Here is a 115,343-nt window from a genome sequence, read left to right on the forward strand (position 1 = left end):
GGTTCCTGTAGTTGCCTCGCATCGATATTTATATTCAGCCATGCACCGGCTTGGGTTAAAAACAAAGCCGCTGTGCTAACACCAAGTATCAGTGCTATTAATACCAGCACGGTGGTTTCGCCCATAAATTGGGTAATTAGCTGGGAGCGCATGGCGCCCAGCACTTTGCGTACCCCAACCTCTTTCGACCGCTTGATAGCCTGTGCCGTGGCCAGGTTGATGAAGTTTATGCAGGCAGTTATGATTATCAGCATGGCTATGCCGAACAAAGCGTAGTAAGTACTTTTCGATGTGGGCGTAATAACGTTATTTATATACCGCTGGTCAAAATGAATATCCTTAATAGGTTGCATTGGCAGCCTGACATCTTTCTCAATCGACCAGTTTTTACGCAGAAACGCTGGCACTTTACTTTGAATATTTTTGATGGATGAATTTGGTGGCAATAAAATAAATGTGAAGAAACCGCCGCCGATGTTCCAAAAGTTGTCCATGTTGTTCTTAATCTGGCTCTTTATGGTTTCCAGTGAAACAATCATTTGCAATGGCAAGCTCCTGTTACCAGGCAGGTCCTTTATCACCCCGGTAACTTTTGCATTAATTTGGTTTTCGATATTGATAACCCTGCCCATAGGATTTGCATCACCAAAATATTTATGAGACAGTGTCTCGGTCAAAACTATGGCGTTAGGCTCATTTAAGGCTGTTTTAGGGTCACCGGCTATCCAGTTAAAATTAAATACACTGATGAAATGTTCGTCTGCAAAAGCGAAATCATTATCCCTGAAACGATTATTACCTACCTTAACCATTACCTCTTTGCTGTACATCACCTGTGTTACCTGCTCCAGCTCCGGGAAGTCGATACGCATTTTTGGGGCGATAGCCAGCGATACGTTCGAATTAAAGTCAATAGCGTTTAGGGTAACCCGGTATATACGATCGGCTTTGGCGTAGTTATCGTAGCTAAGCTCATTGCGAACTATTAAAAAAATAACCAGGCATGCTGCTATACCTAACGTTAAGCCGAATACATTCAAAAAGGCATAACTTAAATTACGCCTTATACTCCTGAATGCTATGATCACATAACTCTTTATCATAATGGTTCATTTGTTTACTTCTTCATTGGTGTTTTTTTAATTGATCTCTAATCTCCAGCCTCTGGTCTCTACTCCGATTTTAAACTATCAACAGGATTATTTAACGCTGCTTTTATTGATTGAAAACTGATGGTAATAAAAGCTATTAATATAGCCCCTGCACCGGCCATTGCCAAAACGTACCATTGGATACTAGTGCGATAAGCAAAATCCTGCAGCCATTTTTGCATGACCCACCATGCCAGCGGTGTAGCTATTAAAATGGAGATGAGCACCAGTTTTATAAAGTCCATTGATAGCATGCTTACTATAGTTGATACACTTGCGCCCAACACCTTCCTGATCCCGATTTCTTTGTTACGTTGCTCGGCTGCATAGGCGGCCAGGCCAAATAAGCCCAAACAGGCAATGGCAATAGCCAGCGTGGTAAATGCTATAAATATGGTACCGATGCGTTGTTCAGAGCGATAAGTAGCATCAAATTCCTGATCCATAAACGAATAGGAAAATGCCTGATTGGGTGAGAACGATTTCCACTTATTTTCAACTTGTGCCATTAAGGTTGTAAGATTTGCCGAATGCATTCTTATGCTTATAGCGCCATTATCAGGCCCGTAAGCCAAAACTGCAGGTTCTATTTTGTCCTTTAGCGATTCATAGTTAAAATCTTTCATTACACCAACTATGTGAAAGGCCTGCAAACCATAACTAAAGCGGTATACTATTTTATTTAAAGGATCTTTTTCGCCAAATTTCTTTGCGAAGGCTTCATTTACGATTATGGCAGAAGAGTCAGTTGCCATATTTTTTGAGAAATTGCGGCCGGCAATCAGCTTTATGCCCATTGTGTTGATATAGTTTTCGTCAACCGACCAGAACTCGGTGAGCATATCCTCTTTTATGTCGATGATTTTGTGGGGAAAGAGACCTGTTTTTAACCTGTCTGATCCTGTTGGTGTGTATGCCGACATGGTGGCATTTACAACACCGGGTAATTGTTTAAGTTCCTGTGTTAAAATTTGAGCATTTTTACCAAGTGATGTCGTATTTTTTATAACCAGTACCTGGCTCCGGTCGAACCCGAGACTTTTATTGTGGATATAATTTAGCTGGTTATAAATAACCAGTGTGCCTATAATAAGAAAGATAGAAATGGAGAACTGGAAAACTACCAGGAAGCTGCGTAAAAAGCCGCCTTTAAAGCCTGTTGATATTTTACCTTTTAAAACATCAATAGGCTGAAAAGCCGACAGGAAGAATGCCGGGTATGAGCCTGCAAGGAACCCTATTACCAGTACTATAACTATTAACGAAGGGAGCAACCAGCTAAGCGATTGCGCAGTAAAAGCCAGCTGTTTATCGGCCATTTGATTGAATAATGGCAGCAATGCGAACGCTAAAACTACAGCGATAATTGTTGAAACCAGTGTTACTAAAATTGATTCAGTTAAAAACTGCGCTACAAGATTTTTACGGGCCGAACCCAGCACTTTACGTACACCAACCTCTTTTGCGCGTTTTGATGATCGGGCAGTTGAAAGGTTCATGAAATTAACGCAGGCTATCAGCAAAATAAATATGGCTATAACCGAGAATATGTATACATATTCCATACTTCCATTTTTTGAAAGTGAATATTGGCTGTCATCTTTTAAATGAATATCAAGCAAGGGTTTTAAAATCATCCTGAAATGATTACCGTTTGTACTCCATGCTGCAGCTGAAAAAGAGTGCTTTATTTCGATAGATGCTATTTGAGTTTCAAGCTTTTTGATATCTGAACCAGGCTTAAGCAATACGTAATTATGAACACCGCTGTACCCCCATCCCCCAATCCTGCTTTCTGGCAACGTTGAGAATGACAGAAAGAAATTATAGTTAAAATGCGACTGGGCAGGAATGTCTTTTATTACACCTGTTATTTTGTAAGTGCTGGTATCATTAAGTGTAAGGGTTTGGCCTACAACGTTTACTTTATTAAAATACTTTTTGGCTGTGCTCTCTGTAATTACAGCCGAATGGGGATCGTTTAGCGCAGTTGATGGGCTGCCGTCTACCATAGGCAGCGTGAAAATATCAAACAGACCGGGTTCGGTATAAACAACGTTGGTTTCCTGGATATTCTGGACTCCCTTTTTAAAATAAAATTTTGAAGGCGAAATAAACAGGCCGGAAGCATCAACCACTCTTACAGATTTCTCTATTTCGGAGAATGTGTTTTTTATTGCAGGAAGCAAGGGGCCCTCAGATGTTGCATATAAACCGCCGTGCCCGTTTAATTGGGCATCCAGGGTTAACCTGTAAATCCTGTCGGCTTTGGTGTTATAGCGATCATAGCTTAACTCATCAACTACGTAAAATACAATAAGCAAACAGGTAGCAAGGCCAACTGATAAGCCTAATACATTTAAAGCTGTAAATCCCTTATTCTTTAAAAGAGACCGATAAGCAGTTTTTAAGTAATTTCTTATCATGGCGCTATGTTTAATAATTTACTTGTACATGGCTATATTTTAAATGAGTATAATTTTACATTTTTTATGTAAAAGTCTCATTTATATAATGTTATATTATTATTTACTTTACAAATAAGGCAACACTCAAGCTACCCCTCCAATTAGGAGGGGATAGCAGAGGCACTTATTAACTTATATAAACTTTCTTTTTAGTAGTTCAATTGGTTCATTGGTTTTTGGAGTTAAATAGCTCTTATTTCGAACGATCAAACCATGAACCATGAACTATAGGCTATGAACAGCCTTATACCATAATGTTTTCTACTACGCTTTGTCCATCAAGTAAACGGATGATCCTGTGGCTGTAACGGGCATCATGTTCAGAGTGTGTTACCATTATAATGGTTGTTCCCTGTTCGTTAAGGTCTGTCAATAATTCCATAACATCGTTACCGTTGCTTGAGTCAAGGTTACCGGTAGGCTCATCCGCAAGTATCAGTTTTGGTTTGTTAACTACGGCACGGGCAATAGCAACACGCTGTTGCTGACCACCTGATAGCTGTTGCGGATAGTGGTTGCGGCGGTGCATTATCTGCATTTTATCAAGCACCTCTTCTACCCTTTTTACACGCTCGGCTGATGGAACGCCTGTGTAGATCAATGGAAGCTCCACATTTTCAAATACAGTTAACTCGTCAATAAGGTTAAAGCTTTGAAATACGAAACCAATGTTATGCTTACGCAGATCAGCTCTTTTACGCTCAGTAAAATGGGCTACTTCAATTCCGTTAAAAACATAGCTGCCTTCATCGGGATCATCAAGCATGCCCAAAATGTTGAGCAAAGTTGATTTGCCACATCCTGAAGGACCCATTATGGCAACGAATTCGCCGGTTTTAACTTCAATTGACAGCTTGTTTAAAGCGATCGTCTCTACCTCTTCGGTACGGTAAAATTTTTCCAGGTTTGTTATTTTTATCATTGGTGCCTCCTAAATCCGTTCCCGTTCATTTTGTTAAGGGTGGATTTTAATTTATAATTTAAGTTAATTAATTGCCTTTATTATTTTATTGTTATCCTTTGTTTTTTACTCTATATCCCTAATCTCTTACCTCTTGTCTCTAATCTCTATACCCTACTTCTTCAGTACCAGTTCCTGGATATCTCCATAAGTTTCATAACTTGAGGTTATTACCTTATCGCCAGGCTGTAATCCTGATGTTAGCTCAAAATAATCAGGGCTTTGCATGTTTATCTGGATTGGTACTTTATATGCTCTTTTTCCATCTTCGCTTACTTTAAAGATCCAGTTACCACCAGTTTGCTGGAAAAACCCTCCTTTAGGTAATAACAATGCAGTTCTTTGATCGCTTAATGCCAAACGCACCTGTAAAGTTTGCCCTTTTCTTATGCCTGTAGGTACCGGCCCAACAAAAGCCATATCTACCTGAAACTGTCCGTCTTTACCAACAGAGACAAATACTTTTTTAATTACCAGGTTATAGGTTTTATCAGCAAACTGAAAATCGCCTTTAAGCCCGGTAAATACTCTTGATAAATAATGCTCTTCAATATTAACCCTTACCTTAAAACCTGATAAGACGTCGATTTGTCCAAGATGTTCCCCTTTATTTTTACTTTGTCCTATTTCCGCATCAAAGGAGGTTAACTGGCCATCAGCCGGCGCCCTTAAGGTAAGGAGGTCAACTTTTTTACGCATCATTTGCAATGCGTTTTGCATTTGTGCTATTTGTTCCTTTGTCTGGCCATCCTGTTGTTTAACCATTGCTGTATCTTGTACCAATATCTGTGTTGCTAATCTTTTACGGCTCAACTGGTACTGGTATTGATTTAGAGCAGTTTGAAATTCCTGCGAACCAATTGCTTTTTTAGCATAAAGATCTTTATCTACCTTGTAGATCCTTTCTGCTTCTTTAAAGGCCACATCCACATCGGCCATATTATTTAATTTACTGATAGTTGCTGTCTGTTCCTGCGTATGCGAGATCTGCATTTGAATCTGCTGTGCATATACGTTAGTTTCCTGTGTCGCTAAATTAAGCTCAACGTCAGTATTTGACATTCTTAAAATAGGATCGCCCTTTTTTAATATGGCGCCGTCTTCAACATATCTTTCTTCAACACGTCCGCCATCAGAAGCATCAAGAAATATGGTACTAAGCGGCATTACCACGCCATTAACAGGGATAAACTCCTGAAATGGGCCTTTTTTAATTTCACTTATAGTTAGTCGTTCGGTATCAACATCAAGTTTACTCTTACCCGAGGTAAAATAAATGCTTCCGCCAATTAGTAAAACAATGCCCGTTATTCCGGCAATAGTTAGTATCCTTTTGGTATTCCAGGTCTTTTTTTCAATTACTCTGTCCACTGTGTTTATTAATTTATATTTTGTTATTAGTTACAAAAACACATGCCACAAATTAAATAGCTGTTTTTCAGTATTTTAAACCTAAAATACCAAATTGAAGCGTACGCTTCTGTTACATCATGTGTACGGTTCTGATACAATGCTTTTTAGAAGTCATTAATCATTGGTCATTAGTCATTCGTGTGCTTGTTCATATAGTTTATTGGTTTATTGCGATATATGTAAAGTTATAATTTTCAAATAGCAATTTATTACCCATATTTATTGCCTAAACAGCTTTTAGCATAGAAATTGTTACTAACAGGTATCATAATAAGCCAACGGTATAAAATTATAACATTTACGGATAAATATAGTATTATTGGCAACACTCAATGACTAATCACCAATAACAAATGACTAAATAAAGAATGATACTAAAAAAAGCTACAGTATTAATTGTTGATGATGATCCCGATGTACTTACGGCGGTAAAGCTTCTGCTTAAAACCGAGGCACAGGAAATTATAACTGAAAAGAATCCCGAAAACCTTAATTGGCTGCTTCAGCGTAACCAGGTTGACCTGGTTTTGCTTGACATGAACTTTAATAGCGCCATCAACACCGGTAATGAAGGTTTATACTGGCTGCGTAAAATTAAGGAATGGAAACCTGCAGTTTGTGTAATTATGATAACAGCTTATGGTGATATTGACCTTGCTGTACGCTCATTAAAAGAAGGAGCCAATGACTTTGTTGTTAAACCCTGGCATAATGAAAAGCTGATTGATACAATTAAAGATCTGCTTGATAAAAAGGAAGGTGTTAAAACAGTAAAAGCATCGGTAAAAAGCGCGACCGGCGATACTTCTATACTCGGTGATTCTGAAGTGATGCAGGACATTTTTTATAAAGTGAATAAAATTGCACCTACTGATGCCAACATATTGCTTTTGGGCGAGAATGGAACAGGTAAAGATTTAATGGCCAAGGCTATTCACGAGCGATCATTAAGGGCTGATAAGCCATTTATTAAAGTGGATGTTGGCGCACTGACCGATACGCTATTTGAAAGTGAGCTTTTCGGGCATAAAAAAGGTGCATATACTGATGCCCGTGAAGACCGGACAGGCAGGTTTGAAGATGCGCAGGGTGGCACCTTGTTTTTAGATGAAATTGGAAACATTTCGCTGCAACAACAGGCAAAGCTGCTAACTGTATTGCAAAACCGGCAGGTTACAAGGCTGGGCACCAATAAAGCTGTTGATATTGATATCCGTTTAATATGCGCCACTAATTTACCATTATCTGAGCTGGCAAATGAAAACCGTTTTCGTAAAGATTTGATCTATCGCATAAATACTGTTGAAATTAATATGCCGCCTTTACGCAGGCGTAATGATGATATTGTAATACTTGCCCGGCATTTTGCAAAATTATATGCCGGTAAATATTTAAAACCATCTGTTGATTTTGATGCCGCTGCCGTTATAAAATTGAAATCATATAATTACCCGGGCAATGTGCGGGAATTGCAATACACAATTGAGCGGGCTGTGATAATGGCTGATGATCATATATTGCGCCCTGACGATCTTATATTCTCCATTTTGGAAACACCGGGAGAGGTTATAGTAGATGATGATAACGTGCCACTAAGCACACTTGAGAAAAATGCCATATTACGTGTTATTGAAAAGCATAATGGTAATATTACCCGGGCAGCAAAAGAATTGGGTTTAACACGAACAGCTTTATACCGCAGATTAAGCAAATATGATATTTAACCGTTATGAATGGCGGCTGGTGCTGCGTGTAATTTTGATGTTTATTACGCTTACGGCAACATCAGTGTTGGTGGAAAAAGGCTCGGGATATTATATGTTTTTAGTAATAACCATTCCACTGGTGATCTACGAGGTTATTGACCTGATCCGTTTCCAGAAAAAAGCACAGGATGAGGTGAGCCAGTTTGTTGAATCAATCCATTATCGTGATTTTTCGCGTCATTTTGATGTGCGTAAGGCACCCAATGAACTCAAACCACTCCGTAAAGGTTTTAATGATATCAATACAACCTTTAAGCTAATCAGTCGCGAAAGGGAAACACAGTACCATTACCTGCAAAAAATACTGGAACTGGTTGATACCGGTATTATATCATACGAGCAGGAAAGCGGTGAAACCGGCTGGATAAATGAAGCCTTTAAAAAATTAATAGGTGTCCCCTATCTTAAAACAATCCATTCCCTAGAGAAACGCGAGGAGGTTTTATACCAGGAGATAATCAAGCTTAAGCCTGGCGACAGTAAAATTTTAACCATTACGCGCAATCAGCAACTGGTTAAAATATTGGTTACGGCCAGCGTTATGCGAAGTGAGGATAAAATATACAAGTTGATTGCCTTTCAAAATGTTAGCGAAGCATTGGACGAAACTGAATCAAAAGCATGGCAAAAGCTCTTGAATGTAATGACGCACGAGATCATGAATTCGGTAGCGCCAATATCTTCACTTGCCGATACGCTTAAAAACCGCCTGCAAAGTCCCGAAATTGCTAACAGCCCGGTAAGCAGCCAACTGGAAGACCTTGAGCTGGGTATTGATACCATTAAGCGGCGCAGCGAAGGCCTGCTTAAATTTACGGAGAGCTACCGCAGCCTTAACAAGATCACTAAGCTCGACCTTACTAAAATACTGGTGCGGAACCTGTTCGAATCACTGAACAGGCTGATGCGGCCAACGCTGGAGAAAAAGCATATCGAGCTGGAAATAATTCTGCGTGATCCTGCATTGGCTATAGAGGCTGACCTTAACCTTATTGAGCAAGTACTTATAAACCTTTTGGTTAATGCCATTGAAGCAGTAAAAGACCGGGAGCATCCGCTGTTAACACTCTCAGCCGAAGTTTTAAGCAATGGTAAAACGCTGGTAAAAGTAGCAGATAACGGCTTAGGTATGCCTACCGAATTGCTTGATAAAATATTTATACCATTTTTCAGTACCCGTAAAACAGGCAGCGGGATTGGTTTAAGCCTTTGTAAACAGATAATGCTTTTGCATAAAGGAAACATCCAGGTACAATCAACAGATGGAGTGGGGTCAACATTTATATTGCAGTTTAGCCCATCGGGAGGGTGATAAGATCCAGGCTGGGTTTTAAGTCAATCTATCATCATGTTTTTTAAAAGCAGACCTGGTTTTCAACTTAAAAGGTAGTATTGTAGTATAAATTTAAAAATGCAATCATCTAATTTAAAGCGTGTTTTCGCCATTTCCGGCAGCCTGCGTTCAGGCTCGTCAAACCACAATATTCTTAACTTTTTGAAGCGTTTGGCGCCGCCTGATATTGCATTTACTATTTACGACAGATTAGCTGACATACCTCCTTTCGACCCGGGTAATGACACGGACTGGGTAAATGAACCTGTATTCGAGTTGCGGAGTTCTATCAAACACGCTTCTGCTATTATCATCTGCACACCCGAATATGCCTATGGCGTGCCCGGTCAGCTTAAGAATGCTTTGGACTGGACGGTTTCAAGCGGTTCATTTAGTGGTAAGCCAACTGCCTTAATTACCGCATCAACCGGTGGTGAAAATGCGCACGAGGCATTACTTAAAACTTTAGGGGCAATTGATGCCAGTGTAACGGATGATACTAAGCTGCTGGTATCTTTCATCCGCTCAAAAATGGATAGTGAAGGAAATATTATTGATGAGGCAACGGCTGACAGTTTAAAAGCTGTCTTTAATGCGCTTTTAAAGACGATACAATAAGCGCATTCTGCCAATTTGACAAATTCTATGGTTTGGAACAGGCATTGATGTGTGGTGGTAACACTAAAACATTAATTTTCATAACCAGATAAATTATGCAAGAAAAAGGCACAATTTCGATCCATACCGAAAATATTTTCCCGATAATTAAGAAATTCCTATACTCAGATACTGAGATCTTTTTACGGGAGCTGGTATCAAATGCCATTGATGCTACTCAAAAAATAAAACGCCTTGCTTCATTGGGCCAATATAACGGTGAGCTGGGCGAGCTGCGTGTTGAGGTTTCCTTTGATGAAAAGGCAAAAACCATTACCATTTCTGACAATGGTTTGGGGATGACTGCCGAGGAGATCAAAAAATACATCAACCAGATAGCATTCTCCGGAGCTACCGAGTTTATGGAGAAGTTTAAGGAAGCAAAAGATGCTAATGAGATCATCGGTCGTTTTGGCCTTGGCTTTTATTCTGCATTCATGGTGGCTGATAAAGTTGAAATTGAAACATTATCATACCAGGAAGGCGCCGAACCCGCACATTGGATCTGCGATGGCAGTACTGAATTTGAGATAAGTGAAGGAAGCCTTGAAGAAATAGGTACAGAAATAACCCTGCATATTAATAAAGATTCAGAAGAGTTTTTAAGTAAGCATCGTTTACAGGAGATCCTTGATAAATATTGCAAATTTTTGCCTGTACCAATTAAATTTGGTACAACTACACAGGAGGAAGAAGACGGTGTTGACGAAGAAGGCAAACCAAAATATATTTCAGTAGAAACTGATAATATTATTAATGATACCAACCCGATCTGGACTAAAGCTCCAAATGAATTAAAGGACGAAGATTACCTTAATTTTTACAAGCAGCTTTATCCGTTTTCAGAAGATCCATTGTTTTGGATCCACCTGAATGTTGATTATCCGTTTAATTTAACCGGTGTTCTGTATTTCCCTAAGCTTAAGAATGATTTTGAGATTCAGAAAAACAAAATTAAGCTATTCTCGCGCCAGGTATTTATTACCGATGAGGTAAAAGATATTGTACCTGAATTTTTAATGTTGTTGCATGGGGTTATTGATTCACCGGATATTCCTTTGAATGTTTCCCGCAGCTTTTTACAGGCTGATAGCAATGTTAAAAAGATAAACAGCTATATCACTAAAAAAGTAGCTGATAAATTGGCAGAACTTTTCAAAACCGATCGTAAAGCTTTCGAAGAAAAATGGAGCGACATCGGCCTGTTTGTTAAATATGGTATGGTTAGCGAAGAGAAGTTTTATGATAAAGCAAAAGACTTTGTTTTGCTAAGCAATACTAAAAAGGAAAACTTTACTTTAAGCGAGTACAAAGATAAAGTTGAACCTGAACAAACGGATAAAGACGGTCAGTTGGTTTATATTTATACCAATGACCCGGCTAAACAGGATGCATTCATCCAGTCGGCCAATAAAAAAGGTTATGATATTTTGCTAATGAACTCGCCCATTGATAATCACTTTATCGGGCAATTAGAGCAAAAGCTGGAAAAAACATCATTTAAACGTGTGGATGCTGATGTTGCTGACAAGCTGATCAAAAAAGAAAATGCCCTTGAGCATGTGCTTACTGAAGAGGAAGCTACTAAAGTGAAAGGGATTTTTGATAAAGCGATCAATAAACCAGCCTACAAAGTTGAGTTGGAAAGCTTAAACCCTGATGAGTTACCTGTAACAGTAACTATGGATGAGTTTATGCGCAGGATGAAAGAAATGGCGGCTATGGGCGGCGGCATGGGCTTTTATGGCAGCATGCCCGATAATTACAAAGTAATTGTTAATGGTAACCATAAACTAATAAGCCGGATCCTGCAGGAAGAAAATGAAGAAGTACAATCAGCGCTTTCAAAACAAGCGTTTGATCTTGCTCTTTTATCGCAAGGGCTACTTACTGGTGCCGAGCTTACTGAATTTGTTAACCGCAGCGTTAACCTGATATAATAGCTAACTGCAAACAAAATTGTAAAGCCGCTTTTAATGAGCGGCTTTTTTTGTTTTATATAAGCTTTTTTATATTGTATATTAGATTAATATATTTATCGTTAAACCTTAAAAGCATTAGCTATGAAAACTTTAATTAAGCTATTTTTTGTTGTGGCAATTTTAGCCGGCGGCATAAATATTACTAACGCACAAACCACAAAAAAAGAAAAGCAAGCCGCTAAGGCCGCAAAAATAAAAGCGCTGCTTGATTCCCATAATTATGTTTTTAATGCAAATTATGTTATTCCACAAAGAGGCAATTCAAGATCAACAAACTATGGTTATGATTTGGTAGTTTCAAAAGATACGGTAACTGCTTATTTACCTTATTTCGGAAGAGTTACCATTGCCCCTTCTGATCCGAGTGATGGCGGCGTTAAATTCACGTCTACAAATTTTGATTACACTACAAAGCAAGCTAAAAATGGCAGTTATGATGTCACCATAACTCCAAAAGATGCCGGTACACAAGGATCAAAGGATGTGCGGTATTTAAGATTGAATGTTTCAACAAGTGGGTACGCTTCATTACAGGTTATCAGCAATAACCGTGATCCGATCTCATATAATGGAGATATAGAAGAGCGGAAAGCTAAGAAATGAGTGAAGTTGTAGTTGTTGTAAACGTTGTAAGAGTTTAGCATTTAAAACAAAAGAACCGTTTTTAGCGGTTCTTTTTGTTTTATAATCTTGTTATATAACTTCGTTAATACTCATTTCCTTAATCTCTTTTATCTCGTTTGGCCTTCCGTTCTTGAAAGCTTTACGCGGTGTTAACCCCAGCAGATCAAACATGGCCATATCGGTATCAAAGGACGGATTCGGCGTAGTTAACAATTTTTCACCTGCAAAAATAGAATTTGCACCTGCCATAAAACAAAATGCTTGTTCAACTAAACTCATTTCTGTGCGGCCGGCGGATAGGCGTACTACTGTTTTAGGCATAATAATACGGGTAGTGGCTATCATCCGTACCATATCCCAAACAGATACTCTGGGCTGATCTGCCAGCGGCGTACCCTGAACCGGCACCAAAGCATTAATTGGTACTGATTCCGGATGTTTAGGTAAAGTTGAAAGGGTCTTAAGCATAGAAATGCGGTCTTCCACAGTCTCGCCTAAACCTATAATGCCGCCACTGCAAACAGTGATCTTTGCTTTGCGTACATGTTCTAATGTTTTTAAGCGGTCATCATAAGTACGGGTGGTTATAATACGCTTATAATCATCCTCTGAAGTATCCAGGTTGTGGTTGTAGGCATACAAGCCTGCATCAGCCAATCGTTGTGCCTGGGCTTCGGTAAGCATGCCCAGTGTACAACATACTTCCATATCTAACTCGTTTACAGCTTTCACCATGTCTATCACTTTGTCAAAGTCGCGGTTATCGCGTACTTCGCGCCATGCAGCGCCCATGCATAATCTTGATGCGCCGCCGTCTTTAGCTTTTTGCGCTACAGCAACCACTTCTTCCTTTGGCATTATTGCATGCACATCAACCCCTGTATTATAACGGGCCGCTTGCGGGCAATAGGCGCAATCCTCGGGGCAGCCACCTGTTTTAATTGATATTAACGAGCTGATCTGCACTTCTGAGTAATCTTTATTTTCACGATGCACAGAAGCTGCTTCATAAACCAGGTCTAACAAAGGCCTATGGTATATTTCCGCAATCTCTTCTTTTGTCCAATTGTATCTTACTTCGGTCATTCTATGCTTGTTTAGATATATTCGTATTCTGTTTATTAGTTATATTAGTAATTATAAAAGTTTTGTTGCAAACCATAACGGCAGCAAAAAGCCGGCACAATCTGTAAAAGTAGTTATAATGATAGATGACGCTACTGCCGGGTCAATCCCCACCCTTTTTAATACCAATGGAATTGAGGCTCCGGTTAAGCCTGCAATTACCAGGTTGCCGGTCATAGCTAAAAATAACACCAAACCAAGCATTGGATTTGAATCATAAAATAAAGCGATCAAAAAAACGATTAAGCCATTTGCCGCACCATTAAGCAATCCCACCAAAAATTCTTTTACAACGGCATTGTATGCTTGCTTGTCGCTCAGGTCACTTAATGAAATACGTCTTACGGTTACTGCAAGTGCCTGTGTTGCGGCATTGCCGCCCATCCCTGCTATAATGGTCATATATGCTGCAATGGCGGGGAGACGCTCAACAGTTGAGTCAAAATGTCGGATAACAGAAGCGGCCAAATAAGCTGTAGCAAGGTTAATGACCAACCATGGCAAGCGGCTTTTTACCGCTTCTTTCCAGTTACCACTCAGTTCCTCATCCTCTGATACACCGGAGATCTTCAAAATGTCTTCGGTACTCTCCTGCTCCATTACGTCAATAATATCATCAACGGTAACACGGCCCAGCAGCTTCATATTATCATCAACAACCGGGATGGTAGTAAGGTTATATTGTGAGATTAAACCGGCAACATCTTCCTGGTCAAGATCAGCTTTTACGTAAACAAAATCTGTGTTTACCAAATCACGTACATGAGCTTCGGGGCGGGCTTTTAATATTGATTTTACGGAAAGGATGCCCTGCAGAATATCGGCATCATCAACCACATAAATGGTGTAAAACTCCTCCATTTCTTCAGATTGCCTAATGATCTCATCCAATGCATCCTTTTTATCAAGGTTGATGTTTACCTTGATAATTTCAGAGTTCATAATACCGCCCGCCGTATCCTCGTCATATTTTAACAGGGCACGGATGCTATCGGCATCCTCCTGGTCAAGATCTTCTAAGATTTCCTGCTGTTCATCTTCATCCAGCTGCGAAATAATGTCTGTAGCATCATCATAATCCAGCTCCTCAATAATCTCCGAACGCTTTTCGGGATGAAGTCCAATAAGTAGCTCACCGGCGTCTTGCTCCTCGTGCATTTCGGAGATAACCTCTGATGCAACGTCGGTTGGGAGGATATTGATGATCCTTTCTTTTGCCTCCAGCGGAAGTTTTTCAAATAGCAAAGCAATCTCCGAAGCGTGATATTCTTTCAGAACAAGCTCTAATTCAGCATCATTACCCTCAAGAGCGGTTTCAATGCGTAACAGATCCGACTTATCTATTTCAAAAGATTGCATATGCGACTAAAATACATATTTATAGTACAAAACCGGGAATAAAAATAGCTTGATTTCTTGCTTAAATTCAAGAGTTATAAGCTATACTCATACTTCGCAATTACTGTGGTAAGCTTACCTAATTTCGACAAGGTTTGATTAACCTGCATTTTACGGATCGATACCGTGATACTGCAATTGTTATCAAATGACTGAGCAATTATAGTTAAACCATCTTCTTTGATTATCCGCATTACATCATTCATTTGCAGATAATCAAATTCAATGGTGTAAATATCATTTACTGTTTTTTGAACAATTACGGCTTGTTTCAACGCTTCCTCTGTTGCCATTTTATAGGCATTTATCAACCCCGGTACGCCAAGTAATGTTCCGCCAAAATAACGTACTACCACAACAACAAGGTTTGTTACATCATGCGATAATAAAGTATTTAGTATTGGCCTTCCCGCAGTTCCTGATGGCTCGCCATCATCATTTAAGCGAAAAACTGAGCGGTCAATAGTCAGCCGCATTGCCCAGCAATGATGATTTGCTTTTGGATGATCGGAACGTAACTGGGCAAGCTGAATTTTCAGGTCGACTTCATTATTTACCGGGTAGGCAAAGGCCAGGAATTTGCTGCCTCGATCGCGAAAGATACCTTCTGAAGGTTTTTTAATAGTACGGTAAGTATCGTCAAAAAGCATTAAGAATGAGAAAACAAGTTGGTAAATAATTGCGGATAATAGATAATAGTAATAGCTATCAAAGCTAACAGGATCCCGATTTTATTAAATGTGCTTAGCTTTTCCTTAAAAATAAATACACCAATAAGCGTACCGGCTATAATAACGCCAATGTTCATAGATGAAAAAACTATTGATGGATTTTTAGCTAAAACCTGGTGCGCCTTTATATAAAACAGGATGTTACCAAAATTGGCAATCCCTAATACCCAGCCAATTAAAATATGCGGCCACGAAAACCGCATGGTTTTATTTATAACCTGGTACAATAAACCAATAAATGCTATTACAAATGCCAGCGAATAAACAATAAACAAGGATGTTCCTGTTGATATTTGCTTAACCAGAGCCACCTGTTTAAATAAAACATCAATAACCCCCATTCCGAAAAACACAATTAAAAGATAGATCCATGAGCCAGCCGTGGTTTTATCCTGGGTTTGTTTTTGCCACGGTATCAGGCATATTATTGCCGCAAAACCAACAGCTAGTCCTATTAATTTAATAGAATTAAGCGCTTCGTTAAAAAATAAGAATGCCGCCACAATAGGGATGAAAAGCGACAGACGCTGTGCTACATCTGTTCGTACAATACCCGCTAGCTTTACAGATGCTGCCAGTATTACAAATAATGACGGTAACAATAAACCCAGTAGTCCATACAAATAAAACGGAGCTTCCCCAATATTATTCAATTGTGGTTTTAAAAACAGCCAGCTCAAAACAATAGCAATACTGTAGTTCCATGTAATAGCCTGGTAAATGTCTATATGATAGCGTTTAACCAGCTTTAACATTATTGATACAAATACACTGCAGCAAATACTTAAAAAAACGTAGAGCATTTTTGATTGGTTAATTAAGTTGATGGAGTTGGATTATGTTGATTGAGTTAATTTTAACTAACCTCTTATCACTAATCTCTAACCACTACAAGCACTTTATCTTTCCCCGATGAATATTCATCAGTTATTTTCCCCTTTACAGATGGGGCTTTTATTCCTGTTTTCAATTCTTTTTCGCCTGTAAAAATACGGGCTTCGTCCCACAAATCTGCCTCAATAAAACTATTTAATGTATGGGCGCCGCCTTCAATAATCACCGATTGGATATCCTGAAGGTATAATTGAAATAAAATATACTGGGGTACATATCTGTCAAAATCTTCAAGGGCAATATACTTGTTTTTGCCGTTAATATCGGTTTTTACCTCGTTAAATATCAGTGTTTCAACAGACTGATCGAATACATTTAAGTTTTGGTTTAATTCCAGTCGACGGTCAATTACAACCCGTTTAGGTGATCTGCCTTGTGCGTACCTGACGTTTAACTGCGGATTATCAATTGCAGCTGTGTTTTTACCAACCAGTACAGCATCTTCTTCGCTACGCCATTGATGTACCAACTTTCGCGATTCTATGCCGGTTATCCAATGCTGGCTACTATCCTCCGGTGCAAAAAAAACATCAATGGTTTGTGCCCATTTGAGGATGATATATGGCCGGTGCTTTTGTATCCTGGTGAAAAAACGGCGGTTAAGCCATTGGCATTCTTTCTCTAAAACACCAACAACAACTTCAATACCTGCTTCTTTTAATTTCTCGATACCCTTACCATCAACCTGGCTAAACGGATCCCGGCAGCCAACAATTACATTTGGGATCTGGTGCTTAATGATCAAATCGGCACAGGGTGGGGTTTTGCCGTAATGCGCACAGGGCTCTAATGAAACATATATGGTGGATTGCTTTAACAGTTCAGATGCATCAGGAAAATTGTTGATAACCTGGTTAATTGCATTAACTTCAGCATGAGCCTCACCGTATTTATGGTGATAACCCTCTCCTATTATTTTATCTTCAAATACTACAACAGCTCCCACCATTGGGTTAGGACTAACGGTCCCGATACCTAACCCGGCAAGTTCTATACAGCGCTGCATATATTTTTCGTGTTGCACCATGCTGCAAAAGTAGCTTTTATGTTACTTTGTTGCATGAAAACTATAAAGGATGTTTTTACTGACTATAAACAAGGTCTTGATAAGATATACGATACAAATGAGCTGGGTGCTATAACATTATTGACAGTCAGCGAAATATGCAATGTATCAAAAGCAAAAATCAAGGCTTTTCCTGAGGATGAAGTATCTCCCGAACAAGCTGAAAAGCTAAAGAGCATCCTTGAAGAATTAAAGACCGGAAAGCCAATCCAGTATATTTTAGGAAAGACAGAGTTTTATGGATTACCTTTCAATGTAAACCCATCAGTACTGATCCCCCGCCCTGAAACAGAAGAACTGGTGGAATGGGTGCTTAACTCAGTTGGCAGTTTGAAGTTGGCAGTGGGCAGTTTATTGGATATTGGTACAGGGAGTGGTTGTATAGCTATCAGTTTAAAAAAGAATTTATTGGGTTTTAAAGTATCTGCAATTGATATTTCTGCTGATGCATTGCAAACAGCAGCCTCAAATGCAACTCTTAATGCCGTTGATATTGAGTTTATTGAGGATGATATATTAAACATCAAATCCGAAATCGAAATTCCGAAATTCGAAATCATCATAAGTAATCCCCCTTATGTTACACTGCATGATAAAACTCAGATGCATACCAACGTAACAGACTTTGAGCCCCACACAGCCTTATTTGTTCCGGAGAATGATCCATTAATATTTTACAACGCCATTGCTAAATTTGCAACTACCCACCTAACTGAGAATGGTCTTTTATTTTTTGAGATCAATGAAAGCTACGGTAAGGAAACTGTTAAGCTATTGGCTGATAAAGGCTTTAAAAATATTGAGTTAAGAAAGGATATGAGCGGCAGGGATAGGATGATCCGGGCGTTTATTAGTTCATTGGCTCATTAGTTCACTGGTCTTTTCTAAAGTGGTTTACTGCCTACTCAAAACTGCCAACTAACTCCTCGGATGAAACTGTATAATAGTCCCCTTTAAATATTCCCTATCCAAATGAGTATAGATTTCTGTAGTGGTAATACTCTCATGGCCCAGCATTTCCTGTACGGCACGCAGGTCGGCGCCGCCTTCAACCAAATGCGTAGCAAATGAATGCCTGAACGTATGTGGACTGATGGTTTTATTGATCCCGGTAAGTTCAGCTAACTGCTTAATTATCATAAATATATAAACTCTGCTTAACCTTGCCCCCCGCCTGTTTAAAAAGACTAAATCTTCCTCACCTTTTTTTATTGGGATGTGAACACGGATACTTTCTATCCAGATTTTCAAAGCTTTTATGGCGGAGCCTCCAATAGGTACCAACCTTTCCTTGCTGCCTTTTCCGGTTACTTTAATAAATTCAATATCCAGGTAAAGATTAGATAGTTTAAGCTCTGTTAGCTCTGACACACGGAGTCCGCAGCCATACAATACTTCAAGAATAGCCTTGTTGCGGCCGCCTTCGGGTTTGGAGAGATCAATTGCATCAATCAGCTTATTTATATCTTCAATACTTAACGTATCCGGTAGTTTGCGTTGTATTTTGGGTGATTCAAGCAATTCAGAAGGATCGCTTTTTATAAGATCCTCCATTAATAGGTATTTATAAAATGCTTTTATTCCTGATAGGATCCTGGCTTGTGATGATGGGATCATTCCTAATTCGGCAGCCCAGACAATAAACTGACGCAGATCTGTTAAAGTTATATTTTCCGGATTTATTTTAACTCCTTCTCTATCAGAAAATTGAAATAGCTTTTCTATATCCCTGCTATAGGCCTCAATTGAGTTTCCTGACAGTGATTTCTCAAGCTTTAAATAAGATTGAAAACCTTTTATTGTCGAACGCCAATCCAATTTATATTTTTTTAATGTTTTTAGCTAAGTTTGAAGTGATGAAGATACAACTTATAAACGGCCCTAATTTAAACCTGCTTGGTGTTCGCGAAAAGTCAATTTACGGAAACACCGATTTTGAAACATACCTTAAGGAGTTGCGCCAGCGTTATCCTTCAGTTGAAATTGATTATTACCAAAGCAATGTTGAAGGCGAAATTATAAATAAAATTCACGAAGTTGGTTTTAATAATGATGGCATTGTTATAAATGCCGGGGCTTATACCCATACTTCTATTGCTATTGCCGATGCCATTGCGGCTGTAAAATCACCGGTTATTGAGGTACATATCTCAAACGTGTATAAAAGGGAGGAATTCAGACATCACTCTATGCTGGCTGCCAGCTGTAAAGGCGTTATTGCCGGTTTTGGGATGGATTCGTATCGCCTGGCTCTTGAAAATTTGATAAGTATTTAATAATTATACAAAACGTTAATGATGCGCAAAATAATTAAGTTAACCCCAATAATTATATTTTTACTGTTGGCTTTTTCATCGTATAGCGGTTTTGCCCAGGATAAAAAGAAAAAGCCGGAAGCCACAAAAAGAGAAACAGAAAGAAGTAAAATGCATTTGCGCGATTCATTATTGCGTTCATTTAACAGGTCCGACACGTCAGTAAACAGCCTTTTACAGCGGATTGAGCAATATACTACTACATTTAACCAGATAAATAATAACCTGGCCGAAGGCATTGACACGGCCGAAATAAGCCAGGGGTTTCCTCCTGCTCTAAAAAGAATCAATAAAATTGATAGCCTTACCAACACTCATAAGTCAAGCACTTTACGTTATTTATTTGTTTTACGGGACAATCTTGATCACCTGCAGGGACAACTGGAAGGCTGGCAATCTGATTTGGAAGATGCTGGTACTAAACTAGTTCAAAACCAAAGAGAGCTTATCAAATTTGCAAAGGACACCTCACTAAAAATTATCCCAGCAGATAGTATAATCAGGGAAACTTTTTTTGCGCAGCGAAAAGGTGTTAGGCAATTATTTCGAAAAACGGATTCTGTTAACCGCGCCAATTTATTAAGGGTTAATCTTTTACAGGACAAAATTGCTGTTGCCTATACTAAAACGCTTGATGAATCAGACCATATTGATGCCAAAATAAAAAGATTTGCTTTAAAGGCGATAGACGGCGAATCTGATTACATATGGAACACCGGCCTTCAGTACAACGATTTTAAATCGGCACTAAGCAGTACCATCAGGCTTAATAAAATACTATTTAACTACTTTATTAAAAATGAAACTTACACACATTATTTGAGTGTATTGTTCCTGGTGCTGGTGTTTTGCTGGATAATATATGTAAGGACGAAAACACTGCGCCAGCATGAAAACCCCGAAACCATATTAAGCGAGGCTAACTATATTTCTAAACATCCAATTGCAGGGGCATTATTGATTTCGGTAGCTATTATCCCTTACTTTTATGACCACCCACCAGTAGTTTTCCTGGAGACGCTCTTTTTAGTAGCTATTATCATAGCGCTGTACCTGGTGAAAAAGGGTTTCGAACGCTGCTGCTTTACCTTTCTTCACCGTTTGTTTTGGCTTACCATAATTTATGGCGCCAGTAACCTGTTTATCCAAATTTCAAATATTGACAGGTATGTTATTTTGATATTGAGCATTGCGTCTCTTGTTACAGGCTTTTCGTTTTACAAACATGTTAAAAAAACACCTGAAGAGCATCTTCCCTATACCAAACTGGCTTTAAAAATATTTATAGGCCTGCAATTCTTATCGCTGATCCTTAACATTACCGGCAGGTTTAGCCTGTCAAAAATAATCGGGGTTACGGCTGTATTCAATTTATGGTTCCTGGTGATCCTTTTCTTTGTAGTGCAGGTAATTATCCAGGGTTTATTCTTGCAGTTCCAGGTTAAAAAAGAAGGTAACAGTATTTTAAACTGGATTGATTATACCATTGTTCAAAAGAAATTCAGGGGCGTTTTAATTACGCTGGCTTCGTTGCTTTGGTTATTTTTTCTATTGCAGAATTTGAATATTGATGATTGGGCAAGCGATAATCTTGGCGATCTTCTTGGTCAATCGCGCACTGTTGGTGGTTCTTCATTTACTTTTGGAGGCTTTGTTATTTTTATTGCAGTTATATGGCTTTCATCCATAGTGTCAAGAATTGTCAGTTATTTTTATGATGTTTCGGCGCAACGGGTTAGTGATCTTTCTGTGGCTAAAAAGAAAAATCGTACTTCTACCCTATTGATAAGGCTTGGGGTATTTTCAATTGGCTTTTTGCTGGCTGTTGCAGCCTCGGGTTTCCCGTTAGAAAAATTAACCATTATTATCAGCGCATTTGGTATTGGTATCGGTTTTGGCTTGCAAAATATTGTAAATAACCTGGTATCGGGCTTGATCCTGGCGTTTGAAAAACCAATTCAGATCGGGGATATTATTGAGGTTGATAACCGCTCGGGTACCATGAAGGAAATAGGAATCCGGTCGAGCAAAATATTAACAAGTGATGGTTCAGAAGTTATTATACCTAACGGCGACCTGATATCTCACCATGTGGTAAACTGGACGCTGAGTAACAGCAACCGCCGCATTGAACTGATAGCTGCCGCAGCTTATGGCTGTGATATTGATAAGGTTAAAGCGCTTTTAAAAGATTTGCTGAGTAACAGGGATGATATTATGAGTATTCCCGGTCCATCTGTTTTCCTGCACACACTTAGTGAAAGCGCTGTGGAGTTCAGGATCTTTTTCTGGGCGGCTGATATCAGTACAACGCTTGAATTAAAGAGCCGTATTTTAGCTGATATTCACCAGGCATTTATTAACGGTGAAATTGCTATCCCGTCAACCAAAAAAGATCTTTACCTGCATTTTCCGGATGGCGAGCCATTATTGAAACAAGAGACTAAAGCAATTGAAGAAAAAAAGAGTGTAAAAAAGGATACTAATAAAAACGATCCTGATCAAGATCAGTAAAGTGCATTTTCTTTTTTACAAAAAAGGCCCATACCAGGCTGCCTTTGTACATACCTTTTTTACAGTTGGCAATTGACAGTTGGTAGTTAACAGTTTTTACTTTCGACTTCTTTCCCCTGAAAAGGTTAAGTACGAAATTCTGATGCGCACGGCTAACCGCCCAGGCATCCTTACGTTTACCCTCTGTTAAAAAGCGAAACAATGCCAGCAGGTCCATCCAGATTCGGACGCTTATTACAAATACGGCCCGCCAAAAAGGAAGGTTATTTTGTAACAACAGCAAATTGTTCCTGAAATTAAGGTAGGTTTTAAACGGATTTTCAACATTTAACGTACCGCCGCCTAAATGAAACACTTCCGATTCGGCACAATACATTACTTTGTAGCCCATGTTTTTTAAACGCCAGCATAAGTCAATCTCCTCCATGTGTGCAAAAAAACGATCGTCAAAACCACCCGCTTCGTGCCAGCAATGCTTTTTAATAAATAAGGCGGCCCCGGTTGCCCAAAACACCTCGCCCGATTGTTGATATTGTCCTTTATCCTCCTCAATCTCATAAAACATTCGTCCCTGGCAAAATGGATAACCGTAGCTATCTATAAAGCCACCCGCTGCTCCGGCGTGTTCAAAATGATCTTTTTGATTATAGGCCCGTATTTTAGGTGCAGCGGCAGCAATAAGCGGATCGCTTTCCATTAACGTAATAACAGGCTGAATCCAGCCTGGTGAAACCTCAACATCAGAGTTAAGCAGGATAAAGTAATCGGCTTCAACATGTTCCAGCACCCGGTTATAGCCACCAGTAAAGCCATAATTATCGTCATTTTGAATAATGCGGATTGATGGGTACTCCTGCTTAATAAACTCAACAGAACCATCGGTTGACGCATTATCCCCCACTATAATATCAAGGTTGGGATAAATAGAGGTTAAAACGGATGGGAGAAACTGGCGAAGGTGTTTAATGCCGTTCCAATTTAATATAACTACGGCAACTTTGGGTGTATAACTCATTTACATTTTAGTTCATTCGTTCAATGGTTTATTTGTTCATTAGTTAAATAGTTCATTAATCAAATAACCAGATAAATTCTTTATATCCGCAATATACCAATGAACCAGTGAACAAATCAACTATTGAACATCACTGGGCTTAATTTTCCATCTCCGGTGAGACCATAGCCAGTATTCAGGTTTCTCTCTTATTAATGATTCCAGGTACTTTACGTGAATTTCAGTGATCTCGTATGGTTTGGTTTCTTTTGGCTCTTCCACCAGGGGTACAAAGGTATAAGTATAATGGCCTCTTTTTACTAAATCTATTCTATAAAATATAACAACGCAATCTACCACTTTTGTTAACTTTTCAATCCCCAGGAATACTGCAGTTGGTTGATTAAGAAAAGTGGTAAAGTAATTTATTTCGTGTTTTACAGGTGTTTGATCAGATGCCAGCACTGTAAAGGTAAGTTCATTTTTGTACTCGATCATTTTACGAAGCGTTTGTTTCATAGAGATCATGGTAGCGCCAAAACGCGAACGGGTACGGTTAAAAAAGTCAGTAAACACCTCATTCGACTGTGGCTTATATACAATAAGCCGTTTTTCATTAGTCAGAAAGCCAAAGCTCAGACAAGCCATCTCCCAGTTACAATAATGCCCGGCAGCAGCCATAATACTTTTCCCCTGCTTAAAATAATGGTCAACCAGTTCAGGGTTTGTAGGGATCATCCTTTTTCGTACCTGCTTTTCAGACATGCTAACCGATTTAATGGTTTCCATCATCAGGTCGGCCATGTATTTAAAGTATTTCCTTTCTATCAGCTTTCGCTCCTCTTCTGTTTTTTCAGGGAATGAATTTTTAAGATTTTCCTGTACAACTTTCCGCCTATACCCTGTAATGTAGTAAAGAATTACAAACATAACATCAGAGATAAGGTACAAAAACCAGAAAGGTAGTAACGAAAGCAAATACAAAAAGAATGTACCTAATCTTGAAAGCCCTTTTTTTATCATTATTTTTGCCCGGTTTTAGCTACAAACATAAAATATATGATTGAAAAAGGCGCTGTGTTACCTATGTTTTATCTTCCTCCGGTTGAGTATTTTGTAAGATTGAACACCTACAAGCCTGATATACTGATAGAAAGAGAAGAGCACTTCCCCAAACAAACCTACCGCAACAGGGCCAGCGTTTACACCCCTGATGGCGTACTTACCTTAACAGTGCCTGTAATAAAGGGGGCAAAAAACCATACCAAAGCAAAAGATGTTAAAATAAGCTACGATTTTGAATGGCAGCGCCTCCACTGGTTAGGGCTGCAGGCTTGTTACCGCAGGTCGGCTTATTTTGAATATTACGAGGATGAGCTGGTGCCATTTTATGAAAAGAAATTCGATTTTCTTTTTGATTATAATGAGCAGCTTTTGCAATTTATACTTAAGGCAATGAAAATAAAGCTTGAGTTGAAGTTTACTGAAAGCTACGAAGCGGAATATCCTAACTTAGCTGACTATAGAAATGCCATTAGCCCTAAGCATGAAACAGACATTGAGCAAAAGCCATATTTCCAGGTATTTGAGGACCGCAAAGGCTTTATAAAAAACCTGAGCATTGTCGATCTGCTGTTTAACCAGGGGCCTCATTCTGTTAATTATTTGTAATGAAGACCCTATGGCTTGTGTCTGTGTAAGAAAGCTAAAACAAGCTGTGGCCCATGCGATTCCTTCATCGGGGATTAATGCAACATTAATGTTACCTTAACGTACTTAAACAAAATGGGGGCAATTTTGTACTTATTTTTGCAGTTATTAAAATGTGGTTAAAATAATGCCCCTGTTTAAATCAGTAATAATATCTTTTTGTTTTGCTGTTATCATGCTGGTTGCAAAGCCTTTTATAGGTTTTAATGCATCCAGCCAGGTAAAACACTTAACCCATTTAAGTATTTGTGTAAAGGCCTTTACCAAACGGAAACAGGAGTTTGTTGAGAACGGCAGCTTTGACGTGTTATCTATTCAAAAAAAACTGGCTGACCCTGCTAAACAATTCTTTCTGCTATTTTCTTTTCTTTTAGGCATTATTTTACCGTTTGTTTTTGCCGCGGACAATATATCCAATCGTTTTTTACGTAAGCTGCAATTAAGTTTATCCCCGCGTCAGCATACCTACCTGCTTAACAGCGCGCTCATTATTTGATTTTCGGGCTTGATCGCTTTGTGCGATAATTTTTAAACAGTTAGTTATAAGTCTTGCTGTTCCCATTATTCAATTTCATTAAATAAATTTCCCATTCAAAATGTTAAGTTTTAAACGATGCTTTGGCACTTGGTTATTGCTCCTTTTAGCAATAAGCTCAACTGCCCAGCAATCAGCCCCGATAACTTTAAAAGAATTATTAAACCGGGTAAATCAGAAAGCGCCAATGTTGCTTACTGATTCTGCCGTAATATTAATAAGGCAGGCGCAAGCTGCCGAAACCCGCAGCAGCTGGCTGCCAAACCTTAAGCTGAACTACCAGGCAGATATTGGCACCAGCAATAATACCACAGGCCCCTACTTTGGCTTTGGGATCGTCCCTTCAAGCTCAGGCGGTGTGCGCAGCACCAGTGTTACCACGGCTATTGGTGATAACCTGGGTATTGCAGCCCTTGATTGGGAGGTTTACAATTTTGGTAAATATGGCGCCCAAAACAGGGTCGCAAACTCCGATATCCAGGTTGAACAAAACCAGTTTGCGCAATCAAAGTACCAACTGCAGGCTTATACCATCAGTAATTATTTACAATTGCTGCGCCTGCAGGATTTCCTGAACATCCAATACCGTAACATTCAGCGGAACGAGCAGATCAGGCGCTCTATCGAGTCGCTTGCCAAAAGCGGGATCCGCGCGGGTGTTGATACCAGCATAGCAGAGGCTGAGCTTTCAAAAGCCCGGCTAAACTATATCGAACTAAAAAATCAACTTAAACAGCTGCAATTGAACGTGTCGGCAATAAGCGGCTTACCCTACCAGTCGATTGTTCCGGATACTACGATTGAACTAAACCTTATTGGCCAGCCGAACGCTTATTTATTTAGCCCGGATACGGCAAACCATCCGCTCATTAACTTTTACAGGTCAGTTTATCAAAACAACCTGCAAAGAGAGGATTTGGTAAAAAAGCTGTATAACCCCAAAATCTCATTAGAAGCTGCCGCATGGGAACGCGGATCGAGCATTGATGGCAATGGCCAATACAACAGCATTTCAAACGGTTACGGGTTTAACAGGGGGAACTACCTGGTAGGCCTGGGTATTTCCTATAACTTGTTTGACCTGCGCCGCAAACAATTGAAGCTAAGCACTCAAAAAGCCAGCACCAATTACGCCATGAAGAAACTGGAAGAACAACAACAGTTACTTGCCGTAAGTAACAGCCAGGCCGATGCTGAAATGGAAACTGCGCTTGAACGCCTTAAAGAAATCCCCAATCAGTTAAAAGCGGCCAATGATGGTTACAGGCAAAAGCTCTCGCTTTATAAAAGTGGCTTAACCGATATTATTGAGCTCAACGCAGCCCTCAACATCCTCTATCGGGCTGAAACAGATTATATGCAGGCAAAATACCAATACGCTACTGCACTGTTCCAGAAAGCCATTACAGAGAACCAGGTAAATACAGTTTTAAACCTATTAAAATAATCAGCTATGTCAATGGTCACATCCGCACTGAAAAGGCCCATCACCGTTGTGGTGATAACCCTGAGCCTTTTAATATTTGCAGTGCTCAGTGCAATAAATATACCCATAGATATATTTCCGCAGTTAAACCTGCCAACTATCTATGTAATAGAATCATATGGCGGCATGTCGCCTCAGCAAATGGAGGGCTTTTTCTCCACCCGTTTGCAGGATCAGTTTTTATATGTAAACGGGATTAAAAATATCAGCAGTAAAAATATCCAGGGACTAACGCTTATAAAGCTCTCATTTTACGAAAGCACCAATATGGCCGAAGCTTCTGCTGAAGTTGCGCTACAGGTAAACCGGGCGCAAAGTTTTTTCCCGCCCGGCGCTTTGCCTCCTCAGGTTATTCGTTTTGATGCTTCATCACTGCCTGTAGGCGAATTGGTGATGGATAGCAAAAGCGAAAGTCTTAAAGACATTTACGATATGGCTGCCACTAAGATCAGGCCCATGTTTGCCACTATCCCGGGTTTATCTGCCCCGCCCCCATTTGGCTCTAATGCAAGGTCGATCATACTGAGTGTTGACCCTAATAAGCTGCGGAGCTTTAACCTTACGCCAGATGAAGTGGTTGATGCGCTTTCAAAATTCAATGTCATGTCGCCGTCAGGTAACCTGAGGCTTGGCGACCAGATGTATTTAACCACCATGAATTCGCTGATAAAAAACGCAGATAATTTTGGCAACATCCCGGTAATAACAAAAAATGGTGTTCCGGTTTATGTTAAGGATATAGCCAGGGTTACAGATGCCGCAGATATTACAGTTGACTATGCCCTGATAAATGGCAAGCGCTCGGTTTATATCCCGGTTGTTAAAACAGCTGATGCTTCAACCTGGACCGTAGTGCAGGATTTGAAAAGCAAACTGCCAGAAATGCAAAATCTGCTGCCGGATAATGTAAAGATCTCATACGAGTTTGACCAATCTGTATTCGTAGTAAATGCGGTAAAAAGCTTAATGACCGAGGGCGGTTTAGGTGCCCTGCTCACTGGTCTGATGGTACTCCTGTTTTTACGCGATTGGCGCAGCAGCCTTATTGTAGTGATCACCATCCCGGTATCTATTTTAATTGGCGTGTTATTACTCAGTCTCTTTGGGCAAACCATAAACATTATGACGCTAAGCGGCCTGGCTTTGGCTATAGGTATTTTAGTAGACCAGGCGACGGTAACCATAGAAAATATTCACCAGCATTTGGAAATGGGCAAATCAAAACGGCTGGCTATTTATGATGCCTGCGAGGAAATTGCCTTTCCGCTGCTGCTGATATTATTATGTATCCTGGCGGTGTTTGCACCATCCTTCCTGATGAACGGTGTTCCTAAAGCCATGTTTTTGCCATTGTCGATGGCTATTGGGTTAACCATGATCGTATCTTACCTGATAGCGCAAACGCTTGTGCCTATAATGAGCAACTGGATGATAAAAGCTGAACGCTACCAACATTATCACCATGGCGAAGTTCATGCGCACGCAGGTGAAGCATTAAACCGGCAGGAAGAGATGCAGGTAAACAAGCATTTGGATGAAGAAGAAAAGCACCCGGAAGAGAACGACCTGTTTGAGAAGGTGAAAATGCGCTTTGTGAAGATTATTACTGTCCTGATGCCCCGCAAAAAATTATTGGTACCCATTTATTTGGTAGTAGTAATATTGCTTGCAGGGATAGGCTTTGTTGTTATTGGTAAAGATATGATGCCAAAGCTCAATAACGGCCAATTCCAGGTACGTCTTAAAGAACCCCAGGGAACCCGACTGGAACGTACCGAGGATAAATTTAAGCAGGTTTTGCAGATAATTGATAAAACGGTTGATCATCATGTAAAGATCACATCGGGTTATATAGGTTTAATCCCCAGTAGTTTTGGCAGCAGTAACCTTTATGTATTTAATACAGGTACCCATGAAGCTGTTTTGCAGGTAAATCTTGATGAAGATTACAAAGTGAATATGGATGAGCTAAAAGATGCCCTGCGTAAAAACATCGCTTACGCTATGCCAGAAATGAGCATAAGCTTTGAGCCGATTGATATGACGGAGAAGATCATGAGCCAGGGTGCATCCACCCCTATCCAGGTACAGGTGGCCGGCAAAAACATGGAGCAGATAGAAGGTTATGGCAATAAGGTATTAGCTAAATTAAAACAGATCCCCTACCTGCGGGATGTGGAGATTGACCAGCCTTTGAAATTCCCGGTGGTTGCCATTACGCTCGACAGGTTAAAGGTGTCGCAATTTGGTTTAAATATTAAGGATATTTCCCGGTCTGTTACCGCAAGTACCTCATCAAGCCGCTTTACAGAGAAAAACCTTTGGCTGGACGACAAAAACTCTTACACTTATTCGGTACAGGTGCAGATCCCTGAATATGTAATGAATACTATGGATGAGTTAAAGGAAATTCCATTGGTTAAAGGCCAAAGTAGCCCTACCCTTGCTGATGTTGCCGATTTTAAGGTAAATTATTTACCTGGCGAATATGACCGCAGCGGCCCGAGACGCTTTATAACCGTTAGTGCAAACATTTATAAAAAAGATCTGGGCACAGCCACTGCTGCCGTACAAAAAGCAGTTAAATCAATCGGTGACCCCCCTAAAGGTTTATTGGCTACTATTGGCGGTATGTCGAGCCTGTTAACAGAAACGTTGAACAGTCTGCAAAGTGGTCTTGCATTTGCTATCCTGGTTATATTTTTATTACTGGCAGCAAATTACCAGTCGTTTAAAGTATCGCTCACTGTATTATCAACAATTCCGGCTGTAATATTAGGATCAATAACCGCATTGCTGCTTACAGGTTCAACACTTAACCTGCAATCTTATATGGGGATGATCATGTCGACCGGCGTATCCGTCGCCAACGCCATACTGATAGTTACTAATGCCGAAAAATTAAGGATCGAGTATAAGGATGCGACAAAAGCAGCTATCACCAGCGCAGCTATCCGTTTAAGACCCATATTGATGACCAGCCTTGCCATGATAGCGGGGATGATCCCAATGGCATCGGGCATGGGTGAAGCGGGCGAGCAAACTGCCCCGCTTGGCCGTGCAGTAATAGGCGGTTTATTTGCCTCAACGCTTGCTGCCCTGTTTATTTTGCCAATGGTATTTGCCTGGGTACAAAACAAAACCACCTATGACGAGCCGTCACTAATGCCCGAAGAGTTAACCACAACCACACCTTTAAATATTAATTAACATGAAATACAGACCCTATTTATTAATAGCAGTTACCTGTTTTTTTGCCGCATGCACAGGCAATCAAAAACCGGTAGACATCACCAAGGAAACAAAACAGAGCGCCAATAAATATAAATTTGGAACCGTGGCAGAACAGGCATTATCCAGCTCTGCACGTTTGCCGGGGCAGCTAAACCCTTATAACGAAGTAAACCTTTTCCCCAAGGTGAATGGTTTCGTAAAAAAGCTGTTTGTTGATCGTGGTTCCATCGTTAAAAAAGGACAGCTTTTGGTTACCCTGGAAGCACCTGAAATGGAATCACAGCTGCAGGCTGCCAATTCACGCTATTTGCAGGCAAAGGAAAATGCACAAGCCAGTAAAGAAAAATACCAGCGTTTAAAAGAAGCCGCAAGCGAGCCGGGCTCAGTATCACCATTAGACATTGACAACGCCGTAGCAAAAATGAAGGCCGATGATGCAATGGCGCAAGCAGAACGTTCAAATGTTGAATCGGTAAAAACGATGCAGGGTTATTTAAATATCTATGCCCCTTTTGATGGCATGATCATTCAGCGTAATGTTTCGCCGGGTGCACTGGTTGCACCGGGAAAATCAACAGATCAGCCTATGCTGATCTTACAGGATATCAATAAGCTGCGCCTGGAAGTATTTATTCCTGAAGATTATGTTGATAAGGTTGATTTAAAACAGCCTGTTACTTTCACTTTCAATGCATTACCAGGCCAAACCCAAACAGCCAGGATCAGTCGCTCGGCCAATGCGCTGAGCACCATGCGATCTGAAGCTATTGAAATTGATGTGTTAAATAAAAACGGCAACCTTAAACCAGGCATGTATGCCGAAGTTAAGATACCGATGCTGTCGGGTGCTAAATCGTTGCTGGTTCCCAACACGGCCATTGTTCGCTCAACTGAAAAAGAATACGTTGTTAGGAATGATAATGGAAAAGCCGATTTAGTTGTGATTAAAGAAGGCCTGGTTAGTAATGATGCCACAGAAGTTTTCGGCAATTTAAAACCTAACGATAAGGTGGTGCTAAAGGCCTCAGATGAAATAAAACAGGGGGATAATCTCCAATAAATAAGTTTTATTTTATTATTTGGAACCGGCTGTTATTATTTTCAGCCGGTTTTTGTGTTATATAATAATCTATTAATCAAATACTTAAATAATAATATATAATAATTGTTAACTTTTTATGCTAATTATTTGGGAATTAAAATATTACGCTTACCTTTACACTACTAAATAGGTAGATATTATAGAATTAAACCAAAATGAAAACTTCAAATTCTTACTTGCACTCCACCATTAATGCTGCAAGTTATTGCTCTCAACCTCCGAAATCATATATGTGTTGCTGTTGATCTTTCCTCCCACAAAACACATAATCAGTATTATTTAATCCAAACTTTTCACGTTTAAACTTAACAAATGAAATTACCTTACGTAATTAGAACGGTACTCCTATTGAGTATAATTTTCAGCGCAATTGCCACAAAGGCACAGCAAAATGAAGACCTGCTGAATCTTCTTATCAAAAAAAAGGTCCTGAGCCAGCAGGAAGCTGATTCCATCAGAGCTGATGAGGCTATAAAAGAACAAGCAAAAAAAGAAAATTCAGCAAACCGGCATGGAATATCAATCGGCAGAGCATTACAGATAAGTGGATTGGTACAGGCGCGCTACCAGGGGTTTGAACAATCAAACGTTAACAACTCTTTTGACCTTCGCCGTGTGCGCCTTGATTTGCGCGGCAATATAACCGACCGTTGGTCGTATGATGTCTATACCGAATTTGGAGGTACTGGTGTAAAACTTGTTGATGCCTTTGTAGCATACACCGCCGGCGATTATTTGAAATTCTCAGCTGGCCAATTTAAAATCCCATTCTCGGTAGAAAGCTTAACATCTGACTCGCAGCTGGAGTTTTCTGACAGATCTCAAGTAGTTGAGGCCCTTGTTTCCAGGACTAAAGATGTTATTGGCAATTCCAACGGTCGTGATATCGGGATCATGGTTAACGGCAGCTTTGCAAAAATTGATGACTTCTATTTATTTGACTACTCATTAGGCGTATTTAATGGCGCTGGTTATGATGTAACTACAGATAATAACAATCACAAGGACATAAGCGGACGGTTAAGTGTTCACCCGGTTAAAAACCTCTCGGTATCAGCCGATTTTTATAACGGCCAGGGTAATTACGGAACTCCGGCTACCAATCAAAAAAGAAACCGTACCGGTGTTGATGCCCGCTATGTTTGGAAAGCGTTATCGCTAACGGCCGAATATGATAAAGGCACTGATGGTAAAATAAACAGATCAGGCTGGTATGGCCAGGCGGCTTACTTTATCCTGCCAAAGCACTTGCAGCTTGCTGCCAAATATGATACATATGATCCGACACAAACCAGCTTAACCGACCGCTCTAACTGGTACACCGGCGGCGTAAACTATTACTTTAACGACTGGACAAGGCTTACCATTGATTACACCTTGCGCCGCGAACAAACTACCCAGGTAAAAAACAACCTGCTTAACGCACAATTACAAATAGTATTTTAAATAAAACAAAAATGAAGAAAGCAATATTCAGGCAACAGGCACTTATAATAGGTGTGGTTGCATTGGTTACACTAACCACCATTTCTTCCTTTACTAAACGGGTTTCCCCTAAGCCGGTTGACGATCTGGAGGGCACCATCAGCATATCAGGCGCATTTGCCCTGTACCCTATTACGGTAAAATGGGCAGATGAATTTAAAAAGCTTCACCCCAATGTGAAATTTAACATTTCGGCAGGCGGCGCTGGCAAGGGAATAACTGATGCACTTTCAGGCCTTGTTGATATTGGTTTAGCCTCACGGGATATTGACCCCGCCGAAGTTAAAAAAGGCGCTTACACAATTTATGTAACCAAAGATGCTGTGTTGCCAACCTTTAACACCGCAAACCCGGATGCTGCCGCATTACTTGCAAAAGGAGTTAAACGCGATCAGTTCCTGAATATATTTGTTACGGGTAACATTAAGAACTGGAACCAGTTAGCTGGAAAAGTTTCAGTGCCTATCCATGTATATAATCGTTCGGATGCTGCCGGGGCTGGTGAAACCTGGGCAAAATATTTCGGTAAAAAACAGGAGGATTTGCTGGGTGTAGGAGTTTATGGCGATCCGGGGGTAGCTCAAGCTGTTAAAAAGGATGTTACAGGCATCGGCTATAACAACATTGCTTACCTGTATGATTTAAAAACCCGTAAGCAGGTTGCCGGTGTACATGCATTACCTATTGATGTAAACGGTAACGGAAAAATAGATGCGGATGAAAACTTTTATGACACCGTTGATCAATTAACTGATGCCATAGCTGCTGGTAAATATCCATCCCCACCGGCCCGTAACCTTGGCTTTTTATTTAAAGGAAAACCTAAGAAGAAAGAACTGATTGAGTTTGTAAAGTTTGTATTAACCACAGGCCAGAAAGATGTTGACGAAAACGGATACATAGCGCTTTCAAAAGCTAAGATCCAGGAGGAGCTAAAGAAGGTAAATTAGGTTGGAAGGGTTGTATACGTTGTAAAGGTTGTAAGAGTTAAAAATTACTGCCTTTATAACGTCTGCAACAACTACAACTCTTACAACCTTTACAACAACTAACATGAACTTCAGACTACTAAAAGATAAGATCCTATCCAAACTGATGCTGGTTTTTACACTGGCATCAGTTTCTTTATTAGTGATAATCGGGATTGGCTTATACTATAAATCCATCCCGATCATCCACCGGCTTTCGTGGAGCGAGCTCATCACTTCAAGCATCTGGAAACCATTAAAAGGCCTGTTTGGCTTTTTTCCGTTTATAATGGGTACGTTGTGGGTAACTGCTATAGCTATAGTTATTGCACTGCCATTATGTTTGCTTACAGCCTTATACATTGTTGAATATGCGCCAACCAGGGTAAAACGCATCCTTACACCTTTTGTTAACCTGCTATCGGGCATTCCCCCGGTTATATTTGGCGTTTGGGGTGTACTGTTCATTATTCCGCTTATTCAAATCTACATAGCACCGCACTTTGTTGAATTTTCAACCGGATATAGTGTTTTAGCCGGCGGAATTGTTTTAGCAGTGATGATCTTCCCGCTAATCGTAAGTATCATAAGCGAAGTATTGCGAACTATCCCGCAGGAATTAAAAGATGCGTCACTGTCACTTGGCGCAACAAAATGGGAAACCATAAAAAAGGTGATCCTGCGTAAAGCGTTGCCGGGCATTATTGCCGCAGCGGTATTGGCAATATCCCGCGCCTTTGGCGAAACAATAGCCGTATTAATGGTTTGCGGTAATAATGCAGCTGTACCACATTCGGTGTTTGATCCGGGGTATCCCCTCCCTGCGCTAATTGCCAATAACTATGGCGAAATGCTCTCTATTCCACTTTATGATTCGGCGCTGATGTTTGCAGCCCTGTTGCTTTTTATCATTATCCTGGTGTTTAACATTATTTCAAGGGTAATATTGGCCCGTTTAGAAAGGAGACTTGCAGCATGAAAAAAAGAAAATTTGAAGAGCTGTTTTTCAGGATCCTGATGGTGCTCGCAACTATACTGGTGGCCGGCAGCTTTTTCCTGATAGTTGGCACCGTATTTTTTAAAGGGTTTCATTACATGAATCTTGATATGATAACAAAAACCCCGGGCGGCGGCTTTTATATCGGGAAAGAAGGCGGTGTGCTCAATGCAATAGTCGGTTCCTTTTATGTGGCCGGTGGTGCAACTATACTCGGCTTACTGGTTAGTATCCCGGTAGCCATATTTATTAATTTATATATGGATGGTAAAAGGTTTTTATCAAACACCATTCGCATGGCCTTTGATGTATTATTCGGGATCCCATCCATTGTTTATGGCGCCTTTGGCTTTTTAATAATGGTTTATTTTGGCATCCGGGCTTCCCTGCTCGGCGGTATTATAGCGGTTACGCTGTTGGTGATCCCCATCTTGGTGCGAACACTTGATGAAGTGATCCGTACTGTACCCTTTGAACTTCGCGATGCCGCACTTTCCCTGGGCTCAACCCGTTGGGAAACCGCTAAAGTTGTTTTAAGACAAATAAGGCCGGGAATTTTTACTGCTATATTATTATCATTCGGCAGGGCTATTGGTGATGTCGCCTCTGTGCTGTTCACTGCAGGATTCAGTGATAATGTCCCAACCTCGTTGCATGAGCCTGCCGCTACCCTGCCCCTGGCTATTTTTTTCCAGTTGGGCAGCCCAGTTGAAGAAGTGCAGGGCCGTGGCTATGCTTCAGCACTGATATTAACCATTATTGTACTAACCATTACCATTTTATCAGATATCCTGATAAAGAAATTCTCAAAACATAAAATTTAAATGACTCAAACTCCACATATCAGCGTACAGCATTTAAATGTGCATATCGGCGCCCAGCATATTTTAAAGGATATCAATATCAATATTCCCGATAAAAAGGTAACATCAATTATCGGGCCGTCGGGCTGCGGGAAAACTACCTTATTAAAATCATTTAACCGTTTATGGGATAATACCGCTGATGTAAAAATAACCGGTAAGGTACTGGTTGATAACGAGGATATTTATGCCCCAAATGCCGAAGTAACGCATATTCGTAAAAAAATGGGATTGCTTTCACAGCGTCCTTATCCCCTGCCAATGTCTATTTATGATAATGTGGCTTATGGGCCGCGCATCCATGGCATCCGTAAAAAACAGGTGTTGGATGAGTTAGTAGAAGAACAACTAAAAGCCACCGGTTTATGGAACGAGGTTAAAGACCGTTTAAATGCTTCGGCTACGCGCTTATCCATCGGGCAGCAGCAACGCTTATGCCTTGCCCGCGGACTGGCAGTTGGACCTGAGATTATATTGGGCGATGAATCTACCTCTGCGCTTGATCCGGTTTCAACTGCAATAATCGAAGATCTTTTTATCAGCCTGAAAGAAAAATATTCTATCGTTTTGGTAACGCATATCCTCAGGCAGGCACGCAGGGTATCAGACTATATCATATTTGTTTATATGGGTAAGATCATTGAGTTTGGGCCAACTGAGGAAGTTTTATTGAACCCGAAAGAAGAGCTGACTAAAGAATATGTAAAAGGATACATAAGTTAATTCTATAAATTAACTTGCGTTTGTCAGTAGTCTTGAGATATGAAACATGTTGAAATTCAGCACATTGCGATCTTATTGCTAAAAAAACGCAAAAACAAATACGCTGATTATCAAGTAATTACAATATGTAAAAATGTTAATATATTGACAATCAAAGTGTTTCAAGGTGTTCCACCTCCGTTCCGCGGTAAAAGTGGAACGCTTTGCCGTGTGGATACACAGACTTGCGCTTCGCCTCAACGCTGTCGGAGGAGGACATGAGGTGAGATGGCCGTTTGCTTATGTCGGACTTACGGTAAATTAATGCCTTTTTAATTAAAAAACCATCAAATTTTAATTATTTATACCCAGTTATGAATAAAATAAATACAAAAGTGCAATTTATCACTGAATTACTATTGGTTTTATATTAAATCGTATTAAAACCACAACTTTTGCCATAATATAGCCGTATATTGCACCATTTATTATCATAAATGGCCTATAATTACCAAAGAATTATTATTAAGATCGGGTCGAACGTATTGACCCAAAAGGATGGTTTGCCTGATCAAAATCGCATCAATCACCTGGTTGAGCAAATTGCTAAAATAAAACGACAGGGTATTGAAGTTGTATTGGTTTCATCTGGCGCAGTAGCATCAGGAAGAAGTTTAATTACCATTTCTGAAAAATTTGATTCCATTGCCACCCGGCAACTGTTTGCTTCTATAGGCCAGGTAAAACTAATCAACACTTATGCCCAGCAGTTTGAAAAATATAATATCCTTTGCTCGCAGGTATTGGTAACAAAAGAAGATTTCAGAGACAGGCTGCATTACCTGAACATGAAAAACTGCTTGAAGATCCTCTTACAGCATCACGTTATCCCTGTGGTAAATGAAAACGATGTGGTTTCGGTCACCGAATTGATGTTTACTGATAATGATGAACTGGCGGGCTTAATCGCCTCCATGTTAAATGCGCAGGCACTTATCGTACTAACTAATGTAGATGGCATTTATGATGGCAACCCGGATACAGAAGGTGCAAAAGTAATTGAAGAGGTAAGCGGTAAACACGTTGATTTTTCAGCTTTTGTAAGTAGTGGTCGTTCACAGTTTGGTCGTGGTGGTATGATCACCAAATCAACCATGGCGCAAAAAACAGCTCAATTGGGCATTGCAGTTCATATAGCTAACGGCACAAGGGAAAATATTTTGGTTGATGTGCTCGATAACAAAGTGCCCCACACCTACTTCGTCCCAAACAGGTCAGCATCCGGGAAAAAGAAATGGATAGCTCATGCAGGCAATTTTGCTAAAGGCATAGTACAGGTTAATGAGGGTGCTAAAGCTGCCCTTACATCTGCAAAAGCGTCCAGCCTGCTTCCAGTTGGTGTAATTAATATTATATCAGGCTTTAAAAAAGGTGAAATAATTAAGCTGGTTGATGAAAACAATAAACCGATTGGTTTAGGCATTGCAGAATATGGCTCAGATAAAGCTGCGGAAATGATCGGGCAAAAAAATCAAAAAGCACTCATACATTATGATTATCTTTACTTAGAATGTTAAATCGCTATAATTCATATTTTGAAAACGCCCGTTCTGCAAGCAGAAAAAGCGCTTCCCCGGTTATCATCAACCAGGTATTGAATGATTTGGCGGATGCTGCCGTAGCCCAAACCAATTATCTATTACTGGAAAACCAAAAAGATCTTGACCTGATGGATCAAAAAGATCCAAAATATGATCGTTTAAAGCTTACGTCCGAACGGATTGCCGATATAGCCAAGGAAATAAGAAATATTGCCTTGCTGGAAAGCCCTTTGGGACAAATATTTTCGGATAAAACAATGCCTAATGGTTTGCAGATCTCTAAAGTAAGGGTTCCGCTTGGTATTGTCGGCGTTATTTACGAAGCCCGGCCAAATGTAACATTTGACGTATTTTCCCTTTGCTTTAAAACCGGGAACGTTTGTATTTTAAAGGGTGGCAGCGATGCCGACCATTCCAATAGAGCCATTATTTCTATTATTCATCAGGTTTTATCAGACCATGAAATTGATATTAATAAAGCCATATTGCTCCCTGCAGAACGTGAAGCCACTGATGCACTATTAAATGCTATTGGTTATGTTGATGTTCTAATCCCAAGGGGGAGCCAGCAATTAATTGACCATGTGCGCAATAATAGCAAAGTGCCTGTAATTGAAACAGGGGCCGGTATTGTACATACTTATTTTGATGAATTTGGTGACCTGGAAAAAGGCGCTAACATAATATTCAATGCCAAAACCCGCCGTGTAAGCGTATGTAACGCGCTGGATTGTTTAATTGTTCATTACAGCCGCTTACGTGATTTGCCAAAACTGGTGAAATTGTTAGGTGAAAAAAATGTCACGCTTTATGCAGATAAAACTGCTTTTATGATCCTCAAAGGCCATTATCCTGATGCACATCTAAGTCATGCCAGGCCTGAGCATTTTGGAACTGAATTTTTATCAATGACATTAGCGGTTAAAGTTGTTGAGAGTTTTGAAGATGCGCTTGACCATATAGCGCAATACAGCTCAAAACATAGCGAAGCCATTATATCAGAAGATGCGGAACGGGCAGAAACCTTTTTAAACCAGGTTGATGCTGCGGCTGTTTATGTAAATGCCTCTACTGCGTTTACAGATGGTGCACAATTTGGTTTAGGTGCTGAAATTGGTATAAGCACCCAAAAATTACATGCCCGTGGCCCTATGGGACTGGAAGAATTAACCAGTTACAAATGGGTTGTAAGAGGAAGCGGGCAGGTAAGGCCTTAAATTCACTACATTTTACCATATCCTGACTTACACTGTCTTAACATAAATATCAAAACGGTATCTTTGCAAAATTATGAGTAAGCACGGCAGGATCTTAGTGGCAATGAGTGGTGGAGTTGATAGTTCAGTAGCGGCAGTTATGCTGCATGAACAGGGCTATGAAGTTATTGGGCTTACCATGAAAACCTGGGACTATGCTTCATCAGGCGGAAGCTCGAAAGAAACCGGTTGCTGCAGCCTGGATAGCATTAACGACGCTCGCGCTTTAGCCGTTGGTTATGGCTTCCCCCACTATATCCTGGATATAAGAAGTGAATTTGGCGATTTTGTGATCGACAATTTTGTTGATGAATATCTTGCCGGACGTACGCCTAACCCTTGTGTTTTATGCAATACTCATATAAAATGGGAAGCGCTTTTAAAACGAGCAGATAAACTGGATTGCGAATTTATAGCAACGGGCCACTATGCTAATATCCGTTTGCAGGATAGTGGCAGGTATGTAATATCGAAGGGTAAAGACGAAAATAAAGATCAGTCGTACGTACTTTGGGGCGTATCGCAAAAAAACCTTGCCCGTACAAAATTCCCGTTGGGAAGTTTCTCAAAACCCGAGATCAGGCAGATGGCTATGGATATGGGCCAGGTTGAGCTTGCCGGTAAAAGCGAAAGCTACGAAATTTGCTTTGTGCCGGATAACGACTATAGGTCCTTTCTAAGACACAAAGTGGAAGACCTTGAAACAAGGGTTGCCGGCGGTAACTTTGTTTTAACAGACGGCACTATAGTAGGTAAACACCAGGGATATCCGTTTTATACTATAGGCCAGCGTAAAGGTTTGGGCATTGCTTTGGGGCATCCTATGTTTGTAACCAGCATTCAGCCAGAAACCAATACCGTTGTATTAGGGACCGTTGATGAACTGGAACGCAAACAGGCATGGGTTAAAAACCTCAACCTGGTTAAATACGAAACCATTACAGAACCAATTGAAGCGGTTACTAAAATAAGATATAAGGATGCGGGCACCCAAAGCACCATTGTACAAATGGGCCAGCATATGAAAGTTGATTTCCATCATTCCGTATCAGGTATCGCTCCTGGCCAGTCTGCTGTATTTTATGAAGGCAATGATTTGCTGGGCGGTGGTTTTTTGATGTGATTAGGTTGGAGAAAGTTGTAAGTGTTGTAAAAGTTGTAGTGGTTGAAATCTTCCACTTTTACAACACATTTACTTTAACAATTACAACCCTTACAGCCTCTTCAACACTTACAACAAGCATCAACTTTCCAACGCTTTAAGAAAAAACAAATTTGCGTTTCGCTTTCTTTATGTTTTATTTGCAAAAAAAACTGCTTAAATGGCTAAAAATTTACTCATAGTTGAATCTCCGGCGAAAGCCAAAACCATCGAGGGATACCTTGGCAAAGACTTTACAGTTAAGTCGAGTTATGGGCATATCCGCGATTTGGTTAAATCTGATGATGCCATTGATATTGCAAATAACTTTAAACAAAACTATGAAGTTCCTGCCGATAAGAAGCAGGTTGTCAGTGAATTAAAGAAATTGGCTAAAGAGGCAGATATGGTATGGCTTGCATCGGACGAGGACCGTGAAGGGGAAGCTATTTCCTGGCATTTGTTTGAAACATTAGGCCTAAAAGATGCTACTACTAAGCGGATCGTCTTTCATGAGATAACCAAGCCGGCCATTCTAAGAGCAATTGAAACACCAAGAAAAATAGATTATAATTTAGTAAACGCTCAACAGGCTCGCCGGGTGCTTGATAGATTAGTAGGTTTTGAACTCTCTCCTGTTTTGTGGAAAAAAGTAAAACCATCACTTTCTGCAGGCCGCGTGCAATCTGTTGCCGTTAGGTTAATAGTTGACAGGGAGCGTGAGATCAATAAATTTAAATCAGAAGCAGCCTTTAAAATAGTTGCCATTTTTGGTAAAGGCAGAGATGCATTTAAAGCTGAGCTGCCTGAACGTTATGCACAACAGGAAGATGCGGAAAAGTTTTTGCAGGATTGCCTAGGTGCCGACTTTGATGTAAAATCATTAGAAACCCGCCCCGCAAAACGTTCACCCGCCGCGCCTTTTACTACCTCAACCCTGCAGCAGGAAGCCAGCCGTAAATTAGGCTATTCAGTTTCGCGTACGATGCAGGTTGCACAAAAGCTATATGAAGCCGGGCATATCACTTATATGCGTACCGATTCGGTTAACTTGTCAGACACCGCACTAAATGCAGCTGCCGATGAAATTGTATCCGCTTATGGCGACAAATACCATCAGCACAGAACATATAAAACCAAGAGTGCCAGCGCACAAGAGGCCCACGAAGCTATCAGGCCTACTTATTTTAACAAGCATTCCATCCAGGGCGATTCAAGCGAGGTTCGCTTATATGAGCTGATCTGGAAACGTGCAATCGCTTCACAAATGAGCGAGGCGCAGTTTGAAAAAACAACCGCAAAGATCAGTATCTCAACCCGTAAGGAAGATCTGGTTGCCAACGGCGAAGTGATGAAGTTTGATGGTTTCCTAAAAGTTTACCTTGAATCGAGCGATGACGAGGAAGATAACTTGCAGGATGGTGAAAATGCAATGCTGCCGCCTTTAACAAGAGGACAACGGTTGGCTTTACAGGAAATGTCAGCCACAGAACGTTTCTCCCGTCCGCCGGCAAGATATACCGAAGCCAGTTTGGTTAAAAAATTGGAAGAGCTGGGCATTGGCAGACCATCAACCTACGCCCCTACTATCTCTACTGTTCAAAACCGTGGATATGTGGTTAAGGAAGAACGCGAAGGCAAGCAAAGGGCTTTCCGTGTTTTAACGCTTAAAGCGGATAAAATAACCAAAGACGAAAAAATTGAAAACACAGGCGCCGAACGTGGTAAACTGTTTCCTACAGACATAGGTGCTGTAGTAAATGATTTCCTGGTTCTGCACTTTAATGATATTGTAGACTTTAACTTTACGGCAAGCGTTGAAAAACAATTTGACGAAATAGCCCAGGGCCTAAAAGAATGGACCGAAATGCTCCACTCTTTTTATACGCCGTTCCATAAAGAGGTTGAAAACACCACGCAAACAGCAACCAAGGCAACCGGCGAACGCGAGTTGGGCGTACACCCGGAAAGCGGCAAAAAAATGTCAGTACGGATTGGCAGATATGGACCTTTTGTCCAGGTTGGCGAGAACGCGACCGACGAAGAGCCCGAAAAACCGCTTTATGCAAGCCTCCGCACCGGGCAGAGCATTGAAACCATAACGATTGAAGAAGCACTTGAACTATTTAAGCTGCCGAAAAAGGTTGGTTTCTTTGAAGATAAAGACATGACCGTTGCCATAGGCAAATTCGGCCCATATATAAGGCATAACAGTGCATTCGTTTCATTACCAAAAGGAATTGATCCGCTTGATGTTACGGAAGAACAGGCGATAGAGCTAATTCTTGATAAACGTAAAAGAGATGCTGAAAAGCTGATCAAGACGTTTGATGAGGACCCGACCATGAAGGTTTTAAATGGCAGATGGGGCCCTTATATCGAATTCGATAAATTAAACGTTAAGATTCCAAAAGATAAAGATCCTTTAACGCTCACATACGAGGAGTGTAAAGCCCTGGCCGATGCAACCCCGAAAGACGTCAAAAAAGGACGCTTCGGAAAAACTGCGGCAGCGGCCAAACCAGCTGCCAAAAAAGCTCCTGCTAAGAAAAAAGCGGTGGCGAAAAAAAAATAGATTAGTTGATTAGGTTGATTGAGTGAGCGGTTGATTAAGTTTTTACTTTTCAAACTCAATCAACCTAATCTAATCCGATCAACTTAATCAACCCAAAGATGATAAAAGACCTGCCCAAAAACGTAGTAAAAGATATTGCTATAGCGGTAGCGCTGGAGAAAGAGAGCGTTGAAAGTAAAATATGGTATGTTTATTTGATTAATCTTAAAAACATACCAATTGAAAATGTGCTGATCACATCAAAAGGTTATGGTGAAAAAGATGGCGTACCGGTTAAAACCTCGGTACTGCGCCATATGATCCCGGTTGTTGAAAGCAACTCCTTTAAGCTTATTGAACCCATTGATGAGCAAACCTTTGGGCTTAATAATGAATATTGGCTAAGCTATTATATCGGCAAAGATATCTACGACAAAAAATTCATCTTTTTACCCGAAAGCATTGTTGAAATGAATTTTACAAGGCTGCCTGTAATAAATAAGGTTGGGGTAATGATACTATAAATCCCAAGTTCTTACTTCCGAAATCGAACTTCCGAATTCCGAAATAAAAAATTATTTATTGTCATTAATTTCATAATTTACATGATAATAAATCAACCTATTTATGGATACTTTCTACAGCTTTTTCCGTAGCCGGAAAGGGTTAATCAGCCTCGGTATTTTTTTGGTACTGGCAATTTTGGTCGTTTTTATAGTTTTTCGTCATCGCCAAAAACTTGGCGTTGATCCGGAATTCAGTAAATACATTGAGTCATACACAACGGGAATAATCTCCAAAGGCAGCACCATCAAAATAAGGCTGGCCAGCGAAGTACAGGTTAGTCACCAACAAAATGCGCCTTTAAGCGATAATATTTTCAGCTTCTCCCCTTCCATCAAAGGTAAAGCATACTGGATTGATGCGCGCACCATTGAGTTCAGACCAGAAGGAAAACTCGATCCTGATAAAAACTACACAGGTGATTTTAAATTAAAGAAGATTTTAGATGTTGATGGGAAATTTGAAGATTTTAAATTCAACTTTCAAACCATAAAACCTGACTATACCGTAAGCTTTATCGGCTTGCAAACAGCTACAAACAGTTCGCTGGATAAAATGAAGCTAAGTGGAACTGTCCAGACAGCGGACAACGAAGATCCTGCTGAAATAGAAAAGATCATCAGCACCAATTTTTTAAACCCGGTTAGTGTTACGTGGCAACATAATGCTATTACAAAAACCCACCATTTTACAATAAATCAATTAAACCGGGGTAATGGCACAATAAACAAGTTAACGGTTAACTGGGATGGCAGCAGCTTAAACATTGATAAAAAAGGCAGCCAGGGCTTTGATATTCCGGCTATAGGCGACTTCAGAGTGCTTGATATAAAAGCGATGCAGGATAACGACCAATATGTATTGGTTCAGTTTTCGGATAATATAATGATCGGACAGGAATTAAATGGTTTGATAGGCCTTAGCAATGTGACAGATGCCGCTTATACTATTGAGGGGAGCACGGTTAAGGTTTATGGCCCCGAACGCCTGCAGGGAAATTACAGTGTATTTGTAAACGAAGGCGTTGAAAATATCTCACACAAAAAGATCACAAAAGCATTTACCGCCAATCTGTTTTTTGAAAACAGGTTGCCCACTGTTACTATACCGGGCAAGGGCGTAATTTTGCCGGACTCAGGTAAGCTGATGATGCCTTTTGAAGCTACCAACCTGAATGCGGTTGATGTGAGCATTATAAAGATCTACGAGAACAATGTGCCCCAATATTTCCAGAACAACGGCTTTGATGGCGGCGAAGAATTGCGGCATGTAGGCAAGCCTGTGGTACAAAAAACTATCCGGCTTGATGAAGATAAAAGCCTTAACCTAAGTAAAAAGAACCGTTTTATGCTGGATATTGACCAGCTTTTGCGTACTGAGCCCGGCGCTATCTACCGGGTGATAATTGGTTTCAGAAAAGATTATTCCATATATAATTGTAAAGCAGGTTCGCCTGTGTTGAAAAATGAAGGCGACAATGAAGGTTACGGTTATGAGGGGAGCGGAAACTTTGGTACCAATTCAGGTTCAATAAGTGATGAAGACGATGATTTTTGGGCAAGATATGATAGTTTTTACCCGGATGGATATAACTGGCAGGAACGTAATGATCCCTGTACCAATTCATATTTTAGCAAAGATCGCTGGGCGGTAAGAAATATCATCGCATCAAATATCGGGTTGATAGCCAAGCGCGGCAGCGATAATGGCATGCTGGTAGCGGTAACCAATATATTAACTGCTAAACCAATGAGCGGTGTTGAATTAGAGTTGCTTGATTACCAGAAACAGGTAATATTAAAAACAACAACAGATGGTGATGGCCTTGCAAAATTCGATATGAAGCGCAAGCCATACCTGCTTGTTGCTAAGAACGGTAAGGAACGTGGCTATTTAAAGCTTGACGATGGTAGCTCATTACCCCTCTCCCGATTTAATGTTGGCGGTGAGCAGATCCAAAGTGGCTTAAAAGGATTTATCTATGGCGAGCGCGGCGTATGGCGCCCCGGCGACTCGATATTTATGTCGTTCATACTGGAAGATAAGTTGAAGACTTTACCGGCAGATCTTCCTGTACAATTTGAATTGTATGATGTTAATGGAAAATTATATCGACGGATTACCCAAACCAAATCCATAGATGGTTTTTATAGTTTCCATACGGCTACAGAAACTTCATCACCGACAGGTAACTGGTCGGCAAAAGTAAAGGTTGGCGGGGCAGTATTTGAAAAAAGCATTAAGATAGAAACCATAATGCCTAACCGTTTAAAGATCGGTTTAACATTTGGCGGGGCAAAAGAATTAACAAAAGGTGGTGATGTAACCGGCAACTTAACAGCGCAATGGCTATTTGGCGGCACCGCACAAAGTTTAAAAGCAAAGGTGGATGCCTTTTTATCGCCGAAATCAACATCATTTAAAGGATACGAAGATTATGTTTTTGATGACCCTACCCTTGCCTTTACCACCCAAACCCAAACCATATTTGATGGCAGACTTGATGAAAATGGTAAAGCATCAGTAAACACCAATATTAATATTGAAAAACAAGCGCCGGGACAGCTAACCGCAAACTTTTTGGTCAAAGTTTTTGAACCAGGCGGGAACTTCAGTATTCAGTCGTTAAGTATGCCATACAACGTTTATCCGGGCTATGTAGGGATTAAAACAGAAAAAGGCAGCGAGCTTTCGGGGATGCTGGTGACAGATAAAGACCATGATATAGATATTGCAGATGTTGATGTAAACGGCAAACCATTTGAAGGCACCCGTAACGTTGAGTTGGAGCTTTATAAAATTCAATGGCGTTGGTGGTGGGATGAAACAGGTAATGCGTTGAGTAATTTCACCCAGGATAAGTATAACAAACTGATAAAAACAGCAACCGTAAAGGTGGTGAACGGGAATGGCAAATGGAACCTGCATATTAACCAGGCTGATTGGGGCCGTTATTTGATCCGGGTTAAAGATGAAGAAACCGGGCACTCAACCGGTAAAATACTCTATGTTGATTGGTCAAATTGGTCGGAAAGGTTACAGCAAACCAATCCTACAGAGGCAGCCATGCTATCATTTACAGCTGATAAAACCAATTATAAAGTTGGCGAGGATGCTACTCTTACAATCCCAACAATGAGCGATGGACGCGCTTTGATCAGCTTTGAAACCGGCAGCAAAGTTTTAAAAACAGCATGGATAGACACCAAAAAAGGACAAACCCGCTATACTTTCAAAATAGATGAGAATATGGCGCCAAACATTTTTGTGAATGTTACGCTGCTGCAACGTCATTCGCAAACAGTGAACGATCTGCCGATCAGGATGTATGGCGCTATACCGCTGTCAGTTGATAATCCCGAAACCATTTTGAAACCGGTTATCAGCATGGCAGATAAGATTAGGCCCGAAACAAAGTCGTCGATTACCATATCAGAAGCATCGGGCAAGGAAATGACTTACACGATTGCTATTGTTGATGAAGGACTGCTGGATATCACCAATTATAAAACCCCTGATCCGCATGAAACATTTTATGCCCGCGAAGCCCTTGGTGTAAAAACATGGGACCTGTTTGATTATATAATTGGTGCTTACGGCGGTGGATTAGAGCGGATCTTAAGCATTGGCGGTGATGGAACTGCCGGCACCAATCGCAATGTATCTGTAAATCGCTTTAAACCGGTTGTGAAGTTTTTAGGCCCGTTCCATTTAGATGCGGGTGATAAGCAAACACATACATTTACCTTGCCACAATATATTGGTTCGGTAAAAGCAATGGTTATTGCCGGGCACAATGGCAGTTATGGACGTGCAGAGAAGGTGGTAGCAGTTAAGAAGCCTTTGATGATCCTGGCTACCCTGCCAAGGGTTTTGGGTCCATCAGAGAAGATTCTGCTACCTGTAACAGTTTTTGCAATGGAGAACAACATTAAAACAGTAACTGTGCAGGTGCAGTCAAATGCCTTTAGTAACCTTGGTGGAAATAGCCAAAAGACCATCACCTTTGCAAAACCGGGCGACCAGCTGGTAACATTTGACTTGAGCGTTAAAGATTTTGTTGGTGTTGGCAAAGTAAAGATCATTGCAAAAAGTGGTAGTGAGACTGCTACTTATGATGTAGAACTGAATGTTCGTAATCCGAATCCGCCCGTTACAAAGATCCAGGAGAAAGAGCTTGCCCCCGGTGAAAACTGGAGCGTTCCTTATTCAGCAATCGGTATAAATGGCACCAATAAGGCTACGCTGGAAGTCGCTTCTATCCCACCCTTAAACCTGACTAAGAGGTTGAGCTATTTGATAGAGTATCCATATGGTTGTGTGGAGCAAACTACGTCATCAGCGTTCCCACAATTGTTCCTAAACCAACTGCTCGACCTTACATCAAGGCAAAAGGCAGAAACCGAACGCAATATAAAAGCGACTATAAACAGGCTTAACGGTTTCCAGGTAAACGGTGGCGGCTTAAGCTACTGGCCGGGTGTTGGCGATGCTGATGAATGGGGCACCAATTATGCCGGTCATTTTATGCTGGTAGCACAGGCAAAGGGATACAGCCTGCCGCTTGGGTTTATAGATCAATGGAAGAAATATCAAAAACAAAAGGCCCTAACATGGGCGCCTGACTCACGCAGCTTTTATGGAGCGGATCTGGTGCAGGCTTATCGATTATATCTATTGGCACTTGCACGTTCGCCGGAACTTGGAGCAATGAACAGGCTTAGAGAGTTTAAATACCTGAGTATTGAAGCAAAATGGCGATTAGCAGCTGCTTATAAACTGGCTGGTCAGTCGGAAATTGGTTTGCAAATGATAGCGGGATTGCCACTGGTAATTAAACCCTATAACAGTATGTATGGCACTTACGGGTCTGACTTGCGTGATGAGGCTATGATATTAGAAACACTCACCCTGCTCGGTCAGCAGCAAAAAGCTGCCGGCTTATTACGGACAGTTGCAACCAAATTATCACAGGACGATTGGTATAGTACACAAACCACAGCTTATTCATTAATTGCTATTGCCCAGTATTGCGGGGAGCATAAATCATCAGCAAAGATGTCTTTTAGTTACCAGGCGAGTAATTTAAAATCCACTGTTAGCTCGCAATCATATCTATGGCAGCTGCCTGTTGATGCTAAAGACGGTAATGTTTCGTTGAAAAACAGCGGCACCAATAAGTTGTACGTCAGGTTAGTACAGCAAGGACAGCCATCCTCCGGCGAAGATGTGCAAACGCGCATCAATCCTGATATTTTACAAATGCGGATTGCCTACACCACTCTTGGCGGTAAACAATTGGATCCGGCCAGTCTGAAACAGGGAACTGATTTTGTAGCACAGGTTACCATCAAAAATCCTGGTAAACGCGGCCGTTATGATAATTTGGCGCTTACGCAGATCTTCCCATCCGGATGGGAGATATTAAACACCCGGATGATGAACGGCGCCGAAGCATTCCCATCCTCGTCATCAGATTACCGGGATATCAGGGACGACCGGGTGAATACTTATTTCAGTTTGATGGAAGGCAAGGAAGTAACTTATTATGTGATGCTGAATGCTGCATATGCAGGCAAATATTATCTGCCTGCTACGTATTGCGAGGCGATGTACAATAATGCAATTACAGCTTTGATAAAGGGGCAATGGGTTGAGGTAGTGAGGTAAGTTAGTTGATTAAGTTTATTAGGTGAATAAATTGAATATGATTATTGGATCGAGAACATAGAAGAAAATTATGAAGTTATTTAATTTTTTATTTAAAAGAAAATTGTCTTACCAGTCAGTGGAGCCTGTTAATAATACACGTGAAGTCGACAATGATAGAGAAAGTCGGAAAGGTAATGATTTTGAATTTCTCATAAAGGGAGATGTAGATATACCAAATGACAAGTTTGATCAAATAATGTCGCCAATATCCTTTACATGCGATAGAATAGAAAGAGATAACTGGATTTACTATCAGGTTGGTAACGACGAATTTAGTTACTCATTTGAGCCGCCGGGAATTCAAATGACATTTAATAAGGAAATTACTTTTGAGAAAGCTAAGCAGATAGGGGACGAGGTTGTGAATAATATCAAGTCAACAGGACAAAATGCGGAGTTGGTAATATTAGGTAACAGCGATATTTATAAATTCTAAGAATACAAGAGCGGCAAACGAGATTCGAACCTTGGGCCTTCAACTTGGAAAACTGAAACGCTGAATCATACGATCGTAGCACTTGATGAAAAACTAATAACTGAAGATTGCTAAAGTCGTTCCAAAACAAACATGATCAATGCTTGAAATTATTAAGCAGTTATGGTCAAGTTATCAAAAGGAAAAAGAACAACGAACTGGACGACAAAAAAGAACTTTAAGCTAACTCAATCCAACTTAATCAACTACATCTTAAAAAGTCCATACTTCAATATACAGTAAATAGCCCTTACTCCATCCTTCCATCCTATTTTCTTACCGTCTTCATAGGTACGGCCGTAGTACGAGATCCCCACTTCGTAAATGCGGATTTTTGGTACGCGTGCAATTTTTTGAGTAACCTCCGGTTCAAAGCCAAAACGTTGCTCTGTTAATTTGATGGATTGGATCAGTTTGGTATCGAACAGCTTATAGCAGGTTTCCATATCAGTAAGGTTAAGGTTACTGAACATGTTTGATGCAAATGTTAGCCAGTGGTTGCCTATGGTATGCCAGAAGAACAAGATCCGGTGCGGATTGCTGCCCATAAACCTGGAGCCATAAACCACATCGGCAAAACCGGAACAAACCGGTTTTAACAGGTCATTGTATTCTTCCGGGTCATATTCAAGGTCAGCATCCTGGATAATGAGGTATTCGCCGGTTGCTTTTGAGATGCCGGTATGTAGTGCGGCTCCTTTGCCTTTGTTATGTTCGTGGCTAAAATAACTTATAGCTAACTCCGGATTGCTTTGTTGATAGGTTTGAACAGCCTGTTCTGTATGATCAGAAGAGAAATCATTTACAATGATCACTTCCTTTTGAATATCATCAATCAGCTTAACCGCTTTAATTTTATCTAAAATTAAATGGATCGTATTACCTTCGTTGTAGGCAGGGATTATAATTGATAATTTCTTTATCTTCATTCCAATAAATGCGACCGGGTTTAAATCGAATTAAAAGTTATCTTAAAAAACCAAAAGTAATAATAATACTTGCGTTTTTGTTAACCCTGTTCCTCCTATTCTGGTTTTGTTTGCCAAAGCCATTATTCAACAGTCCAACTTCTTATGTTATTGACGATACCGACGGACAATTACTTGGCGCTTCTATAGCTACCGATGGGCAATGGCGATTTCCCCCTAATGCCGAAGTGCCCGAAAAATTTAAGCAATGCATTATAGCTTTTGAAGATAAGCGATTTATGCACCATCCGGGTTTTGATATCCTGGCATTAGGCAGGGCCATCAAACAAAATTTTCACTCCAGCAAAATAACCAGTGGTGGCAGTACCATAACGATGCAGGTTATCCGGCTGGCAACCAGACATAAACGCAACATCTGGAATAAACTGATCGAGATGTTTATGGCAGTGAGACTGGAAGCAGGCTATAGCAAAAACGAGATCTTATCATTTTATACAAGCAATGCCCCGTTTGGCAGTAATGTTATAGGGCTGGATGCTGCATCATGGCGTTACTTTGGCCGGAGCCCGGATAAACTGTCCTGGGGAGAAATGGCAGCAATGGCGGTTTTGCCAAACGCACCATCGCTGGTGCATCCCGGGAGAAACCGGGCTATCCTTTTAAAAAAACGCAACCTGCTTTTGGATAAGCTTTATCACCAGGGAGTAATAGATTCTATAACGGCTGCATTGGCGAAATTTGAGCCGGTTCCAGATAGGCCTATGCCATTACCCCAGCTTGCCCCTCACCTGCTTGAACGGTTTAAATCAGATCATCAGACCAATACCCATGGTGATACAAGGCTAAGGACGAGTATCAGGTCATCGCTTCAGCAACAGGTAAATGAGATTTTAGAGCGGCATCACCAGGTTTTAAAGTCCAATGAAATTAATAATATTGCTGCAGTTGTGCTGGATGTGGAAACAGGTGCGGCATTGGCTTATGCCGGTAACATAGCGCATCCGGAAGATCCGGAAATGGAAAGTGACGTAGATGTGGTTGATGCGCCCCGGAGCCCCGGAAGTACATTAAAACCTATGTTGTATGCTTCTATGCTACAGGATGGTTTGCTGCTGCCAAATAGCTTAATGCCCGATATCCCCACACAAATTGCAGGCTATCATCCGGAGAATTTCGACCTGGGTTATGATGGCGCTGTGCCCGCATCAAGGGCATTGTCACGCTCATTAAACGTACCGGCGGTAAAAATGCTGCAGCAATTTAAGTATGAACGTTTTTACGGCGTGCTACAAAAAATGGGGATTACTACATTAAAAAAGCCGGCAGATCATTACGGGCTATCGCTTATTTTGGGTGGAGGAGAAAACACGCTTTGGGAATTGAGTGGTGCCTATGCCGATATGGCGCGTGTGCTTAATCATTATACCAAATACAACGGCAAGTATGATCCAACTGATTATCACAACCCGGTTTACAGCGTCTCCTCAAGAAAAAATAAACCCGAATTTGAAAAATCGGGTTTACTGGATGCGGGTTCTATTTACTACACACTACAGGCCATGGAAGAAGTTATGCGCCCAGGTGAAGAAATGCTATGGCAGCAATTTAGCTCAAGTCAGCGTGTGGCCTGGAAAACAGGGACAAGCTTTGGTTTTAGGGATGGATGGGCAATAGGCATCACACCCAAATATGTGGTAGGTGTGTGGGTTGGCAATACGGATGGAGAAGGAAGGCCTAACCTAACAGGTATTAGCACCGCTGCGCCTGCCCTTTTCGAAATCTTCCGCCTGCTACCTGTTACCCGCGATTGGTTTGAAATGCCTGTTGGCGAAATGGTAAAAATAAAAGTATGCCACCAAAGTGGTTATCGTGCCGGTGAATATTGTGATGATACAGATGATCTGTGGGTACCTAAAAGCGGATTAAAGGCGCCTGTTTGCCCTTATCATCAACTGGTACATTTAAGTGCTGATGGTAAATGGCAGGTAACAGGTAATTGTACCCCGCCAAATCAGATTATTAACAAACACTGGTTTGTGCTGCCGCCATCTATGGAGTATTATTATAAAACCAAGAATTACCAATATCGGGTTTTACCACCATTCAGGCCTGATTGTGTACAGGCCGAAAATGCGGCGCCAATGGAAGTGATCTACCCAAAAGACGGTGCTAAAATATATGTGCCGCTGGAAGCAGATGGCAGTCGCGGCAGGGTAATTTTTAACGCTGCCCACAGACAATCAGGTGTTAAGATCTTCTGGCACCTGGATGATAAGTATGTTGGCGAAACAAAAGACTTCCACCAGATGGCTTTAAACCCACCTCCAGGAAAGCATGTACTTACACTTGTTGATGGGAATGGGAATACCGTTCACATAGGATTTGAAGTACTTGCTAAGTAGTTCATAGTTGATGGTTCATAGTTCATAGCCAAAAACCTGATAGTTTAATTGTAAATTTTAGCGTCTTAGTTAAAAACTGCTAACTGCACACAGCAAACTGCCAACTGAATTATTTATATTGCTCAAAAAATAAATACCATCCAATGCTTGAACAATACGACCTTCATAACCTGATGGTTATTGATATTGAAACCGTCCCTCAATACAAGAGCTTTGATGAGGTACCCGAGCATTTTCAAAAGCTGTGGGATTTAAAAACGGTACATCAGCGAAAGGAAGAAACCGCAGAAGACTTTTATGAACGGGCCGGCATTTGGGCTGAATTTGGAAAGATCATCTGTATTTCAGTTGGGATCTTTACCAATGGCCGCAATGTTGGTTTAAGGGTTAAATCATTTGCTTCGCATGATGAAAAGGAACTGCTTGAAAAGTTTTCAGCATTGCTGGCAGGTCAGCCGGCTAGTTTGATCCTTTGCGCACATAATGGAAAGGAGTTTGATTTTCCTTATATCTGCCGCCGGATGCTGGTAAACGGCATTAAAATTCCTTCACAACTAGAACTATCAGGCAAAAAGCCCTGGGAGATCTATCACCTGGATACCATGGAACTGTGGAAGTTTGGTGACTATAAAAACTACACCTCGTTAAGTTTACTTACCGCAATTTTTAATATCCCCACCCCAAAAGATGATATTGATGGCAGTATGGTTGGTAAAGTTTACTGGGTTGATAACGAATTAGAAAGAATTTCCATCTATTGCCAGAAGGATGTAGTGGCTACAGCCCAATTGTTAAGGCGTTACCGGGGCGAGGAGCTAATTGCAGATGAATATATAACCTTAGTAGGAACATAATGCTGCAGGTAAAAGATCTGAACGTTAAATTCAAAACACAAAATGTTTTTTTCGAGGCCGTTAAAAGCATTTCTTTCAACCTGAAAAAAGGAGAAACTATCGGCATAGTAGGCGAATCAGGATCCGGAAAATCAGTTACTTCGCTTGCGCTGATGCGTTTGCTGGATAAAAACCAGGCTTTAATAAGTGGGCATATTTTATTGAACAACAATAGTTTATGTGGTTTATCTGAAAGTGAAATGCGTAAAATAAGAGGTCACCAGATGGCAATGATCTTCCAGGAGCCGATGACTTCGCTAAACCCGGTTTTGACCTGCGGACACCAAATAACCGAGGCCATACAATTACACCTCAATACAACAAAAGCCGAAGCTAAAGAAAAAACGATAGCACTATTTAAAGAAGTACAACTCCCCCGACCTGAAGCTATTTTTGACAGTTATCCGCACCAAATTTCGGGTGGACAAAAACAGCGGGTAATGATAGCGATGGCTCTTTCCTGTAACCCGGAGATCCTTATTGCCGATGAACCCACTACCGCCCTTGATGTAACCGTACAAAAAACTATAATAGAGTTACTGCTAAAGCTAAAAGCCGAACGCAACATGAGCCTGATCTTTATATCGCATGACCTGGGTGTGATCAGTGAAATTGCCGACCGGGTGCTGGTAATGTATAAAGGTGAAGTGGTTGAGGAAGCTCCTGTAAAACAACTATTCACACATCCAAAACACCCTTACACAAAAGGATTACTAGCTTGCCGCCCATCCCCTGATCTGCATTTAAAAAAGCTTCCGGTTATTGCTGATTTCCTGGATCAGGGTACAAAAAAGGCAATAAGTATTGAAAAGATAAGAGAAGGATACGCTTATCCCGCTGATGAAATTATTGAACGGAAAAACAAATTATACAGCCAGCAGCCGTTATTGAAAATAAATAATCTTAATACCTGGTTCCCGGTAAAAAATGGATTTTTTAACAGGGATAAAGAGTTTGTAAAAGCTGTTAAGCAGGTAAGCTTTGATGTATATCCCGGTGAGACGCTTGGGCTTGTAGGAGAATCGGGGTGCGGTAAAACTACTTTAGGCCGAAGTATTTTACGTTTGATTGAGCCAACCTCAGGTACCATACAATTTGAAAACATTGATCTGAGAAGTTTAAGAAAAGATGATCTCAGGGAGATCCGCCGGGATATTCAGATTATTTTCCAGGATCCTTATTCTTCTCTTAATCCCCGTCTAACAGTAGGCTCTTCATTAATGGAACCGTTACAGGTGCACCAGTTTTATACCAATGATAGCAAACGCAAAAAAAAGGTGCTTGAATTATTGGAACGGGTAAACCTTTCGCCCGAACATTTTAACCGTTACCCTCATGAATTTTCAGGCGGTCAGCGGCAAAGGATAGTTATAGCGCGAGCTCTGGCGCTTCACCCCAAATTTATTATTTGTGATGAATCTGTGTCGGCACTGGATGTTTCCGTACAGGCCCAGGTACTTAACCTGATCCGCGAATTACAGCAGGATTTTAATTTGACTTATATTTTCATCTCCCATGATCTTGCCGTTATTAAACATATTTCAGACCGCATGATGGTGATGAACAAAGGCGAAATTGTTGAAATGGGCGACCCGGATGAAATTTATTATCATCCGAAGGAAGAGTACACTAAGAAATTGATCAGTTCTATTCCAGGAGTATAGTAATGCGGAAGTCGGAATGCCGATTGCGGAATTTTTAATTGAAAAATTTAAAAGTGTAAGTGTATTAAGCTAATTGATAAATTTTATACTTTGGGATTTAATAAAGCACCATAAAACAATTTAATATGTAACCAGTAAATGACCTTAAACTAAGAACAAAGACCTTCGCACTCAATATCATCAGGTTAGTTAAAGCATTGCCTGAGGATAGGATAGGCAGAGTTTTAGGCAATCAGATTCTACGTTCAGGCACATCTGTAGCAGCTAATTACAGATCTGCTTGTAAAGCCCGCTCTAAAGCGGACTTCATTTCAAAAATAACTATTGTAGAAGAAGAAGCCGATGAAACCACATTATGGTTGGAGCTTATCATGGAATCAGAAACTTTAATAAATGATTTTACAAAATCTCTCCATAAAGAATTAACAGCCATTTTCACAAGTTCAGGAAAACAGCCAAGGAAAACAATTTGAATAGTAAGAAAAAGTGAAACAGATTAGTGCGGAAGGCGGAATGTCGATTGCGAAATGAAATTAGATGTTCAAAACCTTTCCGCAATCGGCATTTCGATTTCGCATTTAAAAACTTCCGCAATCGACATTCCGCCTTCCGCATTGAAAACATCGTATCTTTGCACAAATAATACATATGTTTAAAAAGAAAAACAGTTCATCTATAGTAAAAGTACTCACTCAAATGGTACTTGATATATTTGAACAAAACGGTAATACACCGTTAAATTACAAACAAGTTTCTGCCAAATTAAATGTTCGCGACCCGGATTCCCGGGATATAATTTTTGAGATCCTTAGGGATGAAACAAAAACAGGCACCTTAAAAGAAATAGCCCCCGGTAAATTTCAATTACTCGAACTCAAAACCTTTATTGAAGGTAAAGTTGACCTCACTAACGATGGTTCGGCATTTATAATTACTGATGACGAGTTTGAGAGCGATATTTTTGTTGCTCCCCGTAAACTGAGGAATGCATTAAATGGCGACCGCGTTAAGGTTTATGTTTATGCAAAAAGTAAAGGCAAACATAAAGAAGGCGAGGTAATTGAGATCCTGCAGCGTGCCAAAATGGAGTTTACAGGGATAGTAAAACTATCTGAGCGCTTTGCCTTTTTTATTCCGGATGACCGCAAAATGATGCACGATATTTTTATCCCGATGAGCGAACTCAACGGTGCTAAAAATGGCATAAAGGCAGTTGCTGAAATCACCGACTGGCCTGCTGAAGCTAAAAACCCGATAGGCCGGATAAAACATGTTTTAGGTACGCAAGGTGAGAACGATACGGAAATGAACGCTATTTTGGCGGAGTATGGGTTTCCCCTATCATTTCCTAAAGAAGTTGAGCACGAATCAGAAGAAATTTCTGACATAATAACAAATGAGGAAATTGCCAAAAGGCGGGATTTTAGAAATATTACAACTTTCACCATAGACCCATTTGATGCAAAAGATTTTGACGATGCATTATCGTTCAGACTATTAGACAATGGCAATTATGAAGTAGGTGTGCATATTGCCGATGTATCACACTACATAAAACCGGATTCTGCCCTGGATAAAGAAGCGCTTGACCGCGCTACATCTGTTTACCTGGTTGACAGGGTTATCCCCATGCTGCCCGAACGCTTGTCAAACGGATTATGTTCATTACGACCAAAAGAGGATAAACTTTGTTTTGCAGCCGTTTTTGAAATGGATGAAGAGGCACATGTTATAAACGAGTGGTTTGGCAAAACAGTGATCCATTCCGACAGACGCTTTGCTTATGAAGAGGTGCAGGAGGTGATCGAAAATAAGACAGGTGATTTTGATACGGAGATTTTAAAACTGAATGCATTAGCCCATAAACTGCGCGAACGTAAGTTCAAAAACGGTGCCATTAGCTTTGAAACTACAGAGGTGAAATTCAAGCTTGATGAAACAGGAAAGCCTACCGGTGTTTATGTAAAAGAACGTAAAGACGCTCATAAACTGATTGAAGATTTTATGCTGTTGGCAAACCGGAAGGTTGCTGAGTATGTGAGCAAAATGGGTAAGGGAAAACATAAATATACTTTTGTTTATCGGGTGCATGATACACCAAAACCTGATTCCCTGGCTAATTTCGCTCTGTTTGCTGCAAGGTTTGGGTATAAGATCAATACCAAATCGGATAAAGAAACGGCAAGATCCCTTAACTTTTTAATGGAGGATGTTGAAGGTAAAAAAGAGCAGAACGTGCTTACCCAGCTTGCTATCCGCTCGATGGCAAAAGCTATTTATACCACTAAAAGTTCCAGTCACTATGGGCTGGCGTTTGATCATTATACCCACTTCACCTCTCCTATTCGCCGGTACCCTGATGTGATGGTACATAGGCTGTTATTTCATTACTTAAACGGCGGACAATCAGCCAATGAAGAGCATTATGAAAAGCTTTGCCAGCACAGCTCGCAAATGGAGAAAAAAGCGGCTGATGCTGAACGTGCTTCTGTAAAATATAAACAGGCTGAGTATTTACGTGATCAGGTTGGGAATGTATTCAGCGGCGTTATATCCGGTGTTACCGAATGGGGCATGTATGTAGAGATCATCGAAAATAAATGTGAAGGCATGATCCGCTTGCGTGATATTTCGGATGACTTTTATACTTTAGACGAAAAAAATTATGCCATTATTGGTCAGCGTAAAAAGAAGGTTTACCAACTTGGCGATGAAGTTAAAATAAGAGTAAAAAATGTTGATCTTACTAAAAAACAGATCGACTTTACACTGGTACAGGATTAGGTAGGAGTTGAATAAGTTAGATTAGGTTGATTGAGTTGGATAAGTTGAATTTATCAAACCGCTCGCTTGATCAATCAAAATAAAATCAGTGAAATCATCCTTAAATCGGTGAATCAAAAATAAATGAAGAAACTTGAAGATTTGCAGGAAATTATAAGCGGGGCTGTTAACAAGCTTAGCTTTCCTTTGTACCCTGCAGCATTATATGAACCAATAAGCTATATTCTCTCACTGGGTGGTAAACGGATGCGCCCGGCCCTCCTTTTGATGGCCTGCGACCTGTTTGGCGGCGATGTGGATGCGGCTATCTCTCCAGCTCTTGCCATTGAGGTATTCCATAATTTCACATTAATGCATGATGATATTATGGATAACGCGCCTTTACGACGCGGCAGCACTACCGTGCATGAGCGCTGGAATAAAAATGCAGCTATCCTGTCAGGTGATGTTATGCTGGTAGAAGGCTATAAATTAATGATGCAGGTGGAAGACCGTTTACTGCGGCCCATCCTTGATATTTTTAATACTACGGCTGTTGGTGTATGCGAGGGACAGCAACTGGATATGGAGTTTGAGGATCTTAGTCATGTAAATATTGATGAATATCTGAATATGATCCGTTTAAAAACGGCAGTTGTGTTAGGCGGGGCATTAAAAATTGGAGCATTAATTGGAGGCGCTGATGTAAAAGATGCCGAATTGCTAAGCAGCTTTGGCGAGCATTTAGGTTTGGCATTTCAACTGCAAGATGATATCCTTGATGTATATGGTGACCCTGAAAAATTTGGTAAGCAGGTTGGCGGCGATATTATCTCCAACAAAAAAACATATCTGTTAATAAAAGCATTGGAGCTGGCTAATAAGCAACAAACTATTGAGTTAGATAATTGGATTGCTTTAAAACAGTTTGATAACAACGAAAAAGTTGAAGCAGTTACAGCCATTTATAATTCTTTAGATGTACGAAAATATGCTGAAGAAGCTATGCAAACCTATGCTGATAAAGCTTTTGACGCACTGGATGCCATTAATTTACCCGAAGAACACAAACAATACCTGCGCAATTTTGCGGATGGACTGCTGGTAAGGGAGAATTAAGTATATTTAGTCTGTGAAAAAATTACTGGTCGTTTCTGCCGTTATTTTACTATTGTCCTTTTTTGTGGTTCAGGCCTATTCCCAAAGTTTAACACCTCCTGAATTTCCAGGTGGTAAGCAAGCGTTCAGCGCATTTTTACACAAAAATTTAAAGTGGCCAAAAGATGATGGAAATGATTCGCAAGGTGTTGTAATAATAAGTTTTTTTGTAGAGAAAGACGGCCGCTTAACCGATATAAAGGTAGTCAAAAGCATGAGCACAGCTTTTGATGAAGAAGCGTTAAGGGTGATAACCCTGTCTCCAAAATGGATTCCCGCCATGAGAAATAATAAGTTTATCAAATCAATATACACAGTCCCGATAAAGTTTTACCAGGAACAACAATAATAACCCCCAATAATCATATGCGTAAATTACTTATAGTTATTATCTTGCTTATTGTCAGCAAACTACATGCCCAGGAACTTACCTCTGGCGGCAAGCTAAAGCCCGAGCAGGCTATAATGGATGTAAGGCATTACACAATTGCTTTAAATCTGGATTTTAAGCAAAAAACAATTGATGGTTACACTACAATTGATGTTATAATGACCCAGCCAACACATGTTTTGTTGTTCGATCTGCTTGATTCCCTAAATATCAGCCAGGTATTGGTGAATAATAAACAGCAACCATTTGAATATAAAAATAACCTGATCAGGATCAACCTTGCTAATGAACTACCCGCAGGTAAAGCAAGCGTAAAAGTGATCTACGGCGGCAAACCACATGTGGCACGCAGACCACCATGGGATGATGGATTTATCTGGTCAAGAGACTCAACAGGGCACCCATGGATGGCAATAACAGCCGAAGGAACGGGTGGTAAGCTGTATTTTCCATGTAAGGATCATCCATCTGATGAACCCAATGAGGGTGCAGACCTGATTATTACTGTACCAAAAGACCTTGTAGTTGCTGGCCCGGGCTTACTGCAAAAAGTGACCAAACACGGCGAAACAGCAACTTTCCATTGGAAAACAAATTATTCTATTAATAACTACAGCATTCTGTTTAATGTAGGTGATTTTGCAGTTGTAAGCCGCAAGTACACTACTATTGACGGACATATTACGCCTCTGCAATTTTATGTATTAAAAGAGCATCTCTCAAAAGCTGAACATCACCTGGATGTTTTTGAAAAAACCATCCATGAACAGGAGAAGTATTTTGGCGAGTATCCCTGGGCAAAAGAAAAGATTGCCATTTGCGAAACGCCACATCTTGGTATGGAGCACCAAACCATGAATGCCTATGGCAACAAGTTCCAATACACAAAAGTTGGTGGCGAAGATTACGATGGCCTAATGCACCACGAATTTGGGCATGAATGGTGGGGAAATAAAGTAACAGCAAAGGATTGGGCCGATTACTGGATCCACGAAGGGATCTGCACTTACGGCGATGCTTTATATATAAGGGAATTTGAAGGTAAAGACGCTTATATCAAATTCTTCAAACGGTCTGCGCTTTCATTTGGCAACAAGGTTCCAATTGTTATGGGCAAAGATATCGACGAAGAAGCAGCGTACAATGGTGATATATATGGTAAAGGAGCTTTCTTTATGCATACCATCTGTTACGTAATGACCGATAGCCTGTTTTTCCCTGCGCTTAAAAAGTTTGTAACTTCTCCCCAATACACTTATGACAATTTGGTAAATACTGATGACATAGAGCAGTTTTTCAGCAAGGAATCAGGAAAAGATTTAAAACCCCTGTTCGATTTGTATTTGCGCACAGTTAATAAATTGGAGGTTCACATTAAGCAACAACCAAGAGACAAGTACTTAATACAGTTGGATAATATTTCGATTCCGTTGCCTATTGATGTAACTACCGATGCCGGTACAAAACGAATAATGGTAGACAGTAAAGGTATCAGGGTTGATAGTAAGACAATGCCCGTGATTGATGCGGACAGTTATTATTTAAAGAAGGTAATAATGGAATAAAATATGAAAAAAACGCTATTGTTAGTATTTATAACTTTAATCGGTATTTCATTTGCTAAAGCACAAAAACCCGACACAATAAAAGACCCGGTAACGGATACAACTATATTTGCATCGGTTCAGCATCAACCTGAATTTCCGGGAAGCAATGATCAGTTTTCTGCATACATTGCGAAAAACATTCGTTATCCGAAAGATGCCAGGGAAAAGACCAAACAAGGACGCGTTATTGTACAAATGATAATTGAGAAAGACGGGAGTATTTCTCATGTAAAAATTGTAAGAAAAATATTCCCTTCATTGGATGCAGAGGCTGTAAAGGTTATAAGCAGTTCTCCAAAGTGGAATCCTGGTATGCAAAATGGATATCCTGTAAGGGTAATTTATACGATGCCTATTAGTTTTAATTTAGGCAGGACATCCCCGTAAAGAAAAATGATTAGTTGTCTTAACTATCAGCTTTAATAATACCCTCTTAATATTTTGGTAGAAAACAAAAAGCCCGGATCTAAACAAATCCGGGCTTTTCAATATTATTAGCTTGCTGATTACTCAGCTGCTTTTTCTTCTGTGTCAGCAGCTTTCTTTTTAGGAGCTGCTGCTTTTTTTGCTTTTGGAGCTGCTTCTTCAGCAACCGGAGTTTCTTCAACTGCTGGTGCAGCTTCTGCTACAGGCGCTTTTGCTTCAACTACTTTTTTCTCAGCTTTTACAACTGGTTTTGGTGCTGCAACTTCAGCAACAGGCTCCAATTCAAGAGGCAATACAGAAACGTATGAACGGTTATCTGCTTTCTTCTTGAATGTTACAATACCTTCAGCCAATGCGAATAGGGTATGGTCTCTGCCGATACCTACATTAAGGCCTGGATTGTGTTTAGTACCACGCTGACGAACGATGATGTTACCTGCAATTGCCGGCTGACCACCAAATATCTTGATACCTAAACGTTTGCTATGTGACTCGCGGCCGTTTCTGGAACTACCGGCCCCTTTTTTGTGTGCCATTTCTTAATATCTTTATGGAGCTATAACGGCCCCCGATTAAACTTTAATTATAATGTTATACCAGTGATCTCTATCTTGGTAAATTGCTGACGGTGACCGTTCTTTTTCTTGTAACCTTTTCTTCTTTTCTTTTTGAAGATAATTACTTTATCACCTTTTAAATGAGACACTATCTTAGCAGATACTTTAGCACTTTTTAAATCAGAACCTAATTTAAATTTACCTTCGTTTTCAGCTAACAATACATTGTCAAATTCAATACTAGCGCCCTCTTCACCCTGTAACCTGTGTACAAAGATCTGCTGGTCTTTTGCAACTTTGAATTGCTGTCCGGCTATACTTACTATTGCGTACATTGTTTGTTAATTATTAGTTTTAAAATTCGAGGTGCAAATATAGAATAATATTTTAAATAAAGCAACGCTATTAAATTACATTTTACACTGATTCTTTAAGGCTTCGGTATACTCCCTGGTAATTGGTTGTTCGCCAAGCTTCACACATTCATTGTAATACTTCCAGGCGTTGGAACAATCTTTCTTATAAAAGTAAGAAGCGGATAGCTTAAATAAAGTGTTTTGATTAGATGGATCAATTTTATAAGATTGATTAAATACTTCAATAGCCTTGTTTAAATTATTAATCTGATGATCATTCATATAACTAACCATATAAATAGTGGCCTTATCAGTTAATATATTGGAGCTATTGGGGTTTAATAAAAGTCCTTTATCAAGCTGTTTCGAAGCCTCATTAATATCGTTAAAACTGAAATAAACAGCAGCATATCCCCAATAAGCATTTTCGTTTTTAGGGTCAAGTAGCCATGCCTGGTTAAATCTTTTCATAGCTGTTTCCAAATCACCTCTATACAAATAAGTAAATCCAAGCTTTACAAGCTGCTCAGAACCCTTTCTACGGGTAGTATCCTGTTGTAATACAGTTTCAATAAACTTGTTATCTGCTTTTATTTCATCCTCGCTTTTTGTTATATTACCGTATTCGGGCCTTAAATTAACTTCCGATTTGGCTTTAGTCTGTCATTCAGCATAACTCATTTGTTGTGCCAATGACGGCACAGAGATTAACAATGCTATATACAGTAAAATATGCTTCATGGTCAATTACTTTTTCTTTCTGTCCTCGGCATCAGCTAAAACGTGTATAATTTCCTTTACCAGGTTTTCATTGGCATCTTTTAATCTTGAGTCGCCATCAAATGCTTCATCATATAATACCTTTTTGCTTTTGCGCTGGTAATTAAACTCAATATAATAACGTACCGGCTTTGCTCCTTTATATTTAGTAGTATCGCCAAGCTCATTTGAAGGAAAATCCCAAAAACCAAGATCAGCAGCTTTACGGTGTAAATAAAGCAAGTCGCTTTTTGTAAGCAACAGGTTCATTTTCACCAATGAATCATGCCTGTTTAAATATTGGTATGCGCCTGTTTTCGAATCGTATTTATTTAAAAGGCTATCACTTGTACCATATTGAATAACAAATGATTTAAACTCAGTAAACTTATAGGGCGCATTTTGGATCATCCTGGTATAGTAATATATGCAATACAAAAGGAAAGGCACCACTATTGTTAAGGTTAGAAATACTTTTTTAGCTCTGTCGGACATTTTTAATTAGTTTTTTATCGAGGTATTGTTAAATAATTTCTTTGGTTTGATCGGATAACTCCCCTTCCCATTTGCTCACTACTGCGGTAGCCATGGCGTTACCCAACACGTTTGTGGCCGAACGTCCCATATCAAGTAGAGGATCAATCCCTATTATGAGAGCCAATCCAGCTTCCGGGATGTTAAACATTGGCAATGTTCCTGCAATAACCACCAGTGATGCCCTTGGCACACCTGCTACGCCCTTGCTGGTAAGCATTAGTATAAGTAGCATGGTTATTTGTTGCCCTATTGATAAATGCATATTATAGGCCTGCGCTAGGAATAACGAGGCAAAGGTCATATACATCATAGAGCCGTCAAGGTTAAATGAATAGCCGAGTGGTAAAACAAAACTTACAATTTTATTATTACAACCAAATTTTTCAAGCTCAAGCAATACTTTTGGATAAGCCGCTTCGCTGGTTGATGTACTGAAAGCTATCAGCATGGCATCTTTTATCCGGCTTACCAGGTTAAACACCCGCTTGCGCAACACAACAAAGCCCGCAAAAATAATTGCCATCCAAAGCACGGTAAGCGAAAAATAGAATTCGCCTATAAAAATAGCATAGGTTGACAGGATCCCTAAACCCTGTTTGGCTATAATAGCTGTTATGGCGCCAAACACAGCTAATGGCGCAAGCATCATTACATAGCCCGTTATTTTTAATATAACGTGTGCAATGGCATCCATTGCTTTAATAATCAGCCCGCCTTTTTCGCCAATTGCTGCTGTAGCTATGCCAAAGAAGATGGAGAACACCACAATCTGCAGGATCTCATTATTTGTCATGGCCTCAAAAAAGCTTCGGGGGAATACATGGTCAACAAAATCTTTTAAAGAGATCCCTGTTTTCTTGATCCCGGTAGATAAATGGCTGTCTGGCAATGGCAGGTGCATTTCCATGCCTGGCTTGAAAAGATTTACCAGCAACATCCCAAGCAGCAGGGAAACCAGGGTAGCGCTTAAAAACCACAATAAGGTTTTACCGCCAATGCGGCCTACAGCCTTAATATCACCAACCTTTGCCACACCAACCACCAGCGTTGAAAACACCAGGGGGCCGACTATCATTTTAATCAGGTTCAGAAATATATGGCTTAAAATAGTAAAGCCTTCCAGCTTATCCTCGCGGAGATCATCAGTGGCTTTACGCAGTACAACCTGTGCGCTGCGATTTGATTTTAACAGCTTAAAATCAGCGGTTGTGCTATCTTTTAAAGTGGATAAACGGGCATCAATAACTTTGATATTAGCCTCTACCGTACTTATACGGGTATTAATGGCATTTATTACATACACATTATACAGGTAACCAGCTATTACCCCCGAAATAAGGGCAATAAAAATATAGAGCGTAAGTTTGCTTTTTTGCATAGCGCTTGTTGAGCCTGCAAAAGTAGTAATTTGAGTTGATTAAGTTAATCAGGTTAAAATATGTTGATTGAGTAAAATACCAATCCAAACCCATAGTGCTTTATTATCCTATTTCTTCAATATTATTATCTAAATAATATAAAAGGAATCCTTTAGATTACCTTCTTAACTTTAAACGAGCCATCCTGTGCTTTTATCATGAAGCTATCTATATTACCATGAGTATCTTTCATAAAAGAATGAATATTGAACATGATCTCATTAAAAAAGAAATCGGTATTGCTGCTAAAGTGCATCAACCATGGAGTTGGTGAACTGCTGTCGTGAAACCATAATTTACCATTTCTCCAAAATACAGTAACAGATTGGTCTGAATCATCACGGAATTTATATTTGCCGCAATAAGTGTTTAAAACACCATCCGGAACAATAACCTCCTTTTTAACAACCGGGTTGTAGAACCCTTTCCATTTATAAACAGTGGCTACGCTATTAATAATTTCTTCTGTGATATCAATGTATGCAGCAAGATCAGTATTTGCCATTATAACCACCCCGTTACCATTTTTAATGGATGCGTAATAGTCTGCTACAAATCCTTCATTCAGTCCGTCATGATGAAAATAGGTATCGCTGCCTTTTTGTTCTATAAAGAAACCAAGTGCATTGTTTTTTTCTATTTGCGGAGTAAACATTTGCTTAACGGTTGTGGACGAAAGTATTTTGTTATTTCTGCTCTTGAGGGATAGTTGTAATTCTATAATAAATTTTGCCAGGTCGGCAGGCGTCGACCAAAGAGATGCACCGCATGCATCTTCCGGATAAATATGATACTTGCAGCCAATATCTTTTCCGTCAAACCGATACGCTGTAGCTAAATTCTTTTTCTGCTTCTCTGTAAGCTGGGAATAATAAAATGTATGATTCATTCCCAATGGTTTAAAAATGGTTTGGGTCATATAATCAGCATAAGGCCTACCCGTAACATCCTCAACCTCCATCCCTGATATTGCATACCCGCCACCTGAATACTCAAATTTTGTACCCGGTTCAAATACCGACCTTACAGCCGGTGAGTTGGCCGGTGGCTCTCCATTGAGTATTTGAATGATATTGGGAAGCGGCTGGTACCATTTATACCCGTCAAAACCATGTACCGAGAGGCCGGCAGTATGGCTAAGTAATTCAAGCGTGGTTATTTTTTTACCGCGGCTTAATGAATCATAAGGGAATTTCCACCTTTTTAAATAAGCATTTATATCATGGTGCAAATCAATTCTGCCATCCTGCACCAATTTCATTGTCCCCACAGCATGGATAGATTTACCAATGGAGGCCGGTTGAAATAATGTGGATATTGTAACCGGGATCTTTTGGGCAGTATCTGCCCAGCCATATCCTTTTACCCATTCAATTTTATAATTATTTATAACGGCAACGCTTACTCCATTTATCCGGTAATATGCCATGCGATCAAGGATGTTCCAGCCGGTACTATCCTGTATTTTCACCCACCCACCCAGGTTATTTTCCACTTTTTTTATCCGCGTTTTTACTTGAGGCGAGTATAGGTTCAGTTTTTGCGCTTCTGTGGCAATTGCCGTAATTAACAACAGGAAGAATATATAATAAGTTTTCATAATTTATTTTGATGAATAATTAAACTGATACATTTTGTCGGCATTGTTGATATACTTTTTCATATACCGGTTAAAAATTGTAAAAGATTGATTTTGTCCATTCACTATAAACTCGTTTAGAGTTAACCGGAAGGAAAGCGCGTCTTTTTGATTTTTAATGATCTGATCTTTTACAAGGTCGTTTACAATAGCCAGCTGCTGGCTGTTAATCCTTGCTTCATTTTGACGGGCTGCTTCTTTTTGCCTTTCCCATAATATGGATGTAAGCTTATCAATGAGGGCCGTGTAGCGGTCAAGCTCCCCAGTAGGGATTAGTTTATTATTTAGGTACAGCTTTGGTAATCGGTCGCCTTCTTGCACCAGTTTGTATCTTATGCCATCCGGACCTGTGGTAGTAATAGTATTCAGGAAAGTTTCCTTTTCCACGGTTGCCAGGGCAGGGAAAGCTACAGCCTTGCCGGTTGTTAAAGCGCTTTTCTGCGATTGCGCTGAGCCAGGCGCCCCCAGTATACAAAGGCTAATAAAGGGTAGCCATAATCCTTTTGGGATTTTTTTCATGATGCTTTGTTTTTTAATACCCCAAAGCTATTGCCGATAAACGCCGGGCCATATATAGAAAAGCTTCAGAAAAGATTCAGATTTTATAAAAATGAATAGTTAAGTTCGATTCGTTTATTTTTGATGAATGATTGAAAAGCCATTTATAATTAACAATCAATTTTTTATAACCCCATTGCTTGGTCTTATAAAGCAAAATGATGGGCAAAATGAAACCCGCCTTGAGCCAAGGTTAATGCATCTGCTTTGTATGCTGGTTGCTAATAAAGGAGAATTGGTTACCAGGGCCCTTTTGACCAAAGAGGTTTGGGATAATTACGGAAATGCTGATGAAGGCCTCACTCAGGCCATTTCCTACCTGCGTAAAATTTTTAATGATGATGGAAAAACACTAATTGAAACCGTACCAAAAAAAGGCTATGTATTAAATGCTATAATTACAATTCCTAAAACAGAGAATAATGTTGTAAAAGTAAATCCTAACAAGAAAAAAGTTTATTGGATAGCTGTTGTGGTTATAACAGCATTAATTATTGGGGGATATTTTATTTTCAGGACTAGCCATATAGCCTCCAAACATCCGGCAGATGTAATCAACGGGGCTAAACAAAACGATTCGGCAAAACTAAAATCTCCTGACGCGTTAGAAACATCCAAATCTAAAAATGCAGATAAAATACCAGACACAGCTAAAAACTCAAAACCTTCTCCTGATTTAAAAAAATGAAGAACTGTACCTGGTAAAATTTAAATCTTCTCTACCACCACTGCAGTTCCATAAGCCAGCACCTCTGTTACGCCCTGCAAAACTTCATTGGCATCATAACGCATATTAATAACTGCGTTGGCGCCGTGTTGCTGCGCATGCTGCATCATTAGTTGATAGGCTTCTTCGCGGGCTGTTTCGCAAAGCTCTGTGTAAACACTGTTTTGTCCGCCCATAATTGTCTGCAAACCACCTAATATATTGCCGCCTACCCCGCGCGAACGAACGGTAATCCCTCTTATTACTCCCAAATGCTGGGTTATTTTATAGCCTTCAAGGCTTGTGCTTGTTGTAACTAACATAATTTTCCGATTTTGTTTATTGGATGTTTTTTAATACCAATTGTTTCAAAAAAACGCCTTTTTTTATTTCGTTAGCCACCTAATTCGTCGCCCGGGCGGTTATCGCCATAAAGATGAGACAACCAAGCTGCCGCGAATCCTAGAGCAGATAACAATTGCATCGTAAGTATGGTTAGGCGTAACTTTATAATTAAAATCACTGAGGATACAAGTAGGGATTTATAACTGGCTAATTAAAAACAGAACAATAGCTTAAAATCTCACTCTGTTAAACTCTTTAAATAAGCAATGCTTGCCGGAACCTGTTCCATAACATTATTGCTTTCATCTTCAATATAATAATGTTGTATTCCGGCTTGTTTGGCTGCCTTTAATATTGCAGGGAGATCCATTTGCCCGGTACCCAAAGCAACATCATTGTCCCGTGAGGTACCACCCGAAAGATTTCCCTTTACGCCCTTTTTAAGATCTTTTAAGTGCATCAGTTTAAAACGGCCGGGATATTTATTAAGCATTTTCGCAGGGTCCTGTCCCGGGAAAAAAGCCCACAAGATATCCAGCTCAAAACTTACATATTCTGGATCTGTTTGCTCAACCAGAAGATTAAACAAGGTGCCAGTTTTATATGGCTCAAATTCAAACCCGTGGTTGTGATACACAAAGGATAAGCTGTACTGCTCTTTGAGTAATTTCCCCGTCCTGTTAAAATCATCAATTGCTTGTTGGGCCTCTTCCAACGTAAATACGCCTTTATGAGGAATTCCGGCAACCCTTACATAATCAGCACCTAAAGTTTTTGCGTTTTGAGCAACCAGGGCAGTTTTATTAATAAAGTCTTCATAGCTCACTCCAAACGAAGAACATTTTAAACCTCTTTCATCAATTAACTTCCTTAATTCAGCCGCGGTTTTACCAAAAAGATTTGAAAATTCAATATCTGTAAATCCATTTGCCTTAATTATATCAAGCGTTGACGGCACATCCTTTTCAAAATATTTGCGATAGGTGTATGAAACTACGCCGGGCTTTTGAGGGAATAATAATTGTGCAAAGAGCTTATCTGCAGGAAAGAAACAGACAAACAGAACAGCCATTAATTTGATGCGGTTTAAAGACATGATTATCATAATTGGATGGGAAAGAATTATCAAATATAAAATAATCTTAAAGTGAAAGTCATATTCTATCACGTCAGACCGAAATAATCAAACTAAATTATTTGGTGCCGATAATTTTTAGATGTCCTTTTCATAAATTTGAAAATGTTGCAGATAAGCGAACTATATATCTACCCCATAAAATCACTTGCGGGAATTGCCGTTAAAAAAGCACAGATAACCGAAAAAGGTTTTGAATACGACAGGCGATATTTGCTTGTTGATACAAACAATTGTTTTTTAACGCAGCGTGAATATCCTCAAATGTCACAGCTTCAGCCTTCCATTGAAAATAATGAACTGCGTGTTACTCACAAGGCCAGCAATAAGTTTATAACATTACCATTAACCCCTCTGCCATCAACTAATCGCGCTGTGGTGGTTATTTGGGATGATACCTGCATAGCTGAATTTGTAAGCGATGAAGCTGATAGCTGGTTTACTGAAGTGCTGGGGATAAATTGCAGGCTGGTTTATATGCCCGATGATACAAAACGTGTGGTTGATCAGCGTTATGCTCCTGAAAATTCCGTTACTTCCTTTTCTGACGCTTATCCGTTTTTAATTATCGGGCAGGCATCGCTTGATGACCTGAATAACCGGCTTATGGATGAGTTACCAATGAACAGGTTCAGGCCTAACATCGTATTTACAGGTGGTGAGCCTTTTGAAGAAGATCAGTATGGACATTTTACAATTGGCGACATTGATTTTTATGGGGTAAAGCTTTGTGCCCGCTGCGTAGTTACCACTATTGACCAGGAAACAGCAAAAAAAGGAAAAGAGCCATTAAAAACTCTGGCATCCTACCGTTTTAAAAACAATAAGATCTTGTTTGGCCAAAACCTGGTTCATGAAGGATCCGGGGAAATTGCAATAGGCGATGAGATTATGGTTTTACAGGAAAACGTGGAAGACAGGTTTATTGTTTAAATGAAACAATATATTGCCCATATTACCTTACTGGTTAATGATTATGACGATGCCATTCAATTTTATACAGAAAAATTGGCATTTGATTTGATTGAAGATACGCCATTAAGTGAAACCAAAAGATGGGTACTGGTTGCACCCAAAGGTTCGAAAGAATGTTGCCTGTTGTTAGCAAAAGCTGATGGTGAAGAACAAAAAAAACATGTTGGCAATCAAACCGGCGGTCGCGTTTCGTTGTTTTTGTATACAGATGATTTTTGGCGCGACCATGCCAATATGTTAGCCAAAAACATCAAATTTGTTCGCGAGCCTAAAGCAGAACCATATGGTACTGTTGCTGTTTTTGCAGACCTGTATGGAAACCTTTGGGATTTAATACAAGCTAACGCCTGAAAGCAGTTTTGAGCAGGAATATTTGCACATCAAATAAAACATTATCTTTACCATAGATTAACACCTTATCAGCAAATAAAGTAACTCAAATTCTTTTACCTATCTTTGTAAGCGCTATTTTTAAATATGCTATCGAAAAAAACTAAGTATGCAATTAAGGCCCTGGTAGTGCTGGGGAAAAATGCAGATAAACCGCCAATGCAAATTTCAAGGATTGCTGAGGAAGAACGGATCCCGAAAAAATTTCTTGAACAGATCCTTTTGGATTTGCGTAACGCAGGCTTTCTTTACAGTAAAAAAGGTGCGGGAGGTGGCTACAGCCTTAACAAAGACCCTAAGGATATATTCCTGGTACAAATAATGCGGATTACCGATGGCCCCATAGCCATGGTACCATGCGCCAGCCTTAACTTTTACCATAAATGCGATGAGTGCCACCAGGAAACAACCTGCGGAATTCGGGATGTGTTTATTGAAGTTAGGGATGCAACTGTAAAAATACTATCTGAAACCAGCATTGCTGACGTTATTAGCCGCGAAGGTACGTTGCTGTTGAATGTTTAGTGGTTCCCTTGTAATCAACCATTTTACCGGTTTATCTTCATTTAAAATAAGATAACTAACCGATTAATATTATTACTTTTTAAAAACAAAATAGCCGCCCAATAAAAATGGACGGCTATTTTAATATATAACTGATATTTTCTAAAAGTTAAATCCAATCCGGGCAAATAACCGGCGCCCGTTTTGGCCCATTTGTACAGCGTCAAAAGGACCGCCGGTTTCATTATTATAGGCATAACCCTTAGCAGCCAGTACTGCGCCAAGTGTAGGGTGTATATTGAATATATTATCGCTACCTATTGAAACATGAGCGGTTTTACTCAATTTATAAGCAAAATACAGATCACTAACAACCTTACCACTATAATTATATTGATCGGGTACTTTTGTGTTAGCATCGGCATCCAACGGAACAACCGGATGGATCCCGTCAAAATTATCACCGTATCCAAGCAATACTATCTTACCAAAATAGGTGAAGCGCGTACCTGCTGTAAATTTCTTATAGCTATACTCCGGGTTTAATGAAAGCTTTTGCGGAGGTGCGGATGCTAAAATAAATTTCTGCTCACGATCACTTAAAAAGGTCTGTCTCAGCAGATCAGTACCATTCAGTTTAGCCGGGTAATTGATGCTGTTAATCTTCATGTGCTGAAAATTGCCCGCAAATAACACCCTGATCCGGCTATCGCCTATTTTCTTGTTGTATTCAATTACAACATCCAATCCGGTATTTGTGGTATTTACTGCATTGGCAAAAAACTGTGCGGCAGAAACGTGCAAAGCATTAAGCGCGGCTAAAAATGCCGGATCGAGTGTTTGATCACTTGCACTAAATTGGCCAGAAAGCACTACCCTGTCTTTTACCTTAATTAAATAGCCGTCGGTAGTGATGCTTAATTCAGGTATTGGTTTATAGGTAAAGCCTATCCCGGCATTGGTTGATGTTTCCTGTTTAAGGTTAGGGATGCCGGCTGCTTTAGTAATGGGGCTAAAGTTTGGTGCAATTTTCACCTCAGAAATAACACCGCCCTGTACATTGGTATAAGATGAACTGTAGTTGATCTGCTGTAATGATGGTGCACGGAAGCCTGTACCTACTGAACCCCGAATATTAAAATTATCGGTTACTTTATAGCGGGTAGCAAACTTAGTACTGTAATTAAACCCAAAGTCGCTGTAGTGTTCAAGCCTGTTGGCGTAATCAATTAACCATTTTTTGGTGATGTCAGCTTCCAGGTCAAGGTAGATCCCTTCAACCGAACGGTGAGCATTTACAACATCAGTAGGCTGGTATCCCGGAAATCCCTGTGAACCTGTAGCTTTGTCTCCATTATAATTTGAATAAGAATCAGGCTCGCCTGCATTAATTTTATAACGTTCGTACCTGTATTCAGCACCTGCACCAATATTTAGGCCTGCAAATACATCTTTTAAATGTTTGCTAAAGTTTAAGTTAGTGGTGTTTTGTAAAAACTGCGATCCACCATCATCAAAATGATTTTTATTGGCACCTAATGAGGCATTAAACGTTTTATCACCAAAAAAATGAAATGAATTGTTACCTATATTATTGCTTAGGTCCCAGTCAACATCCTTTCCAACAGTTCCTTTTAATCCCAATGCCAATGATGCATCAGTATTATGTGTTTGTATGATCGGGTTATAATAACTATCACCATCAGGTGTATTAAATATAATACCGGGTACCGCTATAAGGTTTCCGCTGGCATCAGTTGGAAAACGCCCCGGTGAACCTGAAAAGTTCCTTGTAAAAGCATAATCATCAGAGTTTTTACGGCTATAGCCACCAAAACTGTAAAAAGTTGTGCGGCTTCCGGCAATTGGCAGCTCGTTATTAAAAAACAAATCAAAACTATTTGCCGAGCCATCTCCATTTGCACGCCTCACATTATTAAGCGGTAATGCTTTAGGGTTTGCAAATGCAGTATCATGCGTTTGCCTGAAGGTTTTGCCGTTATTAGCATAATCTGCCGATAAGTTTATGAATCCATTATTTTTCCCAATTGCAATGCCGTAATTAGCATCAAAAGCAACCGCATTACCATCAATTGCCCCACCATGCGGATACTGGCCCTTTGCAAGCGCGTTACGGCTGTTAAATTCCGGGTCGTAATAACCCGAATATCCGCCATTTATGGTAAATTCATTTACAGTCTTTTTTAATATGATATTGATTACACCGGCAATCGCATCTGATCCGTATTGTGCGGATGCTCCATCACGGAGAATTTCAACCCTGTCAATTGCAGCTGTAGGTATTGAGCTAAGGTCAGTGCCGGAATTACCGCGTCCCCGGGTGCCAAATACCGAAACAAAGGCGGTTTGGTGCCTGCGTTTTCCATTAATGAGCACCAAAGTTTGATCAGGGCCCAAACCTCTCAATGTACCCAGTTCAACGTGGTCGGCACCGTCTGAGCCTGATTGCTTGTTGTAATTGAACGATGGGGCCGAATAGTTTAATATATCGGTTATATCAAGCCTGCCTGTACTAACAGAAGCCTTTGCAATATTAACCACATCAACAGGTACGGCTGTTTCCAGCTTAACCCGACCAGCAGAACGTGTGCCGATTAAAACGACTTCGCCAAGTGTGTTAACATCTTTCTCCATTTTTACATCAACAGTACTGCTGTTTCCTACAGTAATTGTTAAAAGCTTATACCCTGTGTATGAAAATATCAATTGGTCACTTGCCGAAGCGGAAATTGTAAATTTCCCGTTTGCATCTGTAGATGTACCGATGGAAGTGCCCTTAATTCTTACTGAGGCACCAGGAATAGCCTCTTTACTGGAGGCATCAGTAACTGTGCCTTTAATAGTTAACTTTTGTGCAAAGGCAATCCCTGTGCTGAGACAGATTATTGCGAGGATAATAAGTAAATGTTTCTTCATAAAATAATAATTAATAAGCCAAGGTTAATTTTATGTAAGGTAATAATAATTATACATTTTTCATACAAAGGACTTTTTTATTAAACTATTGCTAAGATAATTCAAACTAATATGTCAAGTTAAAAATTGGGTGTAAATATTACATAATAGGTATCAGCGGTTAATAATATATTTATTTGAATAAACTATCAGGATATTAATACAGAAAGCTTAAAAACCAGGAGAACGACTATTAACTATAATGTAATACAAAGGTAAAAATCACCTTTTTTCAAATAAATACTACAACTTCCCTATACTATATGTATATTTGTCACTATAAACAATGAAAACACCAATTTATAATTACTTTAAGGCTATGATGTATTGCCATATGTACGGCAACTAATTGAGGCTTTATTGCTATTATATTTAACATATAAGCCTCTTTCGCCTAAGCAAAAGGGGCTTTTTTATACAATAAAACTAACAACAATATTATGCAAAGCTTTCGCACCGAACTGGAGAACCCGATAGTTGAAAAAGACATCATTGATCTTGAAAAAAAGATCAGGGCTTTTCGTGAAGGTAAGATCCACGACGAAAAATTCAGGAGCCTGCGGTTAGCACGCGGGATATATGGACAAAGGCAGCCGGGAGTACAAATGATAAGGATCAAGCTTCCTTTTGGTAAGGTAACTTTTAAGCAATTGCTTCGCATTGCTGATATTTCTGATAAGTACGCTAGTCACAACTTGCATTTAACTACCCGCCAGGATATCCAGATCCATTATGTAAGCCTTGACCGTACGCCACAATTGTGGGCTGAACTGGAACAGGATGATATTACGCTGCGGGAAGCTTGTGGAAATACCGTAAGGAACGTTACCGCCTCTCCTACTGCGGGTATCGATCCGCTTGAACCGTTTGATGTATCGCCATATGCACATGCAACATTCGAGTATTTTTTGCGCAACCCGGTTTGCCAGGAAATGGGCCGTAAGTTCAAGATCTCTTTTTCGTCAAGCGAAGCTGATACCGCTTTTTCGTATATTCATGATATTGGGGTGATCCCTAAAATAAATGCAGCCGGCGAACGCGGGTTTAAGGTAATGCTTGGCGGTGGCCTTGGTGCGCAGCCTTTACTTGCCAACATTGTTGAAGATTTTTTACCCGAGGATGAGCTGATTCCTTATATAGAAGCTATTATTCGGGTTTTTGACCGCCATGGCGAACGCAATAACCGCAATAAAGCCCGTCTAAAATATTTGATCCAAAAAATAGGTTTAGCCGAAGTTTTGTCGTTGGCTGAAGCTGAGAGAACCGCTTTAAAAGTAAAAACATACAAAGTAAACAGGGATGCTTTAACAGGGCCTTCAATCCCTGCGGAAACAACTTTTAATGATGTGGTTATAAGTAACCCGTTCCGTTACGAACAATGGCTTGCAACCAATGTATTTGAGCAAAAACAACCCGGTTTTTATGGCGTTTATGTAAAAGTGCCGGTGGGCGATATCCCTTCAGAAACCGCGCGTAAACTGGTAGCTGTACTTGAGCCATTAGTAGCAGATGAGATTCGCGTAACTCAAAATCAGGGATTGCTATTAAAGTTTGTTCGTAAGGAAGCATTGCCTTCATTATATAATGGACTTGCATGGCTTGAGTTGGCCGCACCTGGCTTTGACAGCCTTGCAGATGTAACTACCTGCCCCGGTACTGATACCTGTAACCTGGGCATTTCAAACAGTATGACGCTTTCACGTGTGCTTGAAGATGTGATCTATAATGAATATGAAGACCTGATCTATAACAAAGAAATAAAAATAAAGATCAGCGGCTGTATGAACTCATGTGGTCAGCATGGTTTGGCACATATTGGGTTTCATGGCAGTTCATTAAAGGCAGGCATTAAGGTCTTACCTTCGGTACAGGTACTTTTGGGTGGTGGCACAGTTGGCGATGGTGTTGGCCGTGCAGCTGAAAAAGTGATCAAAGTACCGGCTAAGCGTGCAACACATGTACTAAGGGCTGTGCTTGATGATTATAAAGTGAATGCCCTGCCAGATGAAAGCTTCCACGCCTATTACGACAGGAAAACGAAAGATTATTTTTACCAGCTATTAAAACCCCTTGCTGACCTTACCACCTTAACCGATGATGAATTTGTAGATTGGGGCCACCAGGAAACTTTTGCTACCGCTATTGGCGTTGGCGAGTGCGCCGGGGTTGTTATTGACCTTGTAGCTACATTGCTTTATGAATCTGAAGAAAAATTTGGCTGGGCAAATGAGGCATTTGCAGATAGAAGATGGGCCGATGCCATTTACCATGCCTATAATACTTTTGTAAGTTCTGCTAAAGCATTATTGCTTGATAAAGGCATTAATACCAGCACGCAGACAGGTGTAATAAAAGAATTTGATAATAATTACATAAACACCGGTGAAATAAAATTAGAAGGCAGTTTTAATGACCTGGTTTTACAGATCAATAAAAACGAACCTTCAGAAGAGTTTGCCACTGCTTACCTGCAGGCTGCAAGCGATTTTTTAAATGCCGTTAAAATAAAAAGAGAGGAATTGGTACAGTCATGATAAAAGAACCACGTATTACACTTGTTGGTGCAGGCCCGGGTGATACCGATCTGATAACCCTTAAAGGTGTTAAAGCATTACAAACTGCAGATGTTGTTTTATATGATGCGCTTGTTAACGATGAAATGCTTGAATTTGCACCGGCCCATGCTATAAAAGTATATGTAGGCAAACGCTCAGGCGACCACTCCTACTCGCAGGATGCCGTTAATAAGCTGATGATTGATTATGCTATTAACTATGGCCACGTTGTAAGGCTTAAAGGCGGCGACCCTTTTGTTTTTGGACGAGGGTTTGAAGAATTAGACTTTGCAGCATCATACAGTATTCAGGCACAGGTTATCCCCGGTATTTCCAGCTCAATTGGTGTTCCGGGAATGCAGCACATCCCGGTAACACATCGTGGTTTAAGCGAAAGCTTTTGGGTAGTTACGGGCACAACTGCAAGCGGAAAAGTATCGAACGATATTTATGAAGCAGCCCGTACAAAAGCTACCGTTATTGTTTTAATGGGAATCCATAAACTGGAAGAAATTACCGCTATCTTTAAAAGAGAAGGTAAAAACAGGTTGCCTGTTGCCGTTATTCAAAGCGGAACTACCAAAGATGAAAAAGTGGCTATTGGTATTGTAGATACTATTGTTGAAATTGTAGAAGAAAAGAAGATAACCTCACCAGCCATGATTGTTTTTGGCGATGTAGTATCTTTACATCCGGCTTATCAGCCTATTAAAGAGTTTTATGACATTATTGCCGAAGGATAGCAGGTTAACCGTTCAGGATGAAAGTACAAAGGGCAATCCATTGTTCCCTGTGTTTTTAAAGCTGAATGAGTTGCATACGGTACTTATTGGAGCCGGTAATGTTGGTTTGGAAAAACTGACTGCCATACTGCACAATAGTCCGGATGCCGCTGTTACTGTTATTGCTTTGGAAATTTTGCCGCAGATCCATGTACTGGCAGCAGAATATAAGGACCTGAAAATCATACAAAAATCTTTTTCTGATACTGACCTTAACAATGCCGACCTGGTAATTGCCGCTACTAACGATGGCGAGTTAAATAACTTTATCAGGCAATCGGCGCATGACAGGAAACTGCTGATAAATGTTGCTGATAAACCTGAACTCTGTGATTTTTACCTGGGTTCAATTGTTCAGAAAGGCGATCTTAAAATTGCCATCTCAACAAACGGGAAATCTCCAACTATTGCAAAACGGCTTAAAGAAGTTTTAAATGAAGGATTGCCTGATGAGCTGGATATTACCTTGCAGCAAATGAGCGAACTGCGTAACTCACTCAACGGTGATTTTGCTTATAAGGTACGTAAGCTAAATGAAGTAACTTCGGTATTGGTTGAACCTAAAACTGCTGATAAAAAGAATTTTATCTGGCTGCTATGGGGTGCAATTATTTTATCAATAATTATTGTAGTTACATCATTATGGTTCAATGAACCAGGCTTCAGAACATATGCTCAAAATATCCAGCCGGAATTTTATTATTTCCTTGGGGCGGGGTTTGTATTTGCACTGATAGATGGCGCCATTGGCATGTCATACGGGGTTACATCAACTTCTTTTTCCTTAACAATGGGCGTGCCACCGGCTTCAGCAAGCATGGGTGTGCATTTATCAGAAATTATGAGCAATGGTATTGCGGGGTGGATGCACTACCGTATGGGCAATATCAACTGGAAACTGTTTAAAATGCTGCTTATCCCCGGAATTATAGGCGCGGTAACAGGTGCCTACTTACTTTCATCGTTAGAGCATTATAGCCAATACACCAAACCATTTGTATCATTATATACATTGATACTGGGCATTGTTATTTTATCAAAAGCGTTTAAAACAGGCGTTAAAAAATCACACGAAAAAATAAAAAAGATCCCGCTACTTGGCCTTGGCGGTGGCTTTATTGACGCTGTTGGCGGTGGTGGCTGGGGCTCAATTGTGTTATCAACGTTAATTGCTGGTGGCCGTCATCCCCGTTTTTCGTTAGGAACCGTTAAGCTATCGCGTTTTTTTATAGCGCTCATGAGCTCTATAACATTTATTACCATGCTAAAGAGCAACCATTGGGGCGCTGTTGCAGGTTTGGTAATAGGCAGTGCAATTGCATCACCAGTTGCTGCAAAAATCTCAAACCGAATTTCGGCAAAGGCAATTATGATAGCTGTAGGAGTTATAGTAATTGCTATAAGTATAAAAAGTATTGTGGCCTTTATAACAAAAGTTTTATAAGATGAGTAAGTTAGCAGAACATATAAAACAGGAAACAGCAGGGCTTAACCCGGTAGAAGCATTAACGCTTTTGTCGGATATTTTTCATGATGAGATAGTTTTTTCAACCAGTTTTGGCTGGGAAGACCAGGTGATAACGCACATGATATTTACCAATAACCTGCCTATAAAAGTTTTTACGCTTGAGACAGGCCGGCTATTCCCGGAAACTTATTATGTTTGGAACCGCACCATGGAAATTTACGGCAAGCCTGTGCATGCTTATTATCCACAAACCCAACTGGTTGAGCAAATGGTGAGCACAAAGGGGCCAAGCAGTTTTTATGAGTCGGTTGAAAACCGTAAGGAGTGCTGCGGCATCCGTAAAATTGAGCCGTTAAAACGTGCTCTGGCAGGGAATAAATGCTGGATAACCGGCATCCGTGCAGAGCAATCAGCAAACCGCCAGTTTATGGATAATGTGGAATGGGACGAAGGAAACAACCTTGTGAAGTTTCACCCTATTTATAGCTGGAGTTTAGAAGAAGTAAAAGAATATATTAAAAAACACAACATACCTTACAATACGCTGCATGATAAAGGCTTCCCAAGTATTGGCTGCGCTCCCTGCACAAGGGCGGTACAGCCCGGCGAAGATTTTAGGGCAGGCAGATGGTGGTGGGAAGACCAGAGCAAAAAAGAGTGTGGATTACATGGGGTAAATGAAGTTATTGAAAAATGAGTAAACATCAGTTAGATTATTTGGATGAGTTAGAGGCAGAAGCTATTTATATTCTGCGCGAGGTAGCCGGTCAGTTTGAAAAACCTGCCCTGTTATTTTCGGGGGGGAAAGATTCTATAACATTGGTACGCCTGGCAGAAAAAGCCTTTCGTCCGGGTAAATTCCCGTTCCCACTGGTACATATTGATACCGGGCATAATTTTATTGAAACTATTGAATACCGCGATAAAATGATCAACCGCATTGGCGAAAAGCTGATCATCGGCCACGTGCAGGATTCAATTGACGAAGGTAAAGTGGTTGAGCAAAAAGGTAAAAATGCCAGCAGAAATGCGCTGCAAACTGTTACTCTGCTTGATACCATTGCCAAACATGGCTTTGATGCCTGCATAGGCGGCGCCCGAAGGGATGAAGAAAAAGCAAGAGCTAAAGAACGCATATTTTCTGTAAGAGATGAGTTCGGCCAATGGGATCCAAAACGCCAGCGCCCAGAGCTTTGGAATATTTTTAACGGCAAGATCCATAAAGGTGAAAACGTTAGGGTATTCCCTATCAGCAACTGGACCGAGCTTGATGTTTGGAATTACATCCGCCGGGAAAAGATAGAACTGCCGTCGATTTATTTTGCGCATGAGCGCGAGGTAATTACCCGGAACGGACAATTAATGGCTGCTTCTCCATTTTTAAATATGGATGATGAAGATATTATTGAAAAACGCAATGTACGCTTTCGTACTGTAGGTGATATGACCTGTACAGCAGCTGTAGAATCATACGCTTACCGCATTGACGATATTATAGATGAAATAAGCGAATCAAAAATAAGTGAGCGTGGCGCAAGAATGGACGATAAAGTAAGCGAAGCCGCCATGGAAGACCGTAAAAAAGGTGGATATTTTTAAGCGCCTTTGTTGGTGTTGTCACCAACAAATATGGTTGATGTCGTTTGAAAGGCATCTTCTTTTGTTGGCGACAACACCAACAAAGGCAAAATAAATCCGAAATAGAAAATCCGAATTCCGAAATACAAACAATGGATATATTAAAATTTATAACAGCAGGTAGTGTTGATGATGGTAAAAGTACCCTGATAGGCAGGCTGCTTTATGACAGTGATTCTATTCTTGCTGATCAGTTGGAAGCATTACACAGCTCGAACCGTAAAAACGATGACGGGAGTATTGACCTTGCCATTTTAACAGATGGCCTGAAAGCCGAACGTGAGCAGGGAATTACTATTGATGTAGCCTACAAATACTTTCAAACAGACAAACGCAAATTCATTATAGCCGATACCCCGGGGCATATTCAATACACCCGTAACATGGTTACAGGCGCATCAAATGCAAACCTTGCCATTATATTGGTTGATGCGCGTAAAGGGGTAATTGAGCAAACTATCCGTCACTCCTACCTGGTTTCATTATTAGGTATTCAGCAGGTGGTGGTTTGTATCAACAAAATGGATATGGTTGAGTATAGTGAAGCTATTTACGAAACCATTGTTAACGACTACAAAGCGCTGGCTTATAAAGTAGGGCTGAAAAACATCAAATACATCCCGGTAAGTGCTTTAAAGGGTGATAATATAGTTCATGCTTCATCAAACATGAAATGGTATGAAGGCAAGAGCCTGCTTCCATTTTTAGAATCTGTTGAGCTTGATATTGACGATAGCAGGGCACATGCGCGTTTCCCGGTACAATGGGTTGTGAGGCCACAAACTGAAGAGTTGCATGATTACAGGGGCTATGCCGGCCGGGTTTCAAGCGGATCGTTTAAGGTGAATGATAAGGTAACGGTGCTTCCGTCAGGCTTTCACTCAACTATTGAAAAAATTGAGGTGCTTGATGCAGAGCCTGCTGAAGCTTTTGCAGGTATGTCAGTTACTATTCACTTAAAAGATGAGATAGATATTAGTCGTGGAGATGTTTTGGTAAATACAGAATATCTGCCTGAAGTTTCACAATTAATAGAAGCCGATTTGTGCTGGATGGATACCCGCGCATTAGACCCATCGCTTACTTATTTTATACAGCATAATAGCAAGGTAACCCGCTGCAAGATCAGGGAGATCCTTTATAAAGTGAACATCAACACGCTTGAAAAAGAATTTAATGAAGATTTTAAGCTGAACGATATTGGCCGCATAGTCATCAAAACTGCAGAGCCTTTGGCCTTTGATCTTTACCAAAATAACAAAGCTAATGGTGGAGCTATAATAATAGATAGCAGAACGAACGTAACGGTTGGCGCACTCATGCTTCGCGCAGTTGCGGAGTAAATAACTCATAATAAAAACGTCATGCCGAATTTATTTCGGCACCTCACATGTTAAGTAAACACCATACTGGCGACATGTCCTGTGGGGTGCTGAAATAAATTCAGCATAATATTCAATACATCAACAACTAATCTCTAATTAACTAGCCTCTAATCTCTATTTCTGAAATTCACTTTTCAATTCTTCTTTCTCAGCTTTCCTAAATTTCAAAACTTTGGGTACCGATACACCAGTAATATATGGGTTATCCTGGTTCAGCCTGTAGTAACCCTGGTGATATTTTTCTGCCGGATAGAACGCTTTATAAGCAACCACCTGTGTAACTATTGCTTCAGGATAATGCTTGCTTTGATTTATCTTTTTTATTATAGCATCTAATATGCTTTTCTCTTCAGGTGTACGATAAAATGCTATTGAGCGATAATCAGTTCCTTCATCAGGCCCCTGGCGGTTAAGCTCAGTTGGGTCATGTGCAAAAAAGAAGGCATTTGCTAAAGTGGCGTAGCTGATCACTTTGGGATCATAGTAAACCTGCACACATTCCGCATGGCCTGTGGTACGAGAACTTACCTCTTCATAACTTGGATTCTTAGTTGTGCCTCCTGCATAGCCGGAGATCACTTTGTTTACGCCCTTAAGCTCAGACATTGCCTCGCTCATACTCCAGAAACAGCCCCCGCCAAAAGTGGCTACTTCTTCTCCTGCTTTCGGTTTTGGCAAGGATGCAAAACTGCTGCCGCCGTTTGATTGTCCGTTAACGCAGCCGGCAAATAAAAATATTGCGGCTACATATAAAATAATTCGTTTCATACTATTTTAAAGTTTATAAGTAAATATACGTTGATGATTGTCTGATGGATGGTCATTGTTGAGTAAAGTTGATTCAGTTTTAACAATTAGTCGTGAAAAACAAAAAAACCTTACAACAATTAATAATCTTCATAGCACTGCATTAACTTAAAGGTGAGTTCGATATAAAGGTTGATGGAACATTTTGATTATCAGTTATTTACATCTATCCATCCCTCAATACAAGGCGAAGTTCCTGATAATCAACATGTTTCACAGCGTTCCACCCGTTCCGTGTGTAAAAATGGAACGCTTTGCCGGCATGGATGCACAAACTTACGCTTCGCCTCAACGCGGTTGGAGAAGGGTCTGGGGGGAGGTGACCGTTTGCTTATGTCGAACTCACCTTAAGTTAGGCTAACTCAATCAACCTAATAAACTTAATCCAACTTAATCAACCCCTCACCGCCCTCTTCACTTTAAAAATTATATCTGTAAGCCCGTTGATCTTTATCTCATAGACAGTAGCAAGCATCATCCCTAATTTACCGGGCGGGAAACCTTTGTTATGCATCCATTCCAAATACGATATGGGGATATCGCTTATCAAAGTGCCCTTATATTTGCCAAAAGGCATTTTTGTTTGTACAATATCAACAAGTATTTGCGAATCTGGCCTAATATTTTCCACATCGTAAAGATAGAGATAATACTTAATGACATCTGTTGTTTCAGTACAACCCGCCTTATAAAACAGATAATAACCAAAATATAACACACAATTTGTAACAAATAAAGTTATACAAACTAGATTTATAAACTAATTATGAAACAGCAATTTGACGCAATACTTACAGGGTCTGATTCCGATGTTGACGGAATAGTAAACCAAATTAATTTTGACGGTTTTTCAAGTGCCTACGAATTTAAATCGATTGACAACAGCCTTCACCTGGTTATAGCTAAGGACGATGATGGCAAATGGGTGCGGCTTGCCGGTACTGAACCCTATTTAGGTAGTTGGGTTGATGAGCTTGTTCAACAAATTATTTAACACGATTTAGGGATTGGATAGATTAACAGGATAAAAAAAGAAAACCTGCAAAGTTTTTAAAACTTTGCAGGTTCATTACATTGAAATCCTGTTAATCTATCCAATCCTTAAATCGTGTTTAGAAACGCGCTGGCCTGTGCGACATCCCCATTGTATTGCCGGCGAAGTGTTCATTACCACCTCTGTTATCTCTGTCATGCCTATCATTGTTTTGGTTAGAAGGCTGACCAAACCCACCCTGACCACGGTTATCCCTGCCACGATCATTGTTTTGGTTTGATGGTTGGCTGTAGCCGCCTTGTCCCCTATTCCAATTATTATCATCGTTTCTTCTATATGTATCCGGACGACGGTTATCTCTTCCCCAGTCATTAGCCCTACGATCATCACCACGGTAAGCATCACGGTCAAAATGATCATTACGGGCATAGCCACCGCCATAACGGTTGTCGTTATTAAAATGTCTCCATTCGGCTACTTCACGCCCGTTAAACCTTGAACGGTAAAAATCATTGCGCATAAACGGACGGTGCTCATGAATCTCAAACCTACGGGCACTTCTCCAATCGTAATTACGATAAGCTCCGGGTAAGTAGGCAGCTGAGATCCAGCTATTACCATCATTATAATAATAGCACCCTGCGTTTACATTGTAATAAGCACCTACATCTGGTAAATAATAGTAGTCATCACTATTACTGTCATCATAAACATCTTGTGTTTCCTGATATATCGGCTGTTCAACCACAACAGGTGCATGCCTGTAAACCACTACCGGGCTTCCCCAATTAAGTCCCACATGTACTCTTATTTGTGCATTTGCAGTATTATATAATAATCCACTTAATGCTATTGCTGATATTATTGCTATTTTTTTCATGGTGTTAATTTGTTTTAATTTTAGAATGATATTATCATTTGCTTTATACTGTTTGTTGTTGCAAACGATGAATTCATTGTGTCAAATTTTATATATCTATGACTACTGAAATCAGCCATAGTTTAACCACAACACGCAATCATTTTATCATTATGTACTATTAGTAAATTATATTCTTATATATAAGACATTTACAGAATTAAATTCCAAACAAAAAGCAATCATCTTATTAAAAGCATATTTTATTCTTTTAAATATTATTGGATATTTTGTCAATAAAAGGCAACTCACTTATTAATTAGTATTTAAGCTTAGCTGTAAATAAGTGTTGTAACTATTTTAGTACAAAACTTGCCTGCTTATTTAAGGTAGTTTCAATAACTTTGATCAACTAATTTCAGCACTTATGAAAATGAAAAAATTGTTTGTCTTTCTGTTGCCTGTATTTGCAATAGCAGGACTAATATTATTTAATGCCTGCAAAAATGCAGACACTAAAAACACGGGTACCATGGCCGATAGTACAAACACCGGGGCTGCCCCTACAGCAGCCAATGCAGGTTTAACCTTGCCGGCAGGATTTAGCGCCGCTGCTATAGCCGAGAATTTAAGTAGTCCGCGGCACCTGGTAGTTACCCCACAAAACGATATTTATGTTCACCTTTCAGGTTCAAACAATGGAAAGGGAATTTTAGTATTGCATGATGATGGCGATAAAGCTACTTTAAAAACCGGCTTCGCTAATTATGGCGGTACCGGGATCACCATTAAAAATGGTTATCTGTATGCCTCATCAAACAGTGACATTTATCGCTATAAATTGAACGATAAAAACGAAGTAATTGATCCGGCTAAACCTGAAACTATAGTGAGCGGCTTAACCAATAAACGAATGCACAATTCAAAATCAATAGTGCTTGATAATGATGGCAACATTTATGTGAATATTGGCGCTTATTCAAATATTTGCGACGATTATGACAAGGATAAAAAGGGATGTCCTGTTTTAGCAGATGCAGCAGGCATCTGGCAGTTTAAAGCCGACAAACTTAATCAGAAACAAAGTGATGGCGTCCGTTATGCAACAGGATTAAGAAATGTAGTTGGCTTAGATTGGAATCAACAGGATAACCAGCTTTTTGTAATGCAGCATGGCCGCGATGCGCTGCATGATCTTTATCCAAACTTATACACCGCAAAACAATCAGCCGATTTACCTGCCGAATGTATGTTTGCATTGAAAAATGGTGATAATGCAGGCTGGCCTTATTTATATTACGACTGGATGCAGCACAAAAAAATGCTGGGCCCTGAATACGGCGGCGATGGCAAAAAAGAAGCAGACAGCAAATACCTTGAACCTGCAGCCGCTTATCCTGGCCACTTTGCACCGGATGGCTTATTGTTTTACACCGGCAATCAATTCCCTGAAAAATATAAGAATGGCGCTTTCATAGCGTTCCATGGCTCATGGAACCGTGCTCCTGAACCACAGGAAGGGTATTGTGTAGTTTTCCAGCCTTTTAAAGATGGAAAACCTGATGGCAAGTATGAAATCTTTGCTGATGGCTTCGCTGGGCCGAATAAATCACCCGATGGAGCTTTACATCGCCCATGCGGCTTAGCACAAGGTCCGGACGGTTCGTTATATGTAACAGATGATCAAAAAGGAACTATTTATAAAATTACCTACAAAAAATAATTATGAAATTTAAAATTGCCTGTTTGGCACTAGTGACATCTTTGTTTGTACTTAATTTAAATGCACAAGTAAGGCACACCAAAAAACATAGTAGTTCCGGTTCGGCAATGGCGAGAGGTAAGATTGTTTATAACAGCATTTGTTTAAGCTGCCACATGGCAGGAGGTGCAGGTGTACCGCATTTAAACCCGCCGTTGATCAATACAACTTACGTATTAGGTGATAAGGCAAAGCTGATAAAAATTGTGCTGAATGGTTTTAATGAAGATGTGGAGATAAACGGCCAGACCTATTCAAATACCATGACCCCGCACAGCGATTTAAAAGACCAGCAAATTGCCGATGTGTTAACTTATGTACGTAAAAGCTTCGGCAATAAGGCAAGCTCAGTAAGCGCTGTCGAAGTGAAAAAGGTTAGAGCGTCTAAGTGATTTTACTGATTTTTTAAAGAAGATTACACCGATAAAAAACAAATCGGTGTAATCTTATCCTAAATCATATTGCAGGCAATGGTGATATTACAGCCCCCATATTTGCAAGCTGTAATAATGCAGATCTCCGTACCTCATCTGCCGTTTGTAAGCCAAGTATTTCATGGTTTATCTCACAGGCGCCTGTCCCATTAGGGTCAATAAAAACTTTCAGATCGGCCATAATAGCTTCACGAGCAGTTGTTGACACGCAACCATGTGTATAAAAGCCCACAATCAATACTTCATCAGCAGCTGCAGTTTTTAACCAGGAGCCTAAATCAGTTCCTGTAAACGCGCCATACACATCTTTTTGAAATTCCTTTTCCTTTACAGTGCCTGGTCTTGGTCCAAAGCCCGGCACAAATTCGGCTCCCCATGTACCAGGTACAAATGCCGGTGATTCTGCTGGCCGGTTAAAATGCCTTATCCAGGCAACCAGGCCATCTTTACTTCTTGCCTGTTCAACTCTTTGTCTTATTACTTCAATCGCATCTAAATGGTTAGGTACCGGTCTTTTACCGTTTTTTGAAAATTCATTCTGGGCGTCAATAATTATTAGTGCTTGCATAATAAATGTGTTTTAAATATTATTCTGCAAGGTAGTTTCACCGCCTCAGGCTGGCAACCTGATTCTTGCTGAGTGAATTTTCAACTTTTGCCCATTGATAAATTATGAAGCGCTTCATAAAAGTTTTCACAGGCATTTTCATTGCTTCCAATAAATAAAGCGGGTTCTATCAGTTCTAATTCCATCAGATAAAATTCATCGTTATTTAATAATATCCCATCTACCCTGGCATAAAGCAAGGGTTTATTAATTGTGTTTAATAATGATTGTGCTTTCTTTAAAACGCTTTCCACCGGATACGCAGGTTCATCTGTCCCTCCAAATTGAGCCTGAACCCTAAAATCGCCCGGTTTTGCCTTTTTTAAGATGGCATGACTGAATTTCTTATTAAAAAACAAAAGTGATAGTTCTCCATTTGTAATAATTTCATCCATGAATTTTTGAACTATTACATCTCCATATTGAAGCATTTCCGCAAAACGAAGCTCATCAGCTGCAGCACTCAAAGCAGTAGTAGTCCATGTATTGAATGAACCACCCGAAACTGCAGGCTTAATTACCGCCTTATCCCAATTATTAATCGCCATAATATCAGTTAACCTGATAATTGAATTTTGAAGGCAAAAATGATATGGAGGCAGCAATGCACCTAGCGGAGAAAGATCAGCCAGGTATTTTTTATTTTGATTCCATTTTACTATAGAAACAGAGTTTAAAACTATACAACCCAATAATTCAAGCTTATCAAGCCATGCATTAAATTCATCTATCCGGGTATGATAATCCCACATAGAGCGCAGTATAATTGCGTCGTAAGCTTGCCAGTTTACTGTTATATCATCCCATATGGCGGGCACCACAACAATATTTTTATTTAGCAGATATTTGCTTAACAACAGATCGTCATTAGTTAGTAAAGGTTCTTTACTGCAGGTTACAAAACATATTTTCATAATATTAACTTTAATTCATCCGGTTTGGTAAACCTGATTTTGTTTGTTTAATTCTTCGGGGAATACGTTATAATTAAGGTGAGTGATTTTTTATTTTGATTGCAGGCTAATTTCATTTTTACCCATTTCCCATGCAATCATAGCCTGCTTTCTTACCCTGCCATAACTAAAGTTCCCCACATCTCCGCTGTTGCATATGATACGATGGCAGGGTATAAGATATAATATTGGGTTTTTACCCGCTGCTGTAGCTACTGATCTGATACTGTTGGGATAGCCTATTTGATCAGAGACTTGTTTATAGGTTTGTACATTACCGAACGGAATATTAACCAGGGCTTGCCACACTTTTATTTGGAAATCGGTTCCCTGAACCAATAAGTTAAGCTTTTCTTTATCTGCTGCACCGGGCTTAAATATCTTTTGTACATATGTTTGGGTAAGGTCAGGCCGGTGGTTTAAAGTTGCGAAATGCCATTTTTGCGAGAAAAGCCGGTATTCATCACGCTTACTATCTTCGTCAATAAAATGAAAGTCGCACACTCCTCTTTCGGTAACAGCTATAAAACACATACCGAAGGGCGTTGCGTGATAACCATATACAATTTCCAGTCCCATACCAGCCGATTTGAACTGCTGCGGACTAACCCCCTCAATGTTTACAAACAGATCATACACCCTGGATTGGCTTGAAAGGCCGGCAATCCCGGCTGCTTCAATAACATTTTGTGTTTGTTGTATTTGGTTTTTTAAATGCTCAAGCGTAAGGTATTGAACAAATTTTTTAGGTGTTAACCCAACCCAATCCAAAAACATCCGCTGAAAATGAAACGGGCTAAGGTTTACTTTTTCGGCAATTACATCAAGGTCTGGTTGTGACTTGAAATTTGCTGTAAGGTAACTTACTGCTTTCTCAATCCGGTAATAATTTACTGTCAGGTCTTTAACCATATAGCACTAAAGGTAATACTCATAAAACTGGTTTTCCAATTTATTGAACCAAAGTTAATTTATGCTATTTCTTTTAAAAAAACTCAGGATTAATTCGGCAATTTCTGCTGTATTATTTTCGGTTGCCGCCCAGTGGCCCCCATTTAACAAATGAATTTCGGCTTTGGGGACATCTTTCAGGTAAGCCAATGCCCCGGGAACTGTAAAAAAAGTATCTTCTTTACCCCATGTAATTAAAACAGGAGGCTGATACTTTTTCAGGTATTGGTGCCATAGCGGATAACTTTTTACATTATTACCATAGTCAAACCATAATTGCATAAACAATTCAAGCCTCCCCGGCTTTAACATTATATCAGCATCTAAAATATGCCTGTCAGGGTTTACCGCAGTCGAAAAATTCCATTGCCCGGGCAAAACTGAACTGGCTTTGCGATAATAATTTATCCAATCAGTTTCATATTTTTTATTTTTATCACGCCAATACTGCTGTAATTCGCCGTTAGGGTCCTGCGCCTCGGGGAAGCCATCCATATAAGCGTTACCATTTTGAATAATTAATGCTGTTATATTTTCAGGATGTTTAAGTGCTAATCTAAAGCCTACTGGTGCCCCATAATCCTGCATAAATAAGCTGTACTTATGTATTTTGAGTTGGTTTAATAATAAATCAATGCTATTGCTAATGTTATCAAAGGTAAAGGGATAGTTTTCTGACGATGGGACATCAGAATAGCCATGACCCGGATAATCAGGCGCTATTAAAAAGAAATCTATTTTCAATAATTGCATAAGGCCCTGGTACATAACAGATGAGCTGGGAAAACCATGCAGCAATACAATAACCGGGTTGCCCGGATTACCCGCTGTTCTGTAAAAAATCTTTACCCCGTTTATACTTTCCCAATGGTATGAAAAATCGTTGGATTGCGCTGTGCATCTGTTACTGTATAAAAAAACAAGAAAACAGATAAATACTTTTTTAAACATTCTTTAAACTTTTAAATCAAAGCAAAGTTTAAAAGAAAGCCAAAGCCCTGCAACCTGATTCTTGCGGAGTATTGAATGCTTTACGATGGCTACTCAATAATATAATCAACAACTGTTCACCTAATCAACACAATCAACCTAATAAACTAACTAACTTTTTTATATTTTTGCGGTTGATCTGGAAGATACCTTATCTCCGGTCCCATCCCTAATAAATGGATATATCAGTAGTAGTACCACTTTATAATGAAATAGAATCGTTACCTGAGCTTACCTCATGGATAAGCCGCGTAATGGACGATAACCGGTTTACCTACGAAGTGATCCTTGTTGACGACGGCAGCAACGATGGTTCGTGGGAAATGATCAGGAAGCTTAATACAGGCAATCCCTTTATAAAAGGCATTAAATTCAGGCGCAATTATGGCAAGTCGGCGGCTTTAAATACCGGCTTTGAAGCTGCAAAGGGTAATGTAATTATTACCATGGATGCTGACCTGCAGGATAGCCCGGATGAGATCCCTGAATTATACCGCCGCATTGTAGAAGAGAAATATGATCTTATTTCAGGCTGGAAGGCAAAACGACATGATCCGCTAAGCAAAACTATCCCTACAAAATTATTCAATGCCGCAACGCGCCGCATGTCGGGCATTCATAACCTGCATGATTTTAATTGCGGTTTAAAAGCATACCGCAAAACTGTAGTTAAAAATATTGAAGTTTATGGCGAAATGCACCGTTATATCCCGGTGATAGCCAAATGGGCGGGTTTTGCTAAAATTGGCGAGCAGATAGTTGAACATCGTCCACGCAAATACGGTAAAACTAAATTTGGCATTAGCCGGTTCATAAACGGGTTGTTAGATCTGATGTCGATATTTTTTGTCGGTAAGTTTGGCAAACGCCCAATGCACTTTTTTGGGGCAATGGGTACGTTGAGCTTTTTTGCAGGTACCATATGCGTCATCTGGATAATTTGGGAAAAGCTTTATAACCTTGCTCACCATATAGTGCCGAGGCAGCCAACCGATAATCCCTTGTTTTATATAGCCCTTGTAGCTGTAATATTAGGTTCGCAATTGTTTTTAACCGGCTTTGTTGCCGAACTGGTAGCCCGCAGCGCTCATGAACGGAATAAATACCAGGTAGAGGAAGTTATTTGATGTGTGAATGTGCAGATATGCAAATGTGCGGATGAGAAAAATGAAATCAATGTGCAAATGTGCGAATTTTGGATGTGCGAATGAAAAGAAATATGTTGATGTTAAGAAAATTAGTTTGCCTATTTATGTTTACCATAATAAAAATTATTTCATCTGTTTTTAATTGTTTTTTCATCCCCACATCCACAATCTGCACATCCGCACATCCAAAATTCGCACATTAACACATGTTTTTTTCCATCATCATACCCCTATACAATCGCCCGCAGGAGATAAAAGAACTGCTGGAAACCCTTGTTATTCAAACCTATAAGGAGTTTGAGGTTTTGGTGATTGAAGACGGGTCAAAAGATGTTGCTGAAGACATTGTAAAAAGCTTTGCCGACAGGCTGGATGTTAAGTACTTTGTAAAGCAAAACGAAGGCCAGGGCTTTACCCGTAACTATGGCTTTGAGCGGGCAAAGGGCGATTATTTTGTAATTTTCGATTCAGATTGCCTGATCCCTGAAGATTATTTACAGATAGTTAACGATTCACTTACAGCCAATCCTTTAGATGCTTATGGCGGCCCGGATGCTTCGCATCCATCGTTTACTCCTGTACAAAAAGCTATTAGCTATTCCATGACCTCCCCCTTCACAACCGGTGGCATTCGTGGCAATAAAAAAGGTATAGGCCAATTTCATCCGCGTAGCTTTAATATGGGGATTTCGCGACAGGTATGGGAAAAAGCTGGCGGTTTTATCATCACCCGCTCGGGCGAGGATATTGAGTATAGTATCCGTATTCATTCAATGGGATTTAAGATTGGACTGATTCCTGAGGCTAAAGTTTACCATAAACGCCGCACTAACTTTTTACAGTTTTATAAGCAGATCCATTTCTTCGGGCGCGCCCGGATAAATGTTTATAAATTCTTCCCTGGCGAGCTTAAAGCGGTACATTTTTTTCCGGCTATATTTACACTATCATTATTATTTACATTAGTTGCTAACATATTTAACTGGCAAATAGCACAGTTATGTAATATTGTTCTGACACTTATTATTTTGTTGATATTTTTTCACTCATGGAGTAAAAATAAGTCAGCAAAAATCGCATTTTTGAGCTTAATAGCTTCCTTCATCCAGCTTATAGCCTATGGGCTTGGTTTCATGCAGGATTTTTTAAAAAGGGTAATCTTAAAGTTATCTTAATTATATATGTACCATCCATTTTCAGTAACCGAAACACTTAGTATTACATGGCATATTCTAAAAAAGAATTTTGCAACCATCGCTGTATATACACTGGTAGTTTTTGTTAGTGTGGGTGGTTTTGGCTTTTTGATATATGATTTGCTGAACGATGAAGTTTTAACTTCAATTGGCGTTGTACTTTTATTAATTGGTATCAGCTTTCTTTTTTTAGGGTTTATCAAACTAATTTTCCAGCTTATTGATAAAGAGTTTTACGATTTTGGCTTTGGCGACATCGTACCTAAAATAAAAATGCTGGTCAGCTACCTTATTTTGCTGGTAATTGTAAGTACGCTGGCCGTTTTCATGACCAATGCTATCAAATATCTTGGTGATGGTATTATACAGAGCATTTTGGGAATAGGGATCTTTATATTCATCCAATTTTTCTTTCTCTTCTACTTCCCTATTTGCGCCTGTTTTATTGTTGACGATCAATCAGGCCCGTTTGAATCAGTTGCCCAAAGTTTCAATTTAATAAAAGGGAATTTTGTTAAATATTTTTTACTATTTCTGCTGATTGAAGCATTGGTGTTTATTGGTTCTATAACGCGCATAGGGATGATATTTGTAATTCCGTTTGTAAACATGCTATTGGTAGTAGCCTACCGCAAACTTGTTTACAGCCATTTGGATGTAGACGATGAAATTACCGAAACGCTTTAATTATGGGATTAAAGGCAGCATTAAGCAAACCTTTTGCCGTAATAGTTAACAGCCGGTTAAACAAGCTCCGCAAAAACGCAGTTGCATTGCAGCAAAAAACATTTGAACAGCTTCTCAGCAAGGCAAAAGATACTGCTTTTGGTAAGGATCATCATTTTGAGCAGATCAGCAATTATGATGATTTTAAAAAGAATATCCCCATCCGCGATTACGAAGAATTAAGGCCATATATTGACCGGGTTACCAAAGGCGAAGAGAATGTATTATGGCCCGGTAAACCAGCTTACCTGTCAAAAACCTCTGGCACAACTTCGGGCGTTAAATATATTCCCATTTCAAAAGAGAGTATGCCCGAGCATATTAAAGCTGCCCGGAATGCCTTATTGAGTTATATCCATGAAACCGGCAATGCTGATTTTGTTGATGGGAAGCTTATATTTTTGCAGGGCAGCCCGGTGCTTTCCGATAAAGCAGGTATTGCTACCGGCAGGCTATCTGGCATTGTTGCCCACCATGTGCCTGGTTACTTGCAAAAGAACCGCATGCCAAGCTACGAGGTTAATTGTATTGACGACTGGGAACAAAAGGTTGATGCCATAGTTGAAGAAACCAAAAACCAGGATATGCGCCTCATCTCGGGCATCCCGCCCTGGTGCCAGATGTATTTCGACAGGCTTTCGACAGTATCCGGCGGTAAAAAAATAAAAGATATTTTTCCAAATTTTAAGTTATTTGTACACGGCGGTGTTAACTACGAGCCTTACCGTGCCCGGATGGAAGAAAGTATCGGCTTTAAAATTGATTCTATTGAAACTTACCCGGCATCCGAAGGTTTCATCGCCTTCCAGGATTCGCAGAAAGAAAAAGGTTTATTGCTAATGGTTGATTCAGGGATCTTTTATGAATTTATCCCTACCGATGAGTATTTCAATGAAAACCCAACCCGCATCAGCCTTAAAGATGTTGAGCTCGATAAAAACTATGCGCTGATATTAAACACTAGTGCCGGTTTATGGGGATACAGCCTGGGTGATACCGTTAAGTTTGTATCAAAAGATCCGTATAAAATTGTAGTTACCGGGCGTATAAAGCATTACATCTCTGCCTTTGGCGAACACGTAATTGGCGAGGAAGTTGAGCAGGCATTAATGAGTGTGGCCAATCAGCTGAGTGTTGATGTAATTGAGTTTACTGTTGCCCCACAGGTGAATCCGCCGCAAGGTGGTTTACCTTATCATGAGTGGTTTATTGAGTTTGGAACAGCACCTAAAGACCTGGAAGCTTTTTCATTAGCTGTTGACACAGCTTTACAACAAAAAAATATTTACTATTTTGACCTTATTGCTGGTAACATTTTGCACCCTTTGGTAATCCAAAGCTTAAAAAAGGATACCTTTATTAATTATATGCGCTCGCAAGGTAAGCTTGGGGGACAAAATAAGGTGCCGAGACTCTCAAATGATAGAAAAATAGCGGACGAATTGAAGGAGTATATAAAAGTATAATATTGAGTAAAAAAAAGAACATAGCTATCCTCGGCTCAACAGGTAGCATCGGTACACAATCCCTTGAGGTTATTGGCAATAATCCTGAACTTTTCAGGGCTTATCTGTTAACGGCTCAAAATAATGCAGACTTGCTAATAGCACAGGCATTACAGTTTGATCCGGCGTATGTTGTTATAGGCGATCAAAGTAAATATCAATATGTTAAAGATGCGCTTGCAACTTCTTCGGTTAAAGTATTGGCCGGTATTGAAGCCGTTATAGAAACGGTTACACATCCTGAGATCCACATTGTGATAACGGCAATGGTTGGCTTTGCCGGGCTTGAGCCTACTATTGCAGCCATAAAGGCTGGTAAAGACATCGCGTTAGCAAATAAAGAAACGCTTGTTGTTGCCGGTGAACTGATTACGGGCCTTGCTAAAGACCACAACGTTAAGATCCTTCCTGTGGATTCTGAACATTCGGCTATTTTTCAATGCCTGGCAGGTGAAGAAGACAATAAGATTGAAAAGATCATCTTAACAGCTTCTGGCGGGCCTTTCCGGAGCAAATCATTGGCATTTTTAGAGAATGTTACCCGTGAAGATGCCCTTAAGCATCCAAACTGGGTTATGGGTGCTAAAATAACTATCGATTCCGCTTCGTTAATGAACAAAGGGCTTGAGGTAATTGAAGCTAAATGGCTGTTTAACCTGAAAGCTGAGCAGGTTGATGTAATTGTACACCCGCAATCTGTTATTCATTCAATGGTACAATTCCAGGATGGTTCAATAAAAGCACAAATGGGCCTGCCAGATATGAAGCTGCCTATCCAGTATGCCCTCACCTATCCTAAGCGAATAAAAAACGATTTTAAACGATTTGATTTTACAAGTTACCCTAATCTTACATTTGAAAAACCGGACCTTGCAACCTTCCGTAATTTAGCATTAGCATTTGAAGCATTAAAGCAAGGTGGTAATATGCCCTGCATTATTAATGCTGCAAATGAGATTGCCGTTGCCGGATTTTTGAACAAAAGCATAGGCTTTTTAGCCATGAGCAAAGTAATTGAACAATGTATGCAACACATTGCCTTTATGAAGAGTCCTGATTTGGACGACTATTTGAATACTGATAAAGAAACACGCATCTTTGCGCAAAATTTAATACATCAAATGCCGTTAAAAGCATTACAATTTTAATATAAATATATAAATGAGTATAGTGATCATGGTGGGCCAGTTAATCCTGGGCCTGTCTATTTTAGTAATCCTTCATGAACTTGGCCACTTTTTGGCCGCCCGTGCTTTCGGAATTAAGGTTGAAAAGTTTTACCTGTTTTTTGATGCATGGAATTTTAGTCTTTTTAAATTTAACTACAAAGGCGTTGAATATGGTGTTGGCTGGCTGCCACTTGGTGGTTATGTAAAAATTGCCGGTATGATTGATGAATCAATGGATACCGAGCAGCTTGCAGGGCCACCGCAACCCTGGGAGTTCCGCTCAAAACCGGCCTGGCAACGATTAATAGTTATGCTTGGCGGTATAACAGTGAACATCATACTGGGCATCCTGATATTTTGGGTATTAACTATTAAATACGGGGAAAGTTACACGCCGAACTCTGAAGTTCAATACGGTATTGTGCCAGGAAAAATCGGTTTAAGAATTGGTTTGCTTCCCGGCGATAAAATAACGGCTATAAACGGCAAAAAAGTTATACGTTTTGAAGAGCTCACCGGCACCGAAGTAATATTAGGTAATACAGACCTGACGGTAAAACGCGGTGATCAAATCCTACATGTAAGGGTTCCGGGTAATTTAATAAATGATCTTTCCGATATGAAGATCGATGACTTTATAAGCAGGCTCCCCCGTTTAAAATTTGCAATTGACACCGTAGTACCTCATAGTTACGCCAATACCGCCGGCTTACTTAAAGGGGATAGCATTACGGCTGTAAATGGTGTTAAGATCCAGTTTTTTGATCAGTTGCAATCTGAACTTAAAAAATATGAAGATAAAAAGGCCACACTTGAAATAAAAAGGAATGATGTAGTTTCGCAGGTAATTACTGACGTTAATAAAGACGGAGCGCTTGGCTTTAAAGATGGCAGAACAGGAATTGGCGCTAAATTTATTGAGCCCGCACAAAAGAAACTAACCTTTGGGTTTTTTGGTTCATTCCCAAGAGGCGCTACAAAAGCATGGGGTACTTTTACAGATAATGCAAAAGGCCTGGGCAAGGTATTTAAGGGCGAAGTTAAGTTTAACAAGGCTGTTAGCGGCCCTGTGGCTATTGCAACCATGTTTGGCTCGCATATCGATTGGATCCGTTTCTGGAGCCTGGTTGGCTTTTTATCAATGGTACTGGCTTTAACCAATTTACTGCCTATCCCTGCGCTTGATGGTGGGCACGCTTTATTCCTGATCATTGAAATGATTAAAGGAAAACCACTAAGCGATAAGTTTTTAGAACGCGCCCAAATAGTAGGTTTTGTAATACTGATAACCTTAATGGTATTTGTATTTGGCAATGATATTGTGAAACAGATTGTAAAGAAATAATTTGTTATTGATCCAAAAAAAAAGGCATCTGGCTTATTGTCAGATGCCTTTTCTGTTACTGATCAGCTTAAACAGACGTATCTCCTTCTAAAGGAGTTGCATATAATGGTGCTTTCTTTTTTATACAAGCTGCAATGATCAAAGAAAGTACAACATACAAAATCAGTCCGTAGCCAAAAGCTTTTATTTCATTTATTAAAGTAGGCTGTAATTTAGCTATAAACTCTCCATTTTGAAAGGATTTTGTGTACTCATCAATTTTATCCTGAGATACATTGGAACTATTTAATCTGGCAGTTAAACTTTCAAGTATAGCACTATTTGCTTTTACTGGTAGTTGAGGGTCAACAAACTTAAAAAGTACAAAATTATAAGCCACTGAAAATAAGGATAAAATTATCCCCATAATAAATATACTTTTAAACGCCTGACCAAAAGACCAATACCCTCCTATTTTCTTTCTCACGTCCAATCCCAACACAACTAAAAGGGTAATCACTAAAACTAAAATTATTATACTAATCCAGTAGTTTGTAAATTGCATTAAAGGGTCAATAATGTAAAAAACAATAGAAAGCACAATTGAAACAAGACCGATTAGTAGCCCATGTTTAATCGAAAAATTAGTCATTGAAGAGTCTTGAACTTGATCAGTCATAACAATAAGATTTAATGGTTGATTAGGTATATTTTATCTAAAATTAAAAATTAATTCTAATATCAATACATAAAACAATATATTACTATCAATAAATTTACTTCAATTTATTGATAATAATGTTGCGATGTCTATCAGCCAATAAAAAAGGCAAAGCTTATTAAAACTTTGCCTTTTTGTATTTTTAATTTATCACCTCGCTATACCTGGTTTGTGTACACAGGCGGATCTTTTTTAAACAGTGAACCAAATATTAAGGCTAACAGAAATATAAACAGGATAGAGATAACTATTCCCTGGATAGTGCTGCCTATAGTTGTATTTTGCTGTTGTGTAAAGTCCTTCTTCATTTCAGCAATATCTTTATCAATAGCCGCTTGATTATTACCTCTTTGCTTTAATATATCTGCTTTTGCGTTTATTGCAGCAGTTTGTGTTTTTTGAATGCCGTTAGGTTCAACAAACTTATCGAAAACTATGCTTTTACCTATAAACTGTACAAGGTAAGCCACTAAAAACATAGTAAAGATACCTGTGGTAGCTTGTTTAAAAGTCCAGTACCCTCCTATGTTTTTGCGCGCATTAAAGCAGAAGAACACCACACAAAAAATAGGTATAAATACAGAAAAAATAATGGGACCGGCTACAAAAAGCACAGGCGATTTGGTGATTGATGTAATAAAATAATACGATAATATGCTAAGCCCTGTTATTATAAGGCCTAGTAGCAAACCGCTTTTAACCCCGTTTATTTTTATTTGTTGTTCAATATCATTCATTAGTATGATGGTTTTTTATGGATTATCTAAAGCTGATCAATATTTCTAATACAGCCATATCAAATTCCTTATCAATTGCATTATCAGCTATGCTGTTTTTAACTTCAACAGATGGGTCTGTATTTTGAAAAAAGCACATGATAGGGTAAAACAGTTCTTTTAACTCCGAATCTTCAGCCAGATTTGCGCCTACGATGTGGATTTCGCCAACAGGGCTATCCATTAACACCTGGTGAGCAATAACCGGTTCGTAAATGCGGTACTCGTCCTGGAACTCGTCTTCATCGACCAGTAAAAACTCTTTTAAATAGTCTTCAAGTCCGGGTTCAATATCTTCGTCTTCACATTCGTTCAGATAAAGCAGCAGGTTTAAAAGTTCGGTACCGCGATCGAGGGTTTCTTCTTCAATAGCCTCCCACTCCGGGGTATCCAGGTAATCCTCTTCCAGTTTTTTAACATCAGCGCTAAAGAAATTTATCAGCAGCAAATCAAAAAATACTTCGCGTAATGCATCCAGCTTCGGGTAATCATCAAACACCTCATCAAGCAGGGCTACTTTACTCATAAAGTCTTCTTCAGAATCAAACACTTCGCCCAACACTTCTGTAAATGGCGTAGCATCAAAGCTGCTATATTTTGAAAAAGCTTCTAAAGCGGCTTCAATGGCTGTTTCTACTTTTTGGTCGATCATGATTTTTATTGTTTATGCAGGTGATTGTTGTTACAGGTTAGCACCACTTTCCCTTTTAAATTTAACCCTATAAAGGGCGAATTATATGATTTTGATTTGTTATTTTTCTTATTGTATTCCCATTCTTCATCAATGTCTAACAATACCAGGTTAGCATCTTGTCCTTCGGCAATAATAGCCGGGTCAACATTTAATATTTCACGGGGATTAACAGCCAGCTTTTGTATAATAAGCTCCAACTCCAGTCCGGATTTCAGTGCAAGGGCAAAGGCAGTTTGTAAACCAATGATCCCAAATTCCGCCACTTCAAATTCAACATCTTTAAATTCCACCTCGTGTGGGGTGTGTTGCGATACTATAGCATCGATGGTGCCGTCTTTAAGGCCTTTCAGCAAAGCATTTACATCATCGCGGGTACGTAATGGCGGTTTAACCTTATAAAGGCTGTCGAAGCCTACAAGCGCTTCATCAGTAAGCACCAAATGGTGCACGGCCACATCGCAGGTTACTTCAAGCCCCTTACGTTTAGCTTCTCTTATCAGCTCAACCGAGCGTGTGGTTGATATGGTGCTGAAATGGATCCGTGAGCCGGTATATTCGGCCAGGTAAAGATCCCTGGCTATCATCAGTTCTTCCGCTAATGGCGGGATGCCTTTCATGCCTAACAGTGTGCTTATCTCACCCTCGTTAACTTTTGCTTTACCTGCAATGGCGGTATCTTCCGGGTATGACATGATCAGCGCATCAAAGCCCTGCGCATACAATAAAGCGCGCTCCATAAGCCCGGCATCCTGTACGGGCCTGTTACCATCAGTAAATGCTTTGGCCCCGCTCAAAAACATATCATACATTTCGGCCAGGTCTTTACCTTCGCGTTTGTGAGAGATAGCGCCTAAGGGATATACATCAACCAAATTCCTTTTGGCCCGGTTCATTAAATATTCAATTTCGGCCTTTGAATGCACCGGGGGGATCGTGTTTGGCATTAAAGCTATCCCGGTAAATCCTCCTGCGGCGGCAGCGGCTGTACCGGTGTGCAAATCTTCTTTTGTTTCAAGCCCCAGTTCGCCGATATTACAGTTCAGATCAAAAAAGCCGGGTGATACATATTTGCCTTCTGCTTCCACTAATTCCGCATCGGCTTCCAGTTCGGGGGCTATTTTGCTGATCACCCCTTTCTCAATTAAAATATCAACAACCTGCTGATTAAAGGGCGAATTAGGATCAATAATTGTTGCGGATTTAATAAGCAAATTCATTTACTATGCTTTAAAAGGTGGGTTTTTATCCATTTAAACCGGTTGCGTAACACTGCGTTGATCTGTTTTGTAAAACCGTACCAGCAGTATTTCGGCCCCCAGAAAAATCAATGCCAAAATTATACAAAGTTTCCATAATTGTAAGCCGAAATTTGTTTCAGTTATATTACTCTTTAATGAGCCCTTATTTACCTCCATTATTTCGGCAGCCTGGGGGATAACTTTATCCAGTTCGGTACTACTTAAATAGCTCAGGTCCGATTCGCTCCGGTTATCGTTAAATGCCAGTACGGCAACTGTGCTATCCACTTTTTTCAGATCATAGATCCCGGTTTCATGTAGTTGGTCAGCCATGTATATCAGCGTACTTCCCTCCTGTTGTTTGGTATCCGGGATTATACTTTGATTGCCTTTAGCCAGTTTAAGCAATTGCTTTTCGCTGGTTTGAACAGGCAGTGTTTCAATAGTTTCATCGCGCCCCAGCGTATAAAACAATGGCTGATCATGTCCGCTTAGCAACGCTATCCTGAACATTAGCGGTACAAATAACGCATGCCTCTGCAGGTTGCTAAAATCATCGTTTAACGCCACGGCTGAAACATACACCCTGCCTTTGCCACTGGCATATCCGGCTAAAAATGTTTTGTTTCCAGCTAAGGTCATTAAATTTTCGGTCCGGTTACCGGTTGATGAGCTTAGCTGATAATATTTTTTTACAACCGGCAAGTCGGGGTTTTGCGGAAATCCTTCAAATATGTTTTTAAAAACCTTGCTTTGGAAGTTCAGGGCGGACACTTTGGTATCTTCAGTCATTAACTTTTCAGGGTAGGCCGCGTTCATCTGTAGCAATAATGACCTGTAACTGTTTAAATCGGCATCGGCAGGTGGAAACACTATCAGCGTCCCTCCTTTACTCACATAAGTTTTTAACTGTTGGGATAGCCCGGTTGATATTGCATTTATATCACTTAGAATAATTAACGGATAGGTATTTAAAGCCGCATAATCAACATTGCCATCAGGCACTCGCTTAGCCCCAAAAAAGGGATCGGCCCCAAATACGGCTTTCAAATATGGGTTAGCAGTGCCTCCATCAACCAATAAAACGGGCATTTGCTGTTTTACATTAAATGAAAAGTAAAATTGGTTATCAAAAGTAACAGGATTGTCCTGCAGGGAGATTTCAGCCCGCTGCCATCCTGCCTTTAAGCCTGAGAATACCAGCGTATCATACTGCACTGAACGCTCCTTAACGGTATAGCTGCCTAATGCTTTTTGCTCACCATTGATTGAAAGCTTAAGCGGGATCTTTTCAGCTTGTTTATCAGCATAGTTATGAAGCCGAACCACCAGTTTTTCACTTTCACCGGGGCGATGGATGGCGCTTAACAAGGTGACTGAATCTACCGCAACATTGGGCAGTGTACTTGCCTTTAATTGTACCAAGCGGATGTGCACTCCGGTATCTGCTTTAACAGGCTGCGGTGTTTGCATGTTTTTTTGAAAATCGGAGATCAGGTAAATCGACCTTACCCCGCTCCTGTGTATATCCAACAAGCTTTGCTGCCGGCTGATGATTTGCTGCAAGTTCCGGCTTTGCGGACTTATTTTAACGGCATCAACCGCATCATTAAATTCGTCTCTGCTTAATAAGCGCTGATGCTTACCTTCAAAATCCTGCGTAAGCAGCTGAAAGCTATCATTTATGCTGTAAGCTGATGCTATTTCCTTGGCGCGGCGTTTGGCTTCATCAAGCAAAGTACCCTCGCGGTTAAGGGTTTGCATGGAGTAGGAGTTATCTACAAATATGCTTACGGTCTGTAATTTCCCAGCGTTAACGGCATTTTTGCCAGGGATGTATGGCTTGGCAAATGCAAATACTAAAAAGGCCAATGCCAATAGTCGTGAAGCCAGGATCAATCTTTCTTTTAGGTTCCTGCGATGCGATTGCTGTTCCTGCACATCCTTTAAAAACTGCACATTGCTGAAATATACCTTGTGATACTTGCGAAAATTAAACAGGTGCACAAGTACAGGTATGGCCAGTGTGAGCAATGCAAATAAAAAGGCAGGATATAAAAAATGCATATTTTAAATGTGCGGATTTGCAGATATGCAAATGTGCGAATTTATTTCTTTTTAGAAAGTTGATTAGGACTAAGTTGCAAACAAAAACATCTTTCAGCCATTACTCAATAAATATACATGAGTTCGATATAGAAGTTGGCAGCATAGCAATTGATTATCAGCTATTTACACCTATTTAATCCTTGATAAAAGTCAAAGATCCTGATAATCAGTATGTTTCACTTTGTTCCAGGTGTTCCGCTTGAAAAAATGGAACGCTTTGCCGGCGTGGATACACAAATTTGCGCTTCACCTCAACGCGGTTGGAGAAGGATTTGGGGTGAGGTGACCGTTCCCTTATGTCGAACTCACGTTAAACATATATAATTATGGTTGATTGGCATATCGGTTGTTCAGGATTTCATTACAAGGATTGGAAAGGTCCGTTTTATCCGGCCGATCTGCCACAGCGTAAATGGTTTGAGTATTACTGTCAGCATTTTAGCACGCTTGAGCTTAATGTTACTTTTTACCGTTTTCCGGAACTATCATTTTTGCAAAATTGGTATCAGAAATCCCCGGGAGATTTCCGTTTTGCGGTAAAAGCACCACGGGCAATAACCCATTACAAAAAATTCAATGACACTGCGGACCTGATCACCAGCTTATATGAGACCATTAACAATGGTTTAAAGGAGAAGCTCGGTCCTGTTTTATTCCAAATGCCGCCAAGCTATAACTATACAGAAGAGAAGCTTGACAAAATTATAAACAGTTTGGATCCATCATTTAAAAACGCGCTCGAATTCAGGCATGTAAGCTGGTGGTGCGATGATGTTTATAAAAAGCTGGCTGAACATCACATCACCTTTTGCGGCATGAGTCACCCCTCCCTGCCGGATGATGTAATTGCAAATACAGATGTAGTTTATTACCGGTTTCATGGCGTGCCAGATCTTTACCGTTCACGATATTCAATTGAGTTTCTTCAAAAAGTTGTAAATGATATTAAGCAGCACAGCAATGTTAAAGAAGCCTGGTGCTATTTCAATAACGATTATGACGCAATCGGTGTTTTTAATGCGAAAGAGTTGATAGGACTTATTTAGTCGAAAAATCAGCAAAGTCCAAAAGAAAATAGGTTTAAGTTATATCTTTGAATTATCATGAAACTTAGAAAAAGATCATCTATTAAAGCAATTATTGCTAAAGATCATTTTTTAAAAAGTTTGAAGCAATCTTTAATCGAAGTAAGCTTAGCAAAACAAGGCAAAATCAAACTTAAGACCTTTGAACAATTATTGAACGAGCTATAATCCCCGCTCTTCCCCTAAATACCGCACTCGTGTACTTTATCTTTTAAGTTGATGATAGTTTTCGTTGCTTTGGTTAATATATTAGTTGAAGCAATAATTGGAAAATAAAACTACCATATCATTATATTGGAAATGCCAGCTTATCGGTTGGTCGGTTGCTTCGTTATATTGGGAGTATAATGGCCTTGTGAGCGGCAATTTCAATTGGGTACTGGGCATATTGCAATTTATTAGCGATGTACTTATTTATATTTTGCTTACGCATTTATACCGCAGTTTTGCTTTAAGATATAACTTCCAAAACTTAAATTTAGGTCAGCTTCTTAAACGGATCATCCCTTCTGCAATTGTTTTAGGTATTGCTTATACACTGGTTACCACGCTTAAATTATATCTTTTCAAAATTTGGTTTTTACATTCATTTTCAGAAAGCTATCCCGACTTTTTTAAAGAAAATGTACAACTCATTTTTATTGGCGGGATCAGGCTGATGTCTATCTGGTTGCTGGCTTATCACCTATATCAATATGCACAACGGGAAATAAGAACAAGCCGTGAAAATTCACGATTGGCCATAATATCGCGCGATGCACAGATGAGCAATTTATCGGCACAGCTTAACCCGCACTTCTTGTTTAATTCCCTAAACAACATAAAAGCGCTGGTTATTGAAGACCCAAAATCAGCAAGACGGGCAATAGACCTATTATCTGATTTATTGAGAACAAGCCTATACAATGGTGATGTTATGCTGGTAAGTATTCAGGATGAAATTAATTTAGTTAAAGACTATTTAGAACTTGAAAAATTAAGGTTTGAAGAAAGGCTGCAGTATGATATTCAATTAGATAAAGATTTAGCTTCTCTTCAAATTCCAAGGCTCAGTATCCAAACACTTGTAGAAAATGCGGTTAAACATGGCATTGCAAAGTTAAAAAATGGCGGGCTGATTACTGTTAAAGTTGAGCAATCAGCAGGTTTTATACATTTAAACGTCCAAAATCCGGGCAAATTAAATATTTCAGAAACCGAAAAAGGTGTGGGCCTCAAAAACTTAAAGGAACGACTTGAGCTGCAATATAAAGGTGAAGCCCGGTTTACTATAAGCAGCGACTTGTATGATATTGTTTTAGTCGACATAAGCATTCCATCAGCATGAAAAAATTAAGCGTAATTATTATTGATGATGAGCGGAATGCCCGGGAAGAGGTTAAAAAACTACTGGAAGGCTATCCTGAGCTTGAAATAGTGGGCGAGGCAAAAAATGCTGATGAAGCAAAAGAACTGATCGATCTGAAACATCCAGACCTGCTGTTCCTTGATATCCAAATGCCTGAAAAATCCGGTTTCGATTTGCTTGAATCACTTGACCACGTGCCACGGGTAATATTTACTACGGCTTATGATCAATATGCTGTAAAGGCGTTTGAGGTTAGCGCTATTGATTACCTGATGAAGCCCATTCGCGAGGAGCGTTTTGCAAAAGCAATGGAGCAGGTAAAGTATAAAGCAATTACACCGAATGACGATCGCATCTTTGTGAAAGACAGGCAACAATACCACTTTATAAGCTGGAGCAATGTTCACTTGATTGAATCTATGGATAACTATGCGCGACTGTATTTCGGAGATAAAAATGTGTTTTTAAAAAGCTCGTTGAACTTATTGGAGCAAAAGCTGGATAAAGCCACTTTTTTCAGGATAAACCGTGCACAGATAATCAACCTAAAGTACATCGAAAAAATGATGCCAGCCACAGAGGGTCGACTAAAGCTGCTGCTAAAAACAGGGGAAGAGGCTGATGTGTCAGACAGGCAATCAGTAAAGCTGAAAAAGCTAATGAAAATATAAATCACCATTAATTTAGAAAATATCATGAACAGACTACGCTGTATGGCATTGCTATGCCTAATTTCTACTACTTTTTGCCGTGCGCAGCAGGTACATTTTCCAAAAATAAATGTGGGGGATAGTGTTGTGATCGAAAAACAAATGCCCGTTTTAGCCGATGAGATCATCCATAAATATGCTTCAAAGGGTAACAGGGCAACCTATTTAAACAACCTCTTCCGGTTGCAAATAATTGCAGGAAAATATAACGATGCTATTGCTTCAATTACTTCATTACAGGCCATTAACAAAGCAGATAATCAACAGTTTACAGGTTTACTTTTTGTGCAATATGAATTATTTGCACGCGCTAAGATTGAGCAGCAGGCATCAAATATTTCTTTTAAAAATGCTTTTACAAAATTATTTTCCAGCCTGTTAAACAGATTGGATGATAAAAGTGCTGCATATATTTATACCTCCTTTACAGCGCGAAACGGAACAAATGAATTGAAAAACAACTTCAATTCTGCATTGCTCTCAATCCAAAAAGATAGCCTGGATATTAATGATGCCGTGAATTTATGTAATACATATAACCTGGCTAATGTTTTTATAAATATTGAGCCCATTACAAAAATATTGTTAAAAGCGGATGATAACAGGCGGTATATTATACAGGACAGTGTGTTTATTAAAACAAATGATGGCGCAACGCTTTCTGCCGTTATAGTGCGAAAAAGAGGCATCAATACACCGCAACCAACTGCCTTAATGTTCTTTATTTACTCAAACCTTGAACGCAGCCTTATAGAGGCCAAATATTCTGCAGCACATGGTTATGTTGGGATAGTTGCTGATACCAGGGGTAAACGCCTAAGTCCCGACCCTATTGAACCCTACGAACATGAAAACAGGGATGTAAATACGGTGATTACCTGGATAAGCAAACAATCCTGGAGCAATGGCAAGGTTGGTATGTATGGAGGCAGCTATTCAGGCTATGCACAATGGGCAGCCACAAAACATATGAACAAGGCGCTTAAAACCATTGTGCCGTATGTAGCAGCTATCCCGGGGCAAGGCGTGCCAATGGAAAACAATATTTTTCTGAATGTAAATTACCAGTGGGCATTTTATGTAACCAACAACAAATATGTAGATGATGCAGTAAACAATGATAACCTGCGCTGGCGTAACCTGCGTAATAATTGGTACGAAAGCGGGGTAGCTTTCCGAAAAGTTGATAGCTTGGATGGCACGCCAAACCCGTGGCTTCAAAAATGGATCAAACACCCATCCTATGATAAATACTGGCAGGCTATGGTGCCCTACAAAACAGATTTTGCCAAAATAAATATCCCTGTGCTAACTGTTGAAGGTTATTATGATGACGGACAAATTTCAGGAATGCATTACCTGCTCGAGCATTATAAATACAATCCCAAAGCCAATCATTATTTATTGATTGGCCCATATGATCATTTTGGTACGCAGCAGGGCGGTACACCTGTTTTAAGCGATTATACCGTTGACCCGGTTGCCCTTTTTCATACCAAAGAGCTTACTTTTCAATGGTTTGATTATATTCTTAAAGGCGGTAAAAAACCGGAGCTTTTAAAAGATAAGATCAATTATGAAGTAATGGGCGCCAACGTTTGGAAACATGCCCCATCAATAGCCAAAATGAGCAATGCACCATTAAAGCTATACCTGAGTAATTTTAAAGCTGACAGCAATTATAAATTAGCAGATAAAAAGCCGCTTAAACCCGGCTCAATTTACCAGGAAGTTGACCTTGCCGACCGGAAAACATCAAACAATGATTATTACCCCGATCCTATTATCAAAAAACAGCTCGATCGCAGCAATGGCCTGTTCTTTATCAGCAAGCCATTTGATAAGGCAATGGAGGTTAACGGGATTTTCAGCGGCGAGCTAAAAGCGATCATCAACAAAAAAGACATGGATATTGGTGTCGTTTTGTACGAAGTTATGCCTAATGGCGATTGTTTTGAGCTCTCCTACTACCTGGGTCGCGCAAGCTATGCAAGGGATATGAGTGTAAGACAACTGCTGCATCCCGGTGTTAAAGAAACGATCCCTTTTTCAAGAACGCGGATGGTAAGCCGCCAGCTAAGCAAAGGCAGTAGACTACTGGTTGTTTTAAATATTGATAAAAACCCATTTGCACAAATAAACTACGGCACAGGTAAGGATGTGAGCGATGAAACTATTAAAGATGCTAGTGAGCCACTGAAGATCTGGTGGGGAAATGATAGTTTTATAAATGTGCCGGTGATGAAGTAATAATGCTCAAATAAGAATGTCATGCTGAACTTGTTTCAGCACCCCACTTGCTAAGTGGCCAGCATATTGGCGAACTGTCCTGTGAGGTGCCGAAATAAATTCGGCATGACGTTTTGGGTTAGTGGTCATGCTTTAATTATTATCATCATCACTTGTATGATGTCTTCTATGTTTCTTTTTCTTTGATTTTTTACTGGTAGTTTGCTTCTTTTCGGTTTCCTTCTTTTTTACAGGTTCTTTAACAACGGTTTTAGGTTCTGGGCCTACTTTGATTGAATCTTTACTGAGCTGCTTTACGGTAAATTCATTATTTCGCAGCCCATATTGAAATTGGCGCTTTGCCCCTGTTAATTTCGCAGCTTTAGTATTGCCATCGTAAATCGGAAACTCGCGGATCAGCATCCCGTCTTTAATATAAAAATTATCATCACCACGGTAACCAGTTCTTTGCAACCGAGTTAGTTTTGGAAAATCAAGCTTGTGTGCGCCGCTGTTACTAAATTCAAAGGCATAAATATTAGTGTAATTTATGGTGTCCTTTCCTTTGGCCTGGATTAATATTTCAGGATTGCCATCTAGATCCATGTCTGAATTATAGGCATTCACAATATCGCCATCCAGGTCGCCGGTGGTGGTTGTAAACTTAGCAGCTGCAGAATCTGAATGCAGAATCTCGAATGCACCTGTTTTAGTTGAACCACGGCCCCAGCTCAATACATCATAATCTTGTCCGGGCGAAACCTCAATCAGCGTATGAAACCTGAAAGGCGCCATTATAACCGGCTTTTTGGGTACAACAACTGTACTTTCAGGTTTTTTATCTTCCGAACAACTTACCATCAAAATGCTGCCGATCAGCATCAAAAAACAATAACGGTATTTGTAAATCATAAAAATCTTAATTAAACATCATATCCGGCGTTACCTCGCCTTTTGGTTTATCAGTGGTAGTCATAAACACTTTTAAACTGCCATTGCTGGCGGCATCAAAATATTTTATGGTGATCTTGTGATATCCCTTTTGCAAAGGCACTGCCCCACCCTGGTCAAACACACCATGCTTGCCATCATTATCAACAACCGGCTGATCATCAATCAATAACGCAGACCCGTTTGCCGAAGCTATTGAAAATCCATAAACCCCATCACTATCAATACGAATTAACCCAGTATATATTACGCCAAAGCCCTTTATATTTTTTTTGATGTCGGCCGTATTAAAGCTAATTGCAACGCCACTATCAATAACAGCAGCGTTATTTAGTTGACTTACGCTGGTAAATTCACCTGTGTATAATTTGTATTTTAAGCCTTTGTTGGTGTTTTGGCCATTAATAGCAGGAAAAAGCGTTTTGTTATACATTACCGCACGTGTTATTTGGCTACGTTTACCCGATGGTGTAATTATAATAGTTTTCAGCTCGCGGTATTGATCTGTCGGTACATTGTAGGTCATAGGTACAGTGTATTCTATATCTGTTTCGCGAGGATTATAGCCGTCAATAGTGTAATAAACTTTGGCGCCCTCAACAGAGCTTTTTAGATTTACATTTAGCTGATTACCAAACATAATGGTATCCTTTGCACCAATTGCAGTTGGTACCCTGTAATAAAAATTATTCTTATCAAACCAAGCCAGGTGACCGGGTAGACGGGTATTGGCAAAATCAGTATAGTTTTTATTGGCTAAAGGCGTCCATGCTACTTCTGAAAGTGCCAGGATCCTTGGCAATATCATGTACTCCACTTTGTTCTCAGTAGGAATATACTCCGTCCATAAATTAGCCTGCACGCCCATTATGTATTTTTGCTGATCAGCGGTTAATTCGGCAGGTGTTGGATTATAGCTGTATATTTTTGTTAAAGGCTCGTTCCCGCCAATGCTTAAAGGCTCATTTTCTTTGCCTTGTGCATGGTCGATATAAAGACCTCCGCTTCCGGGTGTCATCACCACGTTGTGATTTTGCTTAGCGGCTGCAATACCACCTGCTTCGCCTCTCCAGCTCATTACCGTTGCATTTGGAGATAAGCCGCCTTCAAGAATTTCGTCCCAGCCAATAATACTGCGTCCTTTTGAGTTTACAAACTTCTCAATCCGTTGTATAAAGTAGCTTTGCAGCTCTTCTTCGTTTTTAAGCTTAAGTTTTTTTATCAGTTTTTGACAGAACTCGGATTTTTTCCAGGCGTCCTTTGGCACCTCATCGCCGCCAATGTGAATGTACTTAGATGGAAACAATGCCATCACCTCGGTTAAAACGTCCTGCAAAAAATTAAATGTTTTGTCAGACGGTTCATAGATATTATGAAATACACCCCATGTTTCCGCTACTTTATAGGTAGTTAATGAGGGATCGCAACTAAACTCAGGATAAGCTGCCAAAACGGCTTCTGAGTGACCGGGCATTTCAATTTCGGGAACGATGTTTATATAGCGGTCTGCCGCATATTTTACCACATCGCGGATCTGATCCTGGGTATAGTAACCGCCATATGGGGTATTGTCAAACTGTTGCGGTGTACGGTCGTGGTAATTACCAATAACCGTTTGTGCACGCTGACTGCTGATTTGGGTTAGTTTTGGATACTTTTTTATTTCTATGCGCCATCCCTGGTCATCAGTTAAATGCCAGTGAAAGTTATTCAGTTTATAGGCAGCCATCAGATCGATGTATTTTTTAACAAACTCTACTGAGAAAAAATGACGCCCCACATCAAGCATTAAACCACGGTAGCCAAAGCGGGGGTAATCATCTATTTGCAAACAAGGAAGTTTTGCAATTGCACCTTTATCAGCAGGGATTAATTGTATTAATGATTGAATACCGTAAAAAAGACCTGCACCTTTACCGGTTATTGTTACTTGCTGAGGTGTTATAGTTAGGTTATAACCACCTTCGGGCAGGTTATCTGCACCTTTTGAGGTAAGTATTATGCTATTAGCTGCATCTTTGCCCGTATTGGGTTTAAGCCTAACCTTTAGCATTGCTTTATTTTGCAGATAATCATGTAAAAAAACAACTGCTTTATTGGTAACACTATCAGCTAACAATGAAGTTTCCTGGCTTAGCACGAACTCACCCGCTGATTTTTTAAGAGAAACCGGAGCAGGTATTATGCCCATGTTAGGGTCATTGTCCTGTGCGTTTACCAATCCGGTAAAAAGGAGCATGGAAACACATAGCGATATGAAAATCTTTTTACACATACAATAAAATTTGTTGGTTTAGTAACGAGGTGGTGAAGATAACAGATTTTGGAAAAAAACATCCATTTACAGGTGTAAAAAATCTGTTTTAAATGGGGTCGAAATGAAAAAGCCACCCAATTTTAATCAGGTGGCTTTATTTTATTTCTTTTCTTCAGATGCAACCGCTACAGCAGGCTTGGTCTTTTTCTGATCGTGAGGCCTGGTTTTACCGTATGAGCCCATTGCTATTTTTCCTTTTCGAGTTTTTTTATCGCCTTTTCCCATAATGTTATCACAGATTAAAACTGATTTATTTGATTACACAGATTTCTTATTGCAATATATACATTAAAAAGTGATAAGTTGTTTTATTTGTTTGAATCAGAATTTACAGATCAATTCGCCTGCAAGTCAACCTTTCACCTTTATCCTTTTGCCTTTCACCTCTCTCACGCTGTTACCACGTGCTCTTTAGCTGCAAGGTAGCGTTCAGCATCAATTGCTGCCATACAACCGCTGCCTGCCGCTGTAACCGCCTGGCGATAGATATGATCCTGTGCATCGCCGCAACAGAACACACCTTCAATATTTGTTGTGGTAGATCCCGGAGTGGTTTTAATATAACCGGTTTCGTCCATATGGATCCAGCCTTTAAAAATCTCCGTATTAGGGTGATGGCCTATCGCCACAAAAAATCCTGACACCTTTAAAGTAGTTTCCTCGTTTGTTTGGTTGTTCACAACGGTTACACCGGTAACACTTTGTCCGTCGCCAACAATTTCTTTGGTCTCGGTATTATACAGGATCTCAATGTTTGGCGTATTTAGCACACGGTGCATCATTGCTTTTGATGCCCTAAACTCGCTACGGCGTACTATCATAGTTACTTTACGGCACAATTTGGATAAATAGGTTGCTTCTTCAGCAGCAGTATCACCAGCGCCAACTATAGCTACATCTTCACCTTTAAAAAAGAACCCGTCGCAGGTAGCGCAAGCAGATACCCCAAAGCCGCTGTATTTTTGCTCAGATTCAAGCCCCAGCCATTTGGCAGACGCACCTGTTGAAATAATAACGGTATCGGCAGTAATGGTTTTATTTTCATCAACCACCACTTTATGCGGCAGGCTGCTAAAATCAACAGAGCTAACATAGCCAAAGCGGATATCGGTACCTAAACGTTCCGCTTGTCTGCGGAAGTTCTCCATCATCTCGGGCCCCATGATACCTTCAGGATAACCGGGATAATTTTCAACATCGGTAGTTTGGGTAAGCTGACCACCCGCAAGCAACCCTGTATACATAACCGGTTTTAAATCAGCGCGTGAAGCATAAATGGCAGCAGTATAACCTGCAGGGCCTGAGCCTATAATCAGGCATTTTACGTGTTCGATATCTTGAGACATTTGTATTTTTAAAATTGAAGATCAAAGGTAAGAAAAAAGAGGATTTTATTGGTCAGGTGGCGGTAAAGATAAATTTACGGAAGCTTAGTTGCTGAAAACATCAAACCGTTACCTATATCACGGTATAGCCTCAAAAGAACATGATTATATCCGGGTACATACGTGCCATTTTTCCCAATTAAAAAATCAAATTCATATTTCATTTTTACTGGTTTATCATCATGTAGTTCAGGTATAAATTTTGGTGCATTATTAAGCGTTTTAATTATCAATGCATCAATTTTGGGAGATACAGGGGTTTTGATAATCGGATCTTTAATACTTCCATCTAAATCTACCGTAATTTCAACACTTACTAAGCGCATAAGTAGAGAATCAAATTTTGAAAATAACTTATAACTTAAATACTCTTGCAATTTTGGTGAAAAAGCAGCTATTCGGATGTGACTAATAGTTTTGAAAATATGACCATCTTTAAAAAAATTTGTTAAAACCGGGGTTTTAATAGTATCATAACCATATGTATTCCATTCCCCCTCTTTTTTATCATCAACATAATAACCCTCTTCCTTAATGTAATTATTAACTTTAAAATCATAAAATTGAAACAAGCCATTCAATTTATTATTTTGATAAACATAGGTGCATTTTTTTACATCACGTTGTATATACTCTGTCCATGTACCGGTTTTAACGCCATTTGTAAAATAACATACAACACCAATAAAATTATTTGGATCAACTTGCAGAGCTCTCTTCAATCTTTCGGGGATTGTGATTTTTGAGTAATAAACGAATACACCATTTCGCGTTGTCAATAATGAATCCTTATAATAGCCTTTTGATATGATAGTATCATTCATACTATAAGTACTGGCTCTGTAAATGGTATCTGATATTTTTGTAACTAATGTATATGCTACCGCCTTTTTAGGATTATCACTATAAACGCCTTTTGAGTCAATATAGATCTTACCGGTTTGGGAATAACTATTCAATACTGATAAAAAGGCAATGACCACTAAATAATAAAACTTCATTATAAATGTAAAATAAACATTGATTATACTTATTTCCCAACATTCGCCTTAAACACCCTGATAACATTCCCGCCTAATATCTTATCCACATCCTTTTCAGAATAACCCAACTTCAGTAATTCCTCTGTGATTTTTGGATAATTACTAACACTATCCAAACCAAGCGGGTATGATTCAGCGCCGTCAAAGTCTGAGCCTATGCCAACATGGTCTACTCCTATCAGTTTAGCTATGTAATCAATATGATGAATAAGCAGGCTTAATGGCGGCCTGATCTTATCCGACTCGCTTTTATAAATAGCATTCAGCCGGATGTTGGCCAGGTCGCCATCGTGATAGATCGCTGTTAATGAATCCAACTCTGCTCTATGCTGATGTAAAAAGGCTGCTACTTTTGGTGTATAAGTACTGTCAACAAAGCCGCTGTAAAAATTCACACATATCACTCCCCCGTTTTTTGCAAGGGCTTTTAGCTGGTCGTCTTTCATGTTCCGCCTGTTCGGGTCAAGGCTCCAGGCGCAGCTGTGCGATGCAATTACAGGCTTGGTGCTGGTGGCAATTACATCATAAAAAGTTTGCTCTCCAACGTGCGATACATCAACCATAACCCCCAAATCATTCAGGTGCTTTACTATTCGTTTGCCATAATCGGTTAACCCTA

Annotated in this window: 98 protein-coding genes and 1 pseudogene (2 of these 99 running past the window's edge); 58 read left to right on the forward strand and 41 right to left on the reverse strand. The window is 39.9% G+C overall.

Features of this window, described 5'->3' with window-relative positions; genetic code table 11:
- The 4 genes from BUE31_RS03685 to BUE31_RS03700 all read right to left on the reverse strand — a co-directional run.
- Positions 1-1,103: the 5' portion of an ABC transporter permease gene (locus BUE31_RS03685; RefSeq protein WP_073400362.1), read on the reverse strand. Its footprint begins 1,255 nt before the window's first position; 1,103 of the gene's 2,358 nt are visible here — the first part of the coding sequence; it begins with the start codon at positions 1,101-1,103; its stop codon lies off the left edge, out of view.
- 68 nt (positions 1,104-1,171) lie between these two features.
- Positions 1,172-3,577 (reverse strand): ABC transporter permease, encoded by a 2,406-nt coding sequence (locus BUE31_RS03690; protein WP_073400364.1) that lies wholly within the window; start codon positions 3,575-3,577, stop codon positions 1,172-1,174.
- Positions 3,578-3,863: 286 nt separating this feature from the next.
- A complete protein-coding gene (locus tag BUE31_RS03695; RefSeq protein ID WP_073400366.1) occupies positions 3,864-4,541 on the reverse strand; it encodes an ABC transporter ATP-binding protein in 678 nt (225 codons plus the stop codon).
- Positions 4,542-4,694: 153 nt separating this feature from the next.
- Positions 4,695-5,951: an efflux RND transporter periplasmic adaptor subunit gene (locus BUE31_RS03700; RefSeq protein ID WP_073400368.1), complete on the reverse strand. Its 1,257-nt coding sequence runs from the start codon at positions 5,949-5,951 to the stop codon at positions 4,695-4,697.
- 410 nt (positions 5,952-6,361) lie between these two features.
- On the opposite strand from BUE31_RS03700, the gene BUE31_RS03705 reads away from it, so the two are divergent.
- The 5 genes from BUE31_RS03705 to BUE31_RS03725 all read left to right on the forward strand — a co-directional run bounded on the left by BUE31_RS03705 (position 6,362) and on the right by BUE31_RS03725 (position 12,334).
- Positions 6,362-7,717: a sigma-54-dependent transcriptional regulator gene (locus BUE31_RS03705; protein WP_073400370.1), complete on the forward strand. Its 1,356-nt coding sequence runs from the start codon at positions 6,362-6,364 to the stop codon at positions 7,715-7,717.
- Positions 7,707-9,071 carry a sensor histidine kinase gene (locus BUE31_RS03710; protein WP_073400372.1) on the forward strand — a complete coding sequence of 455 codons (1,365 nt, stop codon included), beginning with the start codon at positions 7,707-7,709 and terminating at the stop codon, positions 9,069-9,071. Before BUE31_RS03705 ends, BUE31_RS03710 begins: the two co-directional genes overlap by 11 nt.
- Positions 9,072-9,170: 99 nt before the next feature.
- Positions 9,171-9,710 carry an NADPH-dependent FMN reductase gene (locus BUE31_RS03715; RefSeq protein ID WP_073400374.1) on the forward strand — a complete coding sequence of 180 codons (540 nt, stop codon included), beginning with the start codon at positions 9,171-9,173 and terminating at the stop codon, positions 9,708-9,710.
- Between the two features lie 95 nt (positions 9,711-9,805).
- Positions 9,806-11,689, forward strand: coding sequence for a molecular chaperone HtpG (gene htpG, locus BUE31_RS03720; protein WP_073400376.1), 1,884 nt, complete (start codon positions 9,806-9,808; stop codon positions 11,687-11,689).
- A 123-nt stretch (positions 11,690-11,812) separates the two neighbouring features.
- A complete protein-coding gene (locus BUE31_RS03725; RefSeq protein WP_073400378.1) occupies positions 11,813-12,334 on the forward strand; it encodes a DUF4251 domain-containing protein in 522 nt (173 codons plus the stop codon).
- 90 nt (positions 12,335-12,424) lie between these two features.
- On the opposite strand, the gene bioB is transcribed toward BUE31_RS03725, so the two are convergent.
- The 5 genes from bioB to ribD all read right to left on the reverse strand — a co-directional run bounded on the left by bioB (position 12,425) and on the right by ribD (position 17,530).
- Complete coding sequence (gene bioB, locus BUE31_RS03730; protein WP_073400380.1) at positions 12,425-13,441, reverse strand: biotin synthase BioB; 1,017 nt, start codon at positions 13,439-13,441, stop codon at positions 12,425-12,427.
- Positions 13,442-13,492: 51 nt separating this feature from the next.
- The gene (gene mgtE / locus BUE31_RS03735; RefSeq protein WP_073400382.1) at positions 13,493-14,839 is read right to left on the reverse strand and encodes a magnesium transporter; all 1,347 of its coding nucleotides are present in this window, start codon (positions 14,837-14,839) and stop codon (positions 13,493-13,495) included.
- A gap of 74 nt (positions 14,840-14,913) precedes the next feature.
- Complete coding sequence (locus BUE31_RS03740; RefSeq protein ID WP_073400384.1) at positions 14,914-15,528, reverse strand: IMPACT family protein; 615 nt, start codon at positions 15,526-15,528, stop codon at positions 14,914-14,916.
- A complete protein-coding gene (locus BUE31_RS03745; protein WP_073400386.1) occupies positions 15,528-16,412 on the reverse strand; it encodes a transporter in 885 nt (294 codons plus the stop codon). Before BUE31_RS03745 ends, BUE31_RS03740 begins: the two co-directional genes overlap by 1 nt.
- 71 nt (positions 16,413-16,483) lie before the next feature.
- Positions 16,484-17,530, reverse strand: a complete 1,047-nt coding sequence (gene ribD, locus BUE31_RS03750; RefSeq protein WP_073400388.1) for a bifunctional diaminohydroxyphosphoribosylaminopyrimidine deaminase/5-amino-6-(5-phosphoribosylamino)uracil reductase RibD — start codon at positions 17,528-17,530, stop codon at positions 16,484-16,486.
- Positions 17,531-17,563: 33 nt separating this feature from the next.
- On the opposite strand from ribD, the gene prmC reads away from it, so the two are divergent.
- Positions 17,564-18,439 carry a peptide chain release factor N(5)-glutamine methyltransferase gene (gene prmC, locus BUE31_RS03755; RefSeq protein ID WP_073400390.1) on the forward strand — a complete coding sequence of 292 codons (876 nt, stop codon included), beginning with the start codon at positions 17,564-17,566 and terminating at the stop codon, positions 18,437-18,439.
- Positions 18,440-18,487: 48 nt separating this feature from the next.
- On the opposite strand, the gene xerD is transcribed toward prmC, so the two are convergent.
- Positions 18,488-19,387, reverse strand: coding sequence for a site-specific tyrosine recombinase XerD (xerD, locus tag BUE31_RS03760; protein ID WP_073400392.1), 900 nt, complete (start codon positions 19,385-19,387; stop codon positions 18,488-18,490).
- Between the two features lie 38 nt (positions 19,388-19,425).
- Here xerD and aroQ point away from each other — a divergent pair, with 38 nt between their 5' ends.
- Entirely contained in the window at positions 19,426-19,845 is a 420-nt protein-coding gene (gene aroQ / locus BUE31_RS03765; protein ID WP_200801853.1) for a type II 3-dehydroquinate dehydratase, read from the forward strand.
- Positions 19,846-19,863: 18 nt separating this feature from the next.
- A complete protein-coding gene (locus BUE31_RS03770; RefSeq protein WP_073400394.1) occupies positions 19,864-22,398 on the forward strand; it encodes a mechanosensitive ion channel family protein in 2,535 nt (844 codons plus the stop codon).
- Here BUE31_RS03770 and BUE31_RS03775 read toward each other — a convergent pair.
- The gene (locus tag BUE31_RS03775) at positions 22,367-23,413 is read right to left on the reverse strand and encodes a glycosyltransferase family 2 protein (RefSeq protein WP_073400396.1); all 1,047 of its coding nucleotides are present in this window, start codon (positions 23,411-23,413) and stop codon (positions 22,367-22,369) included. The genes BUE31_RS03770 and BUE31_RS03775 overlap by 32 nt on opposite strands.
- Positions 23,414-23,533: 120 nt before the next feature.
- On the reverse strand, positions 23,534-24,415 hold the full coding sequence (locus BUE31_RS03780) for a lysophospholipid acyltransferase family protein (RefSeq protein ID WP_073400398.1): 882 nt from the start codon (positions 24,413-24,415) through the stop codon (positions 23,534-23,536).
- A gap of 36 nt (positions 24,416-24,451) precedes the next feature.
- On the opposite strand from BUE31_RS03780, the gene BUE31_RS03785 reads away from it, so the two are divergent.
- The 17 genes from BUE31_RS03785 to BUE31_RS03865 all read left to right on the forward strand — a co-directional run bounded on the left by BUE31_RS03785 (position 24,452) and on the right by BUE31_RS03865 (position 49,738).
- On the forward strand, positions 24,452-25,063 hold the full coding sequence (locus BUE31_RS03785; protein ID WP_073400400.1) for a WbqC family protein: 612 nt from the start codon (positions 24,452-24,454) through the stop codon (positions 25,061-25,063).
- A gap of 166 nt (positions 25,064-25,229) precedes the next feature.
- A complete protein-coding gene (locus tag BUE31_RS03790) occupies positions 25,230-25,598 on the forward strand; it encodes a hypothetical protein (RefSeq protein WP_073400402.1) in 369 nt (122 codons plus the stop codon).
- 100 nt (positions 25,599-25,698) lie between these two features.
- Positions 25,699-27,084, forward strand: coding sequence for a TolC family protein (locus BUE31_RS03795; protein ID WP_073400404.1), 1,386 nt, complete (start codon positions 25,699-25,701; stop codon positions 27,082-27,084).
- Between the two features lie 6 nt (positions 27,085-27,090).
- Positions 27,091-30,333, forward strand: a complete 3,243-nt coding sequence (locus BUE31_RS03800; RefSeq protein ID WP_200801854.1) for an efflux RND transporter permease subunit — start codon at positions 27,091-27,093, stop codon at positions 30,331-30,333.
- A 1-nt stretch (position 30,334) separates the two neighbouring features.
- Complete coding sequence (locus tag BUE31_RS03805; protein ID WP_073400408.1) at positions 30,335-31,417, forward strand: efflux RND transporter periplasmic adaptor subunit; 1,083 nt, start codon at positions 30,335-30,337, stop codon at positions 31,415-31,417.
- Between the two features lie 354 nt (positions 31,418-31,771).
- Positions 31,772-32,905, forward strand: coding sequence for a porin (locus tag BUE31_RS03810; protein ID WP_073400410.1), 1,134 nt, complete (start codon positions 31,772-31,774; stop codon positions 32,903-32,905).
- An 11-nt stretch (positions 32,906-32,916) separates the two neighbouring features.
- A complete protein-coding gene (locus BUE31_RS03815; RefSeq protein WP_073400412.1) occupies positions 32,917-33,894 on the forward strand; it encodes a PstS family phosphate ABC transporter substrate-binding protein in 978 nt (325 codons plus the stop codon).
- Positions 33,895-33,997: 103 nt separating this feature from the next.
- A complete protein-coding gene (gene pstC / locus BUE31_RS03820; protein WP_073400414.1) occupies positions 33,998-34,891 on the forward strand; it encodes a phosphate ABC transporter permease subunit PstC in 894 nt (297 codons plus the stop codon).
- A complete protein-coding gene (locus tag BUE31_RS03825; RefSeq protein WP_073400416.1) occupies positions 34,888-35,733 on the forward strand; it encodes a PstA family ABC transporter permease in 846 nt (281 codons plus the stop codon). Before pstC ends, BUE31_RS03825 begins: the two co-directional genes overlap by 4 nt.
- Entirely contained in the window at positions 35,734-36,495 is a 762-nt protein-coding gene (locus BUE31_RS03830; RefSeq protein WP_073400418.1) for a phosphate ABC transporter ATP-binding protein, read from the forward strand.
- A gap of 476 nt (positions 36,496-36,971) precedes the next feature.
- Positions 36,972-38,051: a glutamate 5-kinase gene (gene proB, locus BUE31_RS03835; protein WP_073400420.1), complete on the forward strand. Its 1,080-nt coding sequence runs from the start codon at positions 36,972-36,974 to the stop codon at positions 38,049-38,051.
- Positions 38,045-39,292 (forward strand): glutamate-5-semialdehyde dehydrogenase, encoded by a 1,248-nt coding sequence (locus tag BUE31_RS03840; protein WP_073400421.1) that lies wholly within the window; start codon positions 38,045-38,047, stop codon positions 39,290-39,292. Before proB ends, BUE31_RS03840 begins: the two co-directional genes overlap by 7 nt.
- Positions 39,293-39,365: 73 nt before the next feature.
- Complete coding sequence (mnmA, locus tag BUE31_RS03845; protein ID WP_073400422.1) at positions 39,366-40,454, forward strand: tRNA 2-thiouridine(34) synthase MnmA; 1,089 nt, start codon at positions 39,366-39,368, stop codon at positions 40,452-40,454.
- 199 nt (positions 40,455-40,653) lie between these two features.
- Positions 40,654-43,047, forward strand: a complete 2,394-nt coding sequence (gene topA / locus BUE31_RS03850; protein WP_073400423.1) for a type I DNA topoisomerase — start codon at positions 40,654-40,656, stop codon at positions 43,045-43,047.
- 98 nt (positions 43,048-43,145) lie between these two features.
- Entirely contained in the window at positions 43,146-43,550 is a 405-nt protein-coding gene (locus BUE31_RS03855) for a hypothetical protein (protein ID WP_073400424.1), read from the forward strand.
- A 103-nt stretch (positions 43,551-43,653) separates the two neighbouring features.
- Positions 43,654-49,260: an alpha-2-macroglobulin family protein gene (locus BUE31_RS03860; protein ID WP_073400425.1), complete on the forward strand. Its 5,607-nt coding sequence runs from the start codon at positions 43,654-43,656 to the stop codon at positions 49,258-49,260.
- Between the two features lie 70 nt (positions 49,261-49,330).
- On the forward strand, positions 49,331-49,738 hold the full coding sequence (locus BUE31_RS03865) for a hypothetical protein (RefSeq protein ID WP_073400426.1): 408 nt from the start codon (positions 49,331-49,333) through the stop codon (positions 49,736-49,738).
- Positions 49,739-49,983: 245 nt separating this feature from the next.
- Here BUE31_RS03865 and BUE31_RS03870 read toward each other — a convergent pair whose 3' ends face one another.
- On the reverse strand, positions 49,984-50,706 hold the full coding sequence (locus tag BUE31_RS03870; RefSeq protein ID WP_073400427.1) for a glycosyltransferase family 2 protein: 723 nt from the start codon (positions 50,704-50,706) through the stop codon (positions 49,984-49,986).
- A gap of 110 nt (positions 50,707-50,816) precedes the next feature.
- Here BUE31_RS03870 and pbpC point away from each other — a divergent pair, with 110 nt between their 5' ends.
- The 9 genes and pseudogenes from pbpC (at position 50,817) to BUE31_RS03915 (ending at position 61,971) form a co-directional block, all read left to right on the forward strand.
- On the forward strand, positions 50,817-53,108 hold the full coding sequence (gene pbpC, locus BUE31_RS03875; protein WP_317042434.1) for a penicillin-binding protein 1C: 2,292 nt from the start codon (positions 50,817-50,819) through the stop codon (positions 53,106-53,108).
- A 143-nt stretch (positions 53,109-53,251) separates the two neighbouring features.
- A complete protein-coding gene (locus BUE31_RS03880; protein WP_073400429.1) occupies positions 53,252-53,962 on the forward strand; it encodes a 3'-5' exonuclease in 711 nt (236 codons plus the stop codon).
- Positions 53,962-55,665 (forward strand): ABC transporter ATP-binding protein, encoded by a 1,704-nt coding sequence (locus BUE31_RS03885; RefSeq protein ID WP_073400430.1) that lies wholly within the window; start codon positions 53,962-53,964, stop codon positions 55,663-55,665. Before BUE31_RS03880 ends, BUE31_RS03885 begins: the two co-directional genes overlap by 1 nt.
- A gap of 164 nt (positions 55,666-55,829) precedes the next feature.
- Positions 55,830-56,138, forward strand: a pseudogene (locus tag BUE31_RS03890) (four helix bundle protein); the annotation flags it as partial.
- Positions 56,139-56,313: 175 nt separating this feature from the next.
- Positions 56,314-58,449: a ribonuclease R gene (rnr, locus tag BUE31_RS03895; protein WP_073400434.1), complete on the forward strand. Its 2,136-nt coding sequence runs from the start codon at positions 56,314-56,316 to the stop codon at positions 58,447-58,449.
- A gap of 123 nt (positions 58,450-58,572) precedes the next feature.
- A complete protein-coding gene (locus BUE31_RS03900; protein WP_073400436.1) occupies positions 58,573-59,547 on the forward strand; it encodes a polyprenyl synthetase family protein in 975 nt (324 codons plus the stop codon).
- 13 nt (positions 59,548-59,560) lie between these two features.
- The gene (locus tag BUE31_RS03905; protein ID WP_083619290.1) at positions 59,561-59,935 is read left to right on the forward strand and encodes an energy transducer TonB; all 375 of its coding nucleotides are present in this window, start codon (positions 59,561-59,563) and stop codon (positions 59,933-59,935) included.
- 17 nt (positions 59,936-59,952) lie between these two features.
- Entirely contained in the window at positions 59,953-61,542 is a 1,590-nt protein-coding gene (locus BUE31_RS03910; RefSeq protein WP_073400440.1) for a M1 family metallopeptidase, read from the forward strand.
- A 3-nt stretch (positions 61,543-61,545) separates the two neighbouring features.
- Positions 61,546-61,971, forward strand: a complete 426-nt coding sequence (locus BUE31_RS03915; RefSeq protein WP_073400442.1) for an energy transducer TonB — start codon at positions 61,546-61,548, stop codon at positions 61,969-61,971.
- Positions 61,972-62,090: 119 nt separating this feature from the next.
- On the opposite strand, the gene rpmA is transcribed toward BUE31_RS03915, so the two are convergent.
- From rpmA to BUE31_RS03950, 7 genes are all read right to left on the reverse strand, one after another.
- Positions 62,091-62,546, reverse strand: coding sequence for a 50S ribosomal protein L27 (gene rpmA, locus BUE31_RS03920; RefSeq protein ID WP_073400444.1), 456 nt, complete (start codon positions 62,544-62,546; stop codon positions 62,091-62,093).
- A 47-nt stretch (positions 62,547-62,593) separates the two neighbouring features.
- Positions 62,594-62,902, reverse strand: a complete 309-nt coding sequence (gene rplU / locus BUE31_RS03925; protein ID WP_073400446.1) for a 50S ribosomal protein L21 — start codon at positions 62,900-62,902, stop codon at positions 62,594-62,596.
- A 75-nt stretch (positions 62,903-62,977) separates the two neighbouring features.
- Positions 62,978-63,421 carry a tetratricopeptide repeat protein gene (locus tag BUE31_RS03930; RefSeq protein WP_255376649.1) on the reverse strand — a complete coding sequence of 148 codons (444 nt, stop codon included), beginning with the start codon at positions 63,419-63,421 and terminating at the stop codon, positions 62,978-62,980.
- Positions 63,422-63,670: 249 nt separating this feature from the next.
- Positions 63,671-64,177: a hypothetical protein gene (locus BUE31_RS03935; protein ID WP_083619293.1), complete on the reverse strand. Its 507-nt coding sequence runs from the start codon at positions 64,175-64,177 to the stop codon at positions 63,671-63,673.
- A 28-nt stretch (positions 64,178-64,205) separates the two neighbouring features.
- Positions 64,206-65,597, reverse strand: a complete 1,392-nt coding sequence (locus tag BUE31_RS03940) for a dicarboxylate/amino acid:cation symporter (RefSeq protein ID WP_073400450.1) — start codon at positions 65,595-65,597, stop codon at positions 64,206-64,208.
- A 152-nt stretch (positions 65,598-65,749) separates the two neighbouring features.
- Positions 65,750-67,237, reverse strand: a complete 1,488-nt coding sequence (locus tag BUE31_RS03945; RefSeq protein WP_073400452.1) for a serine hydrolase domain-containing protein — start codon at positions 67,235-67,237, stop codon at positions 65,750-65,752.
- 3 nt (positions 67,238-67,240) lie between these two features.
- A complete protein-coding gene (locus BUE31_RS03950) occupies positions 67,241-67,795 on the reverse strand; it encodes a hypothetical protein (protein ID WP_073400454.1) in 555 nt (184 codons plus the stop codon).
- A 127-nt stretch (positions 67,796-67,922) separates the two neighbouring features.
- On the opposite strand from BUE31_RS03950, the gene BUE31_RS03955 reads away from it, so the two are divergent.
- Complete coding sequence (locus BUE31_RS03955; RefSeq protein ID WP_073400456.1) at positions 67,923-68,522, forward strand: winged helix-turn-helix domain-containing protein; 600 nt, start codon at positions 67,923-67,925, stop codon at positions 68,520-68,522.
- Positions 68,523-68,542: 20 nt separating this feature from the next.
- On the opposite strand, the gene BUE31_RS03960 is transcribed toward BUE31_RS03955, so the two are convergent.
- Both BUE31_RS03960 and BUE31_RS03965 read right to left on the reverse strand, forming a co-directional pair.
- Positions 68,543-68,863, reverse strand: a complete 321-nt coding sequence (locus tag BUE31_RS03960; RefSeq protein WP_073400458.1) for a YbjQ family protein — start codon at positions 68,861-68,863, stop codon at positions 68,543-68,545.
- 260 nt (positions 68,864-69,123) lie between these two features.
- Positions 69,124-69,957 (reverse strand): sugar phosphate isomerase/epimerase family protein, encoded by an 834-nt coding sequence (locus BUE31_RS03965; RefSeq protein WP_234997743.1) that lies wholly within the window; start codon positions 69,955-69,957, stop codon positions 69,124-69,126.
- Between the two features lie 168 nt (positions 69,958-70,125).
- On the opposite strand from BUE31_RS03965, the gene BUE31_RS03970 reads away from it, so the two are divergent.
- The 3 genes from BUE31_RS03970 (at position 70,126) to BUE31_RS03980 (ending at position 71,910) form a co-directional block, all read left to right on the forward strand.
- Positions 70,126-70,953 carry an MOSC domain-containing protein gene (locus BUE31_RS03970; RefSeq protein ID WP_073400462.1) on the forward strand — a complete coding sequence of 276 codons (828 nt, stop codon included), beginning with the start codon at positions 70,126-70,128 and terminating at the stop codon, positions 70,951-70,953.
- Positions 70,954-71,346, forward strand: a complete 393-nt coding sequence (locus BUE31_RS03975; RefSeq protein WP_073400464.1) for a VOC family protein — start codon at positions 70,954-70,956, stop codon at positions 71,344-71,346.
- A gap of 126 nt (positions 71,347-71,472) precedes the next feature.
- Positions 71,473-71,910, forward strand: a complete 438-nt coding sequence (locus BUE31_RS03980) for an RrF2 family transcriptional regulator (protein ID WP_073400466.1) — start codon at positions 71,473-71,475, stop codon at positions 71,908-71,910.
- Between the two features lie 141 nt (positions 71,911-72,051).
- Here BUE31_RS03980 and BUE31_RS03985 read toward each other — a convergent pair whose 3' ends face one another.
- Positions 72,052-74,826, reverse strand: coding sequence for a TonB-dependent receptor (locus BUE31_RS03985; RefSeq protein ID WP_073400468.1), 2,775 nt, complete (start codon positions 74,824-74,826; stop codon positions 72,052-72,054).
- A 479-nt stretch (positions 74,827-75,305) separates the two neighbouring features.
- Between BUE31_RS03985 and BUE31_RS03990 the strand changes: the two genes are divergently transcribed.
- From BUE31_RS03990 to BUE31_RS04015, 6 genes are all read left to right on the forward strand, one after another.
- Complete coding sequence (locus BUE31_RS03990; RefSeq protein ID WP_073400470.1) at positions 75,306-77,399, forward strand: HEPN domain-containing protein; 2,094 nt, start codon at positions 75,306-75,308, stop codon at positions 77,397-77,399.
- Complete coding sequence (gene cobA, locus BUE31_RS03995; RefSeq protein ID WP_073400472.1) at positions 77,396-78,163, forward strand: uroporphyrinogen-III C-methyltransferase; 768 nt, start codon at positions 77,396-77,398, stop codon at positions 78,161-78,163. The genes BUE31_RS03990 and cobA overlap by 4 nt, the downstream gene beginning before the upstream one ends.
- The gene (locus BUE31_RS04000) at positions 78,141-79,646 is read left to right on the forward strand and encodes a TSUP family transporter (protein ID WP_073400475.1); all 1,506 of its coding nucleotides are present in this window, start codon (positions 78,141-78,143) and stop codon (positions 79,644-79,646) included. Before cobA ends, BUE31_RS04000 begins: the two co-directional genes overlap by 23 nt.
- 1 nt (position 79,647) lies before the next feature.
- Complete coding sequence (locus BUE31_RS04005) at positions 79,648-80,367, forward strand: phosphoadenylyl-sulfate reductase (protein ID WP_073400477.1); 720 nt, start codon at positions 79,648-79,650, stop codon at positions 80,365-80,367.
- Entirely contained in the window at positions 80,364-81,269 is a 906-nt protein-coding gene (gene cysD, locus BUE31_RS04010; protein ID WP_073400479.1) for a sulfate adenylyltransferase subunit CysD, read from the forward strand. The genes BUE31_RS04005 and cysD overlap by 4 nt, the downstream gene beginning before the upstream one ends.
- 131 nt (positions 81,270-81,400) lie before the next feature.
- Positions 81,401-82,651, forward strand: a complete 1,251-nt coding sequence (locus tag BUE31_RS04015; RefSeq protein WP_073400481.1) for a sulfate adenylyltransferase subunit 1 — start codon at positions 81,401-81,403, stop codon at positions 82,649-82,651.
- 156 nt (positions 82,652-82,807) lie between these two features.
- Here BUE31_RS04015 and msrA read toward each other — a convergent pair whose 3' ends face one another.
- Positions 82,808-83,461: a peptide-methionine (S)-S-oxide reductase MsrA gene (gene msrA / locus BUE31_RS04020; RefSeq protein WP_073400483.1), complete on the reverse strand. Its 654-nt coding sequence runs from the start codon at positions 83,459-83,461 to the stop codon at positions 82,808-82,810.
- Positions 83,462-83,894: 433 nt separating this feature from the next.
- Positions 83,895-84,131, reverse strand: coding sequence for a DUF3820 family protein (locus BUE31_RS04025; protein WP_073401647.1), 237 nt, complete (start codon positions 84,129-84,131; stop codon positions 83,895-83,897).
- A gap of 135 nt (positions 84,132-84,266) precedes the next feature.
- On the opposite strand from BUE31_RS04025, the gene BUE31_RS04030 reads away from it, so the two are divergent.
- The gene (locus tag BUE31_RS04030; protein WP_073400485.1) at positions 84,267-84,494 is read left to right on the forward strand and encodes a hypothetical protein; all 228 of its coding nucleotides are present in this window, start codon (positions 84,267-84,269) and stop codon (positions 84,492-84,494) included.
- Positions 84,495-84,612: 118 nt separating this feature from the next.
- On the opposite strand, the gene BUE31_RS04035 is transcribed toward BUE31_RS04030, so the two are convergent.
- Positions 84,613-85,374 (reverse strand): hypothetical protein, encoded by a 762-nt coding sequence (locus BUE31_RS04035; protein ID WP_073400487.1) that lies wholly within the window; start codon positions 85,372-85,374, stop codon positions 84,613-84,615.
- A 406-nt stretch (positions 85,375-85,780) separates the two neighbouring features.
- Between BUE31_RS04035 and BUE31_RS04040 the strand changes: the two genes are divergently transcribed.
- Together BUE31_RS04040 and BUE31_RS04045 are read left to right on the forward strand one after the other, a co-directional pair.
- Positions 85,781-87,076 (forward strand): PQQ-dependent sugar dehydrogenase, encoded by a 1,296-nt coding sequence (locus BUE31_RS04040; protein ID WP_073400488.1) that lies wholly within the window; start codon positions 85,781-85,783, stop codon positions 87,074-87,076.
- A gap of 2 nt (positions 87,077-87,078) precedes the next feature.
- A complete protein-coding gene (locus BUE31_RS04045) occupies positions 87,079-87,507 on the forward strand; it encodes a c-type cytochrome (RefSeq protein WP_073400490.1) in 429 nt (142 codons plus the stop codon).
- A gap of 64 nt (positions 87,508-87,571) precedes the next feature.
- On the opposite strand, the gene BUE31_RS04050 is transcribed toward BUE31_RS04045, so the two are convergent.
- From BUE31_RS04050 to BUE31_RS04065, 4 genes are all read right to left on the reverse strand, one after another.
- The gene (locus BUE31_RS04050; protein ID WP_073400492.1) at positions 87,572-88,117 is read right to left on the reverse strand and encodes a cysteine hydrolase family protein; all 546 of its coding nucleotides are present in this window, start codon (positions 88,115-88,117) and stop codon (positions 87,572-87,574) included.
- An 80-nt stretch (positions 88,118-88,197) separates the two neighbouring features.
- Positions 88,198-89,070, reverse strand: coding sequence for an ATP-grasp domain-containing protein (locus BUE31_RS04055; RefSeq protein WP_073400494.1), 873 nt, complete (start codon positions 89,068-89,070; stop codon positions 88,198-88,200).
- A gap of 90 nt (positions 89,071-89,160) precedes the next feature.
- Positions 89,161-90,021 (reverse strand): methylated-DNA--[protein]-cysteine S-methyltransferase, encoded by an 861-nt coding sequence (locus BUE31_RS04060; RefSeq protein ID WP_073400496.1) that lies wholly within the window; start codon positions 90,019-90,021, stop codon positions 89,161-89,163.
- Positions 90,022-90,075: 54 nt separating this feature from the next.
- Positions 90,076-91,011 carry an alpha/beta fold hydrolase gene (locus BUE31_RS04065; protein ID WP_083619296.1) on the reverse strand — a complete coding sequence of 312 codons (936 nt, stop codon included), beginning with the start codon at positions 91,009-91,011 and terminating at the stop codon, positions 90,076-90,078.
- Between the two features lie 215 nt (positions 91,012-91,226).
- Here BUE31_RS04065 and BUE31_RS04070 point away from each other — a divergent pair, with 215 nt between their 5' ends.
- From BUE31_RS04070 to rseP, 6 genes are all read left to right on the forward strand, one after another.
- Positions 91,227-92,177 (forward strand): glycosyltransferase family 2 protein, encoded by a 951-nt coding sequence (locus BUE31_RS04070; RefSeq protein WP_073400498.1) that lies wholly within the window; start codon positions 91,227-91,229, stop codon positions 92,175-92,177.
- Between the two features lie 227 nt (positions 92,178-92,404).
- Entirely contained in the window at positions 92,405-93,373 is a 969-nt protein-coding gene (locus tag BUE31_RS04075) for a glycosyltransferase family 2 protein (protein ID WP_073400500.1), read from the forward strand.
- 6 nt (positions 93,374-93,379) lie between these two features.
- Entirely contained in the window at positions 93,380-94,081 is a 702-nt protein-coding gene (locus BUE31_RS04080; RefSeq protein ID WP_073400502.1) for a hypothetical protein, read from the forward strand.
- Positions 94,082-94,083: 2 nt separating this feature from the next.
- Positions 94,084-95,586 carry a GH3 auxin-responsive promoter family protein gene (locus BUE31_RS04085; RefSeq protein WP_073400504.1) on the forward strand — a complete coding sequence of 501 codons (1,503 nt, stop codon included), beginning with the start codon at positions 94,084-94,086 and terminating at the stop codon, positions 95,584-95,586.
- Positions 95,583-96,773, forward strand: coding sequence for a 1-deoxy-D-xylulose-5-phosphate reductoisomerase (locus tag BUE31_RS04090; RefSeq protein WP_200801879.1), 1,191 nt, complete (start codon positions 95,583-95,585; stop codon positions 96,771-96,773). Before BUE31_RS04085 ends, BUE31_RS04090 begins: the two co-directional genes overlap by 4 nt.
- A gap of 13 nt (positions 96,774-96,786) precedes the next feature.
- Positions 96,787-98,139: an RIP metalloprotease RseP gene (gene rseP / locus BUE31_RS04095; protein WP_073400508.1), complete on the forward strand. Its 1,353-nt coding sequence runs from the start codon at positions 96,787-96,789 to the stop codon at positions 98,137-98,139.
- A gap of 67 nt (positions 98,140-98,206) precedes the next feature.
- Here the strand turns inward: rseP and BUE31_RS04100 are convergent, their stop codons facing one another.
- The 5 genes from BUE31_RS04100 to BUE31_RS04120 all read right to left on the reverse strand — a co-directional run bounded on the left by BUE31_RS04100 (position 98,207) and on the right by BUE31_RS04120 (position 103,614).
- Entirely contained in the window at positions 98,207-98,797 is a 591-nt protein-coding gene (locus tag BUE31_RS04100) for a DUF4199 domain-containing protein (protein WP_073400510.1), read from the reverse strand.
- 200 nt (positions 98,798-98,997) lie between these two features.
- Positions 98,998-99,576, reverse strand: a complete 579-nt coding sequence (locus BUE31_RS04105; protein WP_073400512.1) for a DUF4199 domain-containing protein — start codon at positions 99,574-99,576, stop codon at positions 98,998-99,000.
- A gap of 22 nt (positions 99,577-99,598) precedes the next feature.
- The gene (locus BUE31_RS04110) at positions 99,599-100,267 is read right to left on the reverse strand and encodes a hypothetical protein (protein WP_083619300.1); all 669 of its coding nucleotides are present in this window, start codon (positions 100,265-100,267) and stop codon (positions 99,599-99,601) included.
- A gap of 5 nt (positions 100,268-100,272) precedes the next feature.
- Complete coding sequence (locus BUE31_RS04115; RefSeq protein ID WP_073400514.1) at positions 100,273-101,526, reverse strand: dihydroorotase; 1,254 nt, start codon at positions 101,524-101,526, stop codon at positions 100,273-100,275.
- Between the two features lie 33 nt (positions 101,527-101,559).
- Complete coding sequence (locus BUE31_RS04120; protein WP_073400517.1) at positions 101,560-103,614, reverse strand: BatA domain-containing protein; 2,055 nt, start codon at positions 103,612-103,614, stop codon at positions 101,560-101,562.
- Between the two features lie 368 nt (positions 103,615-103,982).
- On the opposite strand from BUE31_RS04120, the gene BUE31_RS04125 reads away from it, so the two are divergent.
- The 5 genes from BUE31_RS04125 to BUE31_RS04140 all read left to right on the forward strand — a co-directional run bounded on the left by BUE31_RS04125 (position 103,983) and on the right by BUE31_RS04140 (position 109,049).
- On the forward strand, positions 103,983-104,702 hold the full coding sequence (locus tag BUE31_RS04125) for a DUF72 domain-containing protein (RefSeq protein WP_073400519.1): 720 nt from the start codon (positions 103,983-103,985) through the stop codon (positions 104,700-104,702).
- 57 nt (positions 104,703-104,759) lie between these two features.
- Entirely contained in the window at positions 104,760-104,909 is a 150-nt protein-coding gene (locus BUE31_RS30940) for a hypothetical protein (RefSeq protein ID WP_159440633.1), read from the forward strand.
- A gap of 97 nt (positions 104,910-105,006) precedes the next feature.
- Positions 105,007-106,068: a sensor histidine kinase gene (locus tag BUE31_RS04130; protein WP_073400521.1), complete on the forward strand. Its 1,062-nt coding sequence runs from the start codon at positions 105,007-105,009 to the stop codon at positions 106,066-106,068.
- Positions 106,065-106,760 (forward strand): LytR/AlgR family response regulator transcription factor, encoded by a 696-nt coding sequence (locus tag BUE31_RS04135; RefSeq protein ID WP_073400523.1) that lies wholly within the window; start codon positions 106,065-106,067, stop codon positions 106,758-106,760. The genes BUE31_RS04130 and BUE31_RS04135 overlap by 4 nt, the downstream gene beginning before the upstream one ends.
- Positions 106,761-106,784: 24 nt before the next feature.
- Positions 106,785-109,049: a CocE/NonD family hydrolase gene (locus tag BUE31_RS04140; protein WP_073400524.1), complete on the forward strand. Its 2,265-nt coding sequence runs from the start codon at positions 106,785-106,787 to the stop codon at positions 109,047-109,049.
- A 132-nt stretch (positions 109,050-109,181) separates the two neighbouring features.
- Here the strand turns inward: BUE31_RS04140 and BUE31_RS04145 are convergent, their stop codons facing one another.
- The 6 genes from BUE31_RS04145 to BUE31_RS04170 form a co-directional block, all read right to left on the reverse strand.
- Positions 109,182-109,940, reverse strand: a complete 759-nt coding sequence (locus tag BUE31_RS04145) for a hypothetical protein (protein WP_073400526.1) — start codon at positions 109,938-109,940, stop codon at positions 109,182-109,184.
- 7 nt (positions 109,941-109,947) lie between these two features.
- The gene (locus BUE31_RS04150) at positions 109,948-112,218 is read right to left on the reverse strand and encodes a family 20 glycosylhydrolase (protein WP_234997744.1); all 2,271 of its coding nucleotides are present in this window, start codon (positions 112,216-112,218) and stop codon (positions 109,948-109,950) included.
- Positions 112,219-112,395: 177 nt separating this feature from the next.
- A complete protein-coding gene (locus BUE31_RS04155; protein WP_073400530.1) occupies positions 112,396-112,521 on the reverse strand; it encodes a 30S ribosomal protein THX in 126 nt (41 codons plus the stop codon).
- A 164-nt stretch (positions 112,522-112,685) separates the two neighbouring features.
- Positions 112,686-113,642 (reverse strand): thioredoxin-disulfide reductase, encoded by a 957-nt coding sequence (gene trxB, locus BUE31_RS04160; RefSeq protein WP_073400532.1) that lies wholly within the window; start codon positions 113,640-113,642, stop codon positions 112,686-112,688.
- Between the two features lie 74 nt (positions 113,643-113,716).
- Entirely contained in the window at positions 113,717-114,682 is a 966-nt protein-coding gene (locus tag BUE31_RS04165) for a toxin-antitoxin system YwqK family antitoxin (RefSeq protein WP_073400534.1), read from the reverse strand.
- Positions 114,683-114,711: 29 nt separating this feature from the next.
- A protein-coding gene (locus BUE31_RS04170; protein ID WP_073400536.1) for a dipeptidase crosses the window boundary here: on the reverse strand, positions 114,712-115,343 show its 3' portion. Its footprint extends 544 nt past the window's final position; the window shows 632 of its 1,176 coding nt (coding positions 545-1,176); the start codon falls outside the window, past its right edge; it ends in the stop codon at positions 114,712-114,714.

This window comes from Mucilaginibacter sp. OK098 (assembly GCF_900142915.1).
Lineage (GTDB): Bacteria > Bacteroidota > Bacteroidia > Sphingobacteriales > Sphingobacteriaceae > Mucilaginibacter.

Excerpts from the sequence above, each read along its gene's own strand:
- BUE31_RS03690 (WP_073400364.1), bottom strand. The coding sequence starts at position 3,577 with ATGATAAGAAATTACTTAAAAACTGCTTATCGGTCTCTTTTAAAGAAT.
- BUE31_RS03695 (WP_073400366.1), bottom strand. The coding sequence starts at position 4,541 with ATGATAAAAATAACAAACCTGGAAAAATTTTACCGTACCGAAGAGGTA.
- BUE31_RS03705 (WP_073400370.1), top strand. The coding sequence starts at position 6,362 with ATGATACTAAAAAAAGCTACAGTATTAATTGTTGATGATGATCCCGAT.
- BUE31_RS03710 (WP_073400372.1), top strand. The coding sequence starts at position 7,707 with ATGATATTTAACCGTTATGAATGGCGGCTGGTGCTGCGTGTAATTTTG.
- BUE31_RS03715 (WP_073400374.1), top strand. The coding sequence starts at position 9,171 with ATGCAATCATCTAATTTAAAGCGTGTTTTCGCCATTTCCGGCAGCCTG.
- htpG (WP_073400376.1), top strand. The coding sequence starts at position 9,806 with ATGCAAGAAAAAGGCACAATTTCGATCCATACCGAAAATATTTTCCCG.
- BUE31_RS03725 (WP_073400378.1), top strand. The coding sequence starts at position 11,813 with ATGAAAACTTTAATTAAGCTATTTTTTGTTGTGGCAATTTTAGCCGGC.
- bioB (WP_073400380.1), bottom strand. The coding sequence starts at position 13,441 with ATGACCGAAGTAAGATACAATTGGACAAAAGAAGAGATTGCGGAAATA.
- mgtE (WP_073400382.1), bottom strand. The coding sequence starts at position 14,839 with ATGCAATCTTTTGAAATAGATAAGTCGGATCTGTTACGCATTGAAACC.
- BUE31_RS03740 (WP_073400384.1), bottom strand. The coding sequence starts at position 15,528 with ATGCTTTTTGACGATACTTACCGTACTATTAAAAAACCTTCAGAAGGT.
- BUE31_RS03745 (WP_073400386.1), bottom strand. The coding sequence starts at position 16,412 with ATGCTCTACGTTTTTTTAAGTATTTGCTGCAGTGTATTTGTATCAATA.
- ribD (WP_073400388.1), bottom strand. The coding sequence starts at position 17,530 with ATGGTGCAACACGAAAAATATATGCAGCGCTGTATAGAACTTGCCGGG.
- prmC (WP_073400390.1), top strand. The coding sequence starts at position 17,564 with ATGAAAACTATAAAGGATGTTTTTACTGACTATAAACAAGGTCTTGAT.
- aroQ (WP_200801853.1), top strand. The coding sequence starts at position 19,426 with ATGAAGATACAACTTATAAACGGCCCTAATTTAAACCTGCTTGGTGTT.
- BUE31_RS03770 (WP_073400394.1), top strand. The coding sequence starts at position 19,864 with ATGATGCGCAAAATAATTAAGTTAACCCCAATAATTATATTTTTACTG.
- BUE31_RS03775 (WP_073400396.1), bottom strand. The coding sequence starts at position 23,413 with ATGAGTTATACACCCAAAGTTGCCGTAGTTATATTAAATTGGAACGGC.
- BUE31_RS03780 (WP_073400398.1), bottom strand. The coding sequence starts at position 24,415 with ATGATAAAAAAAGGGCTTTCAAGATTAGGTACATTCTTTTTGTATTTG.
- BUE31_RS03785 (WP_073400400.1), top strand. The coding sequence starts at position 24,452 with ATGATTGAAAAAGGCGCTGTGTTACCTATGTTTTATCTTCCTCCGGTT.
- BUE31_RS03790 (WP_073400402.1), top strand. The coding sequence starts at position 25,230 with ATGCCCCTGTTTAAATCAGTAATAATATCTTTTTGTTTTGCTGTTATC.
- BUE31_RS03795 (WP_073400404.1), top strand. The coding sequence starts at position 25,699 with ATGTTAAGTTTTAAACGATGCTTTGGCACTTGGTTATTGCTCCTTTTA.
- BUE31_RS03800 (WP_200801854.1), top strand. The coding sequence starts at position 27,091 with ATGTCAATGGTCACATCCGCACTGAAAAGGCCCATCACCGTTGTGGTG.
- BUE31_RS03805 (WP_073400408.1), top strand. The coding sequence starts at position 30,335 with ATGAAATACAGACCCTATTTATTAATAGCAGTTACCTGTTTTTTTGCC.
- BUE31_RS03810 (WP_073400410.1), top strand. The coding sequence starts at position 31,772 with ATGAAATTACCTTACGTAATTAGAACGGTACTCCTATTGAGTATAATT.
- BUE31_RS03815 (WP_073400412.1), top strand. The coding sequence starts at position 32,917 with ATGAAGAAAGCAATATTCAGGCAACAGGCACTTATAATAGGTGTGGTT.
- pstC (WP_073400414.1), top strand. The coding sequence starts at position 33,998 with ATGAACTTCAGACTACTAAAAGATAAGATCCTATCCAAACTGATGCTG.
- BUE31_RS03825 (WP_073400416.1), top strand. The coding sequence starts at position 34,888 with ATGAAAAAAAGAAAATTTGAAGAGCTGTTTTTCAGGATCCTGATGGTG.
- BUE31_RS03830 (WP_073400418.1), top strand. The coding sequence starts at position 35,734 with ATGACTCAAACTCCACATATCAGCGTACAGCATTTAAATGTGCATATC.
- proB (WP_073400420.1), top strand. The coding sequence starts at position 36,972 with ATGGCCTATAATTACCAAAGAATTATTATTAAGATCGGGTCGAACGTA.
- BUE31_RS03840 (WP_073400421.1), top strand. The coding sequence starts at position 38,045 with ATGTTAAATCGCTATAATTCATATTTTGAAAACGCCCGTTCTGCAAGC.
- mnmA (WP_073400422.1), top strand. The coding sequence starts at position 39,366 with ATGAGTAAGCACGGCAGGATCTTAGTGGCAATGAGTGGTGGAGTTGAT.
- topA (WP_073400423.1), top strand. The coding sequence starts at position 40,654 with ATGGCTAAAAATTTACTCATAGTTGAATCTCCGGCGAAAGCCAAAACC.
- BUE31_RS03855 (WP_073400424.1), top strand. The coding sequence starts at position 43,146 with ATGATAAAAGACCTGCCCAAAAACGTAGTAAAAGATATTGCTATAGCG.
- BUE31_RS03860 (WP_073400425.1), top strand. The coding sequence starts at position 43,654 with ATGGATACTTTCTACAGCTTTTTCCGTAGCCGGAAAGGGTTAATCAGC.
- BUE31_RS03865 (WP_073400426.1), top strand. The coding sequence starts at position 49,331 with ATGAAGTTATTTAATTTTTTATTTAAAAGAAAATTGTCTTACCAGTCA.
- BUE31_RS03870 (WP_073400427.1), bottom strand. The coding sequence starts at position 50,706 with ATGAAGATAAAGAAATTATCAATTATAATCCCTGCCTACAACGAAGGT.
- BUE31_RS03880 (WP_073400429.1), top strand. The coding sequence starts at position 53,252 with ATGCTTGAACAATACGACCTTCATAACCTGATGGTTATTGATATTGAA.
- BUE31_RS03885 (WP_073400430.1), top strand. The coding sequence starts at position 53,962 with ATGCTGCAGGTAAAAGATCTGAACGTTAAATTCAAAACACAAAATGTT.
- rnr (WP_073400434.1), top strand. The coding sequence starts at position 56,314 with ATGTTTAAAAAGAAAAACAGTTCATCTATAGTAAAAGTACTCACTCAA.
- BUE31_RS03900 (WP_073400436.1), top strand. The coding sequence starts at position 58,573 with ATGAAGAAACTTGAAGATTTGCAGGAAATTATAAGCGGGGCTGTTAAC.
- BUE31_RS03910 (WP_073400440.1), top strand. The coding sequence starts at position 59,953 with ATGCGTAAATTACTTATAGTTATTATCTTGCTTATTGTCAGCAAACTA.
- BUE31_RS03915 (WP_073400442.1), top strand. The coding sequence starts at position 61,546 with ATGAAAAAAACGCTATTGTTAGTATTTATAACTTTAATCGGTATTTCA.
- rpmA (WP_073400444.1), bottom strand. The coding sequence starts at position 62,546 with ATGGCACACAAAAAAGGGGCCGGTAGTTCCAGAAACGGCCGCGAGTCA.
- rplU (WP_073400446.1), bottom strand. The coding sequence starts at position 62,902 with ATGTACGCAATAGTAAGTATAGCCGGACAGCAATTCAAAGTTGCAAAA.
- BUE31_RS03935 (WP_083619293.1), bottom strand. The coding sequence starts at position 64,177 with ATGTCCGACAGAGCTAAAAAAGTATTTCTAACCTTAACAATAGTGGTG.
- BUE31_RS03940 (WP_073400450.1), bottom strand. The coding sequence starts at position 65,597 with ATGCAAAAAAGCAAACTTACGCTCTATATTTTTATTGCCCTTATTTCG.
- BUE31_RS03945 (WP_073400452.1), bottom strand. The coding sequence starts at position 67,237 with ATGAAAACTTATTATATATTCTTCCTGTTGTTAATTACGGCAATTGCC.
- BUE31_RS03950 (WP_073400454.1), bottom strand. The coding sequence starts at position 67,795 with ATGAAAAAAATCCCAAAAGGATTATGGCTACCCTTTATTAGCCTTTGT.
- BUE31_RS03955 (WP_073400456.1), top strand. The coding sequence starts at position 67,923 with ATGATTGAAAAGCCATTTATAATTAACAATCAATTTTTTATAACCCCA.
- BUE31_RS03960 (WP_073400458.1), bottom strand. The coding sequence starts at position 68,863 with ATGTTAGTTACAACAAGCACAAGCCTTGAAGGCTATAAAATAACCCAG.
- BUE31_RS03965 (WP_234997743.1), bottom strand. The coding sequence starts at position 69,957 with ATGGCTGTTCTGTTTGTCTGTTTCTTTCCTGCAGATAAGCTCTTTGCA.
- BUE31_RS03970 (WP_073400462.1), top strand. The coding sequence starts at position 70,126 with ATGTTGCAGATAAGCGAACTATATATCTACCCCATAAAATCACTTGCG.
- BUE31_RS03975 (WP_073400464.1), top strand. The coding sequence starts at position 70,954 with ATGAAACAATATATTGCCCATATTACCTTACTGGTTAATGATTATGAC.
- BUE31_RS03980 (WP_073400466.1), top strand. The coding sequence starts at position 71,473 with ATGCTATCGAAAAAAACTAAGTATGCAATTAAGGCCCTGGTAGTGCTG.
- BUE31_RS03985 (WP_073400468.1), bottom strand. The coding sequence starts at position 74,826 with ATGAAGAAACATTTACTTATTATCCTCGCAATAATCTGTCTCAGCACA.
- BUE31_RS03990 (WP_073400470.1), top strand. The coding sequence starts at position 75,306 with ATGCAAAGCTTTCGCACCGAACTGGAGAACCCGATAGTTGAAAAAGAC.
- cobA (WP_073400472.1), top strand. The coding sequence starts at position 77,396 with ATGATAAAAGAACCACGTATTACACTTGTTGGTGCAGGCCCGGGTGAT.
- BUE31_RS04000 (WP_073400475.1), top strand. The coding sequence starts at position 78,141 with ATGACATTATTGCCGAAGGATAGCAGGTTAACCGTTCAGGATGAAAGT.
- BUE31_RS04005 (WP_073400477.1), top strand. The coding sequence starts at position 79,648 with ATGAGTAAGTTAGCAGAACATATAAAACAGGAAACAGCAGGGCTTAAC.
- cysD (WP_073400479.1), top strand. The coding sequence starts at position 80,364 with ATGAGTAAACATCAGTTAGATTATTTGGATGAGTTAGAGGCAGAAGCT.
- BUE31_RS04015 (WP_073400481.1), top strand. The coding sequence starts at position 81,401 with ATGGATATATTAAAATTTATAACAGCAGGTAGTGTTGATGATGGTAAA.
- msrA (WP_073400483.1), bottom strand. The coding sequence starts at position 83,461 with ATGAAACGAATTATTTTATATGTAGCCGCAATATTTTTATTTGCCGGC.
- BUE31_RS04030 (WP_073400485.1), top strand. The coding sequence starts at position 84,267 with ATGAAACAGCAATTTGACGCAATACTTACAGGGTCTGATTCCGATGTT.
- BUE31_RS04035 (WP_073400487.1), bottom strand. The coding sequence starts at position 85,374 with ATGAAAAAAATAGCAATAATATCAGCAATAGCATTAAGTGGATTATTA.
- BUE31_RS04040 (WP_073400488.1), top strand. The coding sequence starts at position 85,781 with ATGAAAATGAAAAAATTGTTTGTCTTTCTGTTGCCTGTATTTGCAATA.
- BUE31_RS04045 (WP_073400490.1), top strand. The coding sequence starts at position 87,079 with ATGAAATTTAAAATTGCCTGTTTGGCACTAGTGACATCTTTGTTTGTA.
- BUE31_RS04050 (WP_073400492.1), bottom strand. The coding sequence starts at position 88,117 with ATGCAAGCACTAATAATTATTGACGCCCAGAATGAATTTTCAAAAAAC.
- BUE31_RS04055 (WP_073400494.1), bottom strand. The coding sequence starts at position 89,070 with ATGAAAATATGTTTTGTAACCTGCAGTAAAGAACCTTTACTAACTAAT.
- BUE31_RS04060 (WP_073400496.1), bottom strand. The coding sequence starts at position 90,021 with ATGGTTAAAGACCTGACAGTAAATTATTACCGGATTGAGAAAGCAGTA.
- BUE31_RS04065 (WP_083619296.1), bottom strand. The coding sequence starts at position 91,011 with ATGTTTAAAAAAGTATTTATCTGTTTTCTTGTTTTTTTATACAGTAAC.
- BUE31_RS04070 (WP_073400498.1), top strand. The coding sequence starts at position 91,227 with ATGGATATATCAGTAGTAGTACCACTTTATAATGAAATAGAATCGTTA.
- BUE31_RS04075 (WP_073400500.1), top strand. The coding sequence starts at position 92,405 with ATGTTTTTTTCCATCATCATACCCCTATACAATCGCCCGCAGGAGATA.
- BUE31_RS04080 (WP_073400502.1), top strand. The coding sequence starts at position 93,380 with ATGTACCATCCATTTTCAGTAACCGAAACACTTAGTATTACATGGCAT.
- BUE31_RS04085 (WP_073400504.1), top strand. The coding sequence starts at position 94,084 with ATGGGATTAAAGGCAGCATTAAGCAAACCTTTTGCCGTAATAGTTAAC.
- rseP (WP_073400508.1), top strand. The coding sequence starts at position 96,787 with ATGAGTATAGTGATCATGGTGGGCCAGTTAATCCTGGGCCTGTCTATT.
- BUE31_RS04100 (WP_073400510.1), bottom strand. The coding sequence starts at position 98,797 with ATGACTGATCAAGTTCAAGACTCTTCAATGACTAATTTTTCGATTAAA.
- BUE31_RS04105 (WP_073400512.1), bottom strand. The coding sequence starts at position 99,576 with ATGAATGATATTGAACAACAAATAAAAATAAACGGGGTTAAAAGCGGT.
- BUE31_RS04110 (WP_083619300.1), bottom strand. The coding sequence starts at position 100,267 with ATGATCGACCAAAAAGTAGAAACAGCCATTGAAGCCGCTTTAGAAGCT.
- BUE31_RS04115 (WP_073400514.1), bottom strand. The coding sequence starts at position 101,526 with ATGAATTTGCTTATTAAATCCGCAACAATTATTGATCCTAATTCGCCC.
- BUE31_RS04120 (WP_073400517.1), bottom strand. The coding sequence starts at position 103,614 with ATGCATTTTTTATATCCTGCCTTTTTATTTGCATTGCTCACACTGGCC.
- BUE31_RS04125 (WP_073400519.1), top strand. The coding sequence starts at position 103,983 with ATGGTTGATTGGCATATCGGTTGTTCAGGATTTCATTACAAGGATTGG.
- BUE31_RS30940 (WP_159440633.1), top strand. The coding sequence starts at position 104,760 with ATGAAACTTAGAAAAAGATCATCTATTAAAGCAATTATTGCTAAAGAT.
- BUE31_RS04135 (WP_073400523.1), top strand. The coding sequence starts at position 106,065 with ATGAAAAAATTAAGCGTAATTATTATTGATGATGAGCGGAATGCCCGG.
- BUE31_RS04140 (WP_073400524.1), top strand. The coding sequence starts at position 106,785 with ATGAACAGACTACGCTGTATGGCATTGCTATGCCTAATTTCTACTACT.
- BUE31_RS04145 (WP_073400526.1), bottom strand. The coding sequence starts at position 109,940 with ATGATTTACAAATACCGTTATTGTTTTTTGATGCTGATCGGCAGCATT.
- BUE31_RS04150 (WP_234997744.1), bottom strand. The coding sequence starts at position 112,218 with ATGCTCCTTTTTACCGGATTGGTAAACGCACAGGACAATGACCCTAAC.
- BUE31_RS04155 (WP_073400530.1), bottom strand. The coding sequence starts at position 112,521 with ATGGGAAAAGGCGATAAAAAAACTCGAAAAGGAAAAATAGCAATGGGC.
- trxB (WP_073400532.1), bottom strand. The coding sequence starts at position 113,642 with ATGTCTCAAGATATCGAACACGTAAAATGCCTGATTATAGGCTCAGGC.
- BUE31_RS04165 (WP_073400534.1), bottom strand. The coding sequence starts at position 114,682 with ATGAAGTTTTATTATTTAGTGGTCATTGCCTTTTTATCAGTATTGAAT.